The organism is Paenibacillus sp. 7523-1, from assembly GCF_002276415.1.
Taxonomy (GTDB): domain Bacteria; phylum Bacillota; class Bacilli; order Paenibacillales; family Paenibacillaceae; genus Paenibacillus; species Paenibacillus illinoisensis_A.
This window is the reverse complement of sequence record NZ_NPBR01000031.1, coordinates 1-87,438: the sequence shown is the minus strand read 5'-3', so window position 1 is coordinate 87,438 and position 87,438 is coordinate 1. Positions and strand designations below refer to the sequence as shown.

Genomic DNA, 87,438 nt, shown 5'->3' with positions numbered 1-87,438 from the left:
GGTCAGCATCACATCACCTTTTGCTGGCAAGGCTGCGATTGCCGCTTTTACCAGATTGGCGATTTCCAAATCTCCATTACTTGAGGAATTCCCTCCTGTACCTGTCGAAGGTGTACCACCACCAGTAGAAGGTGTTGGACTCGGTATTGGGACTGGTATTGGAGTTGGTGTTTGCGGTATTGGAGTAGGCGGGGGTGTCACAGACGGCTTTTGTTCATCAATCTTAGTCTTTTCGTTTAGAAACTTATATGCGACCAGAGCTACTTCCTGACGACTTGCTTGATTAGAAGGTTTAAACGTACCATCCGGATTCCCCTTCATTAGTTCCAATTCAACAGCAGCACCAACTGCATCTTTAGCCCAGTCAGAAATTGAATTAACATCCGAAAACGCTAGGTTTTGACCCTTTCCTGCACTATTAACTCCTAGTGCATTCACAAAGATGACAGCCATTTGCTCACGGGTAAGATTTTGATTGATACCAAAAACTCCATTACCCATACCTTTAATTAGACCAGCTTTGACAGCGGCCTCTACAGCAGAGAATGCATAGTTGTTTTGAGGAACATCTTTAAAAGAAGGTGATTGTGGAGGGTTGTCGGTATCCAGATTCAATGCTCTTACCAGTACGATAGCGAAGTCCTGTCGCTTTATATTACTCATTGGATTAAATTTTCCATCACCAGTGCCATAAATAATCCCTTTTTGGACAAGTTCATTAATCTCTTCCTTGGCGTAGCTACTTGAAATATCGCTCAAAGTTACCGAAGCGGAGGCATGTGGTACCATGGTGCTAAGGATAGCGACTGTAGATAGGATTGATAAGGACTTTGCTTTAAAATTCTTTTTCATCTGTTCCCCTTAAATGATTTAGTTTTTAAATAATTAATCCTTTTTCTGCTGATGTATACATCTCTCAATTTACTTTATGTATTAGTTACAATCCTCCTCAGTACTGCCAGCACTATCCTCCACAAACACATCTGACATATACTCCTATCAAGTACACTACCTAAGCTTGTCTGATTCACAATTGGTCACGCCGCAGACAACTATAATGCCGATTTCACATTCAAGAATCACATTTCATCCTTGATTTGTGTTTTTATTCTACTCACTCGAGATATGTTAGTCAATCAAGAAAAATCTATAAAATTACTATGATCTCAAGAAGACCTAGAGAGGAAAAAAGGGGCGCAATACGATGTTAATAAAAGCAGGTGCTGTCCCCTCTGTTACAAGACATCGCCTACATCCACCAAACCTTTTTACGCCAGATTTGTCATTAATTTTTCCCATTATCGAGAACCTGCTATTTAGCGAAAATACGCTTAAAAAGAATATTTATTCTACACTTTCAGTTGTCATTTACAGCTAGGAAGCGAACAGTAACCGTGGTTCCATGTCCTTTCAAACTATGATAATGAATTTCTCCGCCATATTTTTTGACAATATTAAAGCAAATCATTAATCCGAGCCCTGTCCCATTACTTTTTAACGAATAAAAAGGAGTTCCTAGTGACTTCACCTCATCTTCTGACATTCCGCTTCCTTGATCGATAATTCTTATCTCAATATCATGACGATTTCTCCTTGCCGTGACAGAGACAGACATGCCAGCCTCCGATGCTTCCACTGCATTTTTGATTAAATTCATTAGCAGCTGCTTGAACTCAATCGTATTAATGAGAATCGTACAGTCTTCCTCAACATCTATATCAATATGATTATCCGACAGCATGGCATATGAACTTAGCAGACTTGTAACACTATGAAGGACATCCTTCACATTGACTCTCTCCGGTTTCAGATCTCCGTTGGGCTTGGAGAGGGTTAGGAATTGAGAAGTGATGTGTTCAACCGTATTCAGTTCATCGATCATTAATTTAAACTTGTTCTTGTCCGAAACGTCAAAAGCGGGATCTTGCTGATATAACTGCAAAAAACCTCGAACAACAGTAACCGGATTCCTAATTTCATGCGCCACAGCAGCGGTCAAATTAGCGATCATCTTCAAACGCTCTGCTTGTTGTACCTGCTCATAATAGAGCTGCTGCTTTTTCATCCGACTAAAGGATAAATGAAATATGAGAAACAGCAGCACTTGGCTGGCTATGATATTGATTAAATTGCCTACAAGATCGTAATGTAAGTATGTATACACCTGTCCCTGGTCAATTAGAGTAATATAAACGAAAGTCATCAGGATCAGAATTCCATTTAAAACCATGGAGAAGTAAAACAATTTCATATCAAAAAACAAAATGGCAAGGGAAGGAATGAGGCATATCAGAATATAGGTGGTCCAGGTATCCGGGTACAAAAAGAAAAGAGTATAGAAATAAACGAAGCCCATCATAATGATGATCTTTCTGAAAACGTAGGTCTCATACTTCGGATAGATCAACAAACACACCGATATAATTGCTACACACGTAAAATGAATACCATATCCTATCGTAATGCCCTTTAACTCGGACGTCGATAGGATAAGTCCCCACACCATAAGCACAATGATCGTTAACATGGAGATATAATATGTTCTTCGGTTTACCTGACTGTATAATTCTTTCATGAACCCACCATTTCAATTCATATTTAATATCTTCGAATATCTTCAACACGATTTAACCTTGTGCGCGGGTAAACCTAAAGGCACCCGCCTGGATGCCCTAATCTACATCTCATTGTATCTTATTTGACTAACGACTTAATATAAAATTCTGTTGTTTTACGTAAAATGCAAAATAGCCGTACGGTCTACGAACCCGTACGGCTATACTCAGTGTATTCTACTTCGTAATGCTGATAGATTAGTTTATTATGATGTTGATGTTGATTTTGAGTATAAATACAGATCACTCGCTGCTTCTTCTGCGCCTTTATCTTGGCTAAAAATTCCTTCATATGTGAAACCAAGCTTTTGCAAGAGCTTTATGGAATTCAGGTTTTCAGGTCCTACCTTTGCTTCGATTCGTTTCAGCTTCCATGATGAAAAAGCATACTCGACCAAACTCGAAACCGCCTCTGAAGCATAACCTTTTCCCCAGTAGGATTTGGCTAGGTCATAACCAATTTCCGCTGTTCCATTTGCAAAATTGAAGGCATTATACCCACATGATCCTATAATTTCGCCCGATTCTTTGTGTATGATGGAGAAACGAATGGCCTTATTGTCCTGTGATAGATCATCCAGAAGCTGAATCATTTCTATTGCTTGATTTTCAGCCGTGAAACAACGAACATTCATAAATCGAGTAACCTCCGGATCAGACCAGATTTTAAATAAACCCGGTGAATCTGATACCCGCATTTTCCTCAGTTGCAGACGCTCTGTCTGTAATTCCGTAATCAATACTTTCACCTCCATTGTTTTTGGATAGGGTAGGTTCAAGATATTGATATCTGTGCATAGTTCAGTCCCTTCCATGGTGAATTCATTCTATTATATCAAATGTATAAAAAATCCATATACCCACCACTCCCATGCTAATCAGACATCATAGAACCGGTCGGCGTCCCAACCCGAACATCGATAAATACTCGAGTTGAACGAGCATTATCATGAATATAGACGAATGGCCGCTTATGCTAACCGTTACTTTACCTTAGAATGACTGTAAACGAATGAAAAAAGGCTGTGATTCCGATTGTAATGAAAAGAGACAAATGGACTCAGTACCGCATCCTCCGTAAGGGCCCTTCTCTTGCCAAACGTCTGCCTAAAACGCGTCTGTTTCAAAAGAACAATTTTACGAAGATGCTGAACCAATATCAGAGCGTCGTTGTGAAGCCTCGCGACGGGCGTTATGGAAGAGATATCCTGTTCATACATCGAAACGGTGCGAAATCTATACGTATTCAACATGAGGACCATGTGACTGCCATGAAAGACACGAATCAGTTACTTCAATTGTTCCATAACAAAAACAAAGTTCATGGATATATCGTCCAAAGACGTTTGCAGCTTGCCCAGGTTCAAGATCGACCCTTCGATATCCGCATTATGGTTCAACGCCAGAAAAATCCTTCATCCCCCTGGAACGTGACAGGCTCATACGCAAAAGTTGCAGAGCAAGGATACTATGTCACGAATGTGACCAGCCGCACCATCCCCGTGCTAAAAGCATTAAAACTAGCTCATATTGGAGGCCGAAGCTTACTTGTTAAGGCGGAACGAATTGCCCTACTGGCTGCCAAACGACTGGGAGAGCACTATCCCAAGCTAAGACAGGTGGGGTTCGATATAGGCATCGACAGGAAGCGTCGGATTTGGATCATTGAAGGCAATTATAAACCAGACCTGCGCCCTTTCCGGCATGTACAAGATTCCTCGATGTATCGCAGAATATTATGGTATAAGGAGCATTGAAGCAAAAAGAAAGGTGACCCACCTTGTAGCTTTGGCAGGTCGCCTCTTTATATTTTGGTGCTATCCCCGAATCATAATCGGTTTCTGTTATTTCTTGCGGCGTTTAGTAGCACTTATTACGCGTGTCACTTGAAATCTATTTACCCCGACTTGTATAATAGCGAACTGGCTGTATGAAGTACCCGAAGAAGTATACGGTTCGGCTTCAACATTTCCACTCGGCGTTCTAACCGTTGCCGTTATTCTAGTCAACAGGCAGGCCCCGCGACTAGACGCTCTCCAAGTCTCATCACGCTGAACACTATAATTGTCGTCAGCACAAAAGATGGATGCATACTCTACTCTCCCAACCGCATTATATGGAGTGGAGTTAAATATCTGAACAAGGTCATAGCCAGCTCCAGGTCTTCTATTTCCCATTCTCAAAACCTCCTTTATTATTGATAGTTTTATTAAATGCAATAGGATTGCTTTTAGTGAGGTATAAAAGTGGACAAGAAACAAAAAGTACGTTTGTCCGATTATCGTTCTATTGAATAAGAGGTGAAAAGCTACTATAAGGTATAAGTAGACTCAACGTTTTGCCGACAAAAAAAACGCGTCCTCCTAAGGGAGAACGCGATATGAAGCAGAATCATTTCCTGTTTTAATTCTTGTATAATTCCCTGTATCGTTTCTTGTAAACAGCATCACCTCAACGCTTTCGCGCGACCACGGCCAGCCTTCCATTTTCAGTCGAGTACTCACACGTAGACAGCACAACAAGCTTATCGCCATACTGGGCTGTTACACCTGTATCATAGAGAGAAAGCTTCTTCATATTCTGTACATAGGAATCGAACTCGGCGGGCGTATTGATATCCCCAATCTGATAGTATTTAAAAACGTCATCCGATTTTCGATAGACCTCTGACAGAATAACGGCAACAATCTCATACTCTTCTTTCTCGTAAAGTGTGCTGAATTGGAACGTGGCATGCTCCTTATAAAAGCTCTCGTTCTTATATTTCATCAAGTCTTTGAACATCCAGCCGCTTTTCATGTGGTGTCCATGAATCAGCAAAATGTTCGAAGTATCAGCCTGACTATCCTTATCCAAAAAAGGAAGCCCGCCTGCATTTTCCCTTTTATCAAAATCATGATTGAGATAATACTCCGCATCCTTTGGATTCTGCATGACCGGATACTCAATCCGGGTACCTTCCATTTTCAGCCAGCCCACAATGTCCGAGTTCCTCTGGTAAAGATTCCGGAATTCGGGAAGCATGGCCTGCTTATTCGCCTTATTGGACAAAAAGGAGGGGATTGCATCCCCTCCTTCTTGGTTTGATCCTTCCTCCCAAACCTCTGTCAGCTCTTCAATTTTCTGTTGCTCCGTATAATCCCGCAAAAAAATTCTTGTCATACTGACGAGAGAAAACACCAACAAAAGGGAGGAAACGGCGATAAGCATTTTTTTGGTTTTGCTCATTGCTTTCTTACCGCCTTTCCAATCTACTACATGTGCGTCTTCTTCTTATTACCGAGTAGACAGAGTCCGATTGTCACCAAAGACATCAGCGCCAGAACCATATACCACATTGGCGAAACACTGTTGTCTCCGGTTTTTGGAGCCTCGTCCAGCTCGTCACCAACATTGCTGCTTTCGTTGCTGTTGTTATCGGCTTCGTTGCTGCCGTTTCCAGTTTCGTTGCTGCTGTTGTCGGTTCCGATGTTGCCGTTATCAGTTTCGTTGCTACCGTTGTCGGTTTCACTGCCACCGGGTCTCGTTGCTACCGTTGTCGGTCTCGTTGCTACCGTTGTCGGTCTCGTTGCTACCGTTGTCGGTCTCGTTGCTACCGTTGTCGGTCTCGCTGCTACCGTTGTCGGTCTCGCTGTTACCGTTGTCGGTTTCACCGCTACCATTATTGTTGTTTTCGTTACTGCCATTGTCTGTACCACTGTTACCGCTGTTGCCCGTTCCACTGTTCCCATTCCCAGCGTTACCACCGGTGCCGCCACCGGAATGGATCGGTTTCATTGGGACATCGTATTTTACAATGTCAAAATCAACAGAAATGGTGCCGCTTCTGTGTGTTTCATATCCATCCTTCGTTACAATCAGGTAATAATCTGCTTCAGGGAATACCATGTACGCGTAGAAGCCGTTGGCATCACTCATCTGCTCTGGGCTCTCGTTGTCATGAGGCGGAAAATTAGGAACCGGAGGAAGTGTAACTTTCGTACCCGGAATGCGGCCGTTATCTCGATTACGCTGCGTATCAGCATAGTAGAGTGTAACTTTGGCTCCTTCAATTTTCTTGCCTGTGCTCGCATCTCCTGTCGTTTCGTCATAAACCGTACCGTAAGGATCGACCAATGCCTCGGATATATTCAGCTCCCCGTTCGCTTTCACGTTCAGCTGTGTCACTTTGAAGAGCAGTTCCTCCCCCGTCTCAGCCTTATAGCGAACTTCCATTGTATACTTCTGCTCGCTCAGCCCCTCCACAGAGAAGGTACCGTTCGAAGCCATAGGAAACGCCTTGGGATGACCGTTCTCCTCAACATACTTGCCGTCCATATCCTTCAAATAAATGTACATCTGACTGGTTAATGACTCAGTGAATAGCTCTGTTGTTCCATCCAGCTGCTTAAACAGAATGATCCCTACAGCTGTAATGTCAGCCGGAATGGTCTCGTCCGTCACGCTGCCGTCTACATTCGCTTTTTGCGTGAACTCGACAGGAACATCTTTTCCGCCTACCTGATACCACTTGGTATAAGTGATTGTGTAGTCCGTATCCGCTGTGGCCGGGATCGCATATTCACCCTTGTCATTCGTTTCCGTTTGAATCTCCTTGCCGGTTTTCAGGTCCGTTATCGTAATAGGTGCATTTGGAATAACTTCTCCTGTGTTGTTGTTACGCAGAACGCCTTCCAGATATGGGCGAGTATTGATAAAATGCGCTTCGGCCAGTTTTTTCTCTGGAATAGTGCCTGTGTGGTCAAAACTTTCAGGATTCGTTACATAACCATCTTCCGTGTAATCATCCTGGGTCACCTTATACTCGAGATACGTTGGAAGTCCTTGCACAATAAGTGTCTGACCGTCTGTAAGCTCAAAGGTCTCCCCGTTCTTGATTGTGCCGCTGCTTCCGTCTGATTTTTCATAGGTGAAAGCTTCGTTCTCGCCCTCTCCTGTGAAGTTAAGGGTGTACTTGAATAGTTTCTTTTTGTCATCGTCTTTGCCTTTAACTGTATTACTGATGAGCAGGCCGCCCTTCAGTACCCGAATGTTGGTGAACGGGGCAAGTTCTTCTTGGCCTTCCATGACTCCGATATGTTCCCGTTCCTCAGGATTGGTCGTGTAGTCATCGGCTGTGTATTCCTTCTGGGTAACTGTGTACTTCAGACCCTTAGGCAGATCGGAAATATCCAGTGTCTCTCCATGCTTAAGCTTGAAGATATCCAGGGACTTGATCGTACCTGTGCTGCCGTCCGACTTCACGTAGGAGTAGCTTCCATCCTTACCCGTACCCTCAAAAATAACTTTGTACTCGAAGTCCTTCGTCTTGTCGCCACCGTTCCCCATGACGGTATTGCTGACTGTCAGCTTGTTAACGGTTCGTTCATTGACGAAGTCTGCCTTGTGATCACCTTTATTCACGATTGTACCGGTCAATTCTCTCGTTTCCGGGTTAGTCGTGTATCCGTCAACGGTTGTATAATCGGCCTCGGTTACGGTATATACCAGACCTGCAGGCAATGCCGAGAGAGTTACAGATTCTCCATGCTTCAGGATAATCTTGTCACCGTTCTTGATCGTGCCAATCGTACTATCAGGCTTCTTATAGGTATATTCTCCGTCCTTACCTTCACCCTCGAAAGTTACGGTATATTCAAAATCCTTGGCAGGATCGCTGCCGTTCCCTTCCACCTTATTGGTGATGGTCAGCTTTCCTTGTGCTGGTGTAGGAACAACCAGCGGATTATCCGAGGTTACTTTCACGCCATCTACCCAGATGGGCTTTCCAGGCGTATTGCCTACATATACCTGATAAATTTTTGTAGTCGGCAACCACGTTGTTGTGTCGATATACGTTTCCTTCAGCTCATAGTATCCTGGATCCGGGAATAACAGATTCAGTTTTCCGCTGCTATCGGTTGTTCCTTTGGCAACTTGGGTTCCGCCGTCTTTTTTATACAGTGTAAACTCTACACCTTGTAGCGGATTGTTATCGGGATCCACCTTTCTCAGAGGCAGAAGCGCATTGGAGCTTGAACTTCCAGCAACGTCTGAGTTGTCCAGCGTACTTTCACTTCTGGCACTGACTGTTTTCAGCTTATCATCACCCACCAGCTTTACTTCGTTGCCCATTTTATCGCCAGCTTTTGCTTTGGAAGGGTCAACCTCTGTTTGGTAGACAAACTGGTAGAACTGATTAGGGTCATCCATATTAAATGTTAGCACCGTTGTGCCGTCGGCACCTGGGACAGCTTCTACCTGAACTTCACTATTCGGGTCGCTAAGATCCAGTGCTTCTCCCTCTCGTTCCAGAGCTCCGCTGGCAGACAGCTTAGCCTGATACACAGCCATACTAGGTGCTGTTAGCACAAGCTGTCCATTTTCTTCATAGCGCAGATCCATACCTGCACCTATGGTATCCTGCAAATATACACCCTGTGCCATATTGAATGGAGGGGTATAGTTTACTGTCCATTCGAGTACACCTGGAACTGGCTTTGTTACTGACTTGCCCAGGGTCTGAACCGGTACAATCACTTTGCGCTGTTCAGTGAGAACCTTCTCCACACCACCCCATGTCATATGGAGGTCGGCTTGGTTATACATTACCTGCTTATCGATGCCGCTGGTGGTATACTCGTCCAAATACTTCTGCAGAGCGGTATTGGAAGGTCTTGCTTTTACCAGAATGACATATGGACTCTCCAACTTGGAGAAAGTGAACGTCCCCTCGTTTCCTTGATGTGAGAAACTGACGACATGAGCACTTGTTCCTGGTTCGATACGTGTTCTGGCATCATTGCGGACACCATATTCTGTACCTGATCCATTGTCGGAAAATCCTTTCCACAGCTCAAACTCCTCATCTTCAGAAAACGGAACGAACTCCCATCCCTCGGGCAGTGTGTCCACCAGCTTGATGTTGCTAATGACCCGATTGCCGCCAGTCTTAGCCATTTCTTCTGTGTTATATCCTGGCATGTTGACCCCTAAACGGAATGTGACCGTCTTGGTTGTCCTATCATAGCCTGAAATGGTCCATGCTTCATTGTTATCGTTTCGAATATAGCTACCAATGTTATTCGGGCTTACATTTTCAAGTGTGCCATCTGTCTTCAATGGCTTCGATGCAAAGAGCATATCTTTGTTCAGCATGCGCAGATGAAGATTAGCAGCATTTTCTGCCATTTTCACGGTATCTCCATCAAACAGCAGTGCCCGATTCCGAATCGTTTTTCCGGTTTCAATATTCTGTCTGAAGAGGATATCCGGGTTAGTCTCCAGTGAACGGAAGCTGAAAGATGCAGCCTTATCCGTATATCCGGTTACCTTAATCAAATCTGCCACCACTTTACCGTCTACGGTTAAAGGAATGACCTTTGTCGTAAGTCCGGCTGCAGTCGTTTTTAAGGATCCCTCATGATACTGCTTCCACAGCTGGTACGAGTTAACGTTGGCTTTGATTTTGGCAATGGTTTCTGTGCTCACTTCGCCAGTTATATCCACTGCATTGTCCAGAACGTTCAAATCACCGCCATGTACCAGCACATCGTAAACTACTGCATCTGGCAGGTTATACTGTGGCGCCAGATTGACCGTCCATGTAACGCCACCCAGGCTATAATCCTCGGTTGAAACGTTGCCTGTTTTGGTAAACGTATGTGCACCGATGTTGACTATTGCCTCATCTGTCACTGCATTCGGTCTTGTACCAGCTATGACATCGTTGTTCTGTATGCCGCTCGGTGTATCCAGATTCCAGTTGGCACGTGGGTCAATTCTGAAGCTGGAACCGCTTGTGACCTTGCTCTTAATCACTAGTTCTACTTTGCCGTTGATCTCCCCAAAGGAATACATGCTGTTTGCATCCGGTGTGATGGGCTGTGCCCCAGATGCCGTATTATCCACCCACGTCTGCCATTCAGCTGATATAAAGTCCAGCCCGGCAGGCAATACATTCGTAATCGTAAAGTCCTTTAACCCTTTTTTGTTATATTGGTTAACCGTGACCTTCCATGTAATAGTTTCACTCGCATGGTCATAGGAAGCACTGGCTTGAATCCAGTCAGGGGCAAAAGAAATCTCCTGACTTGCCTGCACCAGCATGGTGCTGTCCTGTCTCAGTTCTACTTTGCCATGCATATCCCGGTGGCTGCGACCAAGATTACTTGGTGCATTGCGATACTCGTAATAATAAGCTTCCTTGGGTATCCATGTTTTAAATTCAACCTTTGGATCCAGACCTGTTCCCTCCGGAAATAGGTAAGTTAGTGATCCGTCGGCCCCAATGACTGGAGTTACATCCTGGCCATTGACTTTAAACGAACCTTCCATATAGATACCGGGCACGTTACCAAAGCCCGTATTATATGCGGCGGGATTCGTATAAAATATCTTCCCGTCCAACGGTAATTGGACTGTTTTATCAAACTGATCAAATGCGGATACCGTTGACTCCCAGGTAATTGCACCCTCTACCAATTGGGCTGGTTGAATTCCCCGGTAACTATACTGGTCCCATCTAATCATTCCAGGCGAGCCTAAAGTGATGCTGTACGCTGCCGTCACATCCGGGTTAACTAACTCATACGCTCCCCCGAAAATCGTGATAGGCTTCGTATCACCGTAATTCATGCCTGTGATATCCGAATTGGCAGTGGTTTCGAAGCCGAAGGTAACCCCTCGTCCTACACCGTTAAAAAACCAATCATCACCATCGAACACAATTTTAATGCTATCCGGGGTGAAATACGCAGTACCGAGCTGCTTCACACCCATATCGGTTGTTGCCATTAATGGCTTAGTAGCTGTCGGCAGTACTACTTCGTTGAAGTAGATATCCCGTCTTAACTCGATGGAATCACCCTGCTGAATGTACTTGGTTGTATCATTCTCATCCGGTGTATTGGCATAATCCCCTTTAACCGGAACCTTGAGGCCCTCTGATTTAAGGGTAAATGCCTGCCGGCCCTGGATCGTACCACCGGGGCTAACAACCGTTCCCTGCGTTACCTGCAGTGGGAAGGTTACATTTGCATCCATGAATACCACCGTTTTGTCGGTCGGAGCTGCCGTCATCGCTAAGGAAGCGTTCGGCAGATCGTACACTGCCTCGGTTACTGAAGACGGTTCGTCAGTACCTGGTGACTCATCTGTGCTCGGCGAATCGGTTTCGCTAATAACCGCGGCCCCAGAATCGCTTGGTTCGCTATCCGCATAGGCCGTGACAGAAAATGCCACCGTCTGCAATACAAGCATCATTGCCAAGAAGCAAGAGAGTATTGCTTTTCCCATGTTGCGCTGTCGTTTCAAGATCCCTTTCTCCTCCATTCGCTAAATTGCCAAAATCCATCAACAACGGAGGATCCAGCCTGATCACATTTATCCTAATGAATCTCTTCTATATGTATGATTCTAGTGGACCTTGCCTCAATGAGATCTTGCGGAGATTCCTCCTCTTCACCCTCATAGATCGATGGTTCGTGAAGATGCACTTTGGTCCGAGTTTCCACTCTTTCTTGTTTAGTTTAAAAAACGAGTCTCTACAAAATCTCAACAAGTACAACTTGAACAAGAACATCTGCATATTTGAGGATCTACTTGAATAGAAAGGTGATTCATTTAAGTTGAATTTAGGGGATTTATGGCTTGAGGGAGTGCATTTCTGAAGTGATCTTACCTCTTGGACTACCTAACGGTTCATATAAGCAAAATAAAACACATCCTCATTGGGGTTATAGTACTCTCCTGGATAAACCCTTTCGAAGATTCGAGGTTTATCATTAGAGAAGAGCTATTTTCCAAAAAGGATGTGTCTTCCTGTCTTAAAATATGGTTTGATTACGTTCTATATTATGAAGCTTTTGCTGCAACTGCTTTTTGAATGAGAGCTTTGGCATCGTTATTGGAGAGACCTTGTTTCGGCTCGAGTGAATTGTTCTCTGCCGCTTCAAGAATACCTTGCTCAATCAATTGTGCCAAGGATTTAACTGCATAGTTAGATACGGATTTACCATCTTTGAAGCCAGCAATAATCGCTGCAGCATCTTTATCCGAAGCTGGATTTTTCAACAACTTAGCAAGAATAGTCGCTGCTTCTTCACGAGTGATATTACGGTCAGGGTTGAAGTTGCCACCAAAGCCTTGAATGAATCCAGCGCGAGCAGCTTCAGCAATGGCATCTGCATATGCCGCGTCAGCAGCCACATCCTTGAATGCAGGTGCTGTAGCAACTTCGTTTAGTTTCAACATGTCTACTAGCGCACTTACAAATTCAGCACGGGAAATGAACTCTGTTGTTACCGGTGTTTCTGGCTGCTCTGCAGGTGCAGCAATGTTCGTAATGCGTCCTTCTGTTTTAGCCTGAATTGTGCCGCCTTTATATGCATCTACAATGTATTGATAGAATACATCCAGATCGATAGGGCCGGCCAGGGATGATTTAGCATCCACCAGTACCTTATAGTTATCTCCACCTGCTGCCATAAAGTTGTTCACTACAGCTGTATATGTTTTGGCAGGATCAATAGCCGTACCATCTTCAAGGCTAAGACTAGTCACACGTTCTGCAACTGGCTTATTGAAATCTGCAGTGTATTTCAAACCAGAGATTTGTAGTGTTTTGGTGTTTGGCGTACCATCCGCATTGGTTCCCCACTGTTGTTCCAACAAGGTTTGAATTTGCTCACCTGTCAGCTCCAGTTTTACTAGCGTATTGCCAAACGGTTGGATTTTAGCAAGATCAGCAAATGTCACATCGCCTTCTGGCAGATCTGCACGAATACCACCTGGGTTCATAAATGCAAAGTCAGCTTCGCTTGCGTTATCCCCGAAATCCGCTTGACGCATTGCATCTGCAATGAGATTTCCTAGAGGTGCTTCGTTATTGTAGGCATCTGTGCGAGTAACAGAACCATCTGTTGTACCTACTGGCTTGGTTAGCTCAGGATGCTTGTCCAATGATTTCTTTATAATTGCCAAAGATTCGGGGTCTTCTTTTACACCCTCTTGGAAAGTTGTTGTCACTGTTGCAGATTTTTCAGTTACATCCCCAGTCGTAGGGTCAATCAACAACTTAATATCTTCAAATGCCGTACCATAAGAGTAAGCTTGAACAATCAATTTTCCATTCACTTCACCGTTAGCCAAAGCGTGATTGTCACCTGCAACGATTACGTCAACAGGCGAGTCTGCTGGCAGAGCTTTTGCCAAATCAGCGGCTTCTCCAGTAGTTACGCCTTCTTTGGTTGTTGCTGGATCATGAGCCAGAACGATGATCGTTTCAACACCTTGATCTTGCAATTCTTTTGAATATTTATTAACCGCTTCCACTTCTTCCTCAGCACTTAGGAAACGCACGCCTGCTGTACCCGATGGTGAAACTTTAGCCGGTGTAGATTTCGTCACTAATCCGATAAATCCGATTTTGACGCCGCCCACTTCTTTGATCACATATGGCTTAATTAATGTTTTGCCCGTGGCAGTCTCGATGACATTTGCATTTACATAATCAAATTTCGCTCCAGCATGAGTCACTTTGCCTTCTTTTGGATCAAGGCCACCAAAGATCTGTGCTTTCAATGCAGCAATGCCTTGGTCGAATTCATGGTTGCCAAGAGAACCTACATCGAAGCCCATCATGTTCATCCATTCCATCGTAGGCTCATCACGATCCAAAGAAGAAACTGGCGCCGATGCACCAACAGAGTCTCCATTATGGAAGAGGAGGGAGTGTTCATATTTGGCTTGAGCTTCTTTCAGATATGTAGCTAGAATTGGAGCTGTTCCTGCCTTTTTATCCCCAACCATTGATGTGGTATCGAGCTGACCATGCAGGTCATTAATTCCGATTAAGTGTACTTCTACATCTGTGCCTGCAGCAGAGACAGATCCTACCGCGCCGAATAGTTGAGAAAGTAATAGTGCAGTCGTTGCCACACGAATGGTGCTTTTCCCCAAAACTTTTTTCCATGACATGAGTTAAAAAACCCCTCTCCAATTTCTGATCCTGAGATATTTTAACATAAATCTAGTCATAAAAATCGCGAATTATATCAAATGGATGTAAAAATTTTGAAAGATTGATAGAGAAGGAAGCTGGTCTATTTTATTGGAAGATGACAAACTTCAAGTTCTTTTCTTTTAAATGTTCCAGAATAGCGGGCAGTGCTTCTAGTGTGTTCTTGTTCTCGTGCAGCACATATACGCCCCCAGCAGCTTCCACCTGGTGAAAGTATCGAATAATGTCCTCCGGTTTCTTCGCATTCCAGTCCTCTGGATCCCGATTCCATAGGAGAGTCTTCATATTCATCTTCTTGACTTCGGAGACAAGTTCGTTGTTAATTGCACCGTATGGTGGTCGGAACAACGTAACCGTATTATGCGTCAGTGATTCTATAACGCTGTTTGTTTTCGACAAGCTCTCGCTCTGATCCTGAGGTGTAGAATTCGGAAGCAAACTGTGATCCCAGGAATGATTTCCGATCGCCATTCCATGTTCACCCGCATAGATAACAGCATCTCGATTGCGTTCCACCTTCTGCCCTACGAATAGGAAAGTTGCCGCTACCTTCTGTTCTGTCAGAATGTCCACAAACTGCTTCGTAAGCGCGGAAGGTCCATCATCAAAGGTTAAAGCCACATATCCCTTGGGTAAACCAAAGAAGGACTCCTTTTCATCAATATCGATGACTTCAATGGAGGCTTGGTTGGTACTATGCCGATCCGATACTTGAGATACGACCAATTGCTCCGTTCTCGCAGCTGCATCGGTGATTTTGGACGTGTATGTATTGCTTATAGATACAGGATCCACCGCTGATTTTGGAGCATCTGTCTTTTCCTCTGCCTGCGCCACTCCGACGGGACTGCTAAATGTATCTGCAGAGTTGTCATTCCCTTTCGAAGTGATAGATAGAACAATCAGCAAGCCGGCAGTGAACAGAAACAGAACGAGTATTTTAGGCATGTGTACAGCGAATTGCCGCAGGAGGTGCGTCCGCTGCGGAGCGGGTTCCTCTACGCTGTCTTCCTGACCTCGATCTTCCATTATTACGGGTGGAAGGTTCCTGATCCGCTTTATTTCATCTATGTATGCTTCACTGCACGCAAAATACTGCACATCCCGGGAAACTTCTGTGGATCTGATTATGGAACTATACAAGGTATTTCGGTAAGGATCCCACTTGGCATAAGGAGAGAGTCTGATTCTGTCTCCGTTGATTGGCTGTAACACTTCAAGTCCAAGATATGTAAACTCATCAATAACCAATTCGTATGTAGCTTTCCTATCCTCTTGGGTCACGATGACCGTGAGTTGATATACACCATCCGAGGTCTTCCCAAGCGATAACAGCTCTATTACCTGCGTAATGTATGAATCCATACCACTCGTCCTCTCTTCCGATCAGACATGACTTAATCGTTTGGAGATTCTTCGGTTTTTCCAGCGTTCGATGCAAACGGAGATGTCAGTCTGTTCGTAAAGTCATTTACCACATTAAGCAGATGTGTTTTCTCCTGGCGAAGAGTATCGAATTTCTGCTTCATTTGAGTGAGCTCGGATTCAGATCGTACATTCTTCTCCTCAAGCTCGCTGATTCTCTTATTCTTATCGGTAATCATCTCATTGTGTTTCTGAAGCAGGCCAGCATAATTCTGACGTTCGAGTTCAATGACACCCTTTAGCTCCTCATTCTGACCAGCCATATTCGATTGGAGCTCCCGATAGTCTTCCAGCATCTGATCAACCTTCAGGTTCTTATCGGCCAATTTCCGCTCCAGCTCCAAAATACTCTTCTCCCGTTCCTCAATGACCTTGCCCAAGTTCTTTAGATCTCTGTTCAAGCGATCATTTTGTCCATTCGCATGGTTTAGTCGATCCTGTACATCGTTATGGCTCATTTCGACATGCTGTTTTTCCTTAATCATCTGCTCTACGGCGAATAATAGATCAAGTGAGCTTTTGTCCATATGGGCCTTATTGTTTAAAACAGAATCTGAAGACTCTTCCTTCGCTTCGGAAGTAGTTGAATCTAACGATACTTCCTTTTGTGGTTCTTCCAAGTCCCTCCTCACGTGAAGGTCCTCTCTCGATAGCTGTTCAAGTCTACTCTTCTTCTTTTGGAACGGTGAAAACATATATTAAATCACCTTTTCTAAGAAAATGTTGATAAATGTCGATTCATGACATATAACTGCATATTAATTATCGGAAATTCTCTTGTATTTCTTAATATGTTCAATAATATTTACAAGTTCTGAGCGCAGAAAAAAGAGACGTGGACATCTCTCCAGCGTCTCTGACTTTTATCCTAGATTACTTTTTTTCTTCTTGTGCGGTGGCTTCTCCGCCTATGAAACAGAGGATCTCAATATCATCAATGTCTATCTTTTCTATGAAGTCTCCATTCGTATAATTCAAGGTTAACTTTGCGGTCATCTCCATTCTCCTTTTTAACAATATAGTAAAGTGCCTCCATTGGAACTCTCGTCGAGAAAGACTCTAGAGACTATTTTCACACGATCCTTCTCGCAGTAAGATGCTTATTTTCATATATTGACAATTATATGTGTTAGACTACAAAAAGAAGAATTGCCGATCTATAATAAAGAACGCTACACAACTGGGTGCAGGCGGTTATTACGATAAACGTAGGTTAGAAAGGAAACACCATGAATAGTTCCTTGAAGCAACTAATGAAATCATTATTAGCACCCGCGTTTCCCGGTGCAATTATAAGCATTCTGATATTTTATCTTAATTACTTTCAATTCGAACTTGTTGAAAAATTTCTACTTTTTGCCGCTTTCGTCATTGTTCCTCTTGTGATTTTACTCTTGAACCATGACGCAAGGAATAAATATCAACGAAGGATTTATGCTGCTATTAAATGGCTTCAATTTCCCGCTGCGCTTCTTACCTTGGCCTCGGTAATGAGCAGTAAGATGTGGGGATTAGAAAGCACCGCAATACCAGGGATTCTCTCCCTTGGGTGGCTACTGTTTACACTAATGCTTGGCATCTATGGCTTGATCACTATTGTGATCTCTAAAGGAAGAGCAGCGGAAGTAGCGATTGGAGCGGGGCTCGTTTATTTTTTTATCGGGGGCATATGGTTTACCTTATATCAATATCAGTTGGACCTCTTTGAAGCTAATGTGGCTACACACGCGTTAAGCTCGGTCCATTTTCATTTTTCATCTGCAATCGTTCCGATTTTTATTGGCGCACTGGGACGGATCATGACGAAAAAAAGCTGGTATCCCTGGGTTGTTGCCATCGATATCATCGGACCCATATTGATTGCTTTCGGTATGATTTTCTCCAAGCCGATTGAGTACATTGGTGTCACTTTGTTCGCATGTAATATTGTGGTTTATACCGCTTATCTCTTTGCTTACTTGAGGAAAAATGCTTTGGATATTAAGTCAGCCTTCTTCTTAGGCCTTTCTTGCCTAGCCTTTTACACGGTTGTTGTCATTTCCATCTTCTATCCGTTACTGAAAAATATGTATTCCTTAACCATACTCGACTTCATTCCCATTTACGGATCTCTGCATGCGTTTGGTTTTGTCTTATGTGGACTAATTGGTTGGGTGTGTATGGTGAACATCATTAAGGAAAAGGCTAGCCAATCGGCTTCATAGGAGTAGTTTAGTCAGGTTCGTGCTATAATAGTGATCACATAAATAACATTCATCATCCTGCCGAGATGGCGATGATTAAGGAGATTGAATTTTGACGAACAACCATGATATTGGAGCAGTGAACGAACTACCGGAGAACTTTGAAGAGCTCAAACGAGCGGCTAACCGGTCGTCAAGCTGGAGAGACAGACTGAATGCGGTGAACGAATTGGGAAACTGGGATACAACCCCTACCATTAAGTTGCTCCAGCATGTTTTGAAAAATGATCAAGTGTTCCAGGTGCGTGAAGCCGCATATTTCAAGCTGAAGCAGTTGGATGAAGATGTACAAATGCCTGCCAAAAACAAAGGTGAGCTGTTCAAAGGTCTTAACAAAATTTTGCTACGGATTAAAAAAAGCCTTCCTGAAGGTCACACATTCGAGCAATTTAAGGAAAAACTGCAAAAGACACGTCTGGATATCTATGATACTTACGAGGGCGACAAAGATGCTGAGTTCGACTCCTGGCTCCATGGAATTTGGGAGACACTAGGTAGAAAATAGCCGCCGTTCACCGTATAATAGCTGAGACCAAGCCACTCCAAAAAAATGGAGTGGCTTCTTTATTTCTTCAGGGTCACCTCCATCAGATATGGGTTATTTTTCTCTCTAAAGAGTTGCTACTGTCAAACTAATCTGACAAAAAAACGCCTTGTCTACTAATTCTTAAAGATCAGTAAACAAAGCGCACGGTTAGAGCCTACATTCAATCTCACATGTACAGTCGCTGTACGATGTCAATGCCCACATCCGCATCACCATGAACGACATTGATTACACCAACTGGGAACTCACTCGCATTAATCTCTCCAACCTTCGCTGCCGCCTGTGGCACAAACGGACTCGATTTAAGCACAATCGTGTTCCTATCTTCAGTAGGCTGTAAATACAGGCTACTGCGAGTTTTCCGCAAAAAACTTGCCCCTACTTATGATACGGTTCATTCCGATTGATCTTCACCGCGCGATAAATCTGCTCCACCAGCACCAGCCGCATCAACTGGTGCGGCAGGGTCATGCGCCCGAAGCTCAGTCGCTGCTTCGCGCGGCGCAGTACCTCATCGGAGAGCCCGTGGCTTCCTCCGATGACAAACACGACATGGCTCGTCCCATACGTGCCGAGCTTGTCGATTTCCGCTGCCAGCTCCTCTGAACTCCAGAGCTGGCCGTCCAATGCGAGCGCAACGACATGCGCCTCGCTCTTCACATGCGCGAGGATGCGTTCACCCTCGCGCTCTTTCACCGCCCGCACCTCAGCTTCGCTCAGGGTGTCGGGCGCTTTCTCGTCTGCGACCTCGATCATCTGAAACTTGATGTACGGGGCAAGACGCTTGGCATATTCCTGAATGCCAAGCGTCAGATATTTTTCCTTCAATTTGCCTACGCCAATAATTTGAATGAACATAAAACCACTTCCTCCTCATGATCCAATCCGTATGTATCTATTTATATGAACGGTGCTTCACCACAACTATAATCTCACTTATTAAACGCAGATCCTCTTGCGAACCTCACACACCTTAATACGAGGAAGTAAGGGCTCTTTACAGTTCATTTCCGGCAAATAGCATGTCTACGGTTCGTTAACCCACAATATCGGCCCTAATCATCCCTTTTAAGACGTCTTACGTTCCTTACCTGACGCTTCAAAGAATGACTCTCCTATCCGACTTCACCCACAGACAGCAGACAGCACATACCGCCATCTCCCCATTCTCCCACAAACACAAAAAGAGCGCTCCGACACGCTCTCCCTGCTTCTTGCCTTTGATGTTCATACCGGATGGCAGGCGAGCGAGTGCGTCCATAAGGGACGCCTCTGCTGCGGATGCCTACACAGTACGCTAGACGACGAGAAACTCGGCCTTTTGTTCGCACTCGGCGCACTTCGCAGGCGGGTCCCAATCGGCAAATTCCGTCTCCTTCAGATCAACAATATCCGGAGCGTCCTCATACTCATCGACAAACATGTCGATGGCAATGTCCACGTGTTCTTTGCATACAACGTACATCCGTTCAAGCATCCTTTCTGTAACCAGCTATGCTCCCGATTCACAACCGCTTATCCATATAGGATAGCCACTTCTCTGTTCTATCACACCTGGGGTGGAAAAGAAACCCCTATCCCTCATTTATCGTGTTTAACCCCCAATAATCTTCCCCATCCAGCAAAAATCAAACCAAAAAAGCGCTCCTTTTTCGACACTATTCCGTATCCCTAGAGACGCTCCAATGATTTCATACAACAATACTTATCTATGCTTCAATACATTCAATCTCCAGTCCAACTTCTTAATTCAATCCCGACTGTGCCTTGGTCAGCAGCTTGCCACCCTGGAACGCCAGAATTGCATTGGCCCCCGTATCACCAGCGCCCTTATAACTGTAGACGACCGTATTCTCCGCTTCACTCAGGGCTTCGCCTTCCCCGCCAATAATCTCCTTCACTTCATCATACGTCATGCCCACTTCAAGCTTCTCATATTGAGCAAAGGTAATTCGTATGCCATCCCCTTTGCCGGCAGATCCGTTATTACCTGAGGTAGCAGAACCATTCCCACCCACTTCATTTGCTGCTGTTACCGTGCTGTTCAGCTCTTCCAGCTTCTTCTCCAGCGCAGCAATTTTCTCATCCTGCTTTATACTCTTCTCACCTTGTGAGGCAAGCTGCTTCTCCAGACTTGCAATTCGTCCCTCCAAACCACTGTTATCCGCAGATCCAGAGGAAGATACCTCAGATCCACATGCAGAGAGTACGGATAATGATAGTAGTAAAGCCGCTCCTCCGAGCGATGGTTTCATCAAATGTTTCATCGAATAAGCTCCTCTTCTTGCCAATTGATCTTTCAACCCAACCACGACAAATGCATGTTACTCGCACAATCGTGCACCTTGGCACATTTTAAAATAGTCTATCATAGCCTACCCCTTCTGTAACTGAGACTTTGGCTCTGGTTCAATCCGCTTATTCGGAAAAGAAAATAAAAAAGTCCCCGATTCGTGTCAGAAGGTTCAACCATCCCAAAAAAATGATGTGTTGCCTCTTTCACGAGCAGGGGACTTCTCGCCCAAATTCAATTCCGATTACCTTTACTCCGGTTTATCGGTCAACTTCACAGAAACCTTCTCGGCATTGCCGTCCCGATAAAAGGTGACTTCAATGGTATCGCCAATCTTCTTCTTATCGTACAGATACTTCCGAAGATCCAGCGTAGAGGTAATTTTTTGCCCATCAAATTCCGTAATGACATCATTGAGCTTCAAACCCGCTTCGGATGCCGGACCGGACGCTTCAAGCACGACAACACCGCTGTCGACGTGAGATGGCAGCTTCAGATCCTTGCGCTGCTCATCATCCAGTGGTGCATATGGATTGCTGAGATCAACGGTGTACACGCCCAGGTATGGACGGGACACTTTGCCGCTCAGCAGCAGTGAATCGACGGTTTTCATCACTTCGTTCATTGGAATTGCAAATCCCAGACCCTCAACGCCTGTATCCGAGATTTTCATTGTATTGATGCCGACCACTTTGCCGTTCAGATCAACGAGTGCGCCACCGCTGTTCCCTTCGTTGATGGCTGCATCGGTCTGGATTACGTTCTGCTCCCAGTCGTATACACCATCCTGGTTAATGGACACGGGCAGGATCCGATCCGTATAACTGACAATACCGGATGTCAGCGTACCGCCCAAGCCAAGCGGATTTCCGATGGCGAGCACCGTCTGACCACGCTGAAGCTTGCTGGAATCGCCAATCTCCGCTATGGGCCCAATGCCTTTGTCATCCTCAACAGACATGACTGCGATGTCGCTTACGCGGTCCTTGCCGACCAGTTTCGCCTTGTGTGTCTCGCCCTCGACAGTCACGATCTCCAGATCACTTGCCCCTTCGACGACATGATGATTGGTCATGATATAGGCCTTGCCATCTTCCTTCTTGAAAATGACACCTGATCCAAGCGCCGAATCTTCCATGGATAGACTGCTACCCGTCTTATGGTTCACGATGCTCACGACCGAAGGACGCACCTTGGCTGCTGCCTGGATAATCCGGTCATATGGATCAGCCGCCTGCGCGGCCTGCAGGTTACCTCCGTTCCCGCCATTGCCTGTAGCGTTGGCCAGAGGAACAGATGCGGGCTGCATGATGAAGCTAAACAGCGTAACGGTCACGATGGAACTGATTACCGAACTAATGACTGCCACCTTCACGGTGGAGCTGATGCCCGAGCGAGATCGGCGCGGATTTTGCCAGCGATCCCGTCCACCGGGGCGGATAATCTGAAGTTTGCCTTTCTGTACAGGCTCGGCGCGTCTTGATACTTTGGTTGAATAAAAATCGTCTCCGAACAATCCCATCGTGATCCTCTCCCCTTCGTTGTCACGCATCCAGATCCTGACTGCCGCCTGATCATTATGGCATGGCCAACGATGGTGTTCTCACATAGCCCACTCCGCCGACAGATGAACCTTTCGATCGCTTCTCCAAGTTCATTCTGTCGTCTCCGTTACGTGAAGACCCCAAACGGTTTTCCATGCTTTCTAGCATTTTTTCAAGGTTGTTTTGCATATCGCTGCATCTCCGCTATCCCGAAATGAAGCGTCTATGTACAGCAGAACGGACACTCCCATCCTGTCTATGACTCTACCAGCAACGTTCTCGCATTCTACGACATGCCAACTTCCCGAACAAACAAGCCTCTCTTTCAAGGCTCCATATATACTAAACACGTCAAATTCAAAAAAGTTGCATAATTACGAAGATTGACGCAAATTTCTGCTAAAGCAGGTTTACCAATAACGGACCTATAATAAAACGTCCATATTAACTATCACCACAAAACCCGGTTCGCTAAGCGTACTTTTTCCAATTTCTCAAGAACTTTTTCGGCTCAGGAAGCCACAGACTTCAGCATACACGCCTCAGAACACAAATTATAGCGGCAAAAAGAGGAATGTTTTCCATCCAGCCTGACTACAATAATAGTAAAAGACCAATTCGAAGGTTCATAGAAGGAGGATTCACTTATGGAACGCACGCGTACTCTCACAGCTATGGATGAGGTTCATATGGCGGCCAAGCTGGCCGATCTCAAGGAAGAACATTATCGTAATACCCTAGCGTTAAGCACGATCATCGAGCTGCTGATCGATAAAGGCATTCTGACCCGTGAGGAATTCGAGCGCAAAGCCGCCGAACTCGACAGCTTTATGGCTCACCCACCCTATCCCATGGCGTAGGACGGTCGTAATACGTATCACAGAGTTTGAACTCATGATCCCGATAGAAGCATCCACGGCTCTCCATCGCGTCGCGCACTGACATTTTCGCCAAGTCCATCATATTATGATCCCGGCTAAGATGTGCCAGATACGTGCGCTTGATGCGTCCGTTCATCAGTTCACTAAGCGCTGCCCCTGCTGCTTCGTTCGACAAATGCCCTATGTCGCTCAAAATCCGGCGCTTGGTGTTCCACGGATAACGCCCCATACGCAGCAATTCGACATCATGATTCGCCTCCAGCACCAGCACGTCAGAATCGGAGATCGCATCGCGAACCTTGTCGCTCATATAGCCAAGATCTGTTGCAACAGACAGCTTCTCACTGCCATCATCGAACGTATACCCTACTGGCTCAGCCGCATCATGCGAGATCCCGAAAGATTCCACGCGCAGTGACCCAAAATCATGCTTTTCTCCCGTCTCAAACACTCTCCGGTTTTCCTCTGGAATGGCCCCAACCGACTTCTCCAGTGCCGCCCACGTATTCGTATTTGCATAGATTGGTAAATTATATTTCCGAGACATCGCGCCTAGTCCTTTAATGTGATCGGAATGTTCATGTGTAACCAAAATCCCGTCCAGCTCTGTTCCTGAAATCTCCCGTTCCAGAAACAAGGCTTCCAGACGCTTCGCACTAAGGCCCGCATCAATCATGAGGGACGTGCCCCCATGCTGTATAACTGTGGCGTTCCCTGTCGAACCGCTGGATAACACGGTAAAATATATCCCCATAACGCATTACTCCCCTGGTTTGTCTGTCTTGGGACTGAATACATCCCCACTGATGCCCTGCACGTACAACACTTCGCCACTTTCCAGCACGAACCGCCATGCCGGCATCGCTACCTGTATATCGGAATTAAACAACTGGCCGTAATAGCCCAGCTGAATGTCTTTGACAATTGCATCGTTTGGCAAAAAGTTCTCGATCAGCGTTCCCAGCGCCTTGGGCGCCGGAAGCACCTGCTGATCGCTCTCCTCCGCGGTTGTAATCCGCACCGGAGTCTGACGGTAACCCGTAATTTTCTGATCGCTGTAGAACAGCTCCAGACTGACATTGAAGAGCGGCCATTTCCCATCGACTAGCGGATGAAGCACAAACGCCCCATCCTCCGTCATCAGCTGATCCAGCCGGTACGTGCCAATCTGCGGAATTTCGTCCGCCAGCACGTCCGCCAGCTCTCTTTGCGAGAAGATTAGCTTGCTGTCCACCGGCTTGTCCAGATCGATTTGAATCCCCGTCTTGTCCTCTTCTATAAACTCATAGGACAGCTTAGGCAGCTTCGGCGTTTCGTTTGGAATTGGTGCCAGCACCTGAATGCCCTTCTCTTCCATCGCCTGCTGTGTATTGTCTGCCAGCGAGGTGAAGTCCAGATTGGCTCCGGCCGTCTCCCGCGCATCCATCCAGATCTGGTAACCGAGCACCAGATTGAGCAGCAGGAAGGCATAGATTAACACATTTTTCGCCCGTCCCCAATCCAAACCATTCACCTCCGTTATTTGATATAAGACAACTAATCTCACACTGGACCACTACGCGGTCAGAACAACCTTCCGATCGCTGTTACCCCCGGATTTCATGAATTCCTCTTCTCAAGGGGAAATCCGGTGGTAGCGTATGCTTCCGAAGTAGCTTTCTTTCAGAAAGCTTTTAGCGAACGCTCCGCTTCTTCAGGTTTATTCTGCCCTCTCCGTTATCGTGTGACCTTACACCTCGCTCCAAATCGAATGGCTCCGGCACCCTACAACAACCTATCAAGAAACAGTGGTTTCCTCTCCGTTGCTGAAGCGGATCACCCATACAGGGATCAGCTTCAGTCCACCTTCAATCGTGGACGGACGATACGCCGGATACACATCTACCACTTGGCGACTCTCTCCAGCGACCTTCTCGATAAGTGCTTTCAGCTTGTCTCCGCCTGACAATTTCACCGATTTCTTCGTCTCGGCACCCTCGTTCAGGTATTCCAGCGAGCGTTCATAGCTGGACACGGTCTCCTGCTGCATCTCCATACTGATGGTGCCAAAGCGGAACTGCACCGAATCCATAATCGGGAAACTGCCATAATACTGTTGGAACTCCAGCTGTGTTTTGTTATCCACGGTATCCAGCATCATGCGTGAACGGCCTTTCCAGCCGCCATGCTGGTTCACAAAATCCACCGCAGACAGCGCGTCCTTCGCCGCATCAATCTGCCCTGCAGGCGGTGCAGCCGGGTCCGTATAGCTAATCCAGCGCTGATCCTGCTTCACTTGCAGACTTCGTTTGCTGTCTGTATAGATCTCCGACCCATCCTTTTCCCGAATATTTCGGGTCATGCTGGGATCGAAGAACAGGCTGCGCTGCATCTGCTCCACCGTGAACTGCCCGGTTGGCACATCGGCCTCCACCACATCCAGTGGCTCTGCCGGAATATAATATCCGCCATCCGTCAGCGTGTATGGCGTCCAGTTGGTACCAAAGTCGACGTGCTGCTGAACGTCCTGGACCGTCAGGTCCGCCTGGGTTGCTTCATAAACTACATCACCCTTGGCACTGAAGAACAGGGCATGGGCTTTGGTTTCATTTTTCGCGGTATAGATCGCTATCCGGTTAATGGTTTCCCCCTGAAACAATGAATCCGTACCCAGTCGCATCACTCGCTGCAGCAGGGCAACCGGAATACCTTCCTTGAACGACAGCTCAATGCCTGGGTTATCCTTGCGGATCTGATCCCAGTTCACAGACTGTACCGTGCGCCGCTGAAAATCATCAAATGTCCGTCCTTGCAGACGTGAATAGATCAGCTGGTAGAAGGTATTGCCTGGATAAAACACGGTATGTTTGTCCTCTCCCAGATGAATCATCATCTGATCGGGGAAGATCAGTTCCTCAATATCTCGCTCCTGACCCATATTCTCAGTCTTCACATAGTTCGTCTCAGACGTCACAATGGAATCCCCGCCTCCGGGCAAACGATAGATCAGAAAATAACTCTGCACCAGACTGGCAGCAACGAGAGAAGCGAGCACCAGGGATTTAATCCGTTCCTTCAAGGTGCTCACCTCCTTTTTCACGCATAGGCAGTGTGAACGTTACGGTGGTGCCGACATCCACTTCGGACTCCAAAGAAATGGTGCCGTCATGTGCCCTAACAATTTCCCGGGCAATGGATAGTCCGAGTCCTGTACCGCCCATACTGCGGGAACGAGCTTTATCCACACGGTAGAACCGTTCAAAGATACGATCGAGGTCCCGCTGCGGGATACCCATCCCCGTATCTGACACGGAAATGGCAAGGGTATGCTCATCATTGCGTCTGGCTGCAATCGTAATCGTGCCGCCCTCCAGCGTATACTTCAGCGCATTGGATACGACATTATCCAGGACTTGATCAATCTGGTCCCGATCAAGGGGTACCTCAGGAATGCCATTCTCGACCGACAATACGGGCTGAATATCCTTCTGATGCATCTGGAATGAGAATCGATCCGTTACCTCCTCCAGCATGTCCATAATATCCGTCGGCTGTTTGCGTAGCAGTGCTTCCTTGGAGTCGAGCCTGGAGAGATGCAGCAGATCCGTCACCAGCCGTATCATCCGCTCCGTCTCATTCTGAATAACGCCAACGAATCGTCCCGCCAGCTGCGGGTCTTCAAGCGCACCATCGTCCAGCGCTTCTGCATAACTCTTGATCGTCGTCAGCGGTGTACGCAGCTCATGGGATACATTGGCAACGAACTCGCGCCGGGATGCCTCCAGCTCTTCCTGCTCGGTAACATCCTGAAGCACGGCAATCGTTCCGGTAATGCCCAACTCGCGCCGATGAACCGGCGTAAATGTCATCCGAATCACCACGGGTTCCTCCTGCCCGGCAGGTGCAATCTGCAGCAGTGTCGAGCCTGTAAAGCCACTTGCAAGTGCTTCTGCATCTTCAGGATCAATACCGAGCAATACGGCAAAATGCCTGCCTTCGATATCCGCAGGGCGCATGCCCAGGATGCTGCTGGCCCGGCGATTGACCAGAATGACTTTGCCATATTCATCGGTCGCGACCACACCATCACTCATATTCGTTAAAATGGACGTCAGCTTCTCCTTCTCCTCTTCGTTCTGGGAGAGTGCGTCCCGCAGGCGACTGGTCATGTAGTTGAACGCCCGGCTGAGCTGTCCAATCTCATCTGTACCAAATACAGGTGTCTGCTGATCAAAGTTCCCTTCGGCAACCGCTGTTGCCCTGCGGGTAACTTCCTTGATGGGCTGCGTAATAGTATGCGACAGAATGACACCAAGCACTGCGGTCAGTACCAAGGCAATCAGTATACCGGAAATAAAAATTTTGTTGATTCCCTCCATGGTGGAGTACAGCTCGTTCATGGAGGCGGCGATGTAGACCGCGCCGATGATCTTGCCGCCGGACATGACCGGCTTGGCCACGACCTTTTTACGGACATTGTCTTCGTCCACAATATACTCCTCGTTATCCCGGATGCCTTGCAGTGCCCGACTGACAACGGTCTGGGTGTTTTTGCGGCCCACATAATCGGAATGTGAACTCAAGGAGGTGGTTAGCACTTTACCACTGGCATCCAGCACCTGAATCTCGGCACCGTTAATGTTGAACAGATTGTTCACCAGTACACGCAAGTTTTCCGTTTTGTCCTCGCCAGGCTCTGCTTCTCCGCCAGCCATGGTCTCGCCAACAAGAACAGACAGCATTTCCGCCCGTGCCTGCAGATCCTCGGTAAAGTTGCTCGTCAGGGAGTTCTTCATCGCACTCACGAAATAAACACCGATCAATTGCATCGCAATCAAAATCAGCAGTACATAGATAATAATCAGTTTCGCCTGAATCGTTCGGAAGAACGAAAATCGCGAGAAACGCCCCATTATATCCCCACGCTTTTGGGACTACGCACGAGATAACCCAGCCCGCGGCGAGTCAGAATCGTTTCCGGTTTGCTCGGATTCTCCTCAATCTTCTCTCGTAGACGACGAATCGTAACATCCACGGTACGTACATCCCCAAAATATTCATATCCCCATACTGCCTGCAGCAGATGTTCCCGTGTCATAACCTTGCCGGAATTCTTCGCCATATAATAGAGAAGCTCATATTCACGGTGCGTCAGATCAAGCGGTTCACCACTTTTATAGGCTGTATACATGTCCATATCAAAGGCAAGATCAAACAAACGCATGACCTGCTTCTCGTCGTCCTCCGGAGCCTCGGCTACCATCGCAGGCTTCTGTCGTCTGCGCATCTGTGCCTTCACCCGGGCGAGCAGCTCTCTCGTACTGAAAGGCTTCGTTACATAATCGTCCGCACCCAGCTCCAGGCCGAGCACTTTATCAATCTCGCCGTCCTTTGCCGTGAGCATAATAATCGGCAGCTCCAGATGGGCGCGTACCTCGCGGCACACATCCATGCCATCCTTGCCAGGAAGCATCAAGTCCAGCAGCATCAGATCCGGTTTCTCGGATAACGCCAGTTCAACTGCACGAATGCCATCAAAAGCGCAGATGACCTCGTACCCCTCTTTTTCCAAATTAAACTTCAGAATGTCCGCAATGGGCTGTTCATCGTCCACCACCAAAATCTTCCCCTGCATCGGCTGTATTCACCCCTATATCCTGCTTGATCCGCTCTAGCGGTCTTTATCTCTTTTGGATCTTATCTTCTATGACAAACGTAATTCTAAGGTTTGATCTATAAAGGTATCTTTACTGTATAGTTTAACATACCTGAAGGACAGTCACATCCTGATCCAACGATCCAAATGCTACAAATTGAAAATATTTTACAGCATGAAAAAACAAGGCCGGCATTTAAGCCAACCTTGCTTCTGATTTCTTTCCCCTAGTTAAGATACGTCATCGGATTTTCTGGCGTTCCGTTCTTGATAATCTCGAAATGCAAATGCGTTCCGGTCGAACGACCCGTGTTGCCCATAATGCCGATGCTCTCCCCTTTTTCAATCACTTGTCCAACCTTTACGCCAATGCTGTCCAGGTGGCCATACAGTGTTTCATATCCGTTACGATGGTTAATGATAATGACATTGCCATACCCGCTCTTCTGTCCTGCAAAAGTAACCACGCCCTCATCGGCGGATTTCACATCCCGGTTACCTACCAGATCGACACCTTTATGTTGACGACCCCAGCGTTGTCCGAAGCTGCTGCTCATCGTTGCGTTTGATACAGGCCAAGCGAATTCACCTGTACCCTCACCGACCACTTTCGTTCCGCTCAGCACCACCTCAGTAACCGCTGCCTTGATGACTTCCTGGCCCAGCCATTCTTCCTTGATGACTTCACCATTTTCCTTGGTTACACGGTATTGCATGCTTTTTAGTCCGCTTTGTCCAGGACGTACCACTTTGGTTGTGCCTGCTTTTAGCTCATCACTTTTTCGCACTTCAACTTGTGGTTTGATCTCAATTTGCTCCACGACCTGCTCAACCGACTTCACCGTAACTGCCGGTTTAGGCACCGTCAGCGTAAGCTCATCCCCGATTTGCAGTGACGTTTCCTTGATGCCCGGATTGTTCTTGCGAATTTCGCTTTGCGTAATCTCATATTTGGCTGCGATGGAAGAGATCGTATCTCCTTCACGCACCACGTAGGTTACAGGCGCATCTTTACCAACGGTTAATGCTTTAACCGCCTCGGACACGTCCCATATTTTGTTCGGATCTGCCTTCACTGACTCTGTCGCCACATCTTCCTTGATGTCTACGGACTTCAGCGTTGTACTTGGCCCTTCCGCTTTGCTTGACGAGTTAGCCGATACCGACTTCGTCTTGAGCGAACTGCGCACAGCCGATGCCGATATGTATTTGCTCTGCACTTGTTCCAGAATGGCATCTGCTGTTGCCTGATCCTTCACAATGCCGATTACTTCGCCATCCACTTTGAGTTCCACACCTTTGGCATAGGCTGTCAGCATATCATCCAGCTTGTCCAGCGTTTCTTCGCTGTTCACTTCAGGTTTATACGCTTTTACCGTTTCGGTCGTGATGCCATCGGTGTTCAGCACCATTTCCGCATCAGGATATTTATTTTGGTATTCCTCGGTTTTGTCTGCAAAAAGTTTCTGTAATTGCGCTTCATCCGTGATGCTGCCAATCTCATTCCCTTTTACCATGACCTTGTAGTATGGAACGGTGTTTGCAGCAACGTACTGCTTGCCTGCGAATCCAACCGATGCAGCGATGAACACTCCGCATGCTGCTGTAATGATCCATTTACGCGAGGCCAGGACGCGCTTTTTATTTACACTGAAGTTGGACATGCTCATGTTGTTTTTATCTTCGGCCGTCCGGTGTTCTCCGGATTGTTCGTGTACCCGGTTTTTGCCCGGTTGGCGTATGCCTCTGAAACCTTTCATGATTCTCTCCTTTTCAGCACTTCTCAGTTCGCATTTCTGTCAAGACACACCCATCGTGTCTGTCTCAAGTCTGTCGATATTTGGTTCTGGGTGTCCGCTAATCAGGACTTTAGCTGCGCTCATAAAAGTGTCAAAATTTTAACCTTTTATCACACCCGTATACTTTAACACAGGTTTTACACTCATTTCAACTCTAGGCGTCACAGCCTAAAGCCGCGCCCCGCTTGGTTTTCCTGTATTATCCATAACATGGCAGGCGCATATTCTTACCCATTATGCCTCATGTTCAGGTATACTATGTAGTTTCAGTCTAGTTTTAGGACTAGGTTCTAAGACCCACAACAATGCATAATTGTTTTCATAAAAACACAATCAAAAAATCCCTCGCCAGATGATCTCAGACAAGGGATGGTTGTATGAATTGAATATGCTATACACACATCATGCGTATTTGTAAACTATTACTTATTCAGCCTGAAGCACTTCCATAAGATTATCGTATTCCTCACTCGTCAGATATTTCGATATCACCTGTTCAATATCACGTAATTCCTGTTCGGTCAGGCCATCTTCCATTGCGCCCGAGATTTGCTGCATTTCATTTTGAGGGAGCTTTGCCATCAGCAGACTGAAGATCTTCTCTTTTTCCTCCAGAGGCAGCTTGTCCTTTGTTCCGGTAATATCATCTGGTGATACCACAATAGCATCATTACCTGAACCAGCAGAATGACCAGAGGTTCCAGCCGTACCATTGCCAGCCGCTGTCCCGTTTCCACTTCCCGCAGCACCTTCTGTAGCCTTATTGGGGTCTGTGTCTATGCTGCTGCCTGGGTCAACGTTGCTGCTCTCGCCTCCACCGGTTGAAGCCGTCTGGTCGGTTTGATCTGAGTCATTCCCTGTATTTCCTGAACCATTGTCAGCGCTTGTCTCAGATTGGTCTTTTTCATTCCCCATGACCGATATAGCATCCTCTGGAACTTGTTCCTCTTCAGCACCAGTCGGCTGATCCGTTGTTCCTGCCCCCGGTTTGTTCTCCTCGCTCGCCTTACCACCAAGTGTACCCTGGAACATGGATGTTAACCCCAGCGGTTGACCTTCCCACTCAATATTAAAACTCGCCAGCAGCGACTTCACATACGATTGTACAATTAATCCGGTTGTCAGTAGGGTCAATGAACTAACCAGCATGACGGTAAGTACGATCTTGGCAAACCATTGAAGCAACTTCATCCCTGTTCTCCTCCTCCAATTATCCAACCTGTCTGTGGCAGTCAGCACATCAGGTCTGTGATTCTACTGTTATTCAGTATTGACGGAAATCTCGGGATTATATCAGGAGATATGCGAAAAACCCCAGTCATCGCCTATGAGGCGATAACTGGGGGTCTATGATTCAACATAAATTATACGTAGATTGGAAGAACTTGATTCGTTTGCTCACGGTTACGACCTACGGAGAAGATCGCGATTGGAATACCTGTCAGCTCGGAAACACGTTTCACATAGTTCTGTGTGTTCACAGGCAGATCTTCAAGTTTCTTGGCTCCGGTGATATCCTCGCTCCAGCCTGGCAGCTCTTCGTATACCGCTTCACATTCAGCCAGCATTTTCAGACTAGCTGGGTAGTGTGTGATGATCTCTCCACGGTATTTGTATCCTGTGCAGATTTTCACCGTTTCAAGACCTGTCATCACGTCCAGAGAGTTCAGGGACAGTCCTGTAATGCCGCTGACACGACGAGCGTGACGCACGACAACACTGTCGAACCAGCCCACACGACGCGGACGTCCGGTTACGGTACCATACTCATGTCCTGTCTCACGGATCTGATCACCAACTGCATCATGCAGCTCAGTAGGGAATGGGCCATCTCCTACACGTGTGGTGTAGGCTTTAGCTACTCCGATGACCTGTTGAATGCGAGCAGGACCAACGCCGGAACCGATACATACACCGCCTGCAGAAGGGTTGGATGAAGTTACATAAGGATACGTTCCTTGGTCAAGGTCCAACATCACACCTTGTGCACCTTCAAACAATACTTTTTTGTTCTCATCAATGGAATCGTTGAGTACAACGGATGTATCACGTACGTAAGGACGCAGGATTTCTGCATATCCCAGGTAATCTTTCAGAATTTCTTCTACATCTACCGGCTCACCGCCATAGACTTGCTCAATCACACGGTTCTTCTCTTTTACCAGATGACGCAATTTCAGTTCGAACTCTTCCGCATCAAGCAGGTCAACCATCCGAATACCGATCCGAGCTGATTTATCCATGTAAGCTGGACCAATCCCTTTACCGGTTGTACCAATCTTGTTAGGACCTTTGCTCTCTTCTTCCAGTGCATCCAGAACCATGTGATATGGCAGGATGATATGTGCGCGTTCACTGATGAACAGGTTTTTGGTTGTAAAGTCATTATCATGAATATAGTTAATTTCTTCAATAAGTGCCTTCGGGTTGATAACCATGCCGTTACCAATTACACAAGCTTTATCTGTGTAGAAAATGCCCGATGGAATCATCGTCAGTTTATATTTTTTGTTGTCGATCAGAATCGTGTGTCCTGCGTTGTTACCACCTTGGTAACGAGCGACCACGTCTGCGCTTTCAGCCAAATAATCCGTAATCTTACCTTTACCTTCGTCTCCCCATTGCGTTCCCACTACAACTACCGTTGACATCGTACATACCTCCGTGGGTGCCTTGCGCACCTTTGTATTGGTCTGTCCGTCCTCTATCTCGGCAGGAATTCGAAGTGAAAATACCAGCGGAGAAGCGTGCTAACGGACAGTGAAAATCCACCTCGTGTTACATATCAAGGAAGGTTTTCGCTGCTTTAACGCAGCAATTCTAGTGTACCAGTCCCCTATTTCAAAGTCAAATGAAATGGCGAACAATTGGTAATCGCACTACTTTAATGTTCGGAATTAACCCCATATTTTCACGCAAAAAACCGGGGCAGCCTGTCAAAACTAGCTTGACGGCTAACCCCGGTTTAATTGCACGATAGAATTAAGGCCCTACATATCGTAATTTGAATCTATTTATAAGTCCATATTAACTAGTAGTTGATGAGCACAGGATCTTCTCTATTAACTAGCAAAATATAACGTAACTATCATCTACATGGCAAAGGCATCATTATGTGCCCGCTCATAGTTAACGAACTTATTGAAGTTTTTGAGGAACACCAGCTCAACCGTACCTACCGGACCATTACGCTGCTTGGCGATAATAATCTCGATAATATTTTTCTTCTCGGTCTCCTGGTTATAGTAGTCATCCCGGTACAGGAACGCTACGATATCCGCATCTTGCTCGATCGAACCCGATTCCCGCAAGTCACTCATCATCGGACGTTTATCCTGACGCTGCTCTACACCCCGGCTCAGCTGGGATAAGGCAATAACCGGAACCTCAAGTTCCCGGCCAATCTGTTTCAGTGTACGCGAAATCTCTGATACTTCCTGCTGACGGTTCTCGCCCGCTTTACCGCGGCCGCTGATCAGCTGGAGGTAGTCGATCAGAATCATGCCAAGACCTTTTTCTTTTTTGAGTCGACGACATTTGGCACGAATATCGGCTACGGTAATCCCTGGCGTATCATCGATATAGATATCTGCTTCGTTTAATGCAGCGATCCCCATCGTCAGCTTTTGCCAGTCCTCGTCCCCTTTGAATTCACCAGTACGAAGAACCCCTGCGTCTAGATTGGCTTCCGCACAGATCATACGCTGTACCAGCTGTGCGGCTGACATCTCCAGACTGAAGATGGCTACCGTCTCTTGCGCCCGAATGCCAACATTCTGAGCGATATTCAAGGCAAAGGCTGTCTTACCTACCGAAGGACGCGCAGCTACAATAATCAAGTCACTACGCTGGAATCCGGCAGTCATCTTGTCGAGATCGATAAATCCAGACGGAATTCCCGTTGTGGTTCCCCGGTTCTGATGCAGCGTCTCGACTTTGTCGAACACTTCCATCAGTACATCCTGAATAGCGATAAAACCGCTGCTGGAACGTCGGTTGGAAATCTCCAAAATGCGCCGCTCTGCTTCACCGAGCATAGCAGCAACGTCTTCACCGCCCGTATAGCCTTCGCTAACAATCTGCGTAGCTGTACGGATCAAGCGCCGTAGCATCGATTTCTCTTCGATAATCTGTGCGTAGTAATCCACGTTGGCAGCCGTAGGCACACCATGAGCCAGCTTCGCTAGATAGCTAACGCCGCCAATGTCCTCCAGCTCGCCTTTATCCTTCAGACGCGAAGTCAGCGTGACAAGGTCAATCGGTTGGTTTTCCTCTCCAAGCTGAATCATCGCTTCAAATATCAATTGATGGGGCTTATCATAGAAATCCTCGGTTTGCACCCGTTCCATCGCTGTAATCAGGGCTTCGCCCTGCAACAGGATTGCACCCAGCACAGCCTGTTCGGCTTCCAGGTTCTGTGGGGGAATCCGGTCGAATAACATTTCGCCGCCCATCTTACTCCTCCGTTACCTGTACCTTCAAGGTAGCCTTCACTTCAGGGTGAACCTTGACGGTTACTTGCGTTACGCCGAGTGTGCGAATAGGCTCGTCCAGCTCAATTTTGCGTTTGTCGACTTTCAGACCTTTTGCAGCCAGAGCTTCAGCGATCTGTTTGCTTGTAATTGCACCGAACAATCGGCCGCCTTCGCCGGATTTTGCTTTCAGCTCAGTGACTTCTGCTTCCAGCTTTTTGCCGAGTACTTCCGCTTCAGCTTTCTCTTCCTGCTTGCGTCTTTCCTCCGCTGCATTCTGGTTATCCAGCGTTTTCATGTTACCGTCTGTAGCCAAGCGTGCCATTCCCCGTGGCAGAAGGAAATTCTGTGCGTATCCCTCGGATACTTCCTTCACTTGTCCTTTTTTCCCTTGACCTTTTACATCTTTTATAAAAATGACTTTCATTCGAACAGCCCCTCTTCCTTTTCGATTTCAGCCAGTACGTTCATCAGCCGTTTTTCTGCCTCTCCAAGCGTTCCTTCCAATTGCACGGCAGCATTCGTCAAATGTCCGCCACCGCCAAGCCTTTCCATGACGACCTGAACATTCATGCGGCCCAGTGACCTTGCACTGATGCCGATCAGTCCATCCGGACGCTCACTAATAACAAATGAAGCGACCACATCCGTCATATTCAGCAATGTGTCTGCCACCTGGGCAATCATCATCTGTGAAATCTTGCTGCCGGGATCCGTGACCGCCAGCGCAATATTCCCGTATACCATTTTAGCATGCTTTATGATTTCTGCCTTAGCAATATATTCTGACAAATCCTCTTTCATGAGACGCTGGATCATAATGGTGTCTGCACCACTGCGGCGCAGGAAACCTGCGGCTTCGAATGTCCTCGAACCTGTATGCAGTGCAAAATGCTTCGTATCCAGCGTAATCCCGGCTAGCAGAGCCGTTGCCTCAAGCGGAGTGAATTGTACCTTGTCATGAATATATTGCAGGAGCTCAGTCACCAGCTCCGCAGCCGAAGAAGCATATGGCTCCAGATAGATTAATACCGCATCGTTAATAAATTCCTCTCCGCGGCGGTGGTGATCTACCACCACGACGCGATTGGCCGATTGCACAAGCTTCGGTTCCATCGTCATCGATGCCTTATGGGTATCAACCACTACGAGCAACGTATGCTCCGTCATCATTTGTGTCGCTTGCTCAGGTGAGATGAAGGCTTTGGACAATTTCTCATCCTTATTCACCTGCTCCATTAATCGTTCGATGGATGGGTTGATTCCATCCAGGACAATTCTTGCTTCTACATTGTATAAACTTGCTGCCTTCCACACGCCAATTGAAGCTCCGATTGCATCCATGTCGGGCATCTTGTGACCCATGATCAGCACTCGATCGCTCTCCTGCATCAAATCACGCAAGGCATGGGCAATTACCCGTGCTCTGACCCGTGTACGTTTCTCCACAGCATTGGATTTTCCACCGTAGAAGGACAAGCGTTGTCCGGACTTCACAGCAGCCTGATCCCCGCCGCGTCCAAGCGCCATATCCAAACTGGACTGTGCCAGTTCACCCATCTCACTGATCGTTTCCGAACCAAATGCAAGTCCAATACTGAGTGTCATCGGAACTTTAAGATCTGCCGTCATCTCTCGCACTTCATCCAGAATGACGAAACGGCTCTGTTCGAGCTCCTGCAGCGACTTATGGTTCAGCATCATCAGATAGCGGTCAGAAGAGAGACGGCGTAAGTAAACTTCATATCTCTTCGCCCAGGATGTAATCTCGCTTGTTACCCGCGCGATAAGCGCAGTTCGCTGCTGATCGTCCATCCCTTGTGAAGCCTCATCCAGATTATCCAATACCAGAATACCCAGTGCAATGCGTTCATTCTCATATTTATCGCGCAGTATGGCAAGCTCCGTGATCTCGTAAACATATACATACCGCTCCTGCGGGTTATGAATAACGCCATAGAACCGGTCATCCAACTGGAACTCATCATGAAGTTCCTTGGCCGGTTCTTTGGTTCCATCCTTTTTTTCTTTCGGCTGAGGCAGCTTCGGGAAAAGGTTAAGCAGTGGATTGCCCACCATCGTCTTTTCCTGAAACATCTCCCCAACAAAGCGGTTGTGCCACTCTACCGTACGATCCTCGCTGTACAGCACGATCCCGAATGGGAGCATGCTGATTGCTTCGCCCTCCATTCGTTTGATGCGAATGGACAGGCCGTTAATGTAGTCGTTAAGCTCGCGGCGGAACGCCATCTCCGCCTTAATCATGACGATTCCCAGCGCTGAAGCCAGTATCAGACTAATCAAACCAAGCGCCCAGTTATAGATGGTCACGAACATAACAAGCAGAAGCAGCAGTATGAACGCCCATACGGTATAGTAGCCGTGCCAGCGTTTCTTCAGAAATTTAGGCATGACTCATCACCCTAACGTTTTGGTCTCGATATTGCCTCGCGAAGCGGGAACGCCAGATCGATAATCCCGATAATCCGAAGCGGCCCAATGAAGAAGACCGCAACCGCCAGCAAATACGGTATAACCGGGTTCCACTTCTTCGCATGTGCCAGGAAGAAGAAGAAACCGATGGCTTGAATCATGAAGCCCAGATTAATCAAAGGCGACAAGTTCATCGCAATCATCGTCCAGTATGTCCCATCGCTCTGTCTGGAGATGACCTCGAAGAGCAGTGCCAGGAAATAATACCAGATCAGAGCACGAGGCATACGCCATTCACGCGCTGGTGGCAGCTTCGATACGGATACACCCATCACATTCAAAATAGGACGAGCAATCACGTGTGTGATGAGCGACATCACCATGGATGTCACAACCAAAGCGAACGGAATCATAAGTTGTGTCTGCCTTGCGACATCCTGAGTCATTTCAGGTGTCCACGCAAAGCCATTTACCATTTGATTAGACGTATTCGTTAGTGGCTCAATTGTAAGTCTCACTACATCATCAATATAACTCGACAGATCGAATTGGAAGATAACACTTCCAATCAGCAAGAGCAGCAGGTATTCTGCCAGCATGGCTCCGGTTCCCGACAATAATGCGAACAAGGCCGATTTCCTTTTCTTATAGGCATTACCCATAATGATCGCAGGCAGGGTGAACAGCAGCAGCAGTAATAGATAGATCGGATGAAACAGGACTAATATGACCGCTACCGGAACAAGGTGCCATATAAATGATTTCACAGATAAGGAAGCATACAAAATAACTCCAGGAACCATCATGAAAAATATGGCGAGAACCGATAAAGGAGTTAACAGCGAAAGCAGCAAGAGCAGGTATACTGCGCTCCAGACGGCTGACTTCAAGCTAAATTTCAACAAATTCACCTCTTACGCATATGATCTTCTAGCGCGGATATATCCTGGTACCAGTCTTCAAGCTGGTGACCTTCCGATTTGTGCTTTCTCAACTTCTCAATTAACAATGCATCCAGATCCTTGAAAGGAATACCGAGCCTTCGGCCCAATATGTAACTACTCATCATCAGACTGGCGAGACTGTCCCCGATGCGGGAGGTACTGCCTTCCCATAACGCTTTAAACAATCGGGATACCTGGTCAAGTACTTCGGTTTTCAGCCATTCAATCACTTTAGCGCGTTTGGCTACATCCAGTTCTTTAGGCATATTGGCGAAAGTCACTCTCCCCGAAAAAGCTTTATTCTCCATTATAGCATAAAAAGGGGGTCCACAAAATCATCCCCCATGGCAGGAAAATGCCCGCGCTTCTTATGCTTCCTAATGCTTAACATGATACTGAGAGGCTCTGATTATCCGCGTTCAATGAAGCTTAATTTCATTTATTATTTCTTACTTGGCTTTCATGGACTCTTTGGAGACAATGCCTTCACAGTATTCAATAATCTGACTGCGCCGTACAATACCAATAAAACGTTCCATATCATCGACTACAGGCACAAAGTTCTGTACCTTGGCGAGATTGATCAGGTCTTCCATATTGGCATCAATGGATACCGGCTTAATATCGAGGCGAAGAGGTACATCTTTGAGCAGAAATTTTGAAGCGTTTTCAAATGAAATCTTTCCCTCAGCGTTTTTCATATACCACAACAGATCACCTTCGGTGACCGTGCCTATATATTTGCCTTCCTTATTCAAAATGGGTACCGCCGTAAATCGATGATACTCCATTCGTTCCAACGTTTGCCGCAGAGTAGAATCCGACGTTACACAGGTAACCTCTTGCTTAGGCAGCAAAAAAAATGCGATGTTCATACCCTTACGTATCCTCCTTGTATTTCTACTTCAAGTTACGCCTCAACTTATATTATACGGATCAAAACGCAAGATGTTCCAAAAGGTTAAAATCGCCCTCCAATGAAAAAAATCAGCAGCCCGCTCATTAACGTACTGCTGATTGTTGTCATACACATGGTCTGTATGGAATTCATTAGTCGATCGCTTGCCGGTCTGGAACCATGACTTCACCGGCTGGGGTCGATTCATCCATCCAGTTGTTAATCAGCTCTTTGGCATATTGGACATCCTTCTCATCCGCCTGACCATAATAGATACCGTCTTTACGCATCCCTTCGCCGAGAATGGTGAAGCTCGAGATTTGCGGTTTATCCTGGGTCATGACCTGTTTGGCCAGATCAGTAATAAATGATGGCTGCATGTCTGTCTGGAAGTTCTCTCCCATAATCTGAATCAATTCCGGAATTTTCGTAATCTGATTCAGACTCAGCATTTCGTTTGCCATGGCGTTCAGGAAAATCTGCTGCCGCTTGGTACGATTAAAATCACTATCCTCGCGGTATCTTACATAATAAAGGGCTTCCTGACCATCATAGATCGGTTTGCCGCCTTCAATCGTGAATTGTACGTGATTCGGATCCTTGTTCACGATATCCTCTTCTATCGGCAGCTTCACTCCACCAAGCGCATCCACGACCTTTTTGATTCCGTCAAAATTGATCGTTGCATAGTAGCCTACATCCGCATCCAGAAACTTCTCCACCGTATTAATGGACATATTCTCCCCTCCGAAAGCGTAGGCATGCGCAAGTTTGTCGTAATCATCTATGCCATCCTTGTTGGCATCACGTCCAACAATCTGCACATAAGTATCACGGGGGATGGATACGAGCAATACACGTGATTCTTTCGGTCTGACCACGGCATAAATGACCGTATCCGAGCGACCACGCGTTTTCTCGTAAGCACGTTTGTCAGAACCAAGCAGCAGCACCGAAAACGGCTCTTTGCGATAGACGGTTGGGTCAGGCGTTTTATTGCCCTCTTGCGGAACATACGATTTGGACAACTGGCCCTCTACAGAGCCCGCCAGGAACAGGTCAAATGCAGCTACAGCGAGCTGCTGGCGAAACAAATACCCGCCAATCAACAAAACAACGAGCGACACGAGAGTTATATATATGCCTTTTCTTCTTTTCTTCTTCTTTTCTTTAGTTCTGCTTTTCATTCATCGATTCCTTCTTCACTGTCAAAATGAAATTCGATACTACATATCATTAAACGTCTGAAACTGCTTATGACACGGTGCTCTCTGAACTTTTCTCTATCTCGGGCAGGAACAACGCTCACGCTCGTTCTATTTTAAACATTGCTACAGGACGAAAAGTTACAATACGGTTAAATTGAAAAGAACAGCACTTCCTTTTTGGCTCGTTCAAAGGTAAGGCTGTTCTCTTCAAATTATACGTAGATCTATTCTATAAGGTCAATTGGTGGATACTGTATCCACACGTTTGTTTTTCTCTCTTGTACGCAAACGTCCAGTAATCAGGGCAGCTGCCAAGGTCAGTACACTGAAGATAACGGCAGACCAGAACAGCCCGTTGTAGCCTTGACCAGTCGTTTGATGAACGGCTTGGATCAGCACATCCCGAATACCTGGGTCAGGAATTTGGGACAATCCTTCCGTCAGACTCGCCACATCGCTTCCCGATGCTCCGCCTGCTCCTGAGGCATACTGTTGAAGCAATTCTGGAGGAACCTGGATTCCCTGATCAGCGAGCCCTGTCTGAATATTGGAGCCCAAGTTGGAGAACGAACGTGCGAGAAATCCTGCAAAGATGGTAGGCGCAATGGCCATCGCCATCTGGCGGAACAAGGAACTGGTTGCTACGGCAATGCCCTTGTTGTTCTCACCAGCCTGTTCCGTGACGAGCACGTTTACCGGCGCCCCCAGCATCATGCCGAAACCGATCCCGACAAGCACACTCGCAATGACAAACTGCCAGATATGCTCTACCCATAGCGGGAACAGCAGGAATCCAATCGCAGACAGCAAACCGGCAACGGATAAGGTCCAGATCGGTCCTTTGCGGTCAACCAGGTAACCACCACCACCTGCACCAATACCTGACGCCAAGGCAAGCGGGGTAAACCAATAACCTGAAGCTGTACTGGATACACCCAGATATTGCTCCACGAAGCCTGGAATGAAGATCACGGATGCCAGAATGGCTCCCGAGAAAAAGGCAATCAGCAGCGTCCAACGAAAGGACGCAATGCCCAGAAGTTGAGTCGATACGACAGGTTCACGTTGCGAGCCTTCCAGCCTTTTTTCCAAAAAGTAAAAGAACACCAGAATGACCACACCTGCCAGGAAAAATCCATAGAACATCGGCGAGCCGAGGCTCTGCAGCATATCTACGCCGTCCAGATTACTGAAGCTGTACATCAAACTCAGTACCCCGAGTGTGAGAACGGCAATACCACTCCAGTCCACCGCAGCGCGATTCAACTCCTGTTCTTCATGGATGAATCGAATGCCCGCGATAAATAAGAGAATGGCGATCGGTACATTAATGAGGAATAACCAGTGCCAATTTCCCGTAATATCCAAAATAAAAGCACCAATATTTGGCCCCAGAATCGCAGCAACACCATTCATGCCTCCAAGCAAGCCTAAGGCTGTACCCTGACGTTCAGCAGGAAACTTACTCAGCACATACGAACTGGCAATAATAAAGATCCCGCCACCACCCAGTGCCTGGATGACACGCGCAATCAGGAAGAAGGTAAATGATGGACTCATTGCGACAAGCAATGATCCTATTCCGAACAGTGCGACTTCAATCAAAAACAGCTTTTTGCGGCCATAACGGTCCGACAGCTTCCCTGCAATCGGTACACTCACCGCAAGACCAAGCGTATAGAGGGTAATTGTCCATGCTCCCCACGTTGGAGATACGCCAAACGAAGCATTTAGCGTTGTCAGCGATGACGTGATAATACCATTATCGAGTGCAGCCATGAATACCCCTATCGCAAATAAAATGAGCGGCCATTTCATTTGTTTTTGCATCTCTTCTTACCTCCCCGATCAGATCACAATGACCCAGCCTATGCCGGGATGCTACATATATATTAAACAAAATAAAACAATAATGACTCACTGGTCATTTTAAAACAAAGGGATTTCATATGTCAATTCATTAATATGAATTTACTCTGGTAATTAGCATGCTTTTAAGAAAAAAGCTGCCCCCAGATTATGTTTGAATCTAATCTGAGGGACAGCTCGCTGACTTATGAAGATAACCTATGGCTTCTTAATTTAGTAAACAGAATAACTTGAATGTACACTATTACTGCATCAAGTGACGATGGAGGAATTTCTCAATGGCCCGATACAGATCAAGCTGATTCTCAACATTAGCGAAGCCATGACCTTCATTCGCTTTTAACATGTAAGGTACATCCACACCACGTTCACGCAGTGCTTCCACGATCTGATCAGACTCTGCCTGTTTAACCCGCGGATCATTCGCACCCTGTACGACAAATAGCGGCGCCTTCATCTGATCGATATGGAACAATGGTGAGGCTGCAGTCAGCAGCTCCTTGTCCTTCACCGGATCACCCATGCGCTCATAGAACATGTTCCGCTCAGACTCCCAATAGGGTGGAAGGGAATCCAGCAGGGTGAACAGATTGGAAGGTCCCACATAGCTGATGCCGGCTGCATACACGTCCGGTGTGAATGCCAGTCCAGCTAGCGCTGCGTAACCTCCATAAGATCCTCCGTAAATGGCTACACGTTCTGGATCAACTGTTCCTTCTTTTACCAGCCAGTTTACGCCATCCGTAAGATCGTTCTGCATCGCTTTGCCCCACTCTTTGTTTCCTGCATCCAGGAACGCTTTGCCATAGCCAGTAGAGCCACGGAAGTTCACCTGCAGTACAGCATACCCGCGGCTGGCAAGGAACTGGACTTCCGGACTGAAGCCCCATGAGTCACGAGCCCATGGACCGCCGTGCGGGACAACAACGAGTGGTAGCCCGGAAGCTTCCGCCCCGTTAGGTAGTGTCAGATAGCCATGAATGGTTAAACCATCACGTGACGTATAGGTCACAGGTTTCATGTCTGACATTTTGCTCTCATCAATCCATGGTGCAGCATCAGCCAGTTTATCCAGCTTGCCTGTCTTCGAGTCGTAGAAATAATAGGTGCCCATCGACTTGTCACTATAAGCGGCGAACAGGACCTGACCTTCTTCGCTCATGTTGGAAATGCTAACTTCCTCGCCGGGCACTTTGGCTTGAAGATCCTGCATTAATTTTTTGAACTCGTCATCGAAGAATTCATAGTTTATCTTGTCTGTCTCGTAAACTGCTGCAAGAATTGTTCCCTTCTCTTTGGAAGGCACGAAGCTGCTTACATCCACGTCTTTGTTTTCATAAATGGTTTTGGTTACCTTCTTGGTGCTAGGACTAAATTCCACGATAGCTGTTTTATCCCGATCCAGGTTAGACGCAACATAGATATTTTTGTTGTCATAGGTGAACATCAGAGGAACAAACGTCTCTCCCAGCTCTGTGGTTAGCAATGGCTCAAACGGTTTATCCTCCGAATCGCGATACATTAACGAGGATACGTTGCCATCACTGGATACGGCAACACGAATCTTACCTTCGTGGTCTGTTAACCAGCCCGAGATATTACCTGGATTCTCGGCAGCAAGCACAGCTTCGCCTGTCTTAATGTTGATGCGGTATACATCAAAGATCCGAGGATCACGTTTGTTCATGCCCACCAGAATTTCATCTGGAATGCTCTCCAGCGGATCAACCAACATGGCTCTTGTATTGGGGTATGGGGTAAGATCCTTGCTGTTCTTCCCATCCATATCCGTAACATAAATATGATAATTCTCGTCTCCGGCTTCATCCTTCACATAGAGCAACTTATCGTCGGTAGCCCATACAAAGGCAGCAATACTGCGATCGGTTTCACTCGTAATCCGGATCGGCTTGCCTGTACTGCCATTTTCCTTAACTACAACGTTCATACGGTTATTCCACGGTTCGAGATAGGCCATATGCTTGCCGTCCGGCGACATCTGGAATCCAGCCTGAGCAGGTTGCTTGAAGAAATCCTCTAATGGTGTAAGGCCCTCGGCTGCTACATCAAGCCCTAGTGCCAGATACAATGCTTCGGCAAATTCACCATGAGTCACTGTACCCTTGGCATTAAATGCACTGCCTTCAATGATAAAATGCTGCTTGAGGCGGATCGCATCCTCTGCATGTACTGCGGGAATCTGTTTCATATCACTGTATACGACCTGTATTCCGTTATCTTTCAATTCAAATGCCCGGATAAATAATGAGGCCATCTGTGCCCGTGTGAGTGGTGCATTCGGTGCATAGCCTTTGGCTTGTCCCTGAATGAGACCACTTTGCTTCAATGCATAGATTGCCGGTGCAGCTTCGTCTTGAGCCAGAACATCAGCGAAGCCTGTAAGAGATGCAGGTGTATCGAGCTTAAGTACACGTTGTAGGATGATTGCTGCTTGAGCACGCGTTATTGGTGTCTGTGTTTGTTGCATTCCATCTGTTGTACCATCTATGTATCCCAGTTGCTGAAGCGTCTGTGCTGCCTTCGAAGTTATGGCTTCAGCAACGGCTGCTGTAGGCTTGCTTGCTTCGGCTGCCAGAACTGCAGGCTGAATCAGAGCAATGGACATGGCCATGGTTAGCGTTACAGCATATACCTTTTTGCTAATTGCGTTCAATATTAAGTCCCCCTTATAAGTGAATTACAGAATAATATGGAATTATTCGTAAATCATTTTACCATGATAATCCATAAGTTTACAGTTAGGGGAATACGGCAACATTTAATTCTTTGAGCCAGAGAAACCATAATTTAGTAGTTTGCGCGTTTCGTTAAAACGGCTTTCGCGGCTTTCTGTACCAAATACGACCGAGATCAGTCTTTTGCCATCGCGCTCTGCTGTTCCTACAAAGTGGTAGCCTGTAAGTGGATCATAGCCAGTTTTCAATCCGTCATTGCCGTCGTAAGTGTAAGGTCCTCCAATGGACGATAGCATCCAGTTCGTGTTACTCATATAAATCCCTTTTTGATGCATGGAGACCTGCGTTTGGCTGGAGACCTTGAGTACTTCGGGGTAATTTTCAATCAGATATTGTGCAAGTTTGCATGCATCCGTAGCTGTCATAACGGTCTGTCCCTGAATTACATCAGGACGGTTAGGACCCAGCTGCTTCTCACTTAGTCCTGTTGAATTCCTGAAGACAGTATCCGTCGACATGCCAATCTCTGAGGATTTCTCGTTCATCTTCTGTACAAACGACTGCTCTGTGCCACCAATATGCTCTGCAAGCGCGACAGCTGCATCATTAGCGGAATACACCGCCATCGTCTGGAAAAGCTCCTGTACTGTAAATTTCTCACCTTGCTTAAGTGCAAGCTGAGTGCCCCCCACCGAACTGGCGTACAGGCTAACATTAACCGCATCATCCCAGCGTGCCTCGCCATTCATAACAGCTTCCATGACGAGCAGCTCTGTCATCAACTTGCTGATACCCGCAGGGGCCATTTCCATTGAACCGTTATAATCCATCAGGATCTTGCCTGTACTCAAATCCATCAGTACCGCAGATTCTGCCTTGATTCCCGGTTTGCCTATAAGTATGTCCGGTTTAACACCCACATATATAATGACCAGCAGAGCCAGCAGCATTCCTGCCCGTTTCCACCATATTTTCATCAGTGAATCACCTCTTATAGATATAGACGAATGAAAGAGGCATTTGGTCTGCACTTTTTTGCAAAAAAGTTAAATTTTTTTTATTTTTTTGTCATCAAAAAAACATGGACTCTATTCACCCCATGCCAGAGTGATAGAATCCATGTTTTAATTGACACTTTTTATCGTACCCAGAGGAATTCATTTACCCGATCGAGCAACCGATTTCGTCAAAGGACCCCAATCCTTATGGCTGCTCATAGATTCAAAAGTAACCTTTCCTTGAGAACATGGCACTTATAGTTAGAATAAGAAAAGTATAATTACTCAGCCACTACTGGTTTGTCTGCGTTAACAGCCAGATCGTTCAGGTAGATCCCCGTTCCATCACCAATAGCGTAGTTCATCACACGTTTGTTGACCGGTGCTACTACAGCACGGTACAGCGTCGGGAATACTGGAACTTCATCAACCATGTACTGCTGCCATTCATTGTAGATTTCTTTGCGTTTGTCTACGTCGAAGGCTTCAGCAGAGACACCTTTTGCAAGCAACTCATCATTTTTCTCACTTGAGAATCTGGAGAAGTTATACAGTGCATCGCGACCATACAAGCCTGCTGGGTCTACGTCAATACCTACACCCCATGCTGCTTGGTACACATCGATGTTTGGATCATCTTTACCTGTGTTACCTACACGGTCATAGAAGCTGTTAAATTCAACCATTTCGAGGTTCACTTTCAGGCCGATTGCTGCCCAAGATTGAACATAGTATTGGGCCAGAGGTTGAGCGATGTCACCACCTGTCATAGAAACAAAGTTGATTTCCAACGGTGATCCGTCGGGTTTAGTACGGAACTCGCCATCTAGTTTGTAGCCAGCTTCATCAAGCAATGCTTTTGCTGCTTCAGGATCATATGCTACGCCCGGATTGTTGGAGTCATGGAATTCCGGGTGAGACGGTGGAATCAATGTTGTTGCGTTCCAGCGCAGACCGTTATAGAAACGTTTACCGACTTGGTCGTTGTCTACAGCCATCCACATTGCTTTACGCAAGTTTTTGTCAGCCATTTTTGCATCAGGATTCGTTACAACTTTTCCGTTTTCTTCATCCCATGTACCCAGTTTGAAACCGATGTACGTATAAGCACGGTCGATTGTACCCAGGAATTCTACGTTGGACATATCTGCATTGTCTTTATATTGCTCTGTCGGGAATGCATCCACGAGGTCTACCCCGCCAGATTTCAATTCTTGAACAACCGTTGTTGGGTTGATAACTTTCAGAGTCACTTTATCCAGTTTTGGAGCTCCACGCCAGTAATCTTCATTCTTAACGTAGGTTACAGACTCACCTGGAGTAATGGTTTCCACTTTAAATGGACCAAAACCGATTGGAGTTTCACGCACTTCTTTGGAAGAGGACATTTTCGCTACTTCCATATCCCCGAAGATATGTTTAGCCAGCGGATACGTCCATACGCCACCTGTAAGCAGGGACGGTGTAGATTCTTTATACGTAATGCTGATTTGTTTGTCGCTCAGCACTTTAATACCGGAAATTGTTTTTGCTTTACCTGCGTGGTATTCATCCATACCTACTACATTTGTGAAGTTGGAATCGTAACGGGGACCATCATAGTCTTTGTGACCGATTACCTCAAACGCGAACTGCAAATCTTCAGCTGTTACTGGCTTACCATCATGCCAGTTTACATTATCACGAATGGTCAATGTGAACGTTTTCCCGTCTTCCGATGTCTCATACGTTGCTGCACCATCATTGGTGTATACATAGTCTTTATCCCAAGTCAGCAAACCTTCATCAAACCAACCGAGAACTACGGAATCAGGGTTACCGGAATAGAAGTTATAGTTCAGTGTTCCTTCAAATGCTGTGTCGGACACGAGCCCGTAAGTGATGGATCCACCTTCAATGGCAGTGCCCTCATTGGTTTTAACATTGTTAAAATCCTCAATGGAGTATACGCCTTCTTCATTAGCAGGCTTCTCCTCTGTCTTCGTCTCCCCTGTGTTCGAAGAAGGCGTTGGTGTTGCTGCCTCTTTCTCCGAGCACGCCGCAAGCGCCAGTACGAAGACCAACATCATCGTGAAAAATAGTCCCCGTGAAAAAAATCTCTTTTTCATGAACCTTTCCTCCCTTTTTAACCTCTTCTTTGTCTTGCATCAGTCGCACGCTTAAGGGCTTGACCGACATTATTTATACTCAACATCAATACCAGAATAAGTACTGACGCAGGTAGCCATATCCACCATCTGGATTCCAGGGTTTGCGGATTACGTGCATAACTTACGAGTGTTCCAAGACTCGGCGTGCTTTCAGGGAATCCAAACCCCAAGAAAGACAACCCGGATTCAAGGCCAATATTGGCAGCGAGGTTCAATGTCATCGTTACGATGATGATGGAGCTCAGATTAGGTAGAACCTGTGAAAGCATGATTTTGAGATGGGAAGAACCCAACGTTTTTGATGCCTTTACATAGTCCAGTTCTCGTTCCTGCAATGCTTTGGAGCGGATCAACCTGGCAATACCCATCCATAAAAAGGCGGTCATAATGAGTGAGAACGAAACGATATTATATTTCGGTACCGCTGTTACAAAAGCGATAACAATCATCAACATCGGAAGAATCATGAAGAAATCAACTACACGCATAAACAGGTTGTCAATCATACCACCGAAGTAACCGGATAAAAGGCCAACTAAGATACCTATAAATCCAGTCATTAGCGTAACGATAATACCAATCGTCAACGAGTTACGTGTACCAATAACCAGTTGGCCGAATACGTCACGACCACCGTAATCCGTTCCAAGCCAGTATTGTGCGGAAGGTGGCTCATACAATGCAAACAAATCCACCTTAACAATCTCCTCCTGATCCAGGATCAGGGAAGTACCATATACGAGAAGGATGACCAGGCCCAAAAATATGAGCGAGATTAACGCCACCTTATCTCGCACTAGCTCTCTCCACAAGATACTCAAGCTAGAGGGGCTTTTATCCAGTTTCTGTGAAGTTACAACGACATCATTGGCCTTGCTCATCTTGTTTTCACCCCGAAATCTTCAAGTTCTTACTTGATCCGTATGCGTGGATCGACAATGCCCAGAATTATGTCAGACAACAGCGCTCCTAGAATTGACGCTACACCATATAGAAGCACAAGTGCAGTCACAACACTGAAATCCCGCAAGGAGATCGAATTAAGGAACAATTGTCCCATGCCTGGGTAGCTGAATATACTCTCGATAAAAACGGTACCTCCAATAAGGCCTGTGATCTCATATCCAAAAAATGCAGCTATCGGCAGCAAAGAGTTCCTTAAAATATGCCTATTGTAGATTCTCGATTCTGAAGCACCCTTTGCTCTTGCAGTAAGAACAAATTCTTTGTGTTTAATATCAATAATCTCACTACGCAGGTATTGTACGGTAGAGACCGTAGTAATGAGTGCCATGGAAAGGGCCGGTAATAACAGGTGATAGAACTTGCTCATTACATAGGTAAACGTGCCTGGCGTAAGTCCCGGTTCCACACTGCCCCCCGTTGGGAACCAGCCAAAATGAAATCCGAAGACCCATACCATTACCAGAGCAAAAATAAACAATGGAGCGGCAAATCCCAGATACGTGTAACCTGTGATCAATCGATCAGACCAAGTATCATTGTAACGACCACTGATAATGCCAAGTGGAATGGCAATCAAGTAAGTCAATACAAGTGTCGCAAGTGCTAACCAGAATGTATTGGCAACCCTCTGCCCAATCAGGTCTGTTACTGGCATCTTGAATCGGAACGATTGTCCAAAGTCACCTTGGACAGCATTTTTGATCCAATCCCAATACTGCACATACCAAGGATTATTCAATCCCAATCTTTCGCGCTGAGCTTCCAGCGCTTTCGGATCAACGCTTGGGTCGAGCAATCCTGTTAACGCATCCCCCGGCATAGCCTTGGCCATCAAAAAGACTAAAAGGCTTAACAGGAAGATTTGAGGGATCATAATGATAATTCTTCGTACTATCGTTTTCCACATATGGCCTTCAACCTTTCTGAGGTAGAGCTACTCGGTGAGTATTGGAAATGGATTTGAGCGAGTAAGCAAGCCCTTCCTCATCAAAGAAGTTTCGGTATGAATTCTCATACTCGGATTTAACCTGCTGACGGAAAGCATTCATCTCGTCACGTTTGGTTGGATCCATATCCGGAATAGCTGCTATGAGACGCTTGGTATAGATATGCTGTGGATTCTCAAAAATATCATCGGTCGTTCCTTGCTCTACGTAACGACCTTTATACATAATCCCAATCTGATCACACATATGTCTTATAATTCCGAGGTCATGACTGATGAACAGATAGGTCAGATTTAACTCTTTTTGAATCTCCTGCATGAAATTAAGCACTTGTGCCTGTACGGATACATCCAGAGCGGATACGGGCTCATCTGCAATGATTAGTTTCGGCTTCAGTGCAATTGCCCGGGCAATTCCGATCCGCTGCCGCTGTCCTCCGGAAAATTCATGAGGATACTTATAGATGGACTCCGGACTTAGACCTACTCTTTCTAGCAAATCCCTGACTTGTCTCTTCTCTTCCGTAGCTGTAAGTCGCTCATAGTTGCGAAGAGGTTCAGCAATAATATCGATAACCCTCTTCTTGGGATTCAGTGAAGAATAGGGATCTTGAAAAATCATTTGCACGTCTCGCTGGAGTTGTCTGTCCTTACGGCGCTCTTTGGTAAGGTCCTTGCCGTTAAATAAAATTCTTCCGGCTGTTACATGGTTGAGTCCAATGACAGCTCTCCCTGTCGTCGTTTTGCCTGAGCCTGACTCGCCAACGAGTCCGTAAGTCTGTCCCTGCTCAATGGAGAAGCTTACATCATCAACTGCCTTGATACTTCCAATTTCACGTTTGATCAATCCACCGCGAATTGGAAAGTGTATTTTGAGTCCTTCAACTTCGAGTAATGCCATTATGTTATTCCTCCTCAGCTTGATCAGGGAAATGAAAGTGCTGGTAACAGGTGCAGCGCACAAAGTGACCTGGAGCAATTTCATGCATCTGCGGGTTCTCTTCATGGGCCGAATCACTGATCCACGGGATTCGGGCCTTGAATCGACACCCTTTGCGAGGAAGATTTTTTAATGAAGGTACAATACCTTGAATGACATGCAGCTTCGATTTTTCTTCGGTAATCGTAGGAATAGAGTTCAATAGAGATCTTGTGTATGGATGTTTCGCATTGTTCATTAGCGTGTAGATATCTGCAATCTCAACGATTTCACCTGCGTACATAACTGCAACGCGATCCGCCATCTCAGCAACCACCCCAAGATCATGTGTAATCAGGATGATGCCAGCATTGATCTCGTTCTTCAAATCCCGGATAAGTTCAAGAATCTGAAGTTGAATCGTAACGTCAAGTGCTGTTGTAGGCTCATCGGCAATGAGCAGTTCCGGTTTATTTGCAATGGCAATTGCAATAACAACACGCTGCCTCATACCGCCAGATAGTTCGTGGGGATACTGCTTGTATATCTGTTCGGGACGTGGAATCCCTACTTGGTTAAGCAGATCAATAACCTTGTCTTTCTTTTCTTTAGAAGACATTTTAGGTTGATGTAGTGTCAGAATCTCATCGATCTGGTCACCAATAATCATCAGAGGATTTAATGCGGAAAGTGGGTCCTGAAAGATCATTCCCATCTCTTTACCGCGGAGTTTGTTTAATTTGTTAGGAGAGATATTTGCAATATCCTGTCCTTTATATAGAATCTGGCCATCAATTTTGGCTTTGTTGTGAAGACCCATAATTGAAAATGCGAACGCACTTTTGCCTGATCCTGATTCTCCAACAATCGCTAATACTTCGTTTTTCTTAACCGTAAGGTTAACGTGATCAACTGCTGCATAATAGTCATCTTCAATTCTGAATGATGTAGTTAGATTTCTGACTTCCAATAGCTCTGTGTTCAAATCAATCACCCTAACCCCATAATTTCTGCAGACTGTATTCACATATATTTAAGAATGCATCCACTGTATATTTCCATGTTCTTGAAGAAGACGAACAAAAGTTTATACAAATTACTAATTCATTAGGAGAAACGAGTTTCGATATTGCTGTTTAGACCATTGGTCAATTAATGTTGATAAATCCTAGCGGAATTATATTGGAAAATAATTAATGTAATCATACGTGTAAATTTAGGTGACGTCAATAAGTATTTTGCGATTATTGGTATAAATGTTTTTTATATCATAGTTTTGGGTATTAGTTATATTTTTAAGGTGCTTTATCAAGGGGATTTCGATATTATTTCGACTTTTTTTGCGAGAGGTTCTGAAGTAGGAGAGTGAGAATGCCAAATATATAACATTTACCTTACGTGCATTACGTACTAACATGTCAAATCGATTTAATTTTAAATATATATGTTAGGTTTGTGGTAAATATTCAATTCAGTTTGCCTGTTCTATGTCAGCTGTCTTTTTAGCAAATTTATGCCTATGCGATTATTTTTATGCTATTCATTAAGTCTGTGTTAAAATTCTAGTTATTCTAGTATAGTTTTATTTATTTGCTGCTGTAAAGGACTAATTGTAATCTTTTATCATTTTTTTTACAAAAGAATGAAAAAAGCCCTGCAAAATGCAAGGCTTTTCCGATATTTATACATTATATTGTATTTTAATTATACTCTTTATGGTGATTCCGGCGGGCGTTTGCCACGCTTCAACTCATTGATGCTTAAGCCAAAATCCATCTGCAGATGAGGATAATCCGGAAAGTTAGCCCAGTCGCCTCCCCATGTAAATCCTAACTCCTTGGCCATATCCACAACTTCCATCCAGTCTGCTTGTCCATTGCCGTTATCATCACGCTCCATATCCCATACTACATCACCATCTGGCGTCCGAAGTGCAAAATCAATAGCCAGTCCATAATTATGATATGACTCCCCGCCCCTGGCATTCGTAACTATATTCCCAGTGGTGGCTCGGCCTTGATTAAACAGCTCATCCTGCTCTTCTATACTTCGATAACCATGGGTGATAACGATATCTATACCACGCCGGGCTGCTTTGCGTACCAGTAACTGCTCACTCTCTGCCACGACGGGATGGAGACCTGTGATGGGTGCAGCTTCTCTCGTATAATCTGGCCAAATTTCGTAAGTATCCTCTTTCTGTTGTAGCCACACATATAAAACGGAAACTAGCAGCGTCGCTATTAGCCAAAAACGCAAACTTTTCTTTTGCTTTCGCTGCTCTTTTTTCTTGATTTTCTTCATATGCACTCCTGATGTTTTGATCTGTTATAAATGAAACACGGGGTTAACTCATCACTTACTCAAATGATAATCTATTCTATTATAAATGATTTGCATTCCAATTACTTCTCCACGATCATTTCAATCAGGTTCTCGTTCGTTTCAAAACACAAAAAAGCAGCCGGCTATAAGCCGGCTGCTTCGTATGCAAGCTGAGTAAGACTACTCAGTTGTGTATGGCAGCAATGCGATTTGACGGGAGCGTTTGATCGCGATCGTCAGCATGCGTTGATATTTAGCGCTAGTACCTGTTACACGGCGTGGCAAAATTTTTCCACGTTCGCTGATAAATTTACGAAGCAAGTCCGTATCTTTATAATCGATGTGAGTAATTTTGTTAGCTGTGAAGAAGCACACTTTACGACGTTTGTTACGGCCGCCACGGCGAGCCGGTCTTTTATCGTTGTCTCCGCCTTCTCTTTGCTTGAAGCTCATGCTTTTCAGTCCTTTCCTATCGTTAAACCAAATCACTCTAAGAGTGTCGGTTCACGTTAAAATGGCAAATCATCATCCGATATATCAATCGGTTTTCCGTCATCGGAAAAAGGATCCTGATTGTTGCTACGCGAATTGTTGTTATTGTTCGCGCGCCCGCCGCCTCCATAAGAAGGCTCTTCACGCATCGGTTGCCCACCGCCGCCACCGTTATTATCACGGTTACCTGACTCCAAGAAACGGACATTATCGGCAATGACTTCGGTCACGTATACACGTTTACCTTCGTTATTCTCGTAGTTCCGTACTTGAATGCGTCCTTCGACTGCAGCTAGGCGTCCTTTGCGCAAATAGTTTGCACAAGTTTCAGCAAGCTGTCTCCAGGTTACGACCGGAATGAAATCCGCTTCCCGCTCTCCCCCTTGGCTTGTAAACGGTCTGTCCACCGCCAAAGTAAATTGCGTAACTGCTACTCCTGCTGGAGTGTAACGCAACTCAGGATCCCGGGTTAACCGGCCGATCAGAATGACACGGTTCAACAATGTAATCCCCTCCTTCAGAGCGTATTGGTGCGTTAATCACGAGTTGTCTTAGGCAGACTTAACATCGTTCGTAATGAGATAACGAATTACTTCGTCAGAAATCTTCATGAGACGCTCAAGCTCAGTAACTACTGCTGGTTCAGCAGTGAAGTGTACCAGAACATAAACACCATCACGGAATTTCTTGATCTCATACGCAAGACGGCGTTTACCCATAACGTCGTGAGCTGTAACTTCACCACCGCCGTTGGAGATGATGCCTTGGAATTTATCGACTGTAGCTTGAACAACTTCTTGCTCAACGTCAGGACGAATAATGTACATCACTTCATATTTGCGCATAATTTTCACCTCCTTATGGACTCTGGCCCTCAATCCAGGTTGAGAGCAAGGAACGAGCACAAACTCGAACTATATTAATATAACAAAAATAAGACATCAATGCAAGCAAACGTTCCCTGTTTGTATTGGCACATGTTCATTCGAGTTCTGGAGACACTATGGATGCAGTAATAAGAAAAATATCTGAGGAGGTCTTACCATGGGCGAACAAACCGAATTTGAAAAAGGTGACAAAGCACCGAATGATGGAGAGTACACGGAAGTCGGAGAAAAAAGCTTCCATACCGAAATACAAAACCCTAAACGGATAACCCTCAAAAAGGGGGAATCCTTTCCTGAAACGAGCAACCAAAACCGGAAGTGGAAGAGATTAACGAAAGCCCGTGTTCATTAAAGAAAATTATTATTTAATAACACATGTATATAAAACGTAATAATGCACATAATACAATCAGGCGGTACACGAGAGAGGTGTGGTTCCGTTGGACAACGCAGCCGATCGTGTAATGTTGGAGATTCGTCACGTAATCTAAGAAGCAAGTGGTAGTGTGTAAGGCCCTTCGTCTGAGCACGAGTATTGCATCAGCAGTACGCCAGGTTTCTGATCTTACGACCGATTGTTTCCTAACTAACCGATGTATCGCCTACAAGGAGCCCTTCGGGGCTCCTTTGTTTTTTGTCGTAGACTTTTTTGGTTGTTTAAAATAAATAAAAAACCTTCCATTCGAGGAAGGTCCGATCACTTTATATTACTCAATATAATCCAGTTCATATGCACAAATGCTGTAAGTGGCGGAAAGGGTGGGATTCGAACCCACGCACGCTTTGACACGCCTAGCTGATTTCGAGTCAGCCCCCTTGGGCCTCTTGGGTACCTTTCCGCAGCAATACTGATTATAGCATGATCACATGCAGAACGCAATACCTGTGCTGCGCATGCATGAAAACGTTATTACGGTATGCATTTTATCACAGACTCGCATTTAGGATTCTGCAGCATCCTCTGCCGAGCGAAGAACTTTTTTCATGTTTTTCTCAAACTTTGCTCTCGGAATGAGTACACTGTGTTTACAGCCTACACATTTAATTCGAATATCCATCCCCATCCGAATAATCTCCATTTCATTACTTCCGCAGGGATGCTGCTTCTTCATCTGTACAATGTCTCCAAGCTGGAAACTCTTACGCTCCACCAGTACCATCCCCTTCATCCTTCTCCTGTCCGGCTGCCTGTTCCAATGCTGCGAGCTTACCCATCTCATGATACTCCATCGTTTTCTTTACATCACTCTGAATTTGACGCTCTACAGAACCTCTGGAGTTTGGCATACACTCTGCAACGATCCGAACGACATACTCTGAAGTGGTCATCGATTGAATGCCGAGCACATCCGGAACTTTTACAATATTGAGGTCCCGGTCTTCAATTCCAACCAGAGCCTGTTTGACCAAGTGAACAGATTCATCCAAGGTTTGATCACCCTTCATCGGGATATCCACCACAGCAAGCGCATTGGACATGGAGAAGTTTGTCACACTGGCAATCGTACCATTCGGAATAATATGAACTTCACCTTGCCAGCTAACCAGCTTGGTTGTTCTCAAGCCGATTACCTCAACGGTTCCTTTGTAGGTACCTGTCTGAATAACATCCCCTACAGCGAACTGGTCCTCCAATATAATGAAGAAACCCGTAATAACATCCTTCACTAAACCCTGTGCACCAAAACCGATGGCAAGTCCAAGCACACCTGCACTGGCCAGTAGGGGTCCAACTTGTATGTTGATCTCTGATAACAGTAACAGAATCATAATGAAATTACATGTTATGGAGGTCGCATTTTTCAGCAATTCACCTACCGTGACAAACCTGCGCGGGTTTACACGGACTTTGCCTTCCTGCTTCCGTTCCAGGCTGCGATCAATAATGCGGTACACAATCTTGATTACAATACGCGTGATAATAAAAATAATAACAATGCGAATGGAGCTGAACAGAATGTTTAGCCACATATCCGCATTAGTAACGGAATTCCACAACTTATCAGTCCAACTGACAGCACTTTTTACGGTTTCTTCTAAGGTATTATTATCATTCCCCGTACCCGGATTAGCAGGAGCTGTAGCAAAAAATTTAAAAGGCAGCATCAATTCCGACCTCCTCTACATGGGTATGTTATCATAGCTGTCTTCGGTTTTGAAATAAAGGCCCCGGATCTCTACAAACTCGTTCCGAATAATCTGCTGCACTCTTGCCAGATCTTCTTTTGGAAACTGTATACAGAGGGCACAGCCTGCCGTAATCTCTTTCGGGGTAGGAAATAAATCAATTTCAATCTCGGCAAATTCTAGCAGCATTTCCGCCCGCAAAGCCTGCTGGGTAGAATCAAAGGCAATCAGCATCCAATCATCCATCCACTCGTCCATATCCGGCTCCTTTCCGATTTCCAAGCATCATCCATGGGTTGTTCTCTCTCGGTGTAACCTTTAGGAAAAAGCTTGTCCGAACGAAGTATAAAACCTTCTATCCTTCCATATACTGTTACTACCATTCTCAAGGGGAAAGGATAGATCCTATGAATCCCAATTCGCGTTCTTATTCATCCCAAGATATGACCAGTTTGAAGATACCACATACCGACCCAGGCATACACTCCGCCATTATACATCGTTTAATGTTTCATCTCTATAAGGCGCACTCTCTGCAAAATGTCGTCATTGTCTGCATCGGCACAGATCGCTCTACAGGAGACTGTCTTGGTCCTCTGGTAGGCTCTTCGCTTGCGAAGTGGGACAGCCCCTTATTTCACCTCTATGGTACATTGGACGAACCTGTGCATGCAATGAACCTACAGGACACCCTGAATACCATTCAAAATACACACCATAATCCCTATGTAATAGGAATAGATGCCTGCCTCGGGCAATCCTCCAGTGTAGGCTGTATTCAGGTGGTCAATGGGCCGCTCAAGCCTGGTGCGGGTGTAAATAAAGAATTACCGCCGGTCGGCGATATCCATCTTACAGGTATCGTTAACGTCGGCGGCTTTATGGAATACTTTGTTTTGCAAAACACACGGCTTAGTCTTGTCATGCGCATGTCTGAAATTATAGCGAGCAGTCTTTACTCAGCCATTCGCGAATGGCATACACGCTCTACTCTGCTTGCTGTGCCAGAGTAATAGCTTCCTTCTCTTCAGGGGATAGTGTATAAGATGACTCTCCCCCTTTAAGAGGTTTGGCATACACATAAGAACCATCACGATTATAGATCCCTGTGAGGATCATCCCATCGTTATTATCGTTAATCATGGCCATGGAGAAACTCAGATCACTGCCTCTTTCTCCATAGGCATTATAACGCTTCACACCCACTTTACCCTGGATACGGGTCAGTTTTTGCATGACTGCCTGGATCTGACTAGTCTGCAATTTATGCTCGTCCTCAATGCTGTCCATCTGAATTTTCAGATTGATCAACAACGATTCCAGGTCCTCTACTCCACTGCCAGCCATCATCGCTTCGTATTTCCGTTTGAACTTGCGTAACTTTGCACCTTGGGCAATACTTACAATCAGTAAGATCACCAATAATAATGCCATTCCGCCAATAATCCATAGCAGCTGTTCCAGAATCAGCTCGTTTAATTCAGCCATGTAGTGCAACTACCCCTCTGTTTGTTTGTTCATTAACCTGTCCGTTCATTTGCCAACGAGTGATCGTACATTCGTAGGCCTTCCCCTAATAAATAAACCCTTTATCTATAGTAACTAATCAACTATTTTCCAATTTTAATAGATATCTCTCTATTTTGCTGCCCCTTTATACCAATCGTCGTAGTTACCGCGGTATTGTCAGTTCGTTTACTGCATGAATTAGAGCATCTATCTCTTGGCTAGTTGTTGAATATCCTACACTGGCTCTGACCGCTCCGCTCAAGGTGGTTCCGGCAGATTCATGAGCAAGAGGTGTACAGTGAAAACCGGAACGCACAGCAATACCATAACGCCGGTCCAGTTGAAAAGCTAGCTGAGCAGAATCATATCCCTCTACTGTAAAGGATACCAACCCGGTACGTGGTTGTCCAAGCTCTGGCCCAAGCATCCGAATTCCTGCTACAGATGATAACCCTTGCATCATATGTTGAGTTAATTCCCACTCATGCTTATAGATTGCTTCAGGAGTCAATTCCATCACATGTCTCACGCCGGCTGCCAGCCCTGCCATACCTACGGTATTCGGAGTTCCTGCCTCATATCGGTCTGGACGAACAAGCGGCTGCTGAATGGCTTCAGACTGACTGCCTGTTCCCCCATGAAGAAGCGGTTCGAGATCAAGTTCCGGAGCGATATAGAGGCCTCCGGTTCCCTGTGGACCGAGCAGACCCTTATGTCCTGGAAAGGCCAGCATATCGATACCGAGCTGCTGTACATCCACTGGCATAATACCAGCACTCTGAGCGGCATCTACGAGAAATGTTGCCCCATATTTACGGCTAATCAGCGATATTTCGCCAATAGGTAAAATGCTGCCAAGCAAGTTGGAACTATGTGTACATACAACCAATCTAGTGTTTGGACGAAACAAACGTTCGAGTTGAACCAGATCAATATCACCTGCAGCATTCACAGGTACATAATCTACTTCTACATTTCGGATCCGTCGCATATATTCCAGAGGCCGCCTGACCGAGTTATGCTCCGCCATTGTAGCAATGACATGATCCCCTTCTCGCAAGCAGCCTTGGATTGCAAGATTCAACGCTTCTGTCGTATTGGAACCGAGTGCAATATCATTGGCATTACTGATGCCAAAAAGACTGGATAGTACCTTCCTCGTGTCAAAAAGTACACGGCTTGCTTGAACAGCCATTCGATGGCTGCCTCTGCCCGGGTTAGCTCCGGCGACATCAAGGGCATGCAGCATGGCTTCACCAACAGCAGGCGGCTTAGGCCATGATGTAGCAGCATGATCCAGATAAATGACTTCCTTCACCTCACAACCACCCTCCGTCCTGTTCGTTGAGCGATCCACCATAAAACCAATCGTAAACGCCAGGGCTGAATAAGAAAACAACACCTTTACAGAAAAAATAATGACATATCGTTTCTCCATCGTACAGAGGCGATATGTCATCAGATGAAAAAGCCCCGCGTGTTGTAAGTTAATCTACAGGATTGTCTATTGCAGCAGTTCCAACAATCGCTCCAGATCCTGTTTGCTGTAGTAGTTGAGCTCGATTTTGCCTTTATCTTTGTTGTGCTTTATCTTCACTGTTGTTTTGAAACGCTCACGCAAGGATTCCTCCACCGTATCAATGAATGGATCCTTTTTCTTGAGTTTGGATTTGGCCTTGGCTTCACCCGTCTTGGAACGATCCAGCTGCTGTACCGCTTCTTCCAGTTCACGGACACTCCATTGTTGGTCAATGGTTTGTTTGGCCAGCTGTTTCACCATATCCTGATCCTTCACACCGACTATGGCGCGTGCATGACCCATGGACAATGTTCCACGTGAAACATGGTCTTTCACTTCATCCGGTAACGAAAGCAAACGCAAGAAGTTCGCAATGTGAGAACGGGATTTCCCCACTTTGACAGATAACTCTTCCTGTGTAAGCGAGAACTGATCCATCAGGCCTTGATAGGCTACAGCCACTTCCATCGCGTTGAGATTTTCCCGTTGCAAATTCTCAATCAGAGCGATTTCCATGACCTGCTGATCACTAAAATTACGAACGACTGCAGGCACTGTTGCATTACCGCAATATTGAGAAGCTCTAAACCGCCGTTCCCCGGCAATAATCTCATAACCTCTCAGTACAGTACGTACGATAATTGGCTGTATCACACCGTGTTGGCGTATGGACTCTGCCAGTTCATGAATCGCATCCTCATCAAATACCTTACGTGGCTGATAAGGGTTTGCCCGCAACTGGGCAATTGGAATTTCTACAACCTTGTCATCGTCATTTATTGAAAGCGATGGAATGAGGGCATCCAGACCTTTTCCGAGCCGCTTACTCATACGATATCACTTCCTTTGCGAGCTCTAAATACACTTCTGCTCCTCGTGAACGGGGATCATACGTAATAATGGACTGCCCATGCGAAGGTGCTTCACTAAGGCGCACATTACGCGGAATAATCGTTTGATACACCTTTTGTTGAAAATACTTCTTCACTTCTTCAATCACCTGGATCCCCAGGTTCGTACGGGCATCAAACATGGTGAGCAGCACTCCCTCTATTTGCAGAGAGGTATTCAAATGTTTCTGCACGAGGCGAACCGTGTTAAGCAGTTGGCTCAGCCCTTCAAGTGCGTAGTACTCACACTGGATCGGAATGATCACCGAGTCGGAAGCGGTTAACGAGTTGATCGTTAACATGCCAAGAGATGGTGGGCAATCGATCAGTATGTAATCATAGTTTTTTTTCACCATGGCGAGTGATTTTTTTAAACGAACTTCACGTGATATGGTGGATACCAACTCAATCTCGGCTCCGGCAAGTTGAATCGTTGCAGGGATAATATGAAGCCCTTCAATTTGGGTTTCCACAATGGCTTCCTGAGGATGTACTTCATTAATGATGACATCATATATACAATTGGCCACATCTGCTTTGTTGATTCCGACTCCACTAGTCGTATTTCCCTGAGGGTCAATATCGACAAGCAGTACCCTTTTCCCGAGTGAAGCCAGTCCTGCACCCAAGTTAACAGATGTCGTCGTTTTCCCCACACCGCCCTTTTGATTTGCTACGGCCATAATCTTAGACAATTACTTCACCTCAAATAAAATAGGAGTCTTTTCTTGTAGGTTGTGAGATACAGTTAACTAAAAGCAGGTGGCTATCGTCCACACAAACAACAACTACCGTTCCGTTCTTCAAGCACGTTCTTCAATACAGACTTCAACCAGCTCTATAGACAGAAAAAGCGGCCCCATTGCCGCCTTAAGCTTCAACTATTTGCGTTTAGGAATATGAATGACGATCTCATAATGATCTTCGTGATCTGCTTCTTTTGTTTTGATATCCATACCGGAACCAGATACCATATCAATGGATTGGCGAATCGTATTTAGCGCGAGTCTGACATCTTTGGTAAATGAGATGCGTTTGGACTTTTTAATTTTGGAAGCTTCCTTGTAAAAGGCAACCCTTGCTTCGGTTTGTTTTACGTTCAGCTCTTTTTCAATAATCTCGCCGAGCAATTTCATTTGCAGTTCTTCCGAGTCCAGTGAAAGCAAAGCCCTTGCATGACGTTCGGAAATTTTCCGTTCCATCAGTGCAGTCTTAATCCCTTCCGGCAGTTGTAACAAACGAATTTTATTGGCAATGGTTGATTGGCTTTTGCCTAATCGCTGTGCAAGACTCTCTTGCGTCAATTGGTGAAGATCAATCAACTTTTGATAAGCAACCGCTTCTTCAATAGCCGTGAGCCCTTCACGCTGTAGGTTCTCAATCAAGGCAATGGAAGCAGCCTGAGAGTCATTAAATTCGCGCACTATGGCTGGAATATGATCTAGTCCCAGTTTTCGAACTGCACGCCAACGACGTTCCCCGGCAATAATCTCATATGATCCATTCCGCACACGGACAACAATGGGTTGAATGACTCCATGGGTTTTGATTGTCTGCAACAACTCATCAATTTTATCATCGTCAAAAATCGTACGAGGTTGATAAGGGCTGCTTACTATTTCACCTACCGGAATTTGTTTCACTTCATCTCCGTTATTGCGCTCCGCCAAACCAAACAACTTCGAAAATTGTTCTTTCATTCCGTATATTACCACCTAGTTTCGTAATAGCTCCCGCAGCAGTGCAGGTGCTTCCTATTCTATATACGACCCCTCATATGTTGTCGTTCTTCGAATAAGTTTTCTTTCTACATCACGTTCTGATGAAATGTCTATACTTTTTGCCAAATCTATTTATATATAATCTATGATCTCTGATACACAGGATCGGCTACTTCTATTCTATCATCTTTTCTATCATAATCCTATTCTAACCTATTCTTTAAACCCTCCTAATTTTCCTGCTTTTCCTCCGAGCTTCTTGTCGGTTTTACCCTCGATTTCTCCTTTTTTTTATCTGCTTAATTTTGAAATGATACCCGCTTTGTAATATGTATCTGAAATGAAAAAAAGGATGTTTCACGTGAAACATCCTCTTCGATATTTTTCTAGTCTGACTTACTAATTGGCACGACTAATTACTTTATAATCCGCCCATAAAGTAAGCAAAGTTTATGGGTTTACCCAACATTGATTTACTGTACCAATGGTGTCTTGAGTGGAGTACCCGGTTTACGAGGATATTTGTGAGGCGTTTTATCAAACTTTTGTATCAAGATGATATGACGCGCCGACTCTTCAACTGGCAGCTGGAATGGATGAACTGCTTTTACCCGTCCTCTCAGCTGGTTAAAGCTAAATTCTGCTTCCTTCATTTCTTCACGAGGATCTCCGCCTTTCATTGCGGCAAACATCCCACCTTTGCGAACAAAAGGCAAGCAGAATTCATTCAGCACTGCCAGCTTAGCTACTGCGCGCGCAGTAACCAGATCGTAGCTGTCCCGATATCCTTCTTTGCGCCCCAGCTCCTCTGCCCGGCCATGAATTAATTCAACCTCGGTTAGACCGAGTGTATCCACGACATGCTGCAGAAAGCCAATGCGTTTGTTGAGCGAATCAATAATGGTCAGCTTCATATGCGGGAAGCATATCTTGAGCGGAATACCGGGAAAGCCTGCTCCAGATCCAATATCCGCAAGCTTTTCCACTTTGGTCATATCCGTATAGAAGGCCAGAGATACCGAGTCATAAAAATGCTTCGTATACACCTGTTCCCGTTCCGTGATCCCTGTCAGGTTCATCTTTTCATTCCAGGAAACCAGCTGCTGAAAATACAGTTCGAACTGCTCCAGCTGAAGTTCATCAAGATCCAAACCATGCTCTTTCAATCGAAGCTGCAATTGCTGTTGAATATCGTCCATTATTGTCCCCTTGCTGCGGTTACACGGTTATAATGCTCCAAGTAGACGAGCAGAATGGAAATGTCCGCAGGAGTTACCCCAGCAATCCGGGAAGCCTGCCCAATTGAAATGGGACGGATCTTGGATAGTTTTTGCTTCGCTTCCATAGCCAGACCATGAACATCATTGTACTCAATCGTATCCGGAATTTTCTTTTTCTCCATCTTTTGCAAACGTTCCACGTGGATCAATTGTTTCTCAATATAACCTGCATATTTAATTTGAATCTCTACTTGTTCCTTCATATCTGCTGTCAGTTCCACCTCAGAAGGTGAGACCTGTTCAACCCATTCATACGTAAGTTCCGGACGACGCAATAGGGTAAGCAGTGTGCTTCCATCCTGAATTGGAGTCGAGCCAAACTCTTCAAGCTTCGGATTCACATCCACAGGACGTGCCTTTGCTGCTTTTAGTCGTTCAACTTCTGCATCTACTTTAGCCTTCTTGTCGAGGAATTTAGCATAACGCTCTTCTGAAACCAGACCAATATCATGACCAATTTCAGTCAAACGCAGATCTGCGTTATCATGGCGAAGCAGCAAACGATACTCGGCACGTGATGTGAGCAAACGATAAGGCTCATTTGTTCCCTTCGTCACCAGATCATCAATCAACACGCCAATATAGCCTTGGGAACGATCCAAAATAACAGGCTCTTTGCCTTGTACTTTGCGTGCTGCATTAATTCCAGCCATAATCCCCTGTCCTGCGGCTTCTTCATACCCGGAAGTACCATTGATTTGTCCGGCCGTGAACAGACCTGGCAGACGTTTTGTTTCAAGTGATGGCCAGAGCTGTGTAGGTACCATCGCATCGTATTCAATGGCATATCCATTACGCATCATTTCCACTTTTTCCATTCCGGGAATCGAGCGAAGGACGGCAAGCTGAACATCCTCCGGCAGGCTGGTAGACAGTCCTTGTACATAATACTCGGAAGTATTTTTGCCTTCTGGCTCCAGGAAGATCTGATGTTTCGGCTTATCGCTGAAACGAACAATTTTGTCTTCAATGGATGGGCAGTAACGCGGTCCCGTACCTTCAATGACACCCGAGAACATCGGTGCACGATGCAGGTTATCATTAATAATCTGATGGGTTTCAACAGAAGTGTAGGTCAACCAACATGGCAGCTGTTCATTTTCAGAAGACTCTGTCTCATACGAAAAGAACTTCGGCTCATCATCGCCAGGCTGAATTTCCGTTTTGCTGAAATCAATTGTATCCTTATGCACACGAGGTGGCGTACCTGTTTTGAAACGAACCAGATCGAATCCAAGTTCCCGCAAATGCTCGGACAATTTGAGTGAAGGCTGTTGGTTGTTCGGTCCGCTTTCGTACATCAATTCACCCATAATGACTTTACCGCGCAGATAAGTGCCTGTAGTCAAAACAACAGCTTGGGCACGATACTCTGTACCCGTCTGAGTCACGACCCCCACACATTTCCCGTCTTCGACGATCAAGCGATCCACCATGCCTTGACGCATAGTGAGGTTGCGCTCATTCTCCATCGTTTCTTTCATTTTATGCTGATAAGAGAACTTGTCTGCCTGAGCACGCAGAGCGTGAACCGCAGGACCTTTCCCTGTGTTGAGCATTCTCATCTGAATAAACGTCTTATCGATATTCCGTCCCATCTCACCGCCAAGCGCATCAATTTCGCGCACAACATGTCCTTTAGCCGGTCCCCCAATGGATGGGTTACAAGGCATAAAGGCCACCATATCCAGATTTATTGTAATCATCAGTGTTTTGGAACCCATACGGGCTGCAGCCAATGCTGATTCCACACCCGCATGTCCCGCACCAACGACAATTACATCATAGCTGCCGCCATCAAAAGCCATTCTTGTTTACCTCCTTATGCCGCAGCACGTTTGAATCCCATGCCCACGGTCTATTGAAAAAAATTGAATGCTCTCCCTATTCGGCCAGGGGACATTCCGATCTATATCAAGCCATCAAGTCTGTGATTCCTACAGACGTCATTGCCATGCTGACCATTCACAAGAAATGGACTTCATTATCATACTACTTTTCACAGGAAGTATGTTTGTTCATTTTACTTTCCTAGACAGAACTGGGAGAAAATCTGGTCAATCAATGCATCATGTGCTGTATCGCCCACAATCTCACCAAGGTGCTCCCACGCCAGACGTACATCAATCTGAATCATGTCAATTGGAATGAGCTGTTCAGCGGCCTCATATGCGTCAATCAGGGACTGTTTTGCCTTTTTGAGCAAAGCAATATGACGCACATTGCTGACATACGTCAAGTCAGCCGATTCCAGCTTGCCGCTGAAGAACAAGGTGGAAATGGCATCTTCCAGACGATCAACACCCAGATCATCCTTCACTGACATCGGAACAAGGCGCTCTTCCGGAATGTAGCGAAGCAAAATGTCGCGGTCTGCCTGCGGAGCTAAGTCCATTTTATTCATAATGATAATTGATTGTCTACCGCGGATTTGTTCCAGTAATTCGATCTCATCCTCATGCAATGGTTCTGCCGCATTGATCACCATCAACAACAGATCTGCCTCTGCTACTGCGGAGCGGGACCGTTCTACCCCGATTCTCTCGACAACGTCCATCGTTTCCCGAATGCCGGCTGTATCCAGCAGCTTGAGCGGTATGTTGTTAATCGTTACAAATTCCTCAATGACGTCACGTGTTGTTCCCGGAATATCCGTTACAATAGCCCGATTATCCTGAGCGAGTGCATTCAGCAAAGAGGATTTCCCTACGTTAGGTCGCCCTACAATCGCCGTCGTAATTCCTTCACGTAGTATCTTGCCCTGTTCTGCCGTTACCAGCAATTTATCAATTTCAGTCATGACCAGACTGGATTTTTCTTTAATAAAATCAGCAGTTAAGGACTCCACATCATGCTCGGGATAGTCAATGTTCACTTCGATATGAGCCAGCGTTTCCACCAGCGTATGTCTCAGATCACGCAGTTTGGACGAGAGCTTTCCCTCCACTTGTTTGAGTGCTACCGAGAATGCTCTATCCGACTTGGAACGAATGAGATCCATAACGCCTTCCGCCTGTGAGAGGTCGATTCGTCCATTCAGGAAAGCACGCTTCGTGAATTCACCCGGCTCTGCAAGGCGAATATTGAGCTGAAGTAGGAGATCCAGAACCCGCTTCACTGAGACTACTCCACCATGAGCACTAATCTCAACCACATCTTCTGTCGTAAACGAACGAGGTGCCCGCATTACCGTAACCAGTACTTCTTCAATCTTCTCCCCACTGCCAGGTTCAATGATATGACCGTAGTGAACTGTATGAGATGCTGCTTGGGTCAAAGGGGTTTTACTGCGGAAAATTTTCTCCGTCTCCGATACTGCATCCGGACCGCTGACCCGGATAACTGCTATGCCCGCTTCCCCAACAGCCGTGGATATCGCTGTGATCGTATCACTGATCATCGTTATCTCTCCCTGCTCTATTTTAAAATGGTTGTCCTTACGGATCACATGTGAATTTCACTTGATAAGTTCTCACCAATATACTTATCTACGAAAAAAGCAATGGCTTCTGCACCGGGCAGGAAGCCATTGCGTCTTCAATTTCGTGTTATTTCGTCATGATGACCACACGTCGATTGGGCTCTTCGCCCTTGCTGTACGTCTTAATCTGCGGGTGGTTTTGCAGTTTCGCATGAATGACTTTGCGTTCGAGTGGAGGCATCGGCTCCAGAACAACTTCCTTGCCAGAACGAATCGCTTGTCCAGCCAGACGTTCAGCCAGATCCTCAAGCGTCTTCCGGCGGCGTTGACGGAAATTCTCCGCATCCAGTACAATTCGAACGAAACTTTCCGAATAACGGTTAGCTACAATGTTCGTTAGATATTGAAGTGCATCCAGCGTCTGTCCACGTCTGCCAATAATCATGCCAAGATCTTCCCCGGCAATATTGAAGATATGTCCATCCCGCTGCTTTTTGATATCCACTTCAACATCCAGTCCCATACCTGCTGCTACTTCTTTTAAGAAAGCAGCCGCTTCCTCATAGGGATTTTTAGCTGCGACATCCTCAAGTTTAGCTTCAACCTGAGGTACATGTGCGGCCGGTTCGACCCGATGTGGTACAGCTTCGGGCACAGGCAGAAGTTTCACTTCAACTTTCGCCGCCTTTACCCCGATCAAACCCAGGAATCCTTTTGACGGCTGCTCTAACACTTGTATCTCGACCTTGTCCCGGCTCACGCCAAGCTCAGCCAATCCTTGGTTTACAGCATCTTCAACGGTTTTTCCTGACGCAATGACTTTGGTCATTTCGATTTTTTGGCCCCTTTCGACCCTTTTCCAGAGACGGTTGCCTTGCCACCGTTTTTGCGTTTAGCTCCATTTTTGGAGGAACTATTCTGCTTCACGTTGACTTCAGCCACGACTTTATCATTATTCCGGTAAAGGAAATAGTTTTGCACGATCGTGTAGATGTTACTGTAGAACCAGTACAGCGGAAGTGCTGACGGGAACTGGTAGGACATCACGAAGATCAAGATAGGGTAAACCCACAGCATGAACTGCATTGGTCCAACCTGTTGTGCAGGATTCATACGCATCATCATCCATGTTTGTACGAATGTTGTGATGGCAGCCAGCACAGGCAGTATAAACAGGTGATCCGGTTCCCCGAGCTGGAGCCACAAGAAATCATGGGTTCTCAGACTGGAGTTTCCGTAAATTGAGTTATAAAGTGCGATGTAAATCGGCATCTGAATGATAAGCGGTAGACAACCCGCCATCGGATTAACTTTGTTCTCCTGAAACAACTTCATCGTTTCTTGCTGAACTTTCTCAGGTGTATCTTTATACTTGGCTTGAATCTCCTTCAACTGCGGCTGAATTGCCTGCATGGCTTTGGAGCTGCGGACCTGCTTCATTGTTAGTGGCAAAATCAACGTCCGCACAATCAGCACCATGACTAGGACAGCTAGTCCATATTCACCGTTAAACCAGTTGGCGAATGTATCGAGCGCCAGTGAGAACCAGTACACAACATTGCTTTGCCAGAATGAGCCACTATTCTTCAGATCTTCCGTAGTAACCCCGGCTCCTTGTGGAGTACATCCGGCGAGTACAGTGACCATTGCAATGACTGCAATGAGGAGAATCCACTTCCCCTTTGATGTCTTCAATCGCGACACTTCATAACCCCTCTCTTAACCATTCCATTCCACCGTAAATCATACCATAATTAGGAGGACAAATAAACCGAAGCTTACCGTTTGTTAGGCTTAAGAAGAGCCGCTTTACGCATGACGTGCAGCAGACTTTTCTCCATTTCCTGATAGGTCATGTCCAGCGCACCTTTTCTCACGATAAAGATCAGGTCCATCTGTGTGACAATCTCATTTTCATGGTGCCTTATAATTTCCTTAATCATGCGTCTCATCCGGTTTCGTACGACAGCGTTTCCGATTTTCTTGCTGCATGATACACCTACTCGGAATTGCTCCGTATCTTTACGGCGGCAGCCATACACCACAAATTGATGATTGGCAAAAGATTTCCCATACCGGTATACGCGGCTAAAGTCCGCCCGGTTTCGCAAACGCAGTCTTTTATACACGGCGCTTCTCCTTGCTGTTCTCCACCATCCATATTGACGGAGGCCTCATTACTGATTTAGTATAGGCTTTCTTGAATAACGGTAAACTGTTCTAACGACAACTTCATTATATATAAGGAAACTTTTTTAAAAATTTCGTGACGGATTAGAGCCTTCTTCAATAAAGAAATAGACACTTACGCCCTTTTTCGCAGCCAATTCAGACCCGATCTATATCAGCATCCAGTCTGAAATGACTCATTTAAGAAAAAAAAGACCACCTCGGTGGTCTTCTCATGCATTAAGCACTCAGGACTTTACGGCCTTTCAGGCGACGTGCAGCCAAAACTTTACGGCCGTTGCTCGTGCTCATTCTTTTCCGGAAACCATGAACTTTTTTACGTTTGCTTACGTTCGGTTTGAATGTAGGTCTCAATGTATTGCACCTCCTTACAAGGAAATACTTATGTGATGAATCATTTTCATCTTCACAGAAAACACCTTTATACATTTAACCACGTACACCTGGAAAAGTCAACTCTAACCCACTTCGCTTCTCCCTCTTTTTATAACCCTTTCCAGCCTGCCCCTCAGAGCTCGTAACACTTATGCAGATTTTGATTTGAACAAAATAATTTTTGAAGCGAAAAAAGTTATCCCCAACAAGCCTCGATCTGTCACTTTATCCATCACTCCAACGGTTATCCACACCCCGATTTGGACCTCTCGCTCGTCTCTTACTCTCCACTTCATTAACCAGAAGTTATTCACATGTGGATAACGAATTCAATTTGTTTTTATTCGTATCGCAGCTTTCCTTTATACATCATTTTCCTTCTACTGAAGGCGACGAATTCTCTAATTATTTTCTCAACTTATGTAGCACATTTATTGAATATTGGACCTTGGTTAAAATTTAATGTATCCGCTTTAATTTGAAGGTTTACAAGCTTTCAAGAAAGGTGTAGGATAAAAATCACATCTTGTATACAAGTATACCTAAGTATTCATGAAGAGAATATTGCATTACTTAACACTCTTTTTGATTTACAAAAGTACTGAACTTCGGCTCTTTGAAAACGGTATTAGGAAAGTAAGTTAAGGACTTCCACTTCTTAATCAGGCAGCATGCAAACTGTAAAAAGGTTATGCTATGATCAGTGTACAGGTCCACCTGAGATGGATTACCGAGTACTGGACCTAGAGAACTGATTACTTGAATAGGAGCGTTAGCCATTATGTTGTTTCCTTCTTCCTGGCTGCAGGGAGCTTCCCGCGGGGAAGCCATCGCCTGCGAATTAAGGCTGCGCATCATCAGTGGAACCCTGCGTCCTGGAGAGATTTTGTCTGAAAATCGAATTGCCGCTGATTTTGACAGCAGTCGTTCACCTGTCCGCGAAGCCCTAAGAACACTGTCGAATGAAGGACTGATTCGGCTTGAACGGATGGGTGTCGTTGTTCTTGGACTGAAAATCAAGGATGTTGAAGAGCTGTACGACGTCCGTTTTTTAATTGAAAGCTTTGTCCAGCAGCGACTAGCAGGGTCTGTTCCCGAGCAGTTGATTACTTCGCTTCGTAATATACTGGACAAAATGGAGCTGGCAGGTCGACATCAGGATGCCGTTGAGTTTGCTTTTCAGGATCTGACTTTCCATGAGACCATTATTGAGTCAGCTGAGCATTCCCGTATTTCACATTTATGGAGAAGCATTCGTTATGTGGTCATGACAGTTATGCTGCTAACAACCCGCAGGGTGTTTGATCAGGGCGATCCAAAAGTAAGCGCTGTAATTCAAAAACACCGATTGCTGATTGAAGCACTAGAGTCAGGTGACAAAGCATCCATTCAGGCCGGCGTGCGTACCTACTTTCAAGATTCCGGCAAAACCCTGCATGAGAGCTTCGACTCCTGATAATGTCAGAAAGTTTCTGTTTTCGACTTTGGTTTAAATAATGACCACTGTCTGCAATCACATCCAATTGGATGGATTGTCATCTAAGTTGTCGACAAGTATACAAAATGCGATTTAGTTTCAATTTTTGGGCATATTAAAGGGAGACAAACTTCCCTGACGGAAAATTCACTTGTAAGCGTTTATATTCAATACAAAGGAGCATACATCATGAGCACTCTTTTTGGACTATCCCATAATGCAACATTGTTGGTGTGGACATTGATTGCGATCGTATTTCTGATCGTGTTGATCTCCAAATATAAATGGAATCCCTTCGTTACCCTTTTAATATCCGCTTTAATGCTTGGTCTTCTTGCCGGTATGAAACCCGCCGATGTGATCTCTTCCATTACAGGTGGACTCGGCGGTACGCTTGGAACCATAGCCATTGTCATCGGGCTTGGCACGATGCTGGGTAAGATGATGGCTGAATCCGGCGGTGCCGAGCGCATTGCAACTACATTGGTCGATCGCTTTGGTGTTAAACGTGTGCACTGGGCCATGATGATCGTTGGATTTATCGTAGGTATCCCTGTCTTCTTCGAAGTTGGCGTGATTCTGCTGATTCCGATCATTTTCACCGTTGCACGTAAAACCAATATGTCTCTTCTGCAGATCGGGATTCCAATTTTGGCCGGTCTGTCGACTGTACATGGTCTGGTTCCACCACATCCGGCTCCTATGATCGCTATTGATGCATTCAACGCCGATTTGGGGAAAACCATTTTGTACTCCCTTATTGTAGGTATTCCGACCGCGATTATCGCAGGTCCTTTGTTCGGTAAGTTTATCGGCAAAAGAATACACACGGAACCACCAGCGGAGCTGGCAGAGCAGTTCGCAACGAAGAAAAACACCAATCTTCCAGGGTTCGGCATTACCCTGTTTACGATTTTGCTGCCAGTCATCCTTATGCTAATTGGCTCCATTGCCAATATCGTAGATCCCAATGCCACAAGTGCCTTTACGGTCTTTTGTGAGTTTATCGGGCATGAGATTATTGCCCTGTTGATATCCGTTGTGTTTGCCCTCTTTTCGCTCGGTTTCGCACGGGGATTTACCAAACACGACATTTCCCGTTTCACCAGTGAATGTCTGGCGCCTACGGCGACCATCATCCTCATTATTGGTGGGGGCGGTGCGTTTAAACAGGTCTTAATTAATAGCGGTGTCGGCAATGCGATTGCAGAAGTTGCCACTCACGCCAATATCAACGTCATCTTGTTTGCTTGGCTGGTTGCTGCACTGATCCGGGTAGCTACAGGCTCGGCAACGGTTGCTATGACAACGGCTGCCGGTATCGTTGCTCCGGTTCTTGCATTGACTCCGGGAGCAAATATTGAGCTGGTTGTACTTGCTACTGGTGCTGGATCACTTGTATTGTCCCATGTGAATGACGCGGGCTTCTGGATGATTAAAGAGTTCTTTAATATGAGCGTCTCCCAGACACTGAAAACGTGGACCGTTATGGAAACACTACTATCCGTTGTCGGACTGATCTTTATTTTGCTGCTGAGTACCGTGATCTAAGAAAAGATTGCATTTATTAGAAGCTAAATTTTACTGTATCAAGGGAAAGAAGGATTACACCAAATGAAAAAGTATATGATTGGCATGGATATCGGGACCACCAGCACCAAATCCGTATTATTTACGGAGCAAGGTGAGGTTGTGAGCACTTCCACTCAGGAATATCCTCTATATACACCTGCTCCTGATGTAGCTGAGCAGGATCCCGAGGAAATTGTACAAGCAGCTATTCGCTCCGTACGTGGAGTCATGGATCAGAGCGGCGTGAGTGCAGGACAAATCATGTTTTTGTCCTGCAGCTCTGCCATGCACAGTCTGATTGCCATGGACCAGGATCATAAGCCGCTAACTCGCTGCATCACGTGGGCGGATAACCGTAGTGCAGCCTGGTCAGCCCAATTACAGGAGAGTGGGCAAGGTCATCAGATCTATTTGCGCACAGGCACACCGATCCATCCCATGTCTCCCCTAACCAAACTCATGTGGCTGCGCCATGACGAACCTGACCTATTTCAGCGCACAGCCAAGTTCATCTCGATTAAAGAATATCTGTTCTTCCGTTTGTTCGGACAATATATCGTGGATCATTCCATCGCCTCCTGCACAGGTCTTCTCAACCTGGAACAACTGGATTGGGATACGGAAGCGCTGGAGGTTGCAGGAATCACACCTGACCATCTCTCGAAGCTTGTTCCTACGACATATACAATAGAGGGAATGGACACCGAATGTGCAGAGAAAATGGGTCTCTCCCCCTCTATTCCTTTTGTGATCGGGGCAAGTGATGGAGTGCTATCCAATCTCGGCGTAAATGCCATCGAACCTGGAGTCGTGGCAGCAACCATTGGTACCAGTGGTGCCATTCGTACGGTCGTTGATCGACCTGTTACCGATCCCAAAGGACGGACCTTCTGTTATGCCCTCACGGAGGACCTCTGGGTCGTGGGTGGGCCTGTGAATAACGGTGGCATGCTATTTCGCTGGGTACGTGACGAATTTGCAGCATCAGAAGTGGAAACAGCAAAAAGGCTGGGCATTAATTCATATGACGTCCTCACCAAAATTGCTGAGCGAGTCAGCCCAGGCTCTGAAGGATTACTGTTCCATCCTTATTTGTCAGGAGAGCGTGCCCCATTATGGAATCCGGATGCCCGTGGTTCTTTCTTTGGTTTAACCCTCCATCATCAGAAAGAGCATATGATTCGTGCTGTCCTGGAAGGGGTCATTTTCAACCTGTATACGGTCTTGTTGGCCATGGAAGAACAGATCGGGCAACCGACCTCCATTCAGGCTACCGGCGGATTCGCACGTTCCCCTCTCTGGCGTCAGATGATGTCCGATATTTTCAATCAGGAGGTCGTCGTCCCCGAGAGCTTCGAAAGCTCCTGTCTGGGTGCCGTCGTCCTCGGTCTGTATGCTACAGGGCGAATCAAGTCACTTCATGCCGTCTCATCTATGGTGGGGACAACGCACAGACATACCCCTGTTAGAGAAAACGCAGCAATTTACCGGGAACTGCTCCCGATTTTCATTCGCATCTCGCGCAAACTTGAAGAGGAATATGCGGATATTGCAGCATTCCAACGCAAATTGTCCTTAAGAACCAAGTAACGGTTCCTTCATTTAATCACCAAAAAAAAGAGGTTGTTCACTTAGACCAAACGTTGGCCTTAAGGAACAACCTCTTTTTTGTCCATTTATTTGATTCAATTATTTAATTGAATCTATTGCTCCCATCCGGCTTTTACGCCAAATTTTGTGACTACCTTCCCCTATTCAGCCAGCGCTTCAACTGACCTCTTTTTAGTGTTAATCAGCTTGTCTGCTTCTATTATCATTGCAGCGAACCTCTGCTTATTGCTTACAACCCCAAATGAGGTTAAAGAGGTTAATTCAACAGATCCCCAAAACCATCATTCTGAATTCATGGTTATCCACAGATGTGTTATTCACAGCTCAGGAGTCATTTTGCACACAATTTAGCGATTTTCGACGAACAACCTGTGTATAAAACATTTTGGCTTTTTGGGTCATCCTGTCGAAAATTAAACAATTTATAAACAATATATTGTGTTGTGATTAAAAATTATACACAAGTTATTGAATTTGTGGATAAAATCTCGCGATACGTTGAAATGCGGGGCTTCTTTTGCTATGATTGTATTACTTTTGGATGTGAATATGTGATCTGACCCATAATATTATCAACAGCCTGTGGATAAAGTTGTGAACAATTTTCCGTTGTTCATTCTTTTTTTGTTTTCGACCTGCGGGGGTTTGGGGATAAATTCAACAATATATCTCGTATTTCGACACTGCATCATGGCTTAAGCCACACTTGGAACATGTAAAAGGAGTGACAGTCTGTGGACAGCCATACTTCTGATTTATGGCAGCAAATTTTATCAATCATACAAAACAAGCTCAGCAAACCCAGCTTCGATACCTGGTTCAAAGCAACCAAAGCAACGAAGCTGAATGACAGTTCAATTGTCATTTCCGCGCCGACTACGTTTGCCGTCGAATGGCTGGAGAGCCGTTACACCAAATTGGTAGGCTCGACAGTATATGAACTGCTAGGCAAGCAAGTCGATGTGAAATTTGTCATCGAAGAGAACAAGCCTGCTGAACCGGATCCGCAGCTGCCGGCGCCAACGCCTACGGTAGTACAGGAAGAAGCGGTTCTCAGCATGCTGAATCCCAAATATACATTCGATACATTTGTCATTGGACCAGGCAACCGCTTTGCCCATGCCGCATCGCTGGCGGTCGCTGAAGCGCCCGCCAAAGCATACAATCCTTTGTTTTTATACGGAGGAGTTGGACTCGGCAAAACCCACTTGATGCATGCCATTGGCCATTACGTCTTGGAGCATGATCCGGGGAGCAAGGTTGTTTATTTGTCATCTGAGAAATTCACGAACGAATTCATTAACTCCATCCGTGACAACCGCGGGGAGAGCTTCCGTAACAAGTACCGGAATGTCGATATTCTGCTTATAGATGATATTCAGTTTTTGGCGGGAAAAGAATCAACACAAGAGGAATTTTTCCATACGTTTAATGCGCTGCACGAGGAACGGAAACAGATCATTATCTCCAGCGACAGACCACCGAAGGAAATTCCGACTCTGGAAGAGCGGCTTCGTTCCCGCTTTGAATGGGGACTCATTACGGATATCCAGCCTCCGGATCTCGAGACACGGATCGCCATTTTGCGGAAAAAAGCGCGTGCGGAAAACCTCGATATTCCTAACGAAGCAATGATGTATATCGCCAACCAAATCGATACCAATATTCGTGAACTGGAAGGCGCACTAATTCGGGTGGTTGCCTACTCTTCACTGACGAATCAAGACGTTACGACTCATCTGGCTGCAGAAGCATTGAAGGATATCATTCCTTCCAGCCGTCCTAAAATGATCACTATTCAAGACATCCAACAAAAGGTCGGCGAGTATTACAGCCTTAAGCTTGAAGATTTCAAAGCACGGAAGCGGACCAAAGCCGTTGCTTTCCCTAGACAGATTGCCATGTATCTATCGCGTGAACTAACCGATTTCTCCCTGCCCAAAATTGGGGAAGCCTTCGGAGGACGAGATCATACGACTGTGATTCATGCGCACGAAAAAATCTCCCAATCGATCAAATCCGATCAGGAGCTCTACAAAGTTATCAACAACTTAACCGAAAAAATTAAGAATCCAACCTGAACAAGTCCCAAGCCTATGCACAACGTGTACACATGTGGATAGGCTTAATTTTATGGGTTTGTACCCACTTATCCACATATTCAGTGCCCCTATTACTATTATTACTAAAAAGATCTTAAAGATATCATCTCCAAATACGCCGTTTAAAGCTCGGCCTTTGGCCTTTTGTTTAACACCCTTCAATACCCAAACAGCCAAAAAATCCGCTAGGAGTGAAACCATGAAAATCAGCATAATGAAAAGCTACTTGAACGAATCCATCCAGCATGTATCCAAAGCTATCTCCAGCCGTACGACAATCCCCATCTTGAGCGGGATCAAATTCGACGTTAATCATCAAGGTGTGACGTTGACAGCAAGTGACACGGATATATCGATTCAATCCTTTATCCCGCTCGAAGAGGGAGATAAAAGCGTAGTTCAGGTTGAACAACCAGGTAGTGTTGTACTGCCAGCCAAGTTTTTTGTCGAGATCATCAAGAAACTGCCTTCCCAGGAAATCCACATGGAGGTCAAAGACAATTTCAACACCTTCATCTCGGCAGGTGCTACCGAAATTCAACTCGTAGGTTTGGATCCGGAGGAATTCCCGGTATTGCCAAGCATCGAAGAGAACCAAACGGTATCCATTCCAGGTGATCTGCTTAAAAACATGGTGAAGCAAACGGTATTCTCCATTTCCACCCATGAGACAACTCCAATCCTGACAGGTGTACTCTGGAGCCTTGGTGACAATGAGTTGAAATTTGTGGCAACAGACCGCCACCGTCTTGCTACTCGTTCAGCAATGCTGGATAATGCAGAGGGAGTGCGTTTCAACAATGTCGTCATTTCGGGTAAAACGCTGAACGAACTCAGCAAAATCGTGCCTGATCAAAATACGCTTGTGGATATCGTAGTCGCTGACAATCAGGTCCTGTTCAAAATTGACCGTGTCCTGTTCTATTCACGCATTTTGGACGGAACATATCCGGATACTTCTAGAATTATTCCGACTTCTTACAAAACAGAACTTGTTTTGGATACCAAAAAATTAAGTGAGTCGATTGACCGGGCTTATTTGCTGTCGCGTGAAGAGAAAACCAACATTGTGCGCATGCAGACGATGGAATCTGGTACGATCGAAATTTCATCAAGCTCTTCTGAGCTGGGAAAAGTAAGAGAAGAAATTGAACCAGCCGAGTTTACCGGCGATCCGCTGAAAATCTCGTTCAACTCCAAATATATGCTGGATGTGCTGAAAGTGGTGGAGAGTGAGCAGCTGATGATCGCTTTTACCGGCGTCATGAGCCCGATCATTTTGAAACCGCTGGATGACAGTCACAGCCTTTACGTCATCTTGCCTTACCGGACGACCAACTAACGAAAGGAAGATTCCAGTGAACCGAGTAACGATTCGTACGGAATATATTAAGCTTGACCAATTTTTGAAACTGGCAGATTGCATCCCGACCGGAGGCATGGCCAAAGCCCTGCTTCAGGAAGGACTTGTACGTGTGAATAAAGAGCCAGAGGAACGCCGGGGACGCAAGTTATACCCTGGGGATATCGTTGAGGTGGACGGAGAAGGCGCGTTCGAAGTTGCCACAGAATAAACAGTTTGATCCCTGCTGCCTCCTGACGGACGGGATAAAAGGGAGGTTAACCGGTTGTTTGTCAACAGCATTGATCTGCAGCAGTTCCGCAATTATGAACATCTGAAGCTGGAATCTTTCGGTCCAGTGAATCTGTTAATCGGGCAAAATGCCCAAGGGAAGACCAATCTTGCGGAGGCCATCTTTGTGCTTGCGCTCACCAAGAGCCACCGTACATCCCGCGACAAGGAGCTGATTCGTTTCGGTGAGGAACGTGCCAGACTTGCAGCAGAAGTCGACAAAAAGTATGGAACTGTCAATTTGGAGCTGTCTTTGTCGCAACAAGGGAAGAAGGCCAAGATCAACGGGCTTGAGCAGCGAAAGTTAAGCGATTTTGTCGGTGCACTCAATGTGGTTATGTTTGCACCGGAGGATCTGGAGATTGTCAAAGGCACACCGGGGGTACGCCGCCGGTTTCTTGACATGGAGATCGGTCAGGTGGCACCAGGCTACCTGTATCATCTTCAGCAGTATCAGAAAGTGCTTGTCCAGCGAAACAACCTGCTGAAACAGTTATGGGGCAAGGATGCCTCTGCCCAGACGATGCTGGAGATCTGGAATGAACAGTTGGCTGAACATGGTGTTAAAATCGTCAAAAAAAGGAAACAATTCATAAAGAAACTGCAAAAGTGGGCCGAAACGATTCATCAGGGGATCACCGGAGGCGGGGAAGTACTGCGTCTGGCCTATCTTCCATCCTTCAGCGAAGCCGCTGAGGAAGATGAAGCTGTTTTAATGGACCAATTTATGATAAAATTATCACAAATGAAAGAGCAGGAGATTCGCCGGGGCACAACCCTTAGTGGGCCGCACCGGGATGACCTGTCCTTTTTCATTAACGACCGGGAAGTACAAACGTATGGTTCGCAGGGGCAGCAGCGCACAACGGCGTTGTCTCTTAAACTTGCGGAGATTGAACTGATCCACGAAGAAATCGGAGAATATCCGGTCCTGCTGCTTGACGATGTGTTGTCCGAGCTGGATCCTTTTCGTCAGACGCAGCTGATCGAAACGTTCCAGAGCAAGGTGCAAACCTTTATTACAGCTACGGGAATCGAGAGCCTGAACGTTGACAAGCTCAAAGATGCCAGTATTTATCATGTTCATGCCGGACAGGTTGAACGCTAAGGAGTGAGGGGACATGTACATTCATCTGGGCGGCGAGAAAATTATCCGTTCTTCCGAATTGGTCGCTATTTTTGATATATCGATTGAAAAATCCTCTAAAATCTCCAAGCAGTATGTCACGCATGCCGAACAGGAAAAAACAGTGGAACGCATCGGCGAAGAGGAAGCCAAGTCTATTGTCGTGACCAAGAATATTGTGTACTATTCACCTATTTCCTCAGCCACACTTAAGAAGCGCGCTCACATTTTCCCTGATCTTTAGAGCTCTTCAGGTAAGGTATAGTATGCCTTCTGCTGCTTGTCTTTAGTTTGGACTACTTGCTGAAAGAAAGAAAAGATGATCATTCAGCATGCATTCTTAGTTAACGCATATTTACGATATTGAATCTATAGAAGTAGGTGAAAGGCATGTCTATGAATCAACCGTCATATGATGCGAATGAAATTCAAGTCCTTGAAGGACTGGAAGCCGTACGGAAGCGTCCGGGGATGTACATCGGTTCCACCAGTGCCAAAGGTCTGCATCATCTGGTCTGGGAAGTAGTGGACAACAGTATCGATGAGGCGCTTGCGGGTTACTGTGACCATATTGAGATCAGTATTCACGAAGATAACAGCGTCACTGTCGTCGATAACGGACGGGGTATCCCTGTCGGTGAGCATGCCAAAATGAAACGTCCTGCACTTGAGGTTGTTATGACCGTGCTCCATGCAGGCGGTAAATTTGGCGGCGGCGGATACAAGGTATCCGGTGGTTTGCACGGGGTCGGTGTCTCTGTTGTGAATGCCCTCTCCGAAAAAGTGGTCGTTACCGTTAAACGTGACGGACATGTGTATCAACAGGAATACCGCCGTGGTGCTCCGCAGTATGACCTGAAAACACTAGGAACAACGGATGAAACGGGAACAACGGTTACGTTCCACCCGGACCCGGAAATTTTCACGGAGACAACCGTATATGATTACGAAACGTTGCTTACCCGTGTGCGTGAGCTCGCTTTCCTCAACAAGGGTATTGGTCTTACGCTGACAGATGAGCGCACAGGGGCAACGAACTCGTTTATGTACGAAGGTGGGATTATTGAATATGTATCCTTCCTGAACCAAAAGCGTGAAGTATTGCATGAAACTCCGATCTACGTTGAAGGCTCCAGAGATAATATCCAGGTGGAAGTTGCCCTGCAATACAATGACAACTACACCGAGAATATTTATTCATTTGCCAACAACATCAATACGCATGAGGGCGGAACGCATGAATCGGGCTTCAAGAGTGCATTGACCCGGATCATTAATGACTATGCACGCAAAGCGGGTGTAATCAAGGACAGCACAGGTAACTTGTCCGGGGATGACGTACGTGAAGGTCTTACGGCTATTATCTCTGTCAAGATTCCTGAGCCGCAGTTTGAAGGACAGACTAAGACGAAGCTGGGTAACAGCGAAGTGCGCGGAATTGTAGAGTCCCTGTTTGCCGAGAAGCTTCAGGAGTTCCTGGAAGAGAATCCTTCGGTATCCCGCCGCATTCTGGAAAAGGGATTGCAAGCCGCTCGTGCACGCGAAGCAGCACGTAAGGCTCGGGAATTGACAAGACGTAAGGGTGCACTTGAAGTGAGCTCCCTGCCAGGTAAACTGGCTGACTGCTCCTCCAAGGACGCTTCGATCAGTGAACTGTACATTGTCGAAGGTGACTCTGCAGGAGGTTCTGCGAAGCAGGGTCGTGACCGTCATTTCCAGGCGATTTTGCCGCTGCGCGGTAAAATTCTGAACGTGGAAAAAGCCCGTCTTGACCGTATCCTTGGCAATGCGGAGATCAGGGCGATCATCACTGCAATGGGTACCGGGATTGGTGACGACTTCGATATTTCGAAAGCCCGTTATCACAAAATCATTTTGATGACCGATGCCGATGTCGATGGTGCCCATATCCGGACCCTGCTGCTGACATTCCTGTATCGTTACATGCGCAAAATTATTGAGGCAGGCTATGTGTACATTGCACAACCGCCATTGTTCAAAATTGAGCGCAACAAAGTGATTCGTTATGCCGGTTCCGAGAAGGAACGTGATGAAATTATTGCGAGTCTCGGTGAAAATGCGAAGTTCAATGTCCAACGTTACAAAGGTCTCGGCGAGATGAATGCCGGACAACTGTGGGAAACCACGATGGACCCTGAAAGCCGGACGATGCTGCAAGTATCGATCAGTGATGCAATGCTTGCGGACGCGATGTTCGACACCCTGATGGGAGATAATGTTGAACCTCGTCGTGACTTTATTCAGGAAAATGCGAAATATGTAAAAAACCTCGATATCTGATGATACGGGAAGAGGCGCCTGCTGGGCGCCTTTTTCACTTTAGTAGGCTGTTGGAACCTGGAATCCACAAGTTAGCGTGCCCGACTTTTCACTTTAGAAGAGGATGCTTGTGGTTTGGCAGCATTACGTGATGTTTTCTTTTTTTTGGAGGGCAACCTGCCGTAGGCAATTGCATATCGTTTAATCCTGCGATAGGCCTCTTTGTCAGGCAGTAAGCCAAAGGCATAGATACCAGGTAGTGTGTTGACCTCCAGAATCCAGGGGCGGCCTGTTTCATCGAGGGCAATATCAATACCGATCTCTTTGAGTCTTGGAAACGACTTTTGCAACTGAACAGCAGTATGAATACCAAGTCGGTAAAGCTCGCTGCGCAGCTTCTGTAATCCGGTTGCATGGAGATGGGGTAGTACCAGTTCTTCGAATGTGGCCAGCCGTCCGCCACCATGAATGTTGGTTATGATTTTTCCCGGTGCAGCAATTCTGCCGAGAATGCCCGTCGTCTCCCAGTTGTTCTTCAGATTCTTTTGCGTGAGCACGCGTAAGTCAAATGGCAGATCTTCGTGTTTGAGGAGAGGGATGCCCTGCTGAATAAGGTAAAGGTGTCCCTGAATTCGCTCTTCCAGAGCTTGATGGAGCTCCTCTAGAGATGAATACGACTCCTGTTTCGTGCCATATTGGAGCTGATAGGATGTAAACCGGAGTGAGGAAGTCTCCAGATCCTGTGAGTTGGATTCGGCAAGGGAGGGTTCCTCAGTAATGCCCTCCTCTGCATTGGAGTGATCCAAGGGTGGAGGTTCACTGAAGGAGTGGACTGTTTTTACTCGCATTACCCCATTACCGTAGGTCCCATGGTCAGGCTTAATATAATTGAGCTCAAACAGTTCGGTCATCCGTTCAAGAGTTTGGCGATCGTATTGCCTTGTGACAGGGATATATTCATTCACAGTACGGCTGCGCTGCAACACAACTGTTTTGGTCCATTTGCTGGAGACACGCTGGATACTCAAGAAGCCACCAGTCCTTTCTTGTTTTTATGAGAGTTCCCTAAGAGCAGCAGTACGGAGAAATCAAAGGACAAGAGATGATATCAGTGGTATAATAGAGAAATATGACGTTTTGTGCGTTTGGCTGCACAATTGCTAGTTTGGACGTAGAACGGGAACGGCACCAGCCTTAATACACGCAGTACATATGCCGCTTTTCAAGCATTGTATGTGTAAACGGAGAGGAAGGCAGGGCTAATCCCCAGACTGCTTAAAGTTCCCGGAAGAAAGGCTATTACCCAGCGGACGTTTAATTGTGTAACTTTTGTGAAAGTAATATAATAAAGAGTAGCGTTCTTGCGCGGTTTTAGCCTTGTTAGGCTTTTCACATATACTATCTTAATGACTGAATGGAACGTTTGTTGAAGGACAAGAAGGAGGTCCAGCATGGCGGAAGAAATGAACTCGCAGATTAAAGATCGGGATATTGGCGTCGAGATGCGTGAATCGTTTATGGATTATGCGATGAGCATCATTGTTAGCCGTGCCCTGCCTGACGTACGTGACGGATTGAAGCCGGTTCACCGGCGTATTTTGTACGCAATGTCAGAGCTAGGCATGACACCCGATAAACCACATAAAAAATCAGCCAGAATCGTCGGCGAAGTTATCGGTAAGTATCACCCGCACGGTGACTCCGCCGTATACGAAACGATGGTACGGATGGCACAGGATTTCTCCCTGCGTTACATGCATGTTGATGGACATGGTAACTTTGGATCCGTCGATGGGGACATGGCCGCAGCCATGCGTTATACGGAAGCACGTTTGTCCAAGATTGCCATGGAGATGCTTAGAGACATCAACAAGGATACGATCGATTTCCAACCAAACTATGACGGTGAAGAGAGCGAACCAGTTGTTTTACCTGCTCGTTTTCCTAACTTGCTTGTCAATGGTGTCGGCGGGATTGCGGTAGGTATGGCAACGAACATCCCTCCTCATAACCTGGGAGAGGTGATTGACGGCGTTCAGGCCATGATTAAAAATCCGGATATTACGTCCATGGAATTGATGGATTACATTCATGGTCCAGACTTTCCGACGGCCGGTTATATTCTGGGACGCTCCGGAATCCGTCAGGCTTACCAGACAGGCCGCGGCTCTGTTACAATGCGGGCCAAAACGAACATCGAGGAAAATAACAACAAGGCACGTATCGTTGTTACCGAGATTCCTTACCAGGTCAATAAGGCAAGACTAGTGGAGAAGATTGCTGAGTTGGTTCGCGACAAGAAAATTGATGGTATTACGGATCTTCGGGATGAATCCGACCGTAACGGAATGCGCATTGTCATTGAGCTTCGCAGAGATGTGAACCCGGGTGTTGTACTGAACAATCTGTACAAGCACACGGCAATGCAGTCGACTTTCGGTATCAATATGCTTGCAATTGTGAATAAGGAGCCAAAAATCCTGAACCTGCGTGAAGTGTTGTATCACTACCTGCAGCATCAGATTGAGGTTATTCGCAGACGTACACAATTCGAATTGAGAAAAGCGGAAGCCCGTGCACATATTCTGGAAGGTTTGCGCATTGCACTGGATCATATCGATGAGATTATTGCGTTGATTCGTTCCTCCAGTAATACAGATGCAGCCAGAGAAGGGTTGATTGAGCGGTTCTCACTTAGTCATGATCAGGCTCAAGCGATTCTGGATATGCGTTTGCAGCGCCTTACAGGTCTGGAACGGGAACGCATTGAAAATGAATATAACGAGCTTATGGTCAAAATTGCAGAGTATCGCGAGATTCTGGCCAATGAGCATCTGGTACTGGAAATTATCAGTGAAGAGCTGCAAGAAATTCGTGAGCGCTTCGGTGATGATCGCCGTACAGAAATCACCATTGGGGAAGAAAGTATCCTGGATGAGGATCTGATTCCGCGTGAAGAGGTCATTATTACCATTACACACACGGGCTATGTGAAGCGTCTGCCGGTATCGACATACCGCAGTCAGAAACGTGGCGGACGTGGAGTCGTAGGCATGGATACCAAGGATACCGACTTTGTCGAGCATCTATTTGTAACCAACTCTCACAACTACCTCATGTTCTTTACGGACAAGGGTAAGGTATACCGTCTAAAAGCTTATGAGATCCCAGAGCTTGGACGTACAGCTCGTGGAACACCGATTATCAACCTGATTCAGATTGAACAGGGAGAGTCGGTTAACGCCGTGATTCCGGTGCAGGAATTCGAGAGCGACAAGTATCTGTTCTTCGCTACCCGTCAGGGTGTAGTGAAGAAGACACCGCTTGAGGATTATACCAATATCCGCAAAGGTGGTCTGATCGGGATCTCCTTGCGTGATGATGATGCTCTCATAGAGGTTAAACTCACAGATGGTCAGCAAGAGATCATCATGGGTACTTCAAACGGAATGTCTATTCGTTTCTCCGAAGGTAATGTTCGTTCCATGGGACGGAGTGCAACCGGGGTAAAAGGGATCACACTGGATGAGGGCGATGTTGTCATTGGTATGGACGTTGTCGATCAGGAGCTTGACGTTCTGATTGTTACTGCCAAAGGTTACGGTAAACGTACCCCTGTCAGCGATTATCGTATGCAGACTCGTGGCGGTAAAGGGATTAAAACCATTAACGTTACAGAGAAGAATGGTGCGGTAGTTAGTCTCAAAATGGTTAAAACGGAAGAGGATCTGATGATTATCACGTCGAGTGGTACATTGATCCGCATGAGTATGGAGGGCATCTCCACGATGGGTCGTTATACGCAAGGTGTGAAGCTGATCCATATTCGTGATGAAGATGCTGTAGCCACAGTCAGCCGGATTGACAAAAATGAAGATGAACCAGATGAAGAGCTACTGGAAGCAGGAGATGCAGAAGGTACAGCAGTAAGCCCAAGTGAAGACGTAGGTATAGAGGCGGAAGCTGAAGGCGACGATTCTGATTCTGAGGTTTAAAATATTTTTACCACATGACCCAGTCATGAAGCAGTGGAAGTTAGATATGAAGAAAAGAGGGGTTCCCATCCGGGAACTCCTTTTTTATAGTTTCTTTTTGTTATAAAAATATAGGAATATAGGAATATAGGATGTACAGCCTGATTTATGAGTAATATAATGGGAAATATCGTGAAAACCGGGACTATAGTCTTGTTTACCATTGAGAAGAACGAAGAGTGAGGAGAATTAACATGGGATTAATAACCCTGTCTGAAGTCAAACCTGGCCTTAAACTGGGGAATGACGTACATACGGTGCGTGGTAACGTTCTTTTTCAGAAGGGCAAGGTTATTTTGCCTAAGGATGTAGAAGTTCTAAGAGCCTTTATGATTCACCAGATTGATATCGAACAAGATAGAGTCGGCACGAATGGTGCAGGTACTAAGGCGGCCGCTTCATCAAGCGGCGAGAAAAGTGGGGATCAGACTGGTAAAGGTAGTGTTGCCGTATCAGCCCCTGCAGTATCCTCCCTACACGAAGAGTATGAGAAGATGGTGGGATTGACCAGGAATGCTTTTCAATCATCCCTGGCAGCTGAATTACCTGTTTATGAGCTGCGTACTCAGCTCGAAGCCTTGTTTGTACATTTCAAACAATATAACGTACTGACTTTTAGTCCAAGAGTGATGCAGGAGCATGATTACGTATATCATCATGCTGTACTGAGTGCAATGACCTCGTATCAGTTGGCTCAGTGGTTGGAATTACCCTCCAAGGACTGGATGCAGGTTGCATTTGCAGGATTGTTCCATGATATCGGTAACAGCAAAGTAGATCCACAGATTCTCCATAAACCTACTGCACTAACTGCTTCTGAGCAGGAAGAGATCCGACAACATACGAAGTATGGCTATCAGGTTCTGAAACAAGCTAAGGCCATTAATGAAGGAGCAAGGCTGGCAGCTCTGCAGCATCATGAGAAAGTGGATGGTTCAGGCTACCCCTTACAGCTGAGCGGCACGCAGATCCATATCTATGCCAAAATCGTAGCCATCGCTGATATTTTTCACGCCATGACACTGGAGAAGATTTATCGTAAAGCACAGTCTCCATATCTCGTTCTGGAACAAATCAAAAGCGAGGCATTTGGCAAATTGGATCCTGCGATCGTCAATGTCTTTATACAGCGTTCCACACAAATCCATAATGGTATTCGGGTTAAACTTAGCAATAATCAAATTGGTGAGATCATTTTCTCCGATCGGGATCATCCAACTCGTCCAATGGTCTCCGTGGAGGGGACAATCATTAACCTTATGCAACAGCGGCAGCTATATATTCAAGAAGTTATAGGATAAGTCTTTTTATATAGGAGAGCCATTCTATTAGGAGTGGTTCTTTCTTTATAACTTTCTTCAAAAAGTACTTGCATAAAAAATCTG

Annotated in this window: 77 protein-coding genes and 1 tRNA gene; 17 read left to right on the top strand and 61 right to left on the bottom strand. The window is 46.0% G+C overall.

The genetic code is table 11. The features are described from left to right. From CHH60_RS28240 to CHH60_RS28230, 3 genes are all read right to left on the bottom strand, one after another. On the bottom strand, nucleotides 1-852 hold an 852-nt coding region (locus CHH60_RS28240; protein ID WP_141236999.1), incomplete at its 3' end, for an S-layer homology domain-containing protein. A gap of 505 nt (nucleotides 853-1,357) precedes the next feature. Further along, nucleotides 1,358-2,575 carry a sensor histidine kinase gene (locus tag CHH60_RS28235; protein WP_095362221.1) on the bottom strand — a complete coding sequence of 406 codons (1,218 nt, stop codon included), beginning with the start codon at nucleotides 2,573-2,575 and terminating at the stop codon, nucleotides 1,358-1,360. 246 nt (nucleotides 2,576-2,821) lie between these two features. Then, nucleotides 2,822-3,355: a GNAT family N-acetyltransferase gene (locus tag CHH60_RS28230; RefSeq protein ID WP_095362220.1), complete on the bottom strand. Its 534-nt coding sequence runs from the start codon at nucleotides 3,353-3,355 to the stop codon at nucleotides 2,822-2,824. 300 nt (nucleotides 3,356-3,655) lie between these two features. Here CHH60_RS28230 and CHH60_RS28225 point away from each other — a divergent pair, with 300 nt between their 5' ends. Further along, complete coding sequence (locus tag CHH60_RS28225) at nucleotides 3,656-4,372, top strand: YheC/YheD family protein (protein ID WP_141236998.1); 717 nt, start codon at nucleotides 3,656-3,658, stop codon at nucleotides 4,370-4,372. A gap of 694 nt (nucleotides 4,373-5,066) precedes the next feature. Here CHH60_RS28225 and srtB read toward each other — a convergent pair. The 7 genes from srtB to CHH60_RS30445 form a co-directional block, all read right to left on the bottom strand. Next, entirely contained in the window at nucleotides 5,067-5,843 is a 777-nt protein-coding gene (gene srtB / locus CHH60_RS28215) for a class B sortase (RefSeq protein WP_095362217.1), read from the bottom strand. An 85-nt stretch (nucleotides 5,844-5,928) separates the two neighbouring features. Further along, nucleotides 5,929-6,126 (bottom strand): hypothetical protein, encoded by a 198-nt coding sequence (locus CHH60_RS30450; RefSeq protein ID WP_255248118.1) that lies wholly within the window; start codon nucleotides 6,124-6,126, stop codon nucleotides 5,929-5,931. Further along, a complete protein-coding gene (locus CHH60_RS28210) occupies nucleotides 6,123-11,909 on the bottom strand; it encodes a DUF7601 domain-containing protein (RefSeq protein ID WP_255248117.1) in 5,787 nt (1,928 codons plus the stop codon). Before CHH60_RS28210 ends, CHH60_RS30450 begins: the two co-directional genes overlap by 4 nt. A 540-nt stretch (nucleotides 11,910-12,449) precedes the next feature. Next, on the bottom strand, nucleotides 12,450-14,573 hold the full coding sequence (locus CHH60_RS28200) for a 5'-nucleotidase C-terminal domain-containing protein (protein ID WP_095362215.1): 2,124 nt from the start codon (nucleotides 14,571-14,573) through the stop codon (nucleotides 12,450-12,452). A 130-nt stretch (nucleotides 14,574-14,703) separates the two neighbouring features. Continuing rightward, a complete protein-coding gene (locus CHH60_RS28195; protein WP_095362214.1) occupies nucleotides 14,704-15,981 on the bottom strand; it encodes a polysaccharide deacetylase family protein in 1,278 nt (425 codons plus the stop codon). Between the two features lie 32 nt (nucleotides 15,982-16,013). Further along, entirely contained in the window at nucleotides 16,014-16,661 is a 648-nt protein-coding gene (locus CHH60_RS28190; protein WP_255248116.1) for a hypothetical protein, read from the bottom strand. A gap of 253 nt (nucleotides 16,662-16,914) precedes the next feature. Then, nucleotides 16,915-17,037 (bottom strand): hypothetical protein, encoded by a 123-nt coding sequence (locus tag CHH60_RS30445; RefSeq protein WP_255248115.1) that lies wholly within the window; start codon nucleotides 17,035-17,037, stop codon nucleotides 16,915-16,917. Between the two features lie 257 nt (nucleotides 17,038-17,294). On the opposite strand from CHH60_RS30445, the gene CHH60_RS28185 reads away from it, so the two are divergent. Together CHH60_RS28185 and CHH60_RS28180 are read left to right on the top strand one after the other, a co-directional pair. Beyond that, the gene (locus CHH60_RS28185; RefSeq protein ID WP_441339420.1) at nucleotides 17,295-18,245 is read left to right on the top strand and encodes a YndJ family transporter; all 951 of its coding nucleotides are present in this window, start codon (nucleotides 17,295-17,297) and stop codon (nucleotides 18,243-18,245) included. Between the two features lie 91 nt (nucleotides 18,246-18,336). Continuing rightward, on the top strand, nucleotides 18,337-18,789 hold the full coding sequence (locus CHH60_RS28180; RefSeq protein WP_095362211.1) for a HEAT repeat domain-containing protein: 453 nt from the start codon (nucleotides 18,337-18,339) through the stop codon (nucleotides 18,787-18,789). 208 nt (nucleotides 18,790-18,997) lie between these two features. Here the strand turns inward: CHH60_RS28180 and CHH60_RS28175 are convergent, their stop codons facing one another. The 7 genes from CHH60_RS28175 to CHH60_RS30435 all read right to left on the bottom strand — a co-directional run bounded on the left by CHH60_RS28175 (nucleotide 18,998) and on the right by CHH60_RS30435 (nucleotide 22,824). Further along, nucleotides 18,998-19,141: a hypothetical protein gene (locus CHH60_RS28175; protein ID WP_255248114.1), complete on the bottom strand. Its 144-nt coding sequence runs from the start codon at nucleotides 19,139-19,141 to the stop codon at nucleotides 18,998-19,000. Between the two features lie 68 nt (nucleotides 19,142-19,209). Beyond that, entirely contained in the window at nucleotides 19,210-19,689 is a 480-nt protein-coding gene (rlmH, locus tag CHH60_RS28170; protein WP_095362209.1) for a 23S rRNA (pseudouridine(1915)-N(3))-methyltransferase RlmH, read from the bottom strand. Nucleotides 19,690-19,930: 241 nt separating this feature from the next. Further along, nucleotides 19,931-20,092, bottom strand: coding sequence for a hypothetical protein (locus CHH60_RS30020; RefSeq protein ID WP_176476237.1), 162 nt, complete (start codon nucleotides 20,090-20,092; stop codon nucleotides 19,931-19,933). A gap of 36 nt (nucleotides 20,093-20,128) precedes the next feature. Then, on the bottom strand, nucleotides 20,129-20,296 hold the full coding sequence (locus CHH60_RS28165; RefSeq protein ID WP_068964251.1) for a CxxH/CxxC protein: 168 nt from the start codon (nucleotides 20,294-20,296) through the stop codon (nucleotides 20,129-20,131). A gap of 280 nt (nucleotides 20,297-20,576) precedes the next feature. Continuing rightward, on the bottom strand, nucleotides 20,577-21,098 hold the full coding sequence (locus tag CHH60_RS30440; RefSeq protein WP_255248113.1) for a hypothetical protein: 522 nt from the start codon (nucleotides 21,096-21,098) through the stop codon (nucleotides 20,577-20,579). Between the two features lie 276 nt (nucleotides 21,099-21,374). Beyond that, nucleotides 21,375-22,646, bottom strand: coding sequence for a S1C family serine protease (locus tag CHH60_RS28155; RefSeq protein WP_095362208.1), 1,272 nt, complete (start codon nucleotides 22,644-22,646; stop codon nucleotides 21,375-21,377). A gap of 55 nt (nucleotides 22,647-22,701) precedes the next feature. Continuing rightward, on the bottom strand, nucleotides 22,702-22,824 hold the full coding sequence (locus CHH60_RS30435) for a hypothetical protein (protein ID WP_255248112.1): 123 nt from the start codon (nucleotides 22,822-22,824) through the stop codon (nucleotides 22,702-22,704). Between the two features lie 491 nt (nucleotides 22,825-23,315). On the opposite strand from CHH60_RS30435, the gene CHH60_RS28150 reads away from it, so the two are divergent. Further along, nucleotides 23,316-23,528 carry a hypothetical protein gene (locus CHH60_RS28150; protein ID WP_095362207.1) on the top strand — a complete coding sequence of 71 codons (213 nt, stop codon included), beginning with the start codon at nucleotides 23,316-23,318 and terminating at the stop codon, nucleotides 23,526-23,528. On the opposite strand, the gene CHH60_RS28145 is transcribed toward CHH60_RS28150, so the two are convergent. From CHH60_RS28145 to rpsF, 27 genes are all read right to left on the bottom strand, one after another. Next, nucleotides 23,497-24,303, bottom strand: a complete 807-nt coding sequence (locus tag CHH60_RS28145; protein ID WP_095290593.1) for an MBL fold metallo-hydrolase — start codon at nucleotides 24,301-24,303, stop codon at nucleotides 23,497-23,499. The genes CHH60_RS28150 and CHH60_RS28145 overlap by 32 nt on opposite strands. A 6-nt stretch (nucleotides 24,304-24,309) precedes the next feature. After that, the gene (yycI, locus tag CHH60_RS28140; RefSeq protein WP_095290591.1) at nucleotides 24,310-25,053 is read right to left on the bottom strand and encodes a two-component system regulatory protein YycI; all 744 of its coding nucleotides are present in this window, start codon (nucleotides 25,051-25,053) and stop codon (nucleotides 24,310-24,312) included. A gap of 273 nt (nucleotides 25,054-25,326) precedes the next feature. Continuing rightward, nucleotides 25,327-26,607 (bottom strand): YycH family regulatory protein, encoded by a 1,281-nt coding sequence (locus CHH60_RS28135; RefSeq protein ID WP_095362206.1) that lies wholly within the window; start codon nucleotides 26,605-26,607, stop codon nucleotides 25,327-25,329. Continuing rightward, complete coding sequence (walK, locus tag CHH60_RS28130) at nucleotides 26,591-28,441, bottom strand: cell wall metabolism sensor histidine kinase WalK (RefSeq protein ID WP_095362205.1); 1,851 nt, start codon at nucleotides 28,439-28,441, stop codon at nucleotides 26,591-26,593. Before walK ends, CHH60_RS28135 begins: the two co-directional genes overlap by 17 nt. Continuing rightward, nucleotides 28,441-29,163: a response regulator YycF gene (yycF, locus tag CHH60_RS28125; RefSeq protein WP_095362204.1), complete on the bottom strand. Its 723-nt coding sequence runs from the start codon at nucleotides 29,161-29,163 to the stop codon at nucleotides 28,441-28,443. The genes walK and yycF overlap by 1 nt, the downstream gene beginning before the upstream one ends. 248 nt (nucleotides 29,164-29,411) lie before the next feature. Further along, complete coding sequence (locus tag CHH60_RS28120; RefSeq protein ID WP_095362203.1) at nucleotides 29,412-30,944, bottom strand: peptidoglycan DD-metalloendopeptidase family protein; 1,533 nt, start codon at nucleotides 30,942-30,944, stop codon at nucleotides 29,412-29,414. A gap of 465 nt (nucleotides 30,945-31,409) precedes the next feature. Further along, nucleotides 31,410-32,174 (bottom strand): hypothetical protein, encoded by a 765-nt coding sequence (locus CHH60_RS28115; RefSeq protein WP_095362202.1) that lies wholly within the window; start codon nucleotides 32,172-32,174, stop codon nucleotides 31,410-31,412. A 173-nt stretch (nucleotides 32,175-32,347) separates the two neighbouring features. Continuing rightward, on the bottom strand, nucleotides 32,348-33,634 hold the full coding sequence (locus tag CHH60_RS28110) for an adenylosuccinate synthase (protein ID WP_095362201.1): 1,287 nt from the start codon (nucleotides 33,632-33,634) through the stop codon (nucleotides 32,348-32,350). Nucleotides 33,635-34,075: 441 nt separating this feature from the next. Then, on the bottom strand, nucleotides 34,076-35,437 hold the full coding sequence (dnaB, locus tag CHH60_RS28105; protein ID WP_095362200.1) for a replicative DNA helicase: 1,362 nt from the start codon (nucleotides 35,435-35,437) through the stop codon (nucleotides 34,076-34,078). Nucleotide 35,438: 1 nt separating this feature from the next. After that, on the bottom strand, nucleotides 35,439-35,882 hold the full coding sequence (gene rplI / locus CHH60_RS28100) for a 50S ribosomal protein L9 (protein ID WP_095290578.1): 444 nt from the start codon (nucleotides 35,880-35,882) through the stop codon (nucleotides 35,439-35,441). Continuing rightward, nucleotides 35,879-37,867 (bottom strand): DHH family phosphoesterase, encoded by a 1,989-nt coding sequence (locus CHH60_RS28095; protein WP_095362199.1) that lies wholly within the window; start codon nucleotides 37,865-37,867, stop codon nucleotides 35,879-35,881. The genes rplI and CHH60_RS28095 overlap by 4 nt, the downstream gene beginning before the upstream one ends. 11 nt (nucleotides 37,868-37,878) lie before the next feature. Then, the gene (locus tag CHH60_RS28090) at nucleotides 37,879-38,799 is read right to left on the bottom strand and encodes a DUF2232 domain-containing protein (protein ID WP_255248111.1); all 921 of its coding nucleotides are present in this window, start codon (nucleotides 38,797-38,799) and stop codon (nucleotides 37,879-37,881) included. Next, on the bottom strand, nucleotides 38,796-39,098 hold the full coding sequence (locus tag CHH60_RS28085; RefSeq protein ID WP_095290575.1) for a MazG-like family protein: 303 nt from the start codon (nucleotides 39,096-39,098) through the stop codon (nucleotides 38,796-38,798). Before CHH60_RS28085 ends, CHH60_RS28090 begins: the two co-directional genes overlap by 4 nt. A gap of 183 nt (nucleotides 39,099-39,281) precedes the next feature. Beyond that, nucleotides 39,282-39,707, bottom strand: coding sequence for a CBS domain-containing protein (locus CHH60_RS28080; RefSeq protein WP_095362198.1), 426 nt, complete (start codon nucleotides 39,705-39,707; stop codon nucleotides 39,282-39,284). Between the two features lie 175 nt (nucleotides 39,708-39,882). Then, nucleotides 39,883-40,917, bottom strand: coding sequence for an LCP family protein (locus CHH60_RS28075; protein WP_095362197.1), 1,035 nt, complete (start codon nucleotides 40,915-40,917; stop codon nucleotides 39,883-39,885). 258 nt (nucleotides 40,918-41,175) lie between these two features. Next, nucleotides 41,176-42,768, bottom strand: a complete 1,593-nt coding sequence (locus CHH60_RS28070; RefSeq protein WP_095362196.1) for an MFS transporter — start codon at nucleotides 42,766-42,768, stop codon at nucleotides 41,176-41,178. Between the two features lie 283 nt (nucleotides 42,769-43,051). Then, complete coding sequence (locus CHH60_RS28065) at nucleotides 43,052-45,481, bottom strand: S9 family peptidase (protein ID WP_095362195.1); 2,430 nt, start codon at nucleotides 45,479-45,481, stop codon at nucleotides 43,052-43,054. A 105-nt stretch (nucleotides 45,482-45,586) separates the two neighbouring features. After that, nucleotides 45,587-46,480, bottom strand: coding sequence for a D-alanyl-D-alanine carboxypeptidase family protein (locus CHH60_RS28060; protein WP_255248110.1), 894 nt, complete (start codon nucleotides 46,478-46,480; stop codon nucleotides 45,587-45,589). Nucleotides 46,481-46,782: 302 nt separating this feature from the next. Then, nucleotides 46,783-48,609, bottom strand: coding sequence for an oligopeptide ABC transporter substrate-binding protein (locus CHH60_RS28055; RefSeq protein ID WP_095362194.1), 1,827 nt, complete (start codon nucleotides 48,607-48,609; stop codon nucleotides 46,783-46,785). Nucleotides 48,610-48,626: 17 nt separating this feature from the next. Then, complete coding sequence (locus CHH60_RS28050; protein ID WP_095362193.1) at nucleotides 48,627-49,532, bottom strand: ABC transporter permease; 906 nt, start codon at nucleotides 49,530-49,532, stop codon at nucleotides 48,627-48,629. A gap of 29 nt (nucleotides 49,533-49,561) precedes the next feature. Continuing rightward, nucleotides 49,562-50,524: an oligopeptide ABC transporter permease gene (opp4B, locus tag CHH60_RS28045; protein WP_095362192.1), complete on the bottom strand. Its 963-nt coding sequence runs from the start codon at nucleotides 50,522-50,524 to the stop codon at nucleotides 49,562-49,564. A gap of 7 nt (nucleotides 50,525-50,531) precedes the next feature. Further along, on the bottom strand, nucleotides 50,532-51,464 hold the full coding sequence (locus CHH60_RS28040) for an ABC transporter ATP-binding protein (RefSeq protein WP_095362191.1): 933 nt from the start codon (nucleotides 51,462-51,464) through the stop codon (nucleotides 50,532-50,534). A gap of 4 nt (nucleotides 51,465-51,468) precedes the next feature. Beyond that, the gene (locus CHH60_RS28035) at nucleotides 51,469-52,467 is read right to left on the bottom strand and encodes an ABC transporter ATP-binding protein (protein WP_095293497.1); all 999 of its coding nucleotides are present in this window, start codon (nucleotides 52,465-52,467) and stop codon (nucleotides 51,469-51,471) included. A gap of 728 nt (nucleotides 52,468-53,195) precedes the next feature. Then, nucleotides 53,196-53,786: a M15 family metallopeptidase gene (locus tag CHH60_RS28030; protein ID WP_095362190.1), complete on the bottom strand. Its 591-nt coding sequence runs from the start codon at nucleotides 53,784-53,786 to the stop codon at nucleotides 53,196-53,198. A 201-nt stretch (nucleotides 53,787-53,987) separates the two neighbouring features. Further along, a complete protein-coding gene (gene rpsR, locus CHH60_RS28025; protein WP_062327715.1) occupies nucleotides 53,988-54,260 on the bottom strand; it encodes a 30S ribosomal protein S18 in 273 nt (90 codons plus the stop codon). 56 nt (nucleotides 54,261-54,316) lie between these two features. Further along, nucleotides 54,317-54,802 (bottom strand): single-stranded DNA-binding protein, encoded by a 486-nt coding sequence (gene ssb / locus CHH60_RS28020; RefSeq protein ID WP_095293499.1) that lies wholly within the window; start codon nucleotides 54,800-54,802, stop codon nucleotides 54,317-54,319. A 48-nt stretch (nucleotides 54,803-54,850) separates the two neighbouring features. Further along, a complete protein-coding gene (rpsF, locus tag CHH60_RS28015) occupies nucleotides 54,851-55,144 on the bottom strand; it encodes a 30S ribosomal protein S6 (RefSeq protein WP_024629534.1) in 294 nt (97 codons plus the stop codon). Nucleotides 55,145-55,343: 199 nt separating this feature from the next. Here rpsF and CHH60_RS28010 point away from each other — a divergent pair, with 199 nt between their 5' ends. Then, complete coding sequence (locus CHH60_RS28010; protein WP_095362189.1) at nucleotides 55,344-55,538, top strand: YjzC family protein; 195 nt, start codon at nucleotides 55,344-55,346, stop codon at nucleotides 55,536-55,538. A 396-nt stretch (nucleotides 55,539-55,934) separates the two neighbouring features. Here CHH60_RS28010 and CHH60_RS28005 read toward each other — a convergent pair. From CHH60_RS28005 to CHH60_RS27990, 4 genes are all read right to left on the bottom strand, one after another. After that, a tRNA-Ser gene (locus CHH60_RS28005) sits at nucleotides 55,935-56,025 on the bottom strand. A gap of 102 nt (nucleotides 56,026-56,127) precedes the next feature. After that, the gene (locus CHH60_RS28000; protein WP_095362223.1) at nucleotides 56,128-56,337 is read right to left on the bottom strand and encodes a DUF951 domain-containing protein; all 210 of its coding nucleotides are present in this window, start codon (nucleotides 56,335-56,337) and stop codon (nucleotides 56,128-56,130) included. Next, nucleotides 56,327-57,292 (bottom strand): mechanosensitive ion channel family protein, encoded by a 966-nt coding sequence (locus tag CHH60_RS27995; RefSeq protein ID WP_095362188.1) that lies wholly within the window; start codon nucleotides 57,290-57,292, stop codon nucleotides 56,327-56,329. The genes CHH60_RS28000 and CHH60_RS27995 overlap by 11 nt, the downstream gene beginning before the upstream one ends. A 15-nt stretch (nucleotides 57,293-57,307) precedes the next feature. Then, nucleotides 57,308-57,559, bottom strand: a complete 252-nt coding sequence (locus tag CHH60_RS27990; protein ID WP_095293526.1) for a DUF3343 domain-containing protein — start codon at nucleotides 57,557-57,559, stop codon at nucleotides 57,308-57,310. A 161-nt stretch (nucleotides 57,560-57,720) separates the two neighbouring features. Here CHH60_RS27990 and yyaC point away from each other — a divergent pair, with 161 nt between their 5' ends. Further along, nucleotides 57,721-58,326: a spore protease YyaC gene (gene yyaC / locus CHH60_RS27985; protein WP_095362187.1), complete on the top strand. Its 606-nt coding sequence runs from the start codon at nucleotides 57,721-57,723 to the stop codon at nucleotides 58,324-58,326. Here the strand turns inward: yyaC and CHH60_RS27980 are convergent. The 12 genes from CHH60_RS27980 to rpmH form a co-directional block, all read right to left on the bottom strand. Continuing rightward, the gene (locus CHH60_RS27980) at nucleotides 58,301-58,801 is read right to left on the bottom strand and encodes a DUF4446 family protein (protein WP_095362186.1); all 501 of its coding nucleotides are present in this window, start codon (nucleotides 58,799-58,801) and stop codon (nucleotides 58,301-58,303) included. The two genes, yyaC and CHH60_RS27980, sit on opposite strands and share 26 nt — an antisense overlap. Before the next feature lie 184 nt (nucleotides 58,802-58,985). Further along, nucleotides 58,986-60,182, bottom strand: a complete 1,197-nt coding sequence (locus CHH60_RS27975) for an aminotransferase class V-fold PLP-dependent enzyme (RefSeq protein WP_375335070.1) — start codon at nucleotides 60,180-60,182, stop codon at nucleotides 58,986-58,988. A gap of 144 nt (nucleotides 60,183-60,326) precedes the next feature. Next, entirely contained in the window at nucleotides 60,327-61,172 is an 846-nt protein-coding gene (locus CHH60_RS27970) for a ParB/RepB/Spo0J family partition protein (RefSeq protein WP_095362185.1), read from the bottom strand. After that, the gene (locus CHH60_RS27965; RefSeq protein WP_095293506.1) at nucleotides 61,165-61,926 is read right to left on the bottom strand and encodes a ParA family protein; all 762 of its coding nucleotides are present in this window, start codon (nucleotides 61,924-61,926) and stop codon (nucleotides 61,165-61,167) included. Before CHH60_RS27965 ends, CHH60_RS27970 begins: the two co-directional genes overlap by 8 nt. Nucleotides 61,927-62,112: 186 nt before the next feature. Then, nucleotides 62,113-62,931 (bottom strand): nucleoid occlusion protein, encoded by an 819-nt coding sequence (gene noc / locus CHH60_RS27960; RefSeq protein ID WP_095362184.1) that lies wholly within the window; start codon nucleotides 62,929-62,931, stop codon nucleotides 62,113-62,115. Nucleotides 62,932-63,425: 494 nt separating this feature from the next. Next, nucleotides 63,426-64,151 (bottom strand): 16S rRNA (guanine(527)-N(7))-methyltransferase RsmG, encoded by a 726-nt coding sequence (gene rsmG, locus CHH60_RS27955; protein WP_095362183.1) that lies wholly within the window; start codon nucleotides 64,149-64,151, stop codon nucleotides 63,426-63,428. Then, nucleotides 64,151-66,040 carry a tRNA uridine-5-carboxymethylaminomethyl(34) synthesis enzyme MnmG gene (gene mnmG / locus CHH60_RS27950; RefSeq protein WP_095362182.1) on the bottom strand — a complete coding sequence of 630 codons (1,890 nt, stop codon included), beginning with the start codon at nucleotides 66,038-66,040 and terminating at the stop codon, nucleotides 64,151-64,153. The genes rsmG and mnmG overlap by 1 nt, the downstream gene beginning before the upstream one ends. 215 nt (nucleotides 66,041-66,255) lie before the next feature. Then, nucleotides 66,256-67,632, bottom strand: coding sequence for a tRNA uridine-5-carboxymethylaminomethyl(34) synthesis GTPase MnmE (gene mnmE, locus CHH60_RS27945; protein ID WP_095362181.1), 1,377 nt, complete (start codon nucleotides 67,630-67,632; stop codon nucleotides 66,256-66,258). Between the two features lie 148 nt (nucleotides 67,633-67,780). After that, nucleotides 67,781-68,482, bottom strand: a complete 702-nt coding sequence (gene jag, locus CHH60_RS27940; protein ID WP_095362180.1) for an RNA-binding cell elongation regulator Jag/EloR — start codon at nucleotides 68,480-68,482, stop codon at nucleotides 67,781-67,783. Then, nucleotides 68,479-69,357, bottom strand: a complete 879-nt coding sequence (locus CHH60_RS27935) for a YidC/Oxa1 family membrane protein insertase (RefSeq protein ID WP_095362179.1) — start codon at nucleotides 69,355-69,357, stop codon at nucleotides 68,479-68,481. Before CHH60_RS27935 ends, jag begins: the two co-directional genes overlap by 4 nt. Nucleotides 69,358-69,431: 74 nt before the next feature. Beyond that, on the bottom strand, nucleotides 69,432-69,782 hold the full coding sequence (gene rnpA, locus CHH60_RS27930) for a ribonuclease P protein component (RefSeq protein ID WP_095362178.1): 351 nt from the start codon (nucleotides 69,780-69,782) through the stop codon (nucleotides 69,432-69,434). Nucleotides 69,783-70,062: 280 nt separating this feature from the next. Then, nucleotides 70,063-70,197 (bottom strand): 50S ribosomal protein L34, encoded by a 135-nt coding sequence (gene rpmH / locus CHH60_RS27925; protein ID WP_024629517.1) that lies wholly within the window; start codon nucleotides 70,195-70,197, stop codon nucleotides 70,063-70,065. An 802-nt stretch (nucleotides 70,198-70,999) separates the two neighbouring features. Here rpmH and CHH60_RS27915 point away from each other — a divergent pair. From CHH60_RS27915 to gyrB, 9 genes are all read left to right on the top strand, one after another. After that, nucleotides 71,000-71,674 (top strand): GntR family transcriptional regulator, encoded by a 675-nt coding sequence (locus CHH60_RS27915; RefSeq protein ID WP_095362176.1) that lies wholly within the window; start codon nucleotides 71,000-71,002, stop codon nucleotides 71,672-71,674. 210 nt (nucleotides 71,675-71,884) lie between these two features. Continuing rightward, entirely contained in the window at nucleotides 71,885-73,246 is a 1,362-nt protein-coding gene (locus CHH60_RS27910) for a GntP family permease (protein ID WP_095362175.1), read from the top strand. Between the two features lie 63 nt (nucleotides 73,247-73,309). Beyond that, complete coding sequence (gntK, locus tag CHH60_RS27905) at nucleotides 73,310-74,857, top strand: gluconokinase (protein ID WP_095362174.1); 1,548 nt, start codon at nucleotides 73,310-73,312, stop codon at nucleotides 74,855-74,857. Nucleotides 74,858-75,612: 755 nt separating this feature from the next. Beyond that, a complete protein-coding gene (dnaA, locus tag CHH60_RS27900; protein WP_095362173.1) occupies nucleotides 75,613-76,959 on the top strand; it encodes a chromosomal replication initiator protein DnaA in 1,347 nt (448 codons plus the stop codon). Between the two features lie 220 nt (nucleotides 76,960-77,179). Continuing rightward, a complete protein-coding gene (dnaN, locus tag CHH60_RS27895) occupies nucleotides 77,180-78,322 on the top strand; it encodes a DNA polymerase III subunit beta (protein ID WP_095362172.1) in 1,143 nt (380 codons plus the stop codon). 16 nt (nucleotides 78,323-78,338) lie between these two features. Beyond that, nucleotides 78,339-78,554 carry a S4 domain-containing protein YaaA gene (yaaA, locus tag CHH60_RS27890; protein ID WP_095362171.1) on the top strand — a complete coding sequence of 72 codons (216 nt, stop codon included), beginning with the start codon at nucleotides 78,339-78,341 and terminating at the stop codon, nucleotides 78,552-78,554. A gap of 54 nt (nucleotides 78,555-78,608) precedes the next feature. Beyond that, nucleotides 78,609-79,721, top strand: coding sequence for a DNA replication/repair protein RecF (gene recF / locus CHH60_RS27885; RefSeq protein ID WP_095293519.1), 1,113 nt, complete (start codon nucleotides 78,609-78,611; stop codon nucleotides 79,719-79,721). A gap of 13 nt (nucleotides 79,722-79,734) precedes the next feature. Next, a complete protein-coding gene (remB, locus tag CHH60_RS27880) occupies nucleotides 79,735-79,983 on the top strand; it encodes an extracellular matrix regulator RemB (protein ID WP_095293520.1) in 249 nt (82 codons plus the stop codon). Nucleotides 79,984-80,129: 146 nt separating this feature from the next. Next, the gene (gene gyrB, locus CHH60_RS27875) at nucleotides 80,130-82,040 is read left to right on the top strand and encodes a DNA topoisomerase (ATP-hydrolyzing) subunit B (protein WP_095293521.1); all 1,911 of its coding nucleotides are present in this window, start codon (nucleotides 80,130-80,132) and stop codon (nucleotides 82,038-82,040) included. Between the two features lie 71 nt (nucleotides 82,041-82,111). Here gyrB and CHH60_RS27870 read toward each other — a convergent pair whose 3' ends face one another. Continuing rightward, a complete protein-coding gene (locus tag CHH60_RS27870) occupies nucleotides 82,112-83,047 on the bottom strand; it encodes a YheC/YheD family protein (RefSeq protein WP_095362170.1) in 936 nt (311 codons plus the stop codon). A 423-nt stretch (nucleotides 83,048-83,470) separates the two neighbouring features. On the opposite strand from CHH60_RS27870, the gene gyrA reads away from it, so the two are divergent. Both gyrA and CHH60_RS27860 read left to right on the top strand, forming a co-directional pair. Then, on the top strand, nucleotides 83,471-86,014 hold the full coding sequence (gene gyrA / locus CHH60_RS27865) for a DNA gyrase subunit A (RefSeq protein ID WP_095362169.1): 2,544 nt from the start codon (nucleotides 83,471-83,473) through the stop codon (nucleotides 86,012-86,014). A 233-nt stretch (nucleotides 86,015-86,247) separates the two neighbouring features. Further along, nucleotides 86,248-87,354, top strand: coding sequence for an HD-GYP domain-containing protein (locus CHH60_RS27860; RefSeq protein WP_095362168.1), 1,107 nt, complete (start codon nucleotides 86,248-86,250; stop codon nucleotides 87,352-87,354). Nucleotides 87,355-87,438: the final 84 nt, after the last annotated feature.

Excerpts from the sequence above, each read along its gene's own strand:
- CHH60_RS28235 (WP_095362221.1), bottom strand. The coding sequence starts at position 2,575 with ATGAAAGAATTATACAGTCAGGTAAACCGAAGAACATATTATATCTCC.
- CHH60_RS28225 (WP_141236998.1), top strand. The coding sequence starts at position 3,656 with ATGAAAAGAGACAAATGGACTCAGTACCGCATCCTCCGTAAGGGCCCT.
- srtB (WP_095362217.1), bottom strand. The coding sequence starts at position 5,843 with ATGAGCAAAACCAAAAAAATGCTTATCGCCGTTTCCTCCCTTTTGTTG.
- CHH60_RS28200 (WP_095362215.1), bottom strand. The coding sequence starts at position 14,573 with ATGTCATGGAAAAAAGTTTTGGGGAAAAGCACCATTCGTGTGGCAACG.
- CHH60_RS28195 (WP_095362214.1), bottom strand. The coding sequence starts at position 15,981 with ATGGATTCATACATTACGCAGGTAATAGAGCTGTTATCGCTTGGGAAG.
- CHH60_RS30445 (WP_255248115.1), bottom strand. The coding sequence starts at position 17,037 with ATGACCGCAAAGTTAACCTTGAATTATACGAATGGAGACTTCATAGAA.
- CHH60_RS28185 (WP_441339420.1), top strand. The coding sequence starts at position 17,295 with ATGAAATCATTATTAGCACCCGCGTTTCCCGGTGCAATTATAAGCATT.
- rlmH (WP_095362209.1), bottom strand. The coding sequence starts at position 19,689 with ATGTTCATTCAAATTATTGGCGTAGGCAAATTGAAGGAAAAATATCTG.
- CHH60_RS30020 (WP_176476237.1), bottom strand. The coding sequence starts at position 20,092 with ATGGACGCACTCGCTCGCCTGCCATCCGGTATGAACATCAAAGGCAAG.
- CHH60_RS28165 (WP_068964251.1), bottom strand. The coding sequence starts at position 20,296 with ATGTACGTTGTATGCAAAGAACACGTGGACATTGCCATCGACATGTTT.
- CHH60_RS30440 (WP_255248113.1), bottom strand. The coding sequence starts at position 21,098 with ATGAAACATTTGATGAAACCATCGCTCGGAGGAGCGGCTTTACTACTA.
- CHH60_RS28155 (WP_095362208.1), bottom strand. The coding sequence starts at position 22,646 with ATGGGATTGTTCGGAGACGATTTTTATTCAACCAAAGTATCAAGACGC.
- CHH60_RS30435 (WP_255248112.1), bottom strand. The coding sequence starts at position 22,824 with ATGGAAAACCGTTTGGGGTCTTCACGTAACGGAGACGACAGAATGAAC.
- CHH60_RS28150 (WP_095362207.1), top strand. The coding sequence starts at position 23,316 with ATGGAACGCACGCGTACTCTCACAGCTATGGATGAGGTTCATATGGCG.
- CHH60_RS28145 (WP_095290593.1), bottom strand. The coding sequence starts at position 24,303 with ATGGGGATATATTTTACCGTGTTATCCAGCGGTTCGACAGGGAACGCC.
- walK (WP_095362205.1), bottom strand. The coding sequence starts at position 28,441 with ATGGGGCGTTTCTCGCGATTTTCGTTCTTCCGAACGATTCAGGCGAAA.
- yycF (WP_095362204.1), bottom strand. The coding sequence starts at position 29,163 with ATGCAGGGGAAGATTTTGGTGGTGGACGATGAACAGCCCATTGCGGAC.
- CHH60_RS28120 (WP_095362203.1), bottom strand. The coding sequence starts at position 30,944 with ATGAAAGGTTTCAGAGGCATACGCCAACCGGGCAAAAACCGGGTACAC.
- CHH60_RS28115 (WP_095362202.1), bottom strand. The coding sequence starts at position 32,174 with ATGAAGTTGCTTCAATGGTTTGCCAAGATCGTACTTACCGTCATGCTG.
- CHH60_RS28110 (WP_095362201.1), bottom strand. The coding sequence starts at position 33,634 with ATGTCAACGGTAGTTGTAGTGGGAACGCAATGGGGAGACGAAGGTAAA.
- dnaB (WP_095362200.1), bottom strand. The coding sequence starts at position 35,437 with ATGGGCGGCGAAATGTTATTCGACCGGATTCCCCCACAGAACCTGGAA.
- rplI (WP_095290578.1), bottom strand. The coding sequence starts at position 35,882 with ATGAAAGTCATTTTTATAAAAGATGTAAAAGGTCAAGGGAAAAAAGGA.
- CHH60_RS28095 (WP_095362199.1), bottom strand. The coding sequence starts at position 37,867 with ATGCCTAAATTTCTGAAGAAACGCTGGCACGGCTACTATACCGTATGG.
- CHH60_RS28085 (WP_095290575.1), bottom strand. The coding sequence starts at position 39,098 with ATGCCTAAAGAACTGGATGTAGCCAAACGCGCTAAAGTGATTGAATGG.
- CHH60_RS28080 (WP_095362198.1), bottom strand. The coding sequence starts at position 39,707 with ATGAACATCGCATTTTTTTTGCTGCCTAAGCAAGAGGTTACCTGTGTA.
- CHH60_RS28075 (WP_095362197.1), bottom strand. The coding sequence starts at position 40,917 with ATGAAAAGCAGAACTAAAGAAAAGAAGAAGAAAAGAAGAAAAGGCATA.
- CHH60_RS28070 (WP_095362196.1), bottom strand. The coding sequence starts at position 42,768 with ATGCAAAAACAAATGAAATGGCCGCTCATTTTATTTGCGATAGGGGTA.
- CHH60_RS28060 (WP_255248110.1), bottom strand. The coding sequence starts at position 46,480 with ATGAAAATATGGTGGAAACGGGCAGGAATGCTGCTGGCTCTGCTGGTC.
- CHH60_RS28055 (WP_095362194.1), bottom strand. The coding sequence starts at position 48,609 with ATGAAAAAGAGATTTTTTTCACGGGGACTATTTTTCACGATGATGTTG.
- CHH60_RS28050 (WP_095362193.1), bottom strand. The coding sequence starts at position 49,532 with ATGAGCAAGGCCAATGATGTCGTTGTAACTTCACAGAAACTGGATAAA.
- opp4B (WP_095362192.1), bottom strand. The coding sequence starts at position 50,524 with ATGTGGAAAACGATAGTACGAAGAATTATCATTATGATCCCTCAAATC.
- CHH60_RS28040 (WP_095362191.1), bottom strand. The coding sequence starts at position 51,464 with ATGGCATTACTCGAAGTTGAAGGACTCAAAATACACTTTCCAATTCGC.
- CHH60_RS28030 (WP_095362190.1), bottom strand. The coding sequence starts at position 53,786 with ATGAAGAAAATCAAGAAAAAAGAGCAGCGAAAGCAAAAGAAAAGTTTG.
- rpsR (WP_062327715.1), bottom strand. The coding sequence starts at position 54,260 with ATGAGCTTCAAGCAAAGAGAAGGCGGAGACAACGATAAAAGACCGGCT.
- rpsF (WP_024629534.1), bottom strand. The coding sequence starts at position 55,144 with ATGCGCAAATATGAAGTGATGTACATTATTCGTCCTGACGTTGAGCAA.
- CHH60_RS28010 (WP_095362189.1), top strand. The coding sequence starts at position 55,344 with ATGGGCGAACAAACCGAATTTGAAAAAGGTGACAAAGCACCGAATGAT.
- CHH60_RS27995 (WP_095362188.1), bottom strand. The coding sequence starts at position 57,292 with ATGCTGCCTTTTAAATTTTTTGCTACAGCTCCTGCTAATCCGGGTACG.
- CHH60_RS27990 (WP_095293526.1), bottom strand. The coding sequence starts at position 57,559 with ATGGATGATTGGATGCTGATTGCCTTTGATTCTACCCAGCAGGCTTTG.
- yyaC (WP_095362187.1), top strand. The coding sequence starts at position 57,721 with ATGAATCCCAATTCGCGTTCTTATTCATCCCAAGATATGACCAGTTTG.
- CHH60_RS27980 (WP_095362186.1), bottom strand. The coding sequence starts at position 58,801 with ATGGCTGAATTAAACGAGCTGATTCTGGAACAGCTGCTATGGATTATT.
- CHH60_RS27975 (WP_375335070.1), bottom strand. The coding sequence starts at position 60,182 with ATGGTGGATCGCTCAACGAACAGGACGGAGGGTGGTTGTGAGGTGAAG.
- CHH60_RS27970 (WP_095362185.1), bottom strand. The coding sequence starts at position 61,172 with ATGAGTAAGCGGCTCGGAAAAGGTCTGGATGCCCTCATTCCATCGCTT.
- noc (WP_095362184.1), bottom strand. The coding sequence starts at position 62,931 with ATGAAAGAACAATTTTCGAAGTTGTTTGGTTTGGCGGAGCGCAATAAC.
- rsmG (WP_095362183.1), bottom strand. The coding sequence starts at position 64,151 with ATGGACGATATTCAACAGCAATTGCAGCTTCGATTGAAAGAGCATGGT.
- mnmG (WP_095362182.1), bottom strand. The coding sequence starts at position 66,040 with ATGGCTTTTGATGGCGGCAGCTATGATGTAATTGTCGTTGGTGCGGGA.
- mnmE (WP_095362181.1), bottom strand. The coding sequence starts at position 67,632 with ATGATCAGTGATACGATCACAGCGATATCCACGGCTGTTGGGGAAGCG.
- jag (WP_095362180.1), bottom strand. The coding sequence starts at position 68,482 with ATGACCAAAGTCATTGCGTCAGGAAAAACCGTTGAAGATGCTGTAAAC.
- CHH60_RS27915 (WP_095362176.1), top strand. The coding sequence starts at position 71,000 with ATGTTGTTTCCTTCTTCCTGGCTGCAGGGAGCTTCCCGCGGGGAAGCC.
- CHH60_RS27910 (WP_095362175.1), top strand. The coding sequence starts at position 71,885 with ATGAGCACTCTTTTTGGACTATCCCATAATGCAACATTGTTGGTGTGG.
- gntK (WP_095362174.1), top strand. The coding sequence starts at position 73,310 with ATGAAAAAGTATATGATTGGCATGGATATCGGGACCACCAGCACCAAA.
- dnaN (WP_095362172.1), top strand. The coding sequence starts at position 77,180 with ATGAAAATCAGCATAATGAAAAGCTACTTGAACGAATCCATCCAGCAT.
- remB (WP_095293520.1), top strand. The coding sequence starts at position 79,735 with ATGTACATTCATCTGGGCGGCGAGAAAATTATCCGTTCTTCCGAATTG.
- gyrB (WP_095293521.1), top strand. The coding sequence starts at position 80,130 with ATGTCTATGAATCAACCGTCATATGATGCGAATGAAATTCAAGTCCTT.
- gyrA (WP_095362169.1), top strand. The coding sequence starts at position 83,471 with ATGGCGGAAGAAATGAACTCGCAGATTAAAGATCGGGATATTGGCGTC.
- CHH60_RS27860 (WP_095362168.1), top strand. The coding sequence starts at position 86,248 with ATGGGATTAATAACCCTGTCTGAAGTCAAACCTGGCCTTAAACTGGGG.